The sequence below is a fragment of the Brachybacterium tyrofermentans genome, assembly GCF_039526165.1.
Lineage (GTDB): Bacteria > Actinomycetota > Actinomycetes > Actinomycetales > Dermabacteraceae > Brachybacterium > Brachybacterium tyrofermentans.
In genome coordinates, this window is record NZ_BAAAIR010000046.1 from 114,148 (window position 1) to 228,777 (window position 114,630).

Here is a 114,630-nt window from a genome sequence, read left to right on the forward strand (position 1 = left end):
CCCGACGGGCCCGCGGCCCTGCTCGTGGCGGGGTCGAACGTGGTGGTCTCCGCGCCTCATGTCACCGCGGTGCGCGAGCGTCTCGCCGCCCTCGACCTGCTCGTCGTCCTGGACACGGTCCCCTCGGGGACCGCGCAGCTCGCGGACGTGGTGCTGCCGATCCTGCAGTGGGCCGAGGAGGAGGGCACGATGACGAACCTGGAAGGCCGGGTGATCCGTCGCCGACGTGCCCGGGAGGCCCCCGGTGAGGCCCGCGACGAGCTGTGGATCCTGCAGCAGCTGGCGGCCCGGCTGGGCCATCCCGACGGGTTCCCCGCCGAGGCCTCGGCGATGTTCGACGAGCTCGCCCGCGCCTCTGCCGGCGGTCGGGCCGACTACGCGGGTCTCAGCCACGAGCGGCTAGACCGTGAGGGGCCGATGCATTGGCCCTGCCCGGACGCCGATCATCCCGGCACGCCCCGCGTGATGCTGGATGGCTTCCCCACCCCCGACGGCCGGGCGCGGCTGATCCCCGTCGTCCCCCACGGACCTGCCGACGACCTGCGCCCCGATGCTCCACTGTACCTGGTCACCGGGCGGCTGCTCGAGCAGTACCAGTCCGGTGCCCAGACCCGTCGGGTGCCGTCCCTGCTCGCTGCGCGCCCCACCTCCTTCGTCGAGGTGCATCCGCTGCTCGCGGACCGGCTCGGCATCGAGGACGGGGACGAGCTGCAGCTGCGCACGCTGCGCGGGGAAGCGCGAGCGCCGGCTCACGTCACGGGGACGATCCGTCCGGACACCGTGTTCATGCCCTTCCACTACTCCGGCAGCGGCAGCGCGAACCTGCTCACGAGCGATGCCACGGACCCGCTCTCGGGGATGCCGGATTTCAAGGTGACGGCGGTCGACGTCATCGCTGTGGACGCGACCGCCGGATCGGACGCGAGGGATGCCGTATGAGGATCGTCGTGATCGGCCACGGGATGGTCGGGTCCCGCGTCGCCGCGGATCTCGCGGCCGCGGACCCCGGGCTGCGGCTGACCGTGCTGGGCCAGGAGGACCACGACCCGTACAACCGGGTGCAGCTGTCCTCGGTGGTGGCGGGCAGGGCCGATCCCGTCTCTCTCGCGCTGGAGCAGGTGGACCCGGCCCGGGCCCACGTGCTGCGCGGGGTGCGGGCCGCCCGGATCGACCGGGCGCGGCACGTGGTGGTGGACGTCCGCGGCGAGGAGCATCCCTACGACCGACTGGTGCTCGCCACCGGATCCGTCGCGCGGATCCCCGCCGTCCCCGGACTGCGGAACGGGCCAGAGGGCACGGGCGCGGGCCTGATCGCCGGGGTGAGCCCGCTGAAGGACCTCGACGACGCCGCCCGGATCGTCGAGATCGCCCGGCCCGGACGTCCTGCCGTGGTGCTCGGCGCCGGGGTGCTGGGGATCGAGGTCGCGACCGGTCTCGCGAGCCGCGGGATGCACGTGACCCTGGTCCACCACCGCGAGCGGCTCATGGAGCGCCAGCTCGATCCGGACGCCTCGACCATCGTGCGGGGATCCCTCGAGCGCCTCGGCATCGCGGTCGCCACGGGCGTCGGGGCACAGGGCGTCGTCGCTCCCGGCGGTCGCCTCGAACGGGTGATGCTGTCGGACGGCTCCCAGCACGCAGCGGATCTGATGGTGCTGTGCACGGGCACGGCCCCGCAGACGGGGCTGGCCCGGGACGCCGGTCTCGAGTGCGCGGCGGGGATCGTCGTCGGGGAGGACCTCGCGAGCCCCACCGACCCGGACGTGTTCGCGATCGGCGACTGCGCCCAGCCCCCGGAGGGCGGGAGCGGCCTGGTCGCGCAGGGATGGGAGCAGGCGCGCCGGCTCGTCGGGGCCTGGGCGCCGGGACCCGCCGGGGCCCCCGGGCCGCTGCGCATCCGCGGTGGGGAGCTCGTGCGGGTCAAGGCCGTCGGGCTGAACCTCGTGACCATGGGGAGCATCGAGCGACCCGGCCCGGGTGCCCACGCACCACGGTCGGTGAGGCTGAGCGATCCCACCGGCGGACGCTTCACCGAGGTCGTCGTCCAGGAGGGCAGGCTGCTCGCCGCGACCGTGGTCGGGGACGAGGAGGCCGCCGCGGAGCTCAGCGCCGCGTTCACCCTGCGTACCCTGGTGCCCCGCGACCCGGTGCACCTGCTGGCCCGGCCCCTCGCCCCGGGAGCGGCTGCCCCCGCTCCCGCTGCCTCGGAGATGGCAGGTTCCGACATCCTGTGCCAGTGCAACGGGGTCACCAAGGGACACATCGACGACGCCGTGCGCCAAGGATGCGGGACTGTGGCGGAGGTCTCCCGGTGCACGCGGGCGGGCACCGGGTGCGGCACCTGCCGCTCCCGTATCCAGGAGCTGCTGGATGCCTCCTCCCGGGAGGCGCCGGTGGCCGCGGTCGCCGCCGTCTGAGACGCCCCTTGCCGGGACGGAGTTGGCCGCTTAGCCTTATTCTATGAACATCTCGTCAGATGAGCAGGAGTGCGAGGTGCCGGTGCGAGGGCATCCCTCCGATCTCGTCGATCCCACGGCGGTGGCCCACGCCCGCTCCCACCTGCCCGCCGCCGGTGCCGTCTCGGACGTCGCGGACGTCCTCTCGCTGCTCGGTGAACCCCACCGGCTCACCCTGCTGCTCGCGCTGCGCGGCGGAGAGCTGTGCGTGCACGACCTCGCCGCGACCACCGGCCAGTCCGAGTCCGCCACCTCGCACGCCCTGAAGCTGCTGCGAGCACGGCGCGTGGTGTCCCCGCGCCGAGACGGGCGCCGCGTCTTCTACCGGCTCGACGACCCGCACGTGGTGGAGCTGCTCGACCTCGCCCTCACCCACGCGGCGCACTCGCCGCCGCTCCACCCCGAGCGGGGGGAGGAGAGCCGATGAGCTCCGCACACGACCGGTCGGATCACGGCCGCAGCGGGCATTCCCACGGCGGCAGCGGGCATTCTCACGGCGGCGCGGCCCAGGCGCTCAGCGCCGGGGGCCGCCACCGCTCGCGACTGGTCGTGGCACTGGTGCTGATCGGCATCTTCTTCGTGGTCGAGCTGATCGCCGGGCTGCTGTCCGGGTCTCTCGCCCTGATCTCGGACGCAGGCCACATGGCGGCCGACGTCGTGACCCTCGCCGCGGCGCTCGGTGCGACGATCCTCGCGGTTCGCCCCGACCACAGCGGTCGGCGCACCTTCGGCAGCTACCGCCTGGAGGTCTTCGCGTCCCTGCTCGCCGTGCTGATCATGCTCGGCGTCGCGATCTTCGTGGTGATCGGCGGGATCGGACGCATCGGCCGCGAGGTGCACATCGATACCGGCCCCATGCTCGTCGTCGGCGTGCTCGGTCTTGTGGTGAACCTGATCGTGCTGCGGATGCTCCAGGGCGGCGCCGCCGAGAGCCTCAACGTCAAGGGTGCCTACCTCGAGGTGCTCGCGGACACCGTCGGCTCCGTCGGTGTGATCGTCGCGGCGGTCCTCATCCGATGGACCGGCGCGAGCTGGATCGACACTGCGGTCGCGCTCGCCGTGGGCGCCTTCATCGCCGTGCGCGCCGTGATGCTGGCGAAGGAGGTGCTGGGCGTCCTCGGGCAGGCGGCTCCCGCCGGCATCGACCCCAGCGTGGTGCAGAGCGAGCTCGAAGCGCTCGACGGGGTCGCCGACGTCCATGACCTGCATCTGTGGACCCTCACCTCGGGGATGGAGGTCGCGACGGTGCATCTCGTGGTCGCATCGGGTGTGGATCCGCATCCCGTGCTCGACGCCGCCCAGGAGCTGCTCGAATCCCGGCACGGCATCGCCCACGCCACGGTGCAGACGGAGCCGACGGACCATCATGGCTGCCTCGAGATCGGCTGGTAGCAGGCCCGGGCCCGAGCCCCGCGACGGAGCCGGGCGCCTGCGTATCCTGAGCTCATGACCGCTTCCCCCCGCCCCATCCCCGTCCGGCACCTCGACCTCGGCCTCCGTTCCCTCGCCCGGGGCCGACGCCCTCACCGCTGTCGTCACCGGGGCCTCCTCCGGGATCGGCCGGGCGACCGTGGAGAGGCTCGTGGCCGAGGGGTGGCGCGTCCTCGCCGTCGCCCGCCGCCAGGAGCGCCTGGACCAGCTCGCGGCCGAGACCGGATGCGAGGTGCTCGCCGTCGATGTGACCTCGGACGACTCTGTCGACGCCCTCGCGCGGCGCGTCGAGGAGCTGTTCGAGGGGAGCCTGAACGCGGTGGTCCACGTCGCCGGCGGGGCGCTGGGCATCGAGTCCGCTGCCGACGCGGACCTCGAGAAATGGCAGCGCATGTACGAGATCAACGTGCTCGGCGCGGTGAGGGTCACCCGTGCGCTGCTGCCGACCGTCCGGGCGAGCGGGCGCGGCGATCTGCTGTTCGTCACCTCCGTCGCGGCGCAGGAGGCCTATCCCGGCGGATCCGGCTACAACGCCGCCAAGGCCGGGGAGCACATGCTCGCCGCCGCCCTGCGCCTCGAGCTCAATGGCGAGCCGATCCGCGTCATCGAGGTGGCCCCCGGCATGGTCCGCACCGAGGAGTTCTCCCTGGTGCGGCTCGGCGACCAGGACGCCGCCGACAAGGTCTACGACGGCGTCGAGAACCCGCTGACCGCGCGGGACTGCGCCGACGTCATCTCCTATGCCCTGGGTGCCCCGCACCATGTGAACCTCGACCTGATCACCGTGCGTCCGCTCGCCCAGGCCGCGGCCCATCGCGTCGCCAGGCACCAGGGAGTCTGATGGCCCACGGCGGCATGGGCGGCCCTGGCGGGGGCATGGGTGGAGGAATGGGCGGCGGCATGGGCGGAGGCCGGGCCCGCGGGGAGGAGCGCAGGCTGGCGCCGGGCCAGCGCCCCGACCTGCGCCGCGTGCTCGCCCTGTTCCGCCCCTATCGCGGCACGCTCCTGGCCGTGCTGGTGCTCATCGCGATCGGTGCCGCCACCGGGGTGGTCTCCCCGTTCCTGATCCGCGAGATCGTCGATGTCGCACTCCCTGACCAGCGGGCCGACGTCCTGGCCTGGTGCGTCGGCGGCCTGATCGCCGTCACCATCGTCTCCAGCGCCCTCGGTGTCACCCAGTCGATGCTGTCCACGCGGGTGGGGCAGGCGGTCATGCACGACCTGCGGGTCTCGGTGTACGCGCATCTGCAGCGCATGGGGCTGGGTTTCTTCACCCGGACTCGCACCGGTGAGATCCAGTCGCGCATCTTCTCCGACATCGGGTCCATGCAGGCCATGGTGACCAGCGTGATGACACAGATCGTCTCGTCAGCGGCGGGCGTGGTCATGGCGCTGGTGGCGATGGTCGCCCTGGACTGGCGGCTCACCCTGTTCTCCCTCATCGCCCTGCCGCTCGCGGTGTGGATGAACCGCCGGGTGGGCCGACGCCGACGGGAGATCGTGCGCACCCGCCAGGAGAAGGCCGCGGATCTCTCCGCCGGGATCCAGGAGTCGCTGTCGGTCTCCGGGATCCTGCTGGGGCTGACGATGGGCCGCTCCCAGGCGCTGACCGACGCGTTCACCGTCGATTCCCGAGGCCTGGCGGACCTGGAGGTGCGCTCGGAGATGGCCGGCCGCTGGCACATGGCCGTGTTCACCACGCTGATGGCGCTGTTCCCGGCGCTGACGTACCTGCTGGGCGGGCATCTGCTGTTCTCCGGCACCGGCGTCACCATCGGCACCCTGGTGGCTTTCATCGCCCTGCAGTCCGGGCTGTTCCCGCAGATCAACGGCCTGCTGCGGGTGGCCACCCAGGTCAACAGCTCACTGGCTCTGTTCACCAGGGTCTTCGAGTACCTCGACGCCCCGATCACCATCGCCGACGCGCCCGACGCCCTCGCGCTGGATCCCACCGAGGTGCGCGGGGAGATCCGCTTCGAGGACGTCACCTTCACCTATCCGGGGGCCGACGCCCCGGCGCTGCACGGCCTGGACCTCGTGATCCCGGCCGGTCGCCACACCGCGCTCGTGGGGACCACCGGATCGGGGAAGACCAGCACCGGGTACCTCATGGCCCGTCTGTACGAGCCGACCTCGGGCCGGATCACTCTGGACGGGCACGACCTGCGCGGCATCACGATGGGCTCGCTCGCGGACAGCCTCGGCGTGGTCACCCAGGAGACGTATCTCCTGCACGCCACGATCGCCGAGAACCTGCGCTTCGCCCGTCCCGACGCGAGCGACGAGGACCTCGTGCGGGCCTGCCGGATCGCCCAGATCCACGATCACATCGTCGGCCTGAGCGAGGGCTACGCGACCGTGGTGGGGGAGCGGGGCTATCGGTTCTCGGGCGGCGAGAAGCAGCGCCTGGCGCTCGCCCGGACGATCCTGCGCGACCCGCCCGTGCTGCTGCTGGACGAGGCCACCTCCGCGCTCGACGTCGTCACCGAACGCGCGATGTCCGGTGCGCTGGATGCCGTGGCCCGCGGGCGCACCACCGTCTCCATCGCCCACCGCCTCTCGACTGTCCGCGCGGCGGATCAGATCATCGTGATGGCGACGGGGCGCATCGTCGAACGCGGCACCTACGAGGAGCTGCTGGGACGTGGCGGCGTGTTCGCCGACCTCGTCGCCCAGGATTCGGCCCGTGACGGGGCGCAGCAGCAGGACAGCTCGTCGGCTGGTCTGTCGGATAGCTCGTCGGCCGGTCCTTCGGAGAGTCCGTCCGACGGCCCGGTCTCAGCTCCCGGGACGCCGACGGCGCGCCCCGGGAGCTGAGACCGGACCCGAGCACCGCACCCGAGCTCCAGTCCGGGCGTCGGCGTCGGCGTCTGTGAACGGAGTGGCGGGGCGCCCGGGTTCGTGGCTCTACGACCAAAGACGGAGACGGATGTCCGCCTCCCGAAGGATGTGCACGACCGGTGCTGCGGAGCACGATGGGGCTATCGATCACCACCGAGGCGGAATTCCCGCCTCAGCGGATCGGGCACCGGAGCACCCAGCGGACAGGACGTCACCATGATGACGACGTACACGGAGAACACGTCGCGCCACCGCACGTGGCGCAAGCCCAACGCGGGCCGCCCGGCGCTGTTCGTGCTGCTGCTGTCGATCGCCGCCGTCGGTGTGCTCGGCCTGCTCATCGCCGGCCCCACCATCGCGCTGTCGCTGTCGGTGGCCTCGGCTCTCGCGCTGATCTGCCTGGTGAGCCTCGCCTGGGCTGTGGCCGGGCCGCGTCTGTGACGACGGCGCGTCAGTGACGACGCCGTCGGCCTGATCGACTCAGACGTCGATCTCGATCTCGCCCTCGCCGCGGGAGACGCACGTGATCATCTGATCGTCGTGCTCGTCATCCATGAGGAACTCGTCCATGTGCTCCACCTGTCCGGAGACCAGGGGCACCACGCAGGTTCCGCAGACGCCGCCCTCGCAGGAGTAGTCCATGGGGATGTCGGCATCGAGCAGGGCTTGCAGGAGGGACTGGCCCTCCTCGACCTCGACCGTGATCCCTGACTTGAGGCACTTAGCGGTGAAGGGCTCTCCGAACAGCGACATCCTCGCTCCTTCTTCGTCGACCGCCCTGAAGGGACGGAACCGTGGAACAACAAGTTTCCCACGATCGCGCACCGAACCGGTGGTGAGGCGTGCCTCACCTGGGGCCAGGGAGCTGGGGTCCGCCTCAGGAGACCTGCGTCAGGAGGTCTGCCCGCTCCGAGACTCCGGGACGGCCGGAGCCGTGGTGGTCTCGGCGTCCAGGGGTGCGATCCAGCTCCTGCCCTGCGGCTGCGCCGAGGTGGTGCCCGACGGAGCGAGTGCGAGGGCGGCAGGTCCGAAGCTCAGCACGAGGAGGGCGGCGGCGCCGAGCGATGCGGCCCCCGCCGTGGCACGGTCCCGCAGACCGTGCACGAGAGGGATCGACTGCGCTGCGGGGAGCATGGGCGTGCGCGACGGGCTGCGGAGGACCACCTCTGCACGACCCGCGGAAGCGCCCGGTGCGGTGGGCGCCGTCGACAGCAGATGGCCTCGTCGTGGTTCGTCGTCCATGTCGGTTCCTCCTCGGGGGACCCTGCCGGCGATCTGCCGATGGATCCATCAGACGTTCTCAACCTGGGCCGGTGCTGTGCACGAGGGGCGGATTCCCTGGCACCAGCACCAGCAGCAGCACCAGTTCCAATGCTCCCGGCCCGGGTCCTGGGCCGGCACCGGTTCTGCGCCGCGTTCCCGTCGGCTGTCCCGGGCCCACGGTGTTCGCCGTGTCTCTTCGCGCTCTGCGCTGGTGACCTCGGTTCCGGTGCCGCGTACACTGGGCGCCAACGGCATCGACCCGGCCATCACCGGAGAGCCGCGGGAAGAACAGTCCATCGCCCGTCCGCGGGGAGGGCCCAGTAGAACCCGCCGGGACCAGCCCGTCATCGCTGAGGAACAAGGGGACGCCCCGTGCCGGTCCGCCGGCAGGGACCAGGCGTCAACCGAGGTGGTACCGCGCCACCGGCCTCCGGGTCGGAAGCGTCCTCGGGCATCGTGATGTCCCAGCCGCCGCCCCTTGTTCTTCTTCGGAGGTCCGTCCCCATGGTCTACCCGGTCAGCGGAGACCCGCTCGTCCCCTCGCCGAACCTGCCCTCGCTCGAGAACGCCATCCAGGAGTTCTGGCGGCAGGACGACACCTTCCGTGCCTCGATCGCCCAGCGCGAGGGCGCCGAGGAGTTCGTCTTCTACGACGGCCCTCCCTTCGCCAACGGCCTGCCGCACTACGGCCATCTGCTGACCGGGTTCGTCAAGGACGTCATCCCGCGCTTCCGCACCATGTGCGGCAACAAGGTGGACCGCCGTTTCGGCTGGGACACCCATGGCCTGCCTGCCGAGCTCGAGGCGATGAAGGAACTCGGGATGACCGAGAAGTCCGAGATCGAGGCGATGGGCGTGAAGGAGTTCAACAACGCCGCCCAGGCCTCGGTGCTGAAGTACACCAAGGAGTGGGAGGACTACGTCACCCGCCAGGCCCGCTGGGTCGACTTCGAGAACGACTACAAGACCCTCGACGTCACCTTCATGGAATCGGTGCTGTGGGCGTTCAAGACCCTCTACGACAAGGGCCGGGCCTACGAGGGCTATTACGTGCTGCCCTACTGCTGGAAGGATCAGACGCCGCTGTCCGCGCACGAGCTGCGGATGGACGACGACGTCTACAAGGAGCGCCAGGACCAGACCGTCACGGTGACCTTCCCGTTCACCGGGGAGAAGGCCGAGCAGCTGGGTCTGGACGGGGTGAGGGCGCTTGCCTGGACCACCACCCCCTGGACCCTGCCCACCAACTTCTCCCTCGCCGTCGGCCCCGAGCTCGAGTACTCGGTGGTCCCCGCCGGACCGCTCGGCACCGCCGACGGCACCGGTGCGGGCGAGGCCCGCTACGTCATGGCCACCGCGCTGCTCGGCTCCTACGCCAAGGAACTCGGGTACGAGAGCTCCGAGGAGGCGCTCGCCGCGTGCGAGGAGCGCGTGTTCGCCGGCTCCGAGCTCGAGCACGTCGCCTATGAGCCGCTGTGGACGGTCTACTCCGAGGACCGTGCGAAGTGGGGCACCGAGAACGCCTGGATCGTCACGGTCGCGGACTACGTCTCCACCGACGACGGCACCGGTGTGGTCCACCAGGCCACCGCCTACGGTGAGATCGACCAGCAGGTCAACGCCGAGTACGGCATCCCTGTCATCGTCTCCGTCGACGAGGGGGCCCAGTTCCTGGACTACTTCGCCGGCACCGAGCTCGACGAGATCGCCGGGGTGCAGGTGTTCGAGGCGAACCGCCCGATCATCCGCAACCTCCAGCAGGCCGGGCGTCTGATGCGCGAGGCCAGCTACGTGCACTCCTACCCGCACTGCTGGCGCTGCCGCAACCCGCTGATCTACAAGGCCGTCAGCTCCTGGTACGTGAAGGTCGCCGACCAGCGCGGGCGCATGCTCGAGCTGAACGAGCAGATCGACTGGGTGCCCGGCAACGTGAAGGACGGTCAGTTCGGCCGGTGGCTCGAGGGCGCCCGTGACTGGGCGATCTCCCGCAACCGCTACTGGGGCACCCCTCTGCCGATCTGGAAGAGCGACGATCCGAATCACCCCCGGATCGACGTCTACGGCTCCCTGGCGGAGATCGAGGAGGCCTTCGGGACCCTGCCGCGCGACGAGCACGACGAGGTGAACCTCCACCGCCCGTACATCGACGAGCTCACCCGGCCCAACCCCGACGACCCCACCGGGCAGTCCACGATGCGCCGGGTCGAGGAGATCTTCGACGTCTGGTTCGACTCCGGCTCGATGCCGTTCGCGCAGATGCACTATCCCTTCGAGAACGCGGAGCAGTTCGAGTCCCACAACCCGGCGGACTTCATCGTGGAGTACATCGGGCAGACCCGCGGCTGGTTCTACGTGATGCATGTGCTCTCCACCGCGCTCTTCGACCGGCCGGCGTTCACCTCGGTGATCTGTCACGGCATCGTGCTCGGCGAGGACGGGCAGAAGATGTCCAAGTCGCTCGGCAACTACCCCGACGTGCGCGAGATGTTCGACAAGTACGGGGCCGACGCGATGCGCTGGTTCCTCATGAGCTCGCCGATCCTGCGCGGCGGCAACCTCGTGGTCGACGAGCCGAAGATCCGCGACGCCACCCGGCAGATGGTGCTGCCCTTGTGGAACGTCTGGTACTTCCTGGGGCTATATGCCAACGCCGCGGGGGAGAAGGACGCCGCCGGAGAGCCGACGGGCTACCGCGGGCGCACCCGCTACGAGTCCACGGACGTCATGGACCAGTACCTGCTGGCCCGCACCGGTGACCTGGTGCGTGACGTGAAGGGGTCCATGACCGGGCTCGCGATCGCCGATGCCGCCGAGCTGATCCAGGACTACCTCGACATGCTCACCAACTGGTACGTGCGCCGCTCCCGCGACCGTTTCTGGGAGGGCGACGAGCAGGCGATCGACGTGCTCTCCACCTGCCTGGAGACGCTGTGCCAGGTGGTCGCTCCGCTGCTGCCCATGGTCGCCGAGGAGATCTGGAAGCAGCTCACCGGAGGTCGGTCCGTGCACCTCACGGACTGGCCCGATGCGGATCTCTTCCCTCGTGACGAGGCGCTCGTGGCCCGGATGGATGCCGTGCGTCAGGTCGCGAGCGTGGGCAACTCCCTGCGCAAGAAGGAGCAGCTGCGCGCACGCCTGCCGCTGGCCGAGCTCACCGTGGTCCACCACGACCCGAGCGCTCTGGAGGCGTTCTCGGCGATCATCGCCGACGAGCTCAACGTCAAGGCCGTGCGCCTGCTGGACGTGGCGAGCGAGGAGGCCCAGGGCATGGGCGTCGAGCAGCGGCTCAGCGTCAACGCCCGCGCCGCCGGACCGCGCCTGGGCAAGCAGGTGCAGACGGTCATCAAGGGTTCCAAGAGCGGGGACTGGTCCGCCGACGAGAACGGCGTGGTGACCTCCGGCGGCATCGAGCTCGCCGAGGGCGAGTTCTCGCTGGATCTGGTGGCGGGGGAGTCCTCCGCCATGGAGGGACGCTCCGTGGGCGTCCTGCGCGGCGGCGACTTCATCGCGCTCGACACCCGGGTGAGCCCGGAGCTCGAGGCCGAGGGCACCGCTCGCGACGTCGTCCGTGCGATCCAGTCGGCCCGCCGCGAGGCAGGGTTCGAGGTCTCCGACCGGATCCGTCTGACCGTGGACGGCGACGAGCAGGTCGTCGCCGCCGTCACCGCACACCGCGAGCTGGTCGCCGGCGAGGTGCTGGCCGTGGACGTCGAGGTGCCTGCCGCTCCGGCAGCCGGGGCGCATGAGGCGAGCGAGAAGGTCTCCGGAGGGACCGTGACCGTCTCTGTCGTGAAGGCCTGACGGGCGCCGCGACAGCCGTACGGTCGCTGTGAAGGACTGACAGCGCTCCGTCCGGCGAGTCCCGGTGAGCCCCGTGAGATCCGGTGAGTCCGGTCCTCACGGTGCGCCTCGGCCGACGGTCACCACGAGCGAGCGCGAGACGGAGGTGTCGTCTCCCAGGTACACGCCGGTGAGGTCCTCCTGCAGGGCGGACAGCACGGGGTCGCCGGCAGCTCCCCGTGCGAGGGACCCGGAGTAGCCGCCTCCGGGGTCGTGATCCGGCCCCATGGAGTCATGGTTCGCCTCGAGCACCGTGAACAGATCGATGCTCGTCACCGGATAGGGCGCGAGCGTCACCTCATGGACCCCCGGGGCACCGAGCCGGGAACTCCCGGGCCGAGCGCCCTCCAGATCCGTGGTGGCGAGCAGGTCGCCGCGGAATCCGGTGACGCCGATCCCCGCCTCGTGGTGGACGTTCACCGACCGGGTGGACGACTGGGCCGGGACGACCGTCTGCACCGGGGAGCCGACCGAGAAGGTGTGGGTCACGTCGTAGGTCCCCGCGCGCCCCGAGTCGCTGTTGAAGCTCGGATCGGCCGCGAGATGGGTGGCGACGATCCCACCCTGGCTGTGCCCGACGAGCAGGACCCTGGAGCCCGGACGGATGCCTGCCGCCTCCATCGCGGCGCGGACATCATCCATCGCCGCTGGATGCTGACCCGCGATGAGACGGAGGTTCGACGCCCAGTCCCGCGAGTTCCCCTGGCCCCCGTAGGCGTCGGGAACCGAGCTGAAGAGTGCCCCTTCGGTGGGCGGGATCTGCACGATGTAGGCGAGTTCCCCTCCGGAGCCGCCGCGGACCTCCTGGATCCCGATCTGCCCTGCGTCGCGGGCGTCCTGCCCGCGGGCCCCGAGCCGGAGGGCGTCGTTCTGGGCGATCAGATCCTGGAGGTCCTGCGGCCCGCGAGAGCTGCTCTCCCAGGTCTCGACGCTGTCGACGATCCCGCCCGGCCGGTCATCCAGGAAGGGAGTGTCCTCGCCGGTGGCGGCCTCGTACATCCCGACCCCGGCCGAGCCCGACGCCACCAGTCCCGCGGCACCCAGCTCCGCGTACGTCGGGGTGCGCTCGCCGGTGGCCCAGTCCTCGAGGAGGTGCCCGAGATGGTCGGCATCGCGCTGGAGCTGTCCGATGCCCTCGCTCCGGATCCCCGCGAGATCGAGGTCCGACTCCAGGGCGTCGAATCCTGTCTCGATGCCCCAGCCGATGGCATCCGAGGCGATCCGCGCCGCGGAGGAGATCAGTGACTCCGCCGGGTCCTCGAGCTGGTCCGGGATCAGCGGGTTGTCATCGTGGAGGTACCCGCCGCCGGATGGAGCGGGGACTGCCCCCGGGATCGAGCTCGTCCGGCTCTCCCCGGGGAGCGTTCCCGCCGCGGTCGATCCTGCGGCCCCGGTCCCGGCCCTCTCGCGATCCGAGGCGACGTCCTGCTCCCGGGCCTCCTCCAGACCGCGATCGCCGAAGGCGCGCAGCTCTGTGCTGAGAGCGATCAGCCCGTCAGCGGACGGTCCGGCCCATCCGCCGCGGAACGCCTCGGCGTCCGGGCCGGTCCAGGGGGCCGCCTCCACGACGGCGTCGAGGTGGAGGCGCAGGGCGTCGAGGTCGGCCGATGCCCTGCGCAGACGGAGTGACTGTGCGCGCAGCTGCGCCGTGTCCGCACCAAGGGAGGGCGTCACCCTGCACATCCGGGAGCGATGTCGGCGGTGACACAGAGCGGCCCGGTGGGGCTCGCGGCGACGCCGATCCTCACAGCACCCATGGTTCCGCTCCTCGGTCACGAGGTGTCCTGGTGACCCCTCCCACATCGATGGCCCGATCCTAGGAACGAGTCGAGCCGCTCCTGCCGAGGACCTCGTCGGCTGTGGACAACGGAGCCCTCGGGAGGAAAGGTCGTCCAGGGGGTGCTCGTACACTGATCTGCGCCCCTCCACCCCGTCGAACCCAGGAGCCCCTGTGTCGAGTTCTCCCCGTCCGGGCACGTCCCGTCCGGCCATGTCGCCCGAGCTGCGAGAGGTCTATGCCGCACTGCTCGACCGCGCCCCGGAGAACCGGATCGAACCGGACCTGTCGCGGATCACCAGGGTGATGGAGCTGATGGGCAATCCTCAGCAGGCCTATCGCTCGATCCGTATCGCCGGCACCAACGGCAAGACCACCACGGCGCGGATCCTCGAGCGCATCCTGCGCGAGGCCGGGCTGCGCACGGGCCGCACCACGAGCCCGCACCTGCATTCGCCGGTCGAGCGGATCGGCATCGACGGCTCTCCCATCGATGAGGAGGGCTTCCTCCAGGCCTACCAGGACGTCGAGCCCTTCGCGGCGATCGTCGACGCCGAGCAGGAGGCCGCCGGGGGCGTGCGGCTGACCTACTTCGAATACCTCACGGCGATGGCCTTCCAGGCGTTCGCCTCGGCGCCCGTCGATGTCGCCGTGGTCGAGACCGGACTCGGTGGGACGTGGGACGCCACCGGCGTCGTCGATCCCGACGTCACCGTGATCACACCCATCTCGATGGATCACCAGGAGTACCTGGGGGACACCATCGCCGAGATCGCGGGGGAGAAGGCGGGCATCCTCACGGCCACCGCCACGGCGATCATCGCCAATCAGCCCTACGAGGACGCCGCCGATGTGCTGCGTGAACGGATCGGCGAGCTCGGCGCCGAGGCCGCGATCGAGGACCAGCAGATCGGGGTGCTCTCCCACACGCCCGGCGTCGGCGGCCAGATGCTCACCCTGCAGGGGATCGCCGGCCGCTGCGAGGAGGTCTTCCTCTCCCTGCTCGGCGAGCACCAGGCCCGCAACGCGCTGCTGGCCGTCGCGGCGGCCGAGGCTCTGCTCGGGGATGGCACGACGGTGCTGGACGGGGAGATGCTCGGTGCCGCGCTGTCCACGGTCACCTCACCCGGTCGCGCCGAGGTCGTCCGGCAGTCGCCCACCATCGTGCTGGATGCCGCGCACAACCCGGCCGGTGCCCAGACCCTCGTCGAGACGGTCCGGGAGAACTTCCGGCTCACCCGCACCATCGGGCTCGTCGGGATTCTCCAGGAGAAGGACGCCGAGGAGATCCTCGCCGTGCTCGAACCGCTCCTGGACCACGTCGTGATCACCCAGTCCTCCTCGCCGCGCGCGATCCCCACCGACGTCCTCGCGGAGATCGCGCGGGACGTGTTCGACGATGAGGAGCGCGTGCTCGAGCAGGGGAGCCTGCCCGATGCGATCCAGGCGGCCGTCGACCTCTCGGAGACCGACGGGGACCAGTTCGGAGGCGTCGTCGTCGCGGGCTCGGTCACGCTCGTGGCCGAGGTGCGGGACCTTCTGGGCGTCCCGCAGGAGGATTGATCATGGCTCTGGACCTCACTCCGTCGTCGCGCCCGCATGGGGCGCAGCGCATGTTCTCCGCGACGACGCTGGTCGTCGAGGCCTTCGTCGTGTTCTTCGCGGTGCTCGCCGCTCATCAGCTGGTGCCCGGTGACCGGGCGACCACCTGGATCTGGGGCATCATGACAGCGCTCGCGCTCCTGGCCTGCTCCGGCCTGCTCACGCGCGGCGCCTGGCCCTACTGGCTCGGCATCGCCCTGCAGATCCCCACCATCCTGCTCGGCCTCCAGGTCACCGCGATGTGGGCGGTGGGCATCGGGTTCGCCGCGCTCTTCGTCTACGGCGTGCTCAAGGGCCAGCAGCTGGACCGCGAGAAGGATGCCGTGGATCAGAAGGTGTGGGCCCAGCAGGACTCTGCGCAGGACTGATGCAGCGACCGGGTTCGGAGGCCCTCGCCGCCGTGGGTACCCTGGTGCCATGACTGCACAGCGCACCCTTGTCCTGCTCAAGCCCGACGCCGTCCAGCGCGGCCTGCGCGGGGAGATCATCCGCCGCCTCGAGACCAAGGGCTACGAGATCGTCGCCCTGGCCCAGCGCACGGCCACCGCCGAGGAGCTCTCCGCTCACTATGCTGAGCACGAGGGCAAGCCCTTCTACCCCGGCCTCGTCGAGTACATGGGAGCGGGCCCGCTCGTCGCGATCGTCGCCGAGGGCGACAGCGTGATCGCCGGCTTCCGGTCCCTGGCGGGCGCCACCAACCCCACGGAGGCCGCACCCGGCACGATCCGCGGCGACCTCGCCCGGGAATGGGATCTCCCGGTGATCCAGAACCTCGTGCACGGCTCCGATTCCGAGGAGTCCGCTGCTCGCGAGATCGGCATCTGGTTCCCCGAGCTGGGCTGATCGCGGCTCGCAGCCGCGGACGTGAGGCGCGCCGCAGCCCGGATCCCCGCAGATCCGGGCTGCGGCGTGCACACTGAGACCATGCAACTGCCTGTGGTCACCCTCGTCTTCCTGGCTGCTGCCGTCGTGGTGGCCCTCGGGATCCTCTATGCCGTCGCCGCACCCCACCTGCGCGAGCGCGATCACGACGACGATGAAGGACGGCCTGCGGAGAACCCCCGGCACACCTCCCGCACCCGTCGCTGAGATCGCTGCTCCTCCACCGGGTGCTCCGGCCGGGCCCCGCGTTGCCGGGGTGATCGGAGTGCGGCCTACACTGGCCGTTGGCCTCGCCGCATCGTCGGCTTCCCCGACCCCGGAGGTGACCCGTGGACCCCAATGACATTCTTGCTCTATTCGCAGGCGGCGGTGGCAGCGTCCTCGTCGTCGGCGCGGTGGCCTGGGCCATCGTCCGCGGCCGCGGCAAGAAGAAGTCCTCGCAGGACGACACGACGCAGACCGGCTCCCAGGGTCCGACGGGGACCGGGGCCGGGCCGTCGGCGCAGTCCTCGACCGGGACGTCGACCCGGTCCTCGACCGCGGTCACGGACCGCCCCGCCCCGCCCAGCTGGGCAGACACCCTCTCCGCGCCGACGCGGAAGCCGTCCTCGACGGCTCCGCCCGCGGGAGAGACCCCGCCTCCGGCGGATTCCGCGACGGCCGACTCGAGCACGCTCGAAGAGACCCCCGATGGTGATGCTGCTGAGGCGGCCGCCCCCACGACGGATCCCTCGGCGGACGGTGCCGCGGCACGCGACCTCGCGCAGGCCCCTGAGCCGACGACGCTCGAGGACCACGCGGCCGTCGAGGGCTCGACACTCGCCGAGGCCCCGACGGCTGCCGAGGGCTCGACAGCCACCGAGGACCAGGCGGGTGTCGACGCTCCGACGTCGCCGGCGGAAAGCGGCGCTCCGGCCACGGCCACCGATGTTCCTGAGAGCGCCACCGGCGCTGCCGAGGCGGGAGCCCCCGGCGCTCCGGCGTCAGGCGGCCCGGTTCCCGCGTCGGACGGCGCTGCTCCGGCCGCGGAGACCGCCCCCGGCGGACCGGTGCTGGACACCCCCGAGGCCCCGGCGGACCGCATGGTCCGGCTGCGCGACCGGCTCTCACGCTCCGGCGCCATCGGTCGAGGCATCCTCGGTCTGCTCACCCGCGGCGGCACCGTGGACGAGGACACCTGGGACGAGATCGAGGAGACCCTGCTCCTAGCGGATCTCGGGCCCGACGCCACCGACGAGATGCTCGAGAACCTGCGCCGCCGCATCCAAGTCCTCGGCACCGATGACCGTGCCGGCGTGCGCGAGGTGCTGCGCGAGGAGCTCGTCGGCCTCATCGATCCCGATCTCGACCGCCGGCTCGCCGCCAGCCGCCGGGACGCGCCCGATGGCACCGAGGTCCCCTCGGTGCTCCTCATGGTCGGGGTCAACGGCACGGGGAAGACGACGACGGTCGGCAAGCTCGCCCGCGTCCTGGTCGCCGCCGACCGCACCGTCGTGCTCGGCGCGGCGGACACCTTCCGTGCCGCCGCCGCCGATCAGCTCCAGACCTGGGGCTCCCGGGTGGGCGTCGACACGGTGCGCGCCGACCGTGACGGGGCCGACCCCGCAGCGGTCGCCTTCGACGCCGTCAAGGAGGGCATCGAGCAGGAGGTCGACGTGGTCATCATCGACACCGCCGGGCGCCTGCAGAACAAGAAGGGCCTGATGGACGAGCTCGGCAAGGTGCGCCGGGTCGCCGAGAAGGGCCTGCATGGCGACAGCGTCGCCGAGGTCCTCCTCGTCATCGATGCCACCACGGGCCAGAACGGCATGCAGCAGGCGAAGGTCTTCTCCGAGGCCGTGAACATCACCGGCATCGTGCTGACCAAGCTCGACGGCACCGCCAAGGGCGGCATCGTCGTCAACGTGCAGCGTGCGCTCGGAGTCCCGGTCAAGATGGTGGGCCTCGGCGAGGGCATGGACGATCTCACTCCCTTCGACCCCTACGGCTTCGTCGACGCGCTCCTGGAGGACTGAGCGAACCGACACGGCCGCAGAGCCACCGACGGGCCGGGGCCCCTGATCTCCAGATCAGGGGCCCCGGCCCGTCGGTGCCGGTGCTCGCTCCCTCGCCTCCTCGTGCTCCGCGGCGGTCGTCGGAGCAGCCCCTGGTGTCCACCGGACGGGACTTCAGGTCACGGAATGATCACGGCGGCCTCCTGCCATAGGCGTCGTGCCCCGAGCGCCGCACGATGGGAGCGCGACCCGCCGGGCCGCGCGGACCCAGGATCGTGTGAGCGATCCCGGGCCGGCCCCACTCCAGTTCGGAGACGTCATGGAGCCCTTCACCCCCGACACCGGAGCGACCGCCTGGATCCTCGTCAGCGCCGCGCTCGTGCTGCTGATGACCCCTGGCCTGTCGCTGTTCTACGGCGGGATGGTGCGTGCCCGCACCGTCCTGAACATGATGCTGATGTCCTTCAGCGCCATGGCGGTGGTCGCGATCGCCTGGACGCTCATCGGGTACTCCCTCGCCTTCGGCACCGACGTCGGCGGGCTGTTCGGGGCTCCTCTGGAGCACGTCGGTCTGTCGGGCACGGACGAGCAGTCGATCCTCGCCGGCAGCGGCGTGCCCTTCCTGGTCGCCGCCGGCTTCCAGATGACCTTCGCGATCATCTCCACGGCCCTGATCTCCGGCGCGATCGCCGACCGCGTCAAGCTCGGCACCTGGATGGTGTTCGCCGCGATCTGGGTGGTGATCGTCTACGCGCCGCTCGCCCACATGGTCTGGGGCGGGGGCTTGCTCGGCGCCGACGGCATCTTCGCCTCGATCGCGGAACCGGTCGATTTCGCCGGCGGCACCGTCGTGCACATCAACGCCGGCGTCGCCGGGCTCGTGCTCGCGATCATCGTGGGAGCCCGCAAGGGCTTCGGCACCGAGTCGATGAAGCCCCACAACCTGCCGCTGGTCATGCTCGGCGCCGCGCTGCTGTGGTTCGGCTGGTTCGGGTTCAACGCCGGCTCCGCCGGGACGGCCGACGCCACCGCGGGCCTGGCCTGGGTGAACACCACCGTCGCCACGGCCGGAGCGATGCTCGGCTGGGCCCTCGTCGAGAGGATCCGCGACCAGCACGTCACCTCGCTCGGTGCGGCCTCGGGCGTCGTCGCCGGCCTCGTGGCCATCACGCCCGCCGCCGCCGCGCTCACCCCGCTCACCTCCATCGTGCTCGGACTCCTCGCGGGGCTCGCCTGCGCTCTGGCCGTCGGCCTGAAGCACCGCTTCGGGATCGACGACTCGCTCGACGTCGTCGGCGTCCATCTCGTCGGCGGGCTGGTGGGAACCGTCGGCATCGGCTTCCTCGCCGCCGACGGCGGGCTGCTGCTGGGCGGCGGCGTGAGCCTCCTGATCGTCCAGGTGCTCGTGGCCGTGGCCGCAATGATCTTCTCCGGGGTGCTCACCACCGTGATCGCCCTGGCGCTGAAGCACACGATGGGATGGAGGATCCCCGAGGCCGACGAGCGCGCCGGCATCGACCTCACCCATCATGCGGAGGCCGGATACGATCTGGCAGGTGCACTCGGTGCACGACGGGAGCGCTCGATCGTCCCGGCCCGCCACACCCCGGGCGCGTCCACCGGCTCGATCGACCCCGCCGAGGCCGTCGCCCCCATGGACGATGCCTCGGACCCGGGACCGCGCAACCCCGCCCCCCTCGCCGAGGGGGCAGCCCCAGCAGCCGCCACCGCGCGAACCGTCACCACAGGAGAGCCCCGATGAAGCTCATCACCGCGATCATCCAGCCGCACGCCCTCCAGGCCGTCACCGACTCCCTGCGCGAGTACGGCGTCAGCGGGCTGACGATCACCGAGGTCGCCGGCTACGGCCGCCAGGGCGGGCACACCGAGGTGTACCGGGGTGCCGAGTACACGATCGACACGATCCCCAAGATCAAGGTCGAGGTGCTCGCCGAGAACGCCGACGAGAGCGCGATCATCGACCTCGTCCTGGCCGCATCGCGCAGCGGTCGCATCGGGGACGGCAAGATCTGGACCACCGACGTCGGCACCGTCGTGCGGGTCCGCACCGGGGAACGGAACGCGGATGCCGTCTGAGGCGCTGCCCTCGCAACGCATCACCCAGGTGCTGCACGAGGGATTCGCGGATCCGACCGCCGGCCCCCGTCGTCGGCTCGATCAGGCCGCCCTCGTGGACGGCTGGCTGACCGAGCTGTGGGCGGCGGCCGGCGCCCCCGCGTCCGGTGCGGCTCTGGCCGCGATCGGCTCGCTCGGGCGACAGGACCTCGGACCCGGCAGCGATCTCGACCTGGTGCTCCTCCTGGACCCGGCCGTGCTGGACGCCGCCGGCTCCGAGCGTCTCGCGAGTGCACTGTGGTATCCGATCTGGGATTCCGGGGCCTCGCTCGACCACGCGGTGCGCAGCCCCGACGAATGCGAGCAGATCGCCCGGGACGATCTCCGCGCCGCGATCTCCCTCCTGGACCTCCGCGTGGTCGCAGGTGATGCGGCGATCGTCGAGGGGACCTCGCGCCGGGTCCGGGCCCAGTGGCGCCGTGAGGCGCGACGCCGGGTGCGGGACCTCGTGGAGCTGGCGACGGACCGCGCCCATCGCTACGGCTCGCTGGCGCACTCGACCGAGCCGAACCTCAAGTCCGACCGCGGCGGCCTGCGGGACGTGACCGTCATCCGTGCCATCGCCGAGAGCTGGCTGGCCGACCATGACCACGAGATCGTCGATGCCGCCGCCCGCACCCTCAGCGACGCCCGCGATGCGCTGCAGGCGGTCACCGGCACCTCCGGCACCCGTCTCGGCCGCAGCGACCAGGACTCGGTCGCCGCGCTCACCGGCCATGCCACGGCCGATGACCACCACGCGGTGCTCGCCGACGCCGCCAGGGCGGTGACCTGGGAGCTGCACCGCACGGTCCGCGCCGCCGAGGCCGCCATCCGCCCCGGGGGAGCGGCATCCCGCGGCGCGGGCACCGATCGTCGTCCCGATCTGACCCGCCTCCCGCACGGCGTGCTCGTGCACTCCGACGAGGTCTCCACCGATCCCGGGTCCCGGGACCTGCTGCGCGACGTGGCCGCCGTGCGCCACGCGGCCGTCTCCGGCCTGCCCCTGGCCGATGCGACGCTGGCCCGCATGGCGCAGGCGGACCCGGCACCGCTGCTGCCCGCCCAGCGCGACGTGCTCGTCGACGCCCTCGCGGGGGAGCACCTCGCCGAGGCCTACGAGGCGCTCGACGTGAAAGGCATCTTCGCCCGCTGGATCCCGGGCTGGGCCGATGTGCGCAACCGGCCCCAGCGTGCCGCCGTGCATCGCTTCACCGTGGACCGTCACCTGATCGAGACGGTCATCGAGGCCCAACGGTTCCTGCCTCGCGTGGGCCGCCCGGACCTGCTCCTGGTCGCCGCGCTGCTCCACGATCTCGGGAAGGTGCCCGGGCAGCGGAACCACGCTGCCGAGGGGGCCCCGCTCGCGGAAGCGGCAGCCCGGCACCTCGGCTTCGACGCCGCGGACCGCCGCACGATCGCGCTCCTCGTGCGCGAGCACCTCACCCTGATCGGCCTCGCCACCGGACGGGACCTGGCGGACCCCGCCACCCTCCGCGACCTGCTGGCCGCCGTCGATCACGACGCCGACACGCTGGAGATCCTGCGTGCACTCACCGAGGCGGACGCCATCGCCGCCGGCCCCGCCGCCTGGTCCACCTGGCGTGCGGACCTCGTCGACCACCTCACCGATATGGCCCGCGACGCCCTCAGCGGGAACGCGCCCGCGCCCCGGGTGGTGCTGGCCCCGCAGCGTTCCGTGCAGGAGGCGGTGCTGGCGGCCGTCCAGCGCAGCGGCAGCGCCCAGGTTCTCTACCCGGCGCACACCGAGGACGAGCCGATCTCCCAGATATGCGTCGGGGCGCCCGACGGGGCCGGAGTGTTCGCCGCGATGGCCCGCGTGCTCGTGCGGCTGCGCCTCGACGTGCACAGCGCGGTCGTCATCACCCTGGACGGGGCGGCCGTGAACACCTGGTGGGTCGCCGCGCCGCCGGCGGACCTCCCGCATCCCTCGGTGCTGCGCAACGCCCTGGACCGGGAGCTCGCGAGCCGCGACCGGGCCGATGCCCGGGTGCTAGAGCTGCCGCCCTCCCCGCCGCCGCGCACCACCGAGGACGTCCCCGTCGTGACCCTCCTTCCCGGTGCCTCCCGCGAGGCCACCGTGGTGCAGGTCAACGCGCGGAACCGTCCCAGCCTCCTGGCCGACGTCGCCGAGGTGATCACGGTGCACCGCCTGCAGGTGCGCAGCGCCCACGTGATGACCCTCGGGCAGCGCGCCGTCGACGTGCTGTACCTGACCGACCAGCACGGACGTTCGCTGGACCCGCCCTCCGTCGGGCGCGTCGTCGCCGCTCTCATGGACGCCGCCGCGACCTGACCCGATGGTCGGGCTCCGGGGGACGGATCCGGGTCCGGCGCGTGCCCTCCGCGCGCGCGAAGCGTGCCCGGCGTGCGCCTGGCGCAGGCCGTGCGCGGGCCTGCGGTGCGCCTGGCGCGTGCCGTGCGCGGGCCTGCGGTGCGCCTGGCGCGTGCCGTGCGCGGGCCTGCGGTGCGCCTGGCGCGTGCCCTTCGCCTCGGTGGCGGCTTCTCGGCGTGCTCGCGGCGCAGGCGGCCACTACACTGAGGCGGTCCAATCGACCAAGGGGAAGCGCTTCGTGTTCAACAACCTCTCCGATCGCATCACAGCGTCGCTCAAGGGTCTGCGCGGTCAAGGCCGCCTGACCGAAGCGGACGTCGACAAGACGATCCGCGAGATCCGTCGAGCCCTGCTCGACGCCGATGTCGCCGTCTCGGTGGTGCGCACCTTCACCGGCCGCGTGCGTGAGCGCGCCCTGGGCGAAGAGGTCTCCAAGGCTCTCAATCCCGCCCAGCAGGTCGTCAAGATCGTCAACGACGAGCTGGTCGAGGTGCTCGGCGGCGCCACCGGCGAGCTGCACTGGGCGAAGAACCCGCCCACCGTGATCATGCTGGCCGGCCTCCAGGGCGCCGGCAAGACGACGCTGGCCGGCAAGCTCGCGAAGTGGATGAAGTCCGAGGGACACACTCCGCTGCTGGTCGCCTCCGACCTCCAGCGCCCCAACGCCGTGAACCAGCTGCAGATCGTCGGTGAGCGCGCCGGCGTGCCCGTCTTCGCGCCCGAGCCGGGCAATGGCGTCGGCGACCCGGTGCTGGTCGCGATGAACGGTGTCTCCACCGCGCAGTTCCAGCAGCACGATGTGGTCATCGTTGACACCGCCGGCCGTCTCGGCATCGACGAGGAGATGATGCAACAGGCGCGGGACATCCGCGACGCCGTCAACCCTCACGAGACCCTCTTCGTCGTCGACGCGATGATCGGCCAGGATGCGGCGCGCGTCGCCGAGTCCTTCCGCGACGGCGTCGGCTTCACCGGCGTGGTGCTCTCCAAGCTCGATGGCGATGCCCGCGGCGGTGCCGCTCTGTCGATCACCGGCGTGACCGAGCGCCCGATCCTGTTCGCCTCCACCGGTGAGAGCCTCGACGATTTCGAGCGGTTCCACCCGGACCGCATGGCCAACCGCATCCTCGACATGGGCGACGTGCTCAGCCTCATCGAGCAGGCCGAGAAGTCGTTCGACCAGGAAGAGGCCGAGAAGGCGGCGAAGAAGCTCGCCTCCGGCGAGGACTTCACCCTCGACGACTTCCTGTCCCAGATGCAGCAGCTCAAGAACATGGGCAACATCAAGAAGATGCTCGGCATGCTGCCCGGAATGGGCCAGCACCGGGAGGCGCTCGACAACTTCGACGAGAGCGAGATCGGTCGCATCGAGGCGATCATCCGCTCGATGACCCCGGAGGAGCGCAACAACCCCAAGGTCATCAACGGCTCGCGGCGCAACCGCATCGCCCGCGGCTCCGGCACCACCGTGCAGCAGATCAACCAGCTGCTCGAGCGGTTCAAGCAGGCGCAGACGATGATGAAGTCCATGGGTCGTGGGATGGCCGGCGGCGGGACGCCGGCGATGCCGGGCGGCCCCGGCATGGGCATGGGCAAGAAATCGCGCGGCAAGCAGGCCTCGCCGAAGCAGGGGAAGAAGTCGAAGTCCTCGAAGAACCCCGCCAAGGCCGCCCGCGAGCAGGCCGAGGCGGCGAGGAAGGCCGCAGCCGGCGAGAGCACGGGTGCAGGTGCGGGGACGGGCGGGTCGGCCTTCGGCGGCGACGCCCCCGATCAGCCCGCACCGGACCTCAGCTCCTTCGACCCCAGCCAGCTCCCCCCGGAGATGCAGAAGCTCCTCGGCGGCAAGTGACCCCTGGTGGGGACGTGACCCCCGGTGGGCCCGCGCCCCTGGGTGGGGACGTGACCCCCGGTGGGCCCGCGCCCCTGGGTGGGGACGTGACCCCCGGCGGGCCCCCGCCCCTGGGTGGGGACGTGACCCCCGGCGGGCCCGCGCTCACCTGATGTCTCCGGCGCGACGAGTAAGGTGCCACGGATCTGGAACCTTTCTGGTCGTGGCGTTGGCCCCGGGGTTGCCACCCTCGCCATGACGTGAAAGGTGCCGCCCTACTGGCGCCTTTTTGGTCGTGACGTTGGCCCCGGGGTTACCACCCTCGCCATGACCTGAAAGGTGCCGCCCTACTGGAACCTTTTTCGTCGGCACGGCCGGGAGGAATTCGGTGACACCGATCCTCCCCAGGCCGCTCCGGTCCACATCGGCGAGCACGTCAGGACAGGCTCGGCTTTGCGTTCGTACGCTCCCCTCATGTCTCTCCGGCCGAAGGACCTGCGGCTCGACACCGTCTATCGCCGCGAGGAGCTCCTTGCCCAGGGAATGCACCGCCGGCACTTCGCCTCAGCGGCGATGCGGCGTGTCCTTCCCGGATGGTGGGTGCGTGCGGAGGCTGACGTCTCCCTGCGGCAGCTGGCCGCCATCGTCCAGTCGCGGCTCCGACCAGGGACGGTGATCAGCCATGAGTCCGCCGCGGAGCTGTTCGGGTTCCCTCTGCCTCGGCAGCTGACCTATGCAGGAGGTGCACCGATCCACTGTCGTGGGCCCGCGAACATGTCCCGCACAGCCGGAACTCTGGTCATAGCCCACCTGCCATCGCGGGAGCCGACGTTGACGCATCGCAGTCTGGTGATCTCGCACCCGCTCGTCGCGCTTCAAGAGATCGCCACAAGGCTGTCGCACGTGGAGCTCGTCGTCTGTCTCGATGCGTTGGCCGCCGACCAGTTCGGGACAGAGCTCCGGATGCGGAGATCGCAGATCGAACAGTTCGTCGCCTCATCGCAGGGGCCCGGTGCGCCGGCGCTGCGTCAGGCGTTGCCGCATCTGCGAGAGCGCTCCTGGTCGCCGATGGAGACGAAGCTCCGGTTGCAGCTACTCGGTCGGGGATTCCCGGAACCGTCTCTGAACGTCGAGGTTGTGGAGTCGACGACCGGAAACAGGTTCTACATCGACCTCGCCTACGAGGACGAGAAGATCGCGATCGAGTACGACAGCGAAGCACACCGGAAGGACGTGGTCACCTGGCAGAAGGACGTGAACAAGAACGACGTGCTCCATGACGCGGGGTGGAAGGTCATCCGGGCAACCATCGCTGACTATCGGAAGCCCGCAGAGTTCTTCGCACGGCTGGAGGATGCTCTTCGCCGCCGACGGCCCTCCGTTGCGTGAATAGCCGACGACCCTCCGTCGCGTGAATAGCTGCGACGGTGCGGGTTCGGGAGCCGCGAGGCGCCGACGGGCCGACCCCTGGTGATTCGTGACGCGAAAAGTTCCAGAGGATGGGAACCTTTCTCGTCACGACGCCAGCTCGAGCAGCTCGTGCTCGAAAAGGTGCCGGGTTCGTGGCACTTTTTGTGACGCGACTCGACGCGACGTCACGCGACGCGATGCGACGCAACTCGACGCGACGCGACGTGACGCGGCGCGACTCGACGCGACGCGACGCGACGTGACTCGACGCGACGGGAGCGGCGGCTGAGTCGACACCGGGGTGGGGCGCCCGAGCCGGAACGCGTTCGGGAGCAGGGCCTGCGCGGTGGGGGAGGGCCACTTCCCGGCGACAGCGGAGGGGGCGCGGTCTCGGTAGGCTCGGGGCATGAGCACCGTCGCCACTGAGTCCTCGACCGTCCTGCACCTGACCGGTCCCGTCCTCGTCGGCCCCGAGCAGGAGATCAGCGGAGCGTGGGTCGTCGGAGGTCGGATCCACCACGAGAAGCCCGAGCTGCCCGCCGGCGCCGAGATCCGGGAGCTCGACGGATTCGTCGTGCCCGGGCTCGCCGACCTGCACTGCCACCTCGGGATCGGGGACGACGGGGAGGGCACCTCGCTCGCCACCGCACGGGAACAGGCACTCACAGATCGCGACACCGGCGTGCTCCTGATCCGCGATGCCGGCTCGATCATCGACAATTCCCCGCTGCAGCAGCAGGCTGACCTCCCACGGCTCGTCCGCTGCGGCCGCCACCTCGCACGGACCCGTCGCTACCTGCGCGGATACGCTCATGAGCTCGAGCCCGAGGACCTGCCTGCAGCGGTCACCCACGAAGCGCAGCGCGGGGACGGCTGGGTGAAGCTGGTGGGGGACTGGATCGACCGAGAGGTCGGCGACCTGACGCCCTGCTGGAGCGGTGAGGACCTCGCTGCCGCGGCCGATGCCGCCCACGCCGCCGGTGCCCGGATCACCACGCACACCTTCGACGAGGCGACGGTTCCGCTGGCCCTCGATGCCGGATTCGACTGCCTCGAGCACGCCACCGGGCTGACCGACGAGACGATCGAGCGGGCGGCCGCGACCCGCACCCCGGTGGTCACCACGCTCGTCAACATCGACGAGTTCGAGACCTATGCGTCGCAGGGTGAGGCGAAGTTCCCCGCCTATGCCGCGCACATGCGGCGTCTGCGCGCCGGACGCTATGAGCGCACCCGTGATGCTCATGACGCCGGCATCCCGCTCCTGGTGGGCACCGATGCCGGGGGAGTGCTCGGCCACGGGATCATCCATGACGAGCTGGACGAGCTGTCTCGGGCAGGGCTCACGGCGACCCAGATCCTCGAGGCTGCGGCGTGGGCGCCGCGACGGTTCCTCGATGTGCCCGGCCTCGAGGACGGTGCCCCGGCGGATCTCCTCGTCGTGCCCGAGGACCCGCGAGCAGGCCATGGCACGCTGCGCCGCACCCGCCACGTCGTCCTGCGGGGCGACGTGGTCCACAGCCACTGAGTGGTCCTCGCTGCCTGATCGGTCCTCGCCCACTGAGTGGTCGCCGGATACTGAGACGGCCCACGGTCGCGTGTCGGTTGCCGCCCGCACCACGGGGCGCACCCCGTAGCATTCCGGCATGGATTCTCGGCCTGAACCGGACGACGCCGCCCGAACCACGTCCTCGGAGCCCGCAGATGTGCAGGGCGCTGCCGCCCCGGCGAAATGGACCCTGATCGGGCCAGGGCTGCTGGTCGCGGCGACCGGCATCGGGGCCGGTGATCTCGTCGCGACCCTCGTCGCCGGTTCCCGGTTCGGCTACGCCCTGCTGTGGGCCGCCGTCGTCGGCGTGGTGATCAAGATCTTCCTGGTGGAGGGGGCCGGTCGATGGACCCTCGCCACCGGCCACTCGATCTTCGAAGGGTGGCGCAGGCTGGGCCGCTGGACCTCCTGGTACTTCGGCCCGTACATCGTGATCTGGGGCTTCGTGTACGGCGCGACGGCGATGTCCGCCTCCGCCCTCCCGCTCGTCGCGCTGGTCCCGAAGATCCCCGTGCTCGGAGACATCGGAGCGGTCACGCAGATCCCCTTCATCGCCTATGCGGTGCTCACCGGTCTCCTCGGTGCCGCGGTGGTCTGGCTGGGCCACTACCGTCGGCTCGAGCTGATCATCGCGGTGCTGGTCGGAGTCATGTTCGTGACCGTCGTCGGAGCCGCTGCAGTCACCGTCCCGAACCTCGGCCAGATCGCCGCCGGGCTCATCCCGCGCATCCCCGACGGCGGGCTCATCTACGCGCTGAGCATCGCCGGCGGTGTGGGAGGCACCATCACGCTGGCCGCCTACGGGTACTGGTTGAGCGCGAAGGGCTGGTCCACACCTCGCTGGATGCGCGTCATGCGCCTGGACAACTCCGTGGCCTATGTGATCTCGGGGATCTTCGTGATCTCCATGCTGATCGTCGGAGCGGAGCTGCTGTACTCCGCCGGGATCGCCGTCGAGGACGGTGATCAGGGGCTCGTGGAGCTCGCCGACGTCCTGGCGAGCCGCTACGGGGAGGCCATGAGCATCGTGTTCCTCATCGGTTTCTGGGCCTCGGCGTTCTCGTCCGTGCTGGGGGTCTGGAACGGCGTGTCGATCATGTTCGCCGACTTCTTCGGTGCCGTGCGGAAGCTGCCCGAGGGCCACCATGACCGGGGCGTCGGCGGCCGCTATTACCGCTTCTACGTGCTCTGGTTGACGTTCCCGCCGATGCTGCTGCTCCTGCTGGGCAAGCCGATCCAGGTCATCGTGGCCTACGGCGTCCTGGGCTCCCTCTTCATGCCGTTCCTCGCGCTGACGCTGCTGTTCCTGCTGAACTCCCGCCATGTTCCGCGGCAATGGAGGAACGGCTGGGTGCTGAACCTCGTGCTGGGGATCGTCGCGCTGCTGTTCATCGTGCTCGGAGTGAATCAGCTGATCGGCGCCCTCACGTCCCTGGGCTGAGACGGGGGAGGGTCGACCGGTGCTGATCCGACAGGCAGCCATCTATCAGGCACCCATCCGGCAGGTGAGGATCCGGCACGTGCTCCTCCGAGGGGCGCCCATCCGGAGGGTTCGCCGCACAGACTCGAGCATCCGCACAGAGCCCCGGCGAGACGACCCCTGTGGCCTGCGGCACGACTGTCCCGGAGCCCGCTCGGACCGCTGTGCCCTGGTGCACACGGGCCCGGGTGGTGCGAAGGTGCGGTTCCCTGGCATAATCGGCGCCGTATGCGCTCGGGTCGGCCCTCTACCCGCCCGAGCACGACACCCCGAGGACCGTCAGCGCCCGCATGACCCCACAGGCTGCGGCGGAACTCACCCGAACATCCCTGAAGGAGAGTCCACCCACGTGGCTGTCAAGATCCGACTGAAGCGCATGGGCAAGACCCGTGCACCGTACTACCGCATCGTCGTCGCCGATTCGCGCAAGAAGCGCGACGGCGCCGTCCTCGAAGAGATCGGCAAGTACCACCCGACCGAGCACCCCTCGGTCATCGAGGTCGAGTCCGAGCGTGCGCAGTACTGGCTCGGCGTCGGCGCACAGCCGACCGAGCAGGTCGCTGCTCTGCTCAAGATCACCGGTGACTGGCAGAAGGCCAAGGGCGAGACCGCTGCTGCGGGCACCCTGAAGACCGCTGAGGTCAAGAAGACCCCCGAGGAGCTCATCGCGGAGGCCGACAAGGCCGCTGCTGAGTCCCGCGACGGCGCGAAGAAGGCCAAGGACGCCAAGGCCGCCGAGGCCGCTGAGACCGCCGAGGTCGAGGCCGGTTCCGAGGAGGCACCTGCCGAGGGCGAAAAGCCCGAGGACGCCGAGGCCGCATCGACCGACGAGGCCTGATATGAGCACCCGCGCGGAAGCCCTCGATCATCTCGTCCGCGGCATCGTCGACGATCCTGAGGCCGTGAACGTGACGGAGAAGTCCACGCGTCGCGGCCCACTGCTCGAGGTCCGGGTCGGCGCTGCCGACCTCGGTCGCGTCATCGGCCGATCCGGCCGCACCGCCCGTGCCCTGCGCACGGTCACCGCGGCCCTCTCGGATGATGATGTGCGCGTCGACATCGTCGACGTCGACCGGCGCTGAGGTGCCCCGCACGACCTCTCGGAGCGGCACTGCTGGCAGAACGGAAACGTTCCAGCAGTGCCGCTCCTGGCATTCCCGGGGCCCGTCCGGAACGGCGGGCGCATCCGGTATGACGGTGCCGTCGAGCCGACGGGTGCACGGCGGCCTCGCCCTGCTCGCGGCGACGCTTCTGCTCACGGGGTGCACCGCGGAGGGCCCGGCCACGGGGAACAGCTCGCCGGCCGAGCCACCCTCCGTGGAGGAGCCGGCGTCGGCTGACCCCGCGCTGGCGGAGGCCTGTGCAGAGTTCTGGGGCGACCCCGACTACCGGTCGCCGCAGTCCCGCGTCGTCCTGGACCGTGCGGCCACCGCCCCGCAGGCGGGTCCGTCGGACCCCTTCTTCTACGCCATCACCGGCGACGACATCGACGCGACCTTCGAGCAGGCCACCGGGGAGGCTCAGGATGCCGTCGCGGCGCTGAGCGACTGGTTCCGCACCGAGCCCGAGAAGAGCGCGGAGGCCGATGTCGAGTCCTTCCAGGAGGTCTGGCGCGGTCTTGCCGGCGTCTGCGCGAGCTCCTCCGCCGCCGCGGCATGGACGCTCGAGGCCGGCGACGACGGTACGAAGCCGGCGGCGCTGGTCTGCGCCGATGTGTTCGACACGCCGGGTACTCTGACCCGGTTCGCGAATGCGAACGTCCTGACCTCGAACATGTTCAAGCTCGTCGGCCGCAGCCCGCAGACCGTCCCGTCGGATCGGATGGAGGATGTGCAGGCCACCGACGATCTGCTCGCCGCCGAGATCGCCGCGGTCGACGACGCGGGCGTGCGCGACGCCCTGACGGCGGTGCGGGCTCCGTTCCAGGATGCCCTGGAGGGCGACACCTCCTCCGACGGCCTGCAGGAGCCTCTTGAAGGACTCGGCGCGGCGTGCAATGCCGCCGGATACTCCTCTCCCGACTCCGGAGAGATCGACAACGGCGACCCCGCCGCAGAAGACGAAGGATTGGTATGAGCACCCTCGACGTCACCGTCGCCACCATCGGCAAGGCCCACGGCCTGCGCGGAGAGGTCGCCCTGGTCCTGCGCACGGATCAGCCCCAGGAGCGATTCACGCCCGGCGTCACCTTCGAGGTCGACACCGCGGCCGGCCCCCGCACCCTCACCCTGCTCGGCACCCGTCGTCAGCAGGACCGCTGGTACGCCACGTTCGACGAGGTCGCGGACCGTACCGAGGCGGAATCGCTGCGGGGCGTGGAGCTCAGCGCCGCCGTCGACTCCCAGGAAGAGGCCGACGAGGACCCCGACGCCTGGTATCCCTCCCAGCTGAAGGGCCTCGCCGTGCGGCACGTCGACGGTCGCGAGCTCGGCACCGTCCTCGGGGTGGACCACTACCCGGCGCAGGATCTCCTGGTCGTGCGCACCCTCGACAAGCGCCGCGTGCAGCTGCCGCTGGTCGAGCAGCTCGTGCCCGAGGTCGACCTCGAGGCCGGGGTCGTCACCGCGAACCCGCCCGGCGGTCTCTTCGACGAGCTGCCGGAGGACGAGCGGGGACCCGATCCCGAGACCTCCAAGCCGGCGAAGAACTCTGCGCCGGCGAAGACCTCCGAGTCGACGGAGACCTCCGCGCCGGCGAAGCGCACGAAGGGCTGAGCTCGGGATGCGCATCGACGTCCTGACCCTCTTCCCCGACTACCTCGCCCCGCTCGAGCTGTCCCTGATCGGCAAGGCCCGACGCGACGGGATCGTCGATCTACAGGTGCACGACCTGCGCACCTGGACCCATGACCGCCATCGCACCGTCGACGACACCCCGCTGGGCGGCGGCGCCGGGATGGTCATGAAGCCCGAGCCCTGGGCGGAGGCCTTCGCCGCCGTCCGCGCGGTCGGCCAGGAGACGCTCGGAGCCGACGTCGAGCCCCTGATCGTGTTCCCCAACCCGGCAGGAGCTCCGTTCGCCCAGGCCACCGCGCAGGAGTGGTCCCAGTGCGAGTGGATCATCTTCGCCTGCGGGCGCTACGAGGGCATCGACGAACGGGTCTACGAGCACCTCGCCGACACCGGCTACGAGATCGCCCTCGCCTCTCTCGGCGACTATGTGCTCAACGGGGGAGAGGTGGCGGTGCTGGCCATCACCGAGGCGGTCGTGCGGCTGGTCCCGGGCGTGGTCGGCAATGCCGAGTCCCTGGTCGAGGAGTCGCATTCCGACGGCCTGCTGGAGTACCCGCTCTACACGCGCCCGGCGAGCTGGAGCGACCCGGCCGGAGTGCTGCGCGAGGCGCCGCAGATCCTGCTCTCGGGCGATCACGCGAAGATCGCCGCCTGGCGCCACGAGCAGTCCGTGGAGCGCACCCGGCAGCGGCGACCCGACCTCCTCGCAGAGGCCGACGGTTCCGGATCGTCGTCCTGACCGCGATGGCGTGACGGACCCGACACCGGGTTCGCGCGCTGACCGGCATAGTTGCTGAGCCGTGGGCTTGCCGTGCTCACCGTGCCCTGGCAGAATGTCCCCTTGTGCGCACCGCGCGTTCCTCTGCCTCAGGGGAGGGACGCGATCAGCGGTCGGGCAGTTCCGTGGCGATGGGAGTCGCCGCCAGAAGCCCAGCACACCGGCACGAGGAGTTCGCTCCTCGCCGGATCGACAGTTCATGAAGGGCATCCCGGCTCCGCCGGAGGACCCCGCGAACGAAGCTGTCCGACCTGAGGCGGAGGCTGGAGAAACATCATGCAGAAGCTCGACGAGCTCGACAAGGCATCCCTGCGCGAGGACGTCCCCGCGTTCCGCGCCGGCGACAACGTCAAGGTCCACGTGAAGGTCATCGAGGGCAACCGCTCCCGTATCCAGATCTTCCAGGGCTACGTCATCGGCCGCCAGGGCCACGGCGTGGGCGAGACCTTCCGCGTCCGCAAGATCTCCTTCGGCGTCGGCGTGGAGCGCGTGTTCCCCGTGCACGCCCCGACCGTCGACAAGATCGAGGTCGTCACCCGCGGCGACGTGCGTCGCGCGAAGCTGTACTACCTGCGCAACCTCACGGGCAAGAAGGCCCGCATCAAGGAGAAGCGCGACCACTCCTGATCAGGGCATGACCCGAGATCGAGTGCGCGGACGGCGGCGGCCCCACCCTGTGGTGGCCGCCGCCGTCTGTCTCGTGCTGGTGCTGCTGGCTGCGGGCGTGGTCCGATACTTCGTCGTCCAGCCGTTCCGGGTCCCCTCGGCGTCCATGGAGCCCACCCTGCTCCCGGGGGACGTGCTGCTGGCCGACCGCTCCGAGCGAGGGCGGGCCGACCGCGGAGACATCGTGGTCTTCGACGGCACCGGCTACTTCGCGCCCTCGGCGGAGGACGGCGACCGGTACTGGGTCAAGCGGGTCATCGCGACGGGCGGGGATCGTGTGACCTGCTGCGACGAAGGCGGCCAGCTCACCGTCAACGGCCGAGCGCTCGCGGAGCCCTATCTGCGCGACGACATGGCCCCCAGCGAGATCGAGTTCGACCTCGAAGTCCCCGAGGGCCGCATGTTCGTGCTCGGCGACAACCGCTCCGACTCCACGGATTCCCGGCACCTGCTCGGCGCCCCGGGCGGAGGGATGATCCCGGTGGACCGAGTGGTGGGGGAGGTCGACCGGCTCGTGTGGCCACTGCCTCGTGCCGGTGTGCTGTGAGGCGCAGGTTCTCCGGATAGGATCACGGCGATGAATGCGTCCGAAGAATCCCCCAGTGCAGTGTCCGAGCCCGAGGACGCCGCGCCCGGCGAGGACCCCTCGGACACCCGGCCCGGCTCGGGGCGCAGCCACCGCCGCGCGCGGATGCCGCTGTGGCTGGACACCATCGTCACCATGGCCGTCGCCCTCGTGATCGCCGTGCTGGTCAAGACCTTCCTCATCCAGCCGTTCTACATCCCGTCGGCGTCGATGAACCCGACCCTCGTCGAGAACGACAAGATCCTGGTCTCCAAGCTCACCCCGGGGGTGTTCGACCTGCACCGCGGGGACGTGATCGTCTTCGAGGACCCTGACAACTGGATCGACGGCGACGCGACCGTGGATCCCACGCCGCGGGTGCGGTTGATGATGATCCTCAGCGCGGTGGGCCTGGCTCCGGACCCCTCCCAGGACCACCTGGTCAAGCGGCTGATCGGACTGCCCGGCGACCATGTCGTGTGCGAGGAGAAGGGCGGGGCGCTCCAGGTCAACGGCGTCGAGCTCGACGAGCCGTACATCAACCAGGAGACCGCCGCCTGCCAGGTCGCGTTCGACGTGACGGTGCCCCAGGACAACGTGTGGGTGATGGGCGACAACCGGTACGCCTCAGCGGACTCCGCGTGGCACGAGTCCCAGGGCGAGAGCGCCTTCGTGCCGGAGGAGGACATCACCGGCAAGGCCGAGGTCATCTTCTGGCCCGTCGGCCGCTGGGACGGCCTGGGCGATGGCCGCGATGCCTTCTCCGACGTTCCCGCGCAGCCGTGACCGCCGTCGTTCCCACGCTCGACGTCGAGCACGCCCTCGCGGCGCGCTGCGGCCCCGGGCGTCGCGTGATCGTCGGTCTGGACGAAGTGGGCCGAGGAGCCCTCGCCGGCCCGGTCGCGATCGGTGCCTGCGCGATCGAGGTCGTCGACGGCCGCATCCGGGAGCTGCCCGCCGGGGTGCGGGATTCCAAGAAGCTCTCCGCCGCACGTCGTGAAGCACTCGTCGCTCCCATCGAGGGCGCGGCCCATGCGACGGCGGTGGGATGGGCGAGCGCTGCGGAGATCGACGAGATCGGCATCATGGAGGCCCTCACCCGGGCCGCACTGCGCGCCCTCGATGCCCTCCAGGTCGAGGCCGACGCCATCCTCCTGGACGGCAACGTCGATGTCCTGTCGGCGCAGCTGGCCACCGCCGACCGGCCGGCTCCGCTGGTCGAGCTGCGGGTTTCGGCAGACAGGGACTGCGCGAGCGTCTCCGCGGCGAGCATCGTCGCGAAGGTGGCCCGCGACGCCATCATGGTGGAGCTGGACGCCTCGGCCCCGGAGTACGGATGGGCGTCGAACAAGGGCTATGGGGCGGCCGTGCATCGCGAGGCGATCGACAGGATCGGAACCCACGAGCATCACCGGCGCACCTGGCGGCTGGGATCGCGCCCGGCTCCCGGCACAGGGACAGGCGCTGTCATCGGCGCGGTCGCTGCAGCGGCGACACCCCAGTCGGCGATCCCGATCCCGGCCCCCGCTCAGGTTGCCAGCCCCGCTGGCGTACTGTGGAGCGACCAGTGGCACCCCCAGCAGGACCAGCAGAAGGAGGAGCGTCGGTGAGCGCGCAGGACCTCGAGAATTACGAGTCCGACCTCGAACTCCAGCTGTTCCGCGAGTACCGCGACGTGGTCAGCTTGTTCACCTACGTGGTCGAGACGGAGCGACGGTTCTACCTCGCCAACCAGGTCGATCTGCAGGTCCGCTCGGGCGGCGGCGAGGTCTTCTACGAACTCCGCCTGGCCGACGTGTGGGTCTGGGACATCTACCGCTCCAACCGCTTCGTGCGGTCCGTGCGCGTGGTGACCTTCAAGGACGTCAACATCGAAGAGCTCAACAAGCCCGACATCTCGTTGCCCTGAGCCCTGAGCCCTGAGGCGTGGCCGTGGCCGTGGCGGGAGCGGGGTGGGGCGTGAGCGAGGGCCGCGGCTCGGAAGCGCCAGCGCCGTAGACCAGCGCCGTACATCAGCACCGTGGACAGCCCCGCCGATCGACTGCTCGCCCACGGGGATCCGGAGCGGGTGACCTTTCCTCCCCAGAGGGTGCTTGTCCCCAAAACTCTCGCCCCTCGGGTGAGGCCGACGGGGCCGAGCCAGGCTGAGCGGTATGACACGCCTCTCACCCACCTCGTCGCCGCCCATCTCCTCGCCGCCCGTGCCTCGGGGCCGGATCCCACGTCCCGCGGACGATCACGGCCAGAGCGTCGCCCGTTCCTCACCGATCACAACAGCCACGGGCACAGGCACATCCACAGCCCCTGACTCTGACCCCGCTCGGCCGCCCCGTGGTCCGTCCCGGCTGACCGGTCCCGCGGCGGAACCCCCGGTCCTCGGGCCGTCGGCTCCGCCTCGGCAGCGTCGGGTCGCCGAGATGTCCACGGCGGAGCTCGGCAGAACGGGGGAGGACCTCGTCGCCGAGCACCTGATGGCCTGCGGATGGCAGATCGTGGAACGCAACCTGCGCCTGAGCCAGGGGGAGCTGGACATCGTCGCCCTCGCGCACACCACGCTGGTCTTCGTCGAGGTGAAGACCCGTCGCACGTTCGTCACCGGGGTCCCGCAGGCCGCTGTGACCGCGGCGAAGCTGCGTCGTCTGCGGCGCCTTGCCGGGGAGTACCTCATGGAGCGTTCGACCCCGCACCGCGATGTGCGCATCGACGTCGTCGGGGTCCACGCCCACCTCGACGGCACCTTCTCCCTCGAGCACCTCGAGGCGGTCTGAGCATGGGCCAGGCGCGCACGCTCTCGATCAGCCTCGCCGGGCTCGACGGCACCTTGGTCGAGGTCGAGGCCGACGTCTCCGCCGGGCTTCCGGCCTTCTCCCTCGTGGGACTGCCGGACTCCTCGATGCTCCAGGCGCGCGATAGGGTGCGTGCCGCCGCCGCGCGCAGCGGCGTCCGACTGGCGGCGCGGCGGATCACCGTGAACATGACTCCGGCCTGGCGGCGGAAGCAGGGCTCCGGGTTCGACCTCGCGATCGCCATGGCGGTGGTCGACGCGCAGGGCGACCTCAGCGTCCATGTCCCCGGCGACACCGTGCTGCTGGGAGAACTCGGTCTGGACGGTCGGCTGCGCCCCATTCCGGGCGTGCTCCCGGCGCTGCTCGCCGCCCGCACCTTGGGGATCAGTCGAGCGATCGTGCCTGAGCAGAATCTTCTCGAGGCGCGGCTCGTGGAGGGGGTCGAGGTGGACGGCGCCGCTGACCTGACCAGCCTGTTGCATCGGTTCGGCGCAGATGTTCCGCCGTCCCCGATGCGGCAGGTGCTGGATCTGACCGGTGACCGGACAGCCCCTGCCGAGCATCCCTCCGCCCCGCCCGGAGACTTCGCCGACGTGGTCGGCCAGGCTCAGGCCAGGCGCGCTGCAGAGGTCGCTGCGGCGGGGGGCCACCATCTGCTCCTGATCGGTCCGCCGGGCGCCGGGAAGACGATGATCGCCTCGCGCCTGCCCGGCATCCTCCCGGCGCTGGAGATCGATGACTCGCTCGCGGTCTCGGCGATCCATTCCCTCGCGGGGCGATTCGACGCGCACGAGGGCCTGCGCCGCACCGTGCCGTTCGAGAGCCCTCATCACACCGCGACGACTGCAGCGGTGGTGGGCGGCGGCGCGGGCCTCGCTCTGCCCGGAGCGATCTCCCGGGCCCACGCCGGGGTGCTCTTCCTCGACGAAGCTCCGGAATTCCCGGCGCGTGTGCTCGAGGCACTTCGCGAGCCGCTCGAGACCGGGGACATCACCCTGCACCGGGCTCGGGCCGTGACGCGGTATCCGGCGAGATTCCAGCTCGTCATGGCGGCCAACCCGTGCCCCTGCGGCAAGTCCTACGGGAAGGGGGACGGCTGCACCTGCTCCCCGCTCCAACGCCGCCGGTACATGGCGCGGCTCTCCGGACCGGTGCTGGACCGCGTGGACATGCAGATACTCGTCGGCCCCGTCGACGTCCACCGTGCAGGGGAGCAGGAGAACGAATCCAGCGCGACGATCGCGCTCCGGGTCCGGGCAGCACGGGAGCGCCAGCGGAGCCGATTCGCCGGGCTTCCCTGGTCCCTGAACTCCCAGCTTCCCGGCGCCCGGCTGCGACGAGATTTTGCTCCCGAGGCGTCGGAGCGTCGCCTCCTCGATCACGCCGTGGCCCAGGGACGTCTTACCCTGCGCGGCCACGACCGGGTCCTGCGCCTGGCGTGGACCCTCGCCGATCTCGACGGGGCGGACCGCCCCGGTGCCGAGCAGATCGGACTCGCCCTCACCCTGCGCGAAGGAGAAGCACGATGATGCCCCCGCACACCCCCGGAACAGGTCCCGCCCGAGGGCCCCACCCGGCCCCGGGACCGGAGACCGAGGACAGGGTCGCCCGTATCACCTGGTCGGTGATCGCGGAACCCGGCGACTCGATCGCTCTGCTCGCCCGAACCCTGTGCGGGCCGGCGCAGGCTCTCCGCCTCGCCCGGGAGGGGTCCGCAGCGGACCTGCTGACCAGACTGGGCGGAGAGCTTCCCAGCGACGCCTCCGAACCAGCTGGCGGCACGAGCCGTCTGCGGGCGGACCGCGCCCTGGCGCGCTGGCGATCACGGCTGTCCACGGTCGACCTCGACGCAGTCCTCGAGGACGCCCGGCGTCGAGGCATCCGCATCATCACCCCCGAGGACCAGGAATGGCCCGAGCTGCTGGGGGACCTGCAGGAGACTGCACCGCACTGCCTGTGGCTCCACGGGCCGGGCCGCCTCGACGATCTCGTGGGTGGCCGATCCGTCGCCCTCGTGGGCTCGCGCGCTTCGACGGCCTATGGGGAGGACGCGGCGGGGAGCCTCGGAGCGGACTTCGCCGCGCGTGGCGGGACGGTCGTCTCCGGCGGCGCCTACGGGATCGACGCCGCCGCCCATCGCGGAGCTCTCGACGCACCGGACGGGGCCACGATCGCCGTCCTCGCCGGGGGCCTGGATCGGCTGTATCCGCGCGGGAACACACAGCTGCTCGAACGGATTCGGGAGCGACACCTCCTGGTGAGCGAGGCGCCGCCCGGCACCGCGCCCACGCGCTGGAGGTTCCTGGCCAGGAACCGCCTGATCGCGGCACTGTCCCAGGCGGTCGTCGTGGTCGAGGCCTCCTGGCGCTCCGGGGCGCTGTCCACGGCACGTCTGACCGATCAGCTCTCCCGGCCGGTCGGGGCCGTCCCTGGGCCGATCACCTCGGCCGCAAGCGCAGGGTGCCACCGCCTGATCCGAGAACGCGGAGCAGTGCTGATCACCGAGCCCGCAGAGGTTCTGGATCTGCTGCCCGGAGGCCCAGCGTCCGGCGAGGGCCGCTTCGCCGCCCAGGACGAGCTGGATCTTCTCAGCCCGTCGGACCGCCGGGTGCTGGATGCTGTCCCTCCGCGCTCGAGCCTCCCTGCGGGTCGGATCGCCCAGGAGATCGGGTTCGAGCTCGACGAGGTGACGGCGGCTCTGGCACGCCTGGCCCTGCTGGGGCTGGTGGAGACCACGGGCGAGCGGACACGACGCGCCCGTACGCCGCGCTGAACCCCGGCCGGCTCGGGACATGGGAGAGACTGATACCCATGAGTCGCGCCGAGGAGGAGATCGACGAGGTGCTCGTGGAAACGTTCGCCGAGCATCTCCGGCTCGAGCGCGGCCGCTCCGAGCACACGGTCCGCGCCTATCACCGCGAGGCCGCCGGTCTTCTCGAGCATCTGCGAGGCGTCGAGCGGATCGACCTCGTGGAGCTCGACGTCGCGGCGCTGCGGTCCTGGCTCGCCGCGCGCTCGGAGACTGGTGCCGGAGCGAGCACACTCGCCCGCTCCGCCGCCGCAGCACGTACTTTCACCACCTGGCTCGCGGCCACCGGGCGCATCCCGCACGACGTCGGGGGCCGGCTGAGGGCACCGCGTCGTGGCCGTCACCTGCCCACTGTGCTCTCAGGACAGCAAGCCGCCTCCTTGCTCGATGGCGCGGAGGAGGGGAGCGCAGGTCCAGGGGAACCTAGGTCTGGTGCTGGTGCTGGTGCTGGTGCTGGTGCTGGTGTTGGTGCTGGGGCCGGGGCGGTCGAGGACCCGCTGCAGCAGGCCGTCCTGCTGCGGGACGCCGCGGTGCTCGAGCTCCTCTACTCCTCGGGACTGCGCGTCTCCGAGCTGGTCGCCCTGGACCGGCGAGGCATCGACCATGCCCAGAGCACCGTCAGGGTCCTCGGCAAGGGGAGCAAGGAGCGGATCGTCCCCGTCGGGCGCCCAGCCCTGGACGCGGTGGAGAGATGGGAGCGGGACGGACGACCGCACCTGCTGCAGAACAGCCTGTCGGACAGGCCCGAGGAGCCGGCACTGTTCCTCGGGGTCCGGGGACGCCGGCTCGGAGACCGCGCCGTGCGCACGATGATCGATCACTACGCGGCACAGGCGGGTATCGCCAAGCACATCTCACCTCACACTCTGCGCCACAGCGCTGCAACGCACCTCGTCGAAGGAGGAGCAGACCTGCGCAGCGTCCAGGACTTCCTGGGGCACTCCTCCCTGGCGACCACCCAGATCTACACCCACGTCAGCGCCGATCGGCTGCGGCGGACCATCGACCAGGCCCACCCCCGCGCCTGATCCCGAGAGAGCCGCGCGCATCGCGGCGGGCCGTTCGTCGGGATGCTTCCGTTCCGTGCGCTCTCACGCAGCCAGGACAGGCTGCGCCCTCCCACGGGTGCTCGTCGTGCCAGGGCCTTTCGCCCGGGAGGCGGTCGATGACGGAGCGCTCGCGGAGGGCCGGACACCTGCGGCCGACGGGGCCGCCCGAACGGCCAGCGCGCCGGTCGGGCCCCTCGAGCCATTCGGAGTCGCAGCGCCGGCCCAGGGGAGCAGGACGCTGGGACCTCTGCCCCCGAGCAGCAGGAGCGGGTCGAGATAGTCCTGACCGCGCCGAGCACCCAGATGCAGGCAGACCTCCGCAGGGCAATGCGAGGCCTCACCATCGGCGACCGTCCCCAGCACGTCACCGGCACCGACCGCCTGGGCCTCCTCGACCGAGCCGGCGACCGGCTCGTAGGTGGATATCAGCCCATCGGCGTGCATCACCGAGACGACCCCTCGCCCTGCCACCTTCCCGGAGAACCGTACGGTCCCGGCCTCCACCGCACGGATCTCGGCCCCCTCCCCGGACACGCGGATGTCGATGCCGCGGTGACCCGGACCGTAGCGATGCGGGGGAGCCTCGAACGGGGCGGCCACCTCGTGCGGAGCCGGGGTCGGCCATTGCCAGCGGCTCGAGGGCTCTGCACGAGCAGGACCGGCGAGCGAGAAGGACACCAGAAGGCACAGCACCACCAGCAGGACACGCAGCGCTCGCAGCACCGGACGCGGGCAGAGGGGCGGTCGAGGCGGGATAGGGCGAGCTGTCATGCTCCGCATCCTCGTGTGCGCGACTCGTGGTGTCCGGACTGGAGCAGAGACTGTGGATGAGCGCCCTCTGGGGAGGATCGGTCCGCAGGCCCGATGGTCGGCCAGGTTCGTCGAACCGTCCTGCGAGCCCGACCTGCCGGCCAGTCCTATCGGCCAGTCCTGCTGGTGCAGACGCGACGCGACACGCGTTCCGTCACGACCCGACACGGCGCCACGCGTCCCGACACGGCGCGACATGGCGCCACGCGTCCCGACACGACACGAAGGTGATGCATCCCGCGCTCGACCGCGGTGGGACGTCGGATAGACTTCTGGGAGCATCCGGTCCGTCCGGATGACTTCGCGTGCCCATCAGGGTCCGCCGATCAACGGTCCTCGGCCGCTCCGCACCACGGTGCAGGGCACAGTCGGGGCGATCGGTGCTCCCGGGCACCAGGCCTCGCACCGTCCGGTGTGGAGGAACAACCGAGAATGCAGGCCCTGCGCGATGACCACGGACGCCTACCAGCGAGTCGTGCGAGCCCAGGCCTGAGAACAGAGGACACCATCATGGCAGTCGTCACCATGCGCCAGCTCCTGGAGAGCGGCGTCCACTTCGGTCACCAGACCCGTCGTTGGAACCCGAAGGTCCGTCGCTTCATCTTCACCGAGCGCAACGGCATCTACATCGTCGACCTCATGCAGACGCTGACGTACATCGACAAGGCGTACGACTTCGTCAAGCAGACCGTTTCCCACGGCGGAAGCGTCCTGTTCGTCGGCACCAAGAAGCAGGCTCAGGAGCCCATCCAGGAGCAGGCGACCCGCGTGGGCATGCCCTACGTGAACCAGCGTTGGCTGGGCGGCATGCTCACCAACCTGCAGACGGTCTCGCAGCGCGTGAACCGCCTCAAGGAGCTCGAGCAGATCGACTTCGAGGATGTGGCCGCTTCCGGTCGCACCAAGAAGGAGCTGCTGATGATGCGTCGCGAGAAGGACAAGCTGGCCAAGACCCTGGGCGGCATCCGCGACATGGCGAAGGCCCCCTCCGCCGTGTGGATCGTGGACACCAACAAGGAGCACCTGGCCGTCGACGAGGCGCAGAAGCTCAACATCCCGGTCGTCGCGATCCTGGACACCAACTGCGATCCCGACGAGGTCACCTACCCGATCCCGGGCAACGACGACGCGATCCGCTCCGTCGCCCTGCTGACCCGGGTCATCGCCGACGCGGTGGCCGCTGGTCTGCAGGAGCGTCACGCCAAGTCGACCGGTGGCGAGAAGAACGTCTCCGCCGTCGCCGCGGAGCCGCTGGCCGAGTGGGAGCAGGAGCTGCTCAAGCAGTCCGAGGTCCAGCAGGAGGACGCACCGGCCGAGGAGTCGGTGGCCGCCGCTGAGGAGACCGCTGCTGCGGAGACCCCCGCCGCAGAGGCCCCCGCCGAGGAGAAGCCGGCCGAGGAGACCCCCGTCGCGGAGTCCACCGAGGCCCCCGCTGCGGAGTCCACCGAGGCCCCCGCCGCCGAGTGACCATAGCGGGCCCGGGAACGCCCTCGGCGTCCCCGGGCCCCTCCACGGGGCGGCGCTCGCCGCCGCCCCTCCCTCCAGACATCAGCTCCTAGAAGGAAGAGGAACATGGCCAACTACACGGCAGCAGACATCAAGGAGATCCGCGAGTCCACCGGCGCGGGCATGCTCGACGTCAAGAAGGCTCTCGACGAGTCCGACGGCGACAAGGCGAAGGCCGTCGAGATGATCCGCGTCAAGGGTCTCAAGGGCATCGCCAAGCGCGAAGGCCGCACCGCCTCCGAGGGCCTCATCGCCGTCGACGTGCGCGATGGCGAGGGTGGCCAGACCGGCACCCTGGTCGAGCTCAACTCCGAGACCGACTTCGTGGCCAAGAACGACAAGTTCGTCGCCCTGGGCGACGAGGCCGTGGCCGCGGCCGTCGAGTCCGGCGCGAACGAGCCCGAGGAGCTCGCCGACACCTCGTTCGGCGAGGCGCTGACCAACGCCGGCGCCACCATGGGCGAGAAGATCCTGGTGCGTCGCATCGGTCGCGTCTCCGGCGAGGCCGTCTCCTCGTACATGCACCGCACCAACAAGGACCTGCCCCCGCAGGTCGGCGTCCTCGTCGCCTCCGACAAGGCCGGTGCCGAGGTCGGGCGCGACGTCGCGATGCACATCGCTGCGTTCTCCCCGGCGTACCTCACCCGCGAGGAGGTCCCCGAGGAGATCGTCGCCAACGAGCGTCGTATCGCTGAGGAGACCGCCAAGAACGAGGGCAAGCCCGAGAAGGCGATCACCAAGATCGTCGAGGGTCGCCTCAAGGGGTACTTCAAGGAGAACGTCCTGCTCGACCAGGCGTTCGCCAAGGATCCGAAGCAGACCGTCGGTCAGATCGTCGAGAACGCCGGCGGCAAGCTCACCGGCTTCGTCCGTTTCCGCGTCGGCGGCTGACACACCGGGAACGGGGCCCTGCGGACCCGATCCCACTCGCGGCGCGTGAGCGTCGCCACCGCCCTGCGGCCCCGCACCATCGGTGCGGGGCCGCACCGGTATCATCGCCGAGGACCCAGCGCGGAAGGACCGACATGACCCAGACGTTCACGTCACCGATACCTGTTCTCCCGAAGAGAGAGGACGGACGTCGTGTCCTCCTGAAGCTCTCCGGTGAAGCCTTCGGCGGAGGCGCCGTCGGCGTCGACCCCGATGTGGTCTCCCGCGTCGCGGGAGAGATCGCCGAAGGAGTTGCCCAAGGCGTCGAGTGCGCCATCGTCGTCGGCGGCGGCAACTTCTTCCGCGGCGCCGAGCTCTCCCAGCGTGGCATGGATCGCCGCCGCGCCGACTACATGGGCATGCTCGGCACCGTCATGAACTGCCTCGCCCTGCAGGACTTCCTCGAGCAGCGCGGAGTCTCCACCCGCGTGCAGACCGCGATCGAGATGGGCCAGGTCGCCGAGCCCTACATCCCGCTGCGCGCCGTGCGCCACCTGGAGAAGGGCCGTGTGGTCATCTTCGGTGCCGGCGCCGGCATGCCGTACTTCTCCACCGATACCGTCGCCGTGCAGCGTGCGCTCGAGATCGGCTGCGAGGAGGTGCTCATGGCCAAGAACGGGGTGGACGGTGTGTACGACTCCGATCCCCGCTCCAATCCGGACGCGGTGAAGCTCGAGCACATCACCTACAACGACGCCCTCCAGCGCGGCTTGAAGGTCGTCGACTCCACCGCCTTCAGCCTGTGCATGGACAACGCCCAGCAGATGATGGTGTTCGGGCTCGACGCTCCGGGCAACATCACCCGCGCGATGCGCGGAGACCGGATCGGCACGGTCGTCACCCACGACTGAGCGGTCAGCGGTGGGGAGGTCCCGAGGATCCTGGAGCTCCCCACCGACCGTGCTCACCGGGTGCGGCACGCCCGCGCCCCGCCTGATCAGCCGTCCCGCCGCGACGATGCGGGACAATGGACCTCATCACCACCCACCGAGAACCGAGGAGCAGTCGTGAGCGACGACACCGCCAGCATCCTGAAGGACGCGAAGGGCAAGATGTCCAAGACCGTCGACGTCACCAAGGATGAGTTCACCTCCATCCGCACCGGCCGCGCCAATGCCGCCATGTTCCAGGGCATCACGGTCGAGTACTACGGTGCGCCGACCCCGCTGAACCAGCTCGCATCGCTGCAGTTCCCTGAGGCGCGCACCGTCATCGTGACCCCGTACGACAAGTCCGCGACGACGGGCGTGGAGACGGCTCTGCGCGAGTCGGACCTCGGTGTGAACCCGACCAACAACGGCGACAACCTGCGCGTCGTGCTGCCCGCCCTCACCGAGGAGCGCCGCAAGGAGTACGTGAAGCTCGCCAAGACCAAGGCGGAGGACGGTCGAGTGGCCGTGCGCGGCTCCCGCGGCAACGCGAAGAAGGCCATCGAGAAGCTGGTCAAGGACAAGGAGATCGGTGAGGACGAGGGAACGCGCGCCGAGAAGGAGCTCGAGTCCCTGACCAAGTCGTTCATCGAGCAGATCGACGAGGCCTTCGGCCTCAAGGAAACCGAGCTCGAGACCATCTGAGGTCTCCCACGCTGCCTCGGCCCGCTCAGTGACCACGGACTCGGATCCCACTCCACGCCCGGCCGCCACGACCACCGTCGTGGCGGCCGACGGCGCGGACGCCTTCGCGCCCGAACACGCGAAGCGCCGAGGCCCGGGCCGGAACCTTCCTGCCGCGATCGCCGTCGGCGCGGTGCTCGGCGGGGTGCTGCTGTGTTCGCTGTTCGTCGTCCCCCAGGCGTTCCCGGTGCTCGTCGCGATCATCGTCGTGCTCGCCGTGCTCGAGCTGACCCGCGCGCTCGCCCACGGGGGCCTGCGGATCCCGGCCGTCCCTGTGCTCGTCGGAGTGATCGGGATGGCGATCTCGACCGTCGTGTTCGATGTGCAGGGACTCCTGATCTCCACCGCTGTGGCGGTCTGCGTGCTTATCCTGTGGCGGGTCTCGGAATCGATGGGTCTCACGGCGCTGCGCGATGTGGCCGGGGGAGTGTTCGCGCTGTCCTGGGTGGCCTTCCTGGGCAGCTTCACGCTGCTCCTGTTCGGGATGGAGCAGGGCCCGCTGCTCGTGATGCTCGCCGTGCTCGGCCCGGTGGGCAATGACATCGGAGGCTATGTGGCCGGAGTGCTGTTCGGCTCCCACCCGATGGCGCCGGGCATCAGTCCCAAGAAGAGCTGGGAGGGCTTCGCCGGCTCGCTGATCCTGGGTGTCGCCTCGGTGACCACCTTCGGGATGCTCGCGCTCGACGTCCCCTGGTGGGCGGGCGCGGCCCTCGGTGTCGTGCTCGTGGTCGTCTCCACCTGCGGCGATCTATCCGAGTCGCTGCTGAAGCGCGACCTCGGAATCAAGGACATGGGGCACCTGCTCCCTGGCCACGGAGGCGTGCTGGACAGGGTGGATTCCATCCTGCTCGCCGCCCCCACCACCTACATCATGCTGGAGGTCCTGCTGCCATGAACAGCGCCGACGAACGAACCGACAAGGCCGCGTCCACCAAGAACGCGGACCTCCCCGACCTCTCCCGAGAGGCGGTCCCCGGTCAGAAGATCGCCCTTGCCCCGGGGCAGCTGCAGCTGCGCCCCGCGCGTCGCGGCAAGGCGCCAGCCCACCTCGCGGACCTCACGATGGAGGAGCGGGTCGCAGCGGTCAAGGAGATGGGCCTGCCCGGCTTCCGGGCCAAGCAGCTCTCCGTGCACTACTTCGAGCACTTCACGACCGACCCCGAGGACCTCACCGATCTTCCCAAGGACGGCCGGGATGCGCTCGTGGAGCGCTTCTTCCCGCAGCTGCTGACGGAGGTCTCCCGGCAGTCCGCCGATCACGGGGCCACCCAGAAGTTCCTGTGGAAGCTGTTCGACGGCTCGATGGTCGAGTCCGTGCTGATGCGCTACAGCGACCGCGTCACCCTGTGCATCTCCTCCGAGGCGGGCTGCGGCATGAACTGCCCGTTCTGCGCGACCGGGCAGATGGGCCTGACCCGCAACCTGTCCACCTCCGAGATCCTCGAGCAGGTGCGCATCGCCAACAAGATGCTGGCCGACGGCGAGCTGCCCGGCGGCACCGGGAAGGTCTCCAACATCGTGTTCATGGGCATGGGTGAGCCGCTGGCGAACTACCGTCCCGTGGCGACCGTGTGCCACCGGTTGAACAAGCCCACGCCCGAGGGCTTCGGCATGGGCGCCCGCCACATCACCGTCTCCACGGTGGGGCTGGCCCCGGCGGTGCGGAAGCTGACCAAGGAGAAGATCCCGCTCACCCTCGCCGTGTCGCTGCACGCCCCGGACGACGCGCTGCGCAACGAGCTCGTGCCGATCAACACGCGCTTCGACATCGACGAGATCCTCGACGCCGCCTACGAGTACTTCGAGACCACTGGCCGACGGGTGAGCATCGAGTACGCCCTGATCCGTGACATCAACGATCAGGCGCACCGTGCCCAGCTCCTCGCCGATCGACTGATCTCCAAGGGCGGTGCGCATTGGATCCACGTCAACCCGATCCCGTTGAACCCGGTGAAGGGGTCGAAGTGGACCGCGTCGGATCCGTTCGTGGAGAAGCAGTTCGTGCAGACCCTGCGGGACAACGGCATCTCGGCGACCATCCGCGACACGCGCGGCAGCGACATCGATGGTGCCTGCGGTCAGCTCGCGGCGGAGGTCATCGAGACCGACGAGCACCGTGAGGACCGCGAGGCGCGGATCGCGCGCGTCGAGGCCGTCGCCGCCGGCGAGTGACGAGCCACCGATGAAGATCACCTTCACCCGGAGCAGGTTCTCCGCGGCCCATGGCGTGGGGGCGGTCGATAGGTCCATCGGCCGTCGCCAGCAGGCTCCTCTGCGCGGCGACGGCCGTTGCGCTCGACGCCCGATCCTCTGAACCGCACCTCCCCGAACTCCACCGCCCACGCCGCTACAGTGGGACACCGACAGCACCGAGGAAGGATCCACTGGTGAGCACATCGTTCGAGCGCGTCTCCCGCTTCAGCGTCGGATACAACATGCGGGAGGTCGACGAGTTCCTCGCCCGCGCCCGCACCGCCTATGAGGGTCGTGACCCCGCGTTCAGCGGCGGTGACATCACGTCGGCGAGCTTCGGCACCGAACGCGGCGGCTATGACATGCGTGTCGTGGACGAGGCGCTGGACCGTCTCTCCGACGCCTTCGCCCTGCAGTCCCGTGACGACTCCATCGCCGAGAAGGGCGAGGACGTCTGGGTCGCCCAGCTCACCGAGCGGGCGGAGACCCTCAAGGAGCGTCTCGAGCGCCCTGCCGGTGAGCGCTTCGCCCCGGCTGAGCAGGGGGAGCCGTCCTATGACCGCACGGATGTCGACGCCCTGTGCGATCAGCTGGTCGCCTACTTCACCGACGGACTGCCGATGAGCGTCGACGACGTGCGTCGGGCCGCCTTCCGTCGTCGCCGAGGAACCGAGGGCTACCGCGAGGCCGTCGTCGACGTCTACCTCGACCATGTCGCGGACGTGATGGCCTCCGTGCCGTGATCACGGCCCCGAGCGTCAAGACCGGTGCCCCGTCCGCACGACGGCTGGTGCTGCTGGGGGCGACCGGCTCCATCGGGGCCCAGACCCTCGAGGTCCTGGCCCGATACCCGGGCATCGCCCGACTGCACGGCCTCGCCGTCGGCGGATCGCGCCCGGAGGTCGTCGCCGACCAGGTGGCACGTCACCGGCCCGAGCGTCTCGTCGTCGCCGATCCTGCGCGTGCCGAGGCCGTCGAGCGCGCCGTGTCGCTCGCCTGCAGCGCGGCCGGCATCACCGCACCGCCGATCGAGGCCGGCCAGCAGGCGGTCGTCGACCTCGCCGGCTCCCTCGGGGGCCAGGACGTCGTGCTCAACGCGATCACCGGCTCCGTCGGCCTGCTGCCCACGCTCTCCGCCCTCGCCAGCGGCGCCCGCCTGGCCCTGGCCAACAAGGAGTCCCTCGTGGTCGGCGGCCACCTGGTCACCGACGCCGCCGCGCCGGGGCAGATCCTCCCGGTCGACTCCGAGCACACCGCGATTGCACAGGCCCTCGCCGGGGTGCGTCCGGACCAGGTGGACCGCCTGGTCGTGACCGCGTCCGGGGGCCCCTTCCGCGGTCGGACCCGCGCCGAGCTCGGTGCCGTCACGCCGGAGCAAGCTCTCGCGCACCCCACCTGGGCGATGGGACGCGTGATCACCACCAACTCGGCGACCCTGGTCAACAAGGCCCTCGAGGTCATCGAGGCCTGCTTCCAGTTCGATCTGCCCGAGGACCGCATCGACGTGGTCGTCCATCCGCAGTCGATCGTGCACTCCATGGCCACCCTGGTCGACGGCTCGACCATCGCGCAGGCGAGCCCGCCCGATATGCGCCATGCGATCGGCTGGGCGCTCGCCCACCCTGAGAAGCTGCCCGGCCTCGCCGCCGCGCTCGACTTCTCCACCGCCCAGTCGTGGACCTTCGAGCCGGTCGACGAGGTGACCTTCCCGGCGATCTCGATCGCCCGGGCGGCGCACCGCGAGGGCGGGGGAGCGATGGCCGCGTACAACGCCGCGAACGAGGAGGCCGTCGAGGCGTTCTTCACGGGCGGGCTCAGCTTCCTCGGCATCGTCGAGATGATCCGCGCGGTCCTCGAGCATCCGGGGCGCCCCCGCGCCGAGCTCGCCGACGGCGTCGACGGCGTGCTCGCCGTGGAGACCTGGGCCCGTGAGACCGCCCGCATCCTGATCTCTGAGGGAACCACGAAGATCCCCGGGGTCTCCACGACCTCCTCGAACCCCACGAATCCCGCAGGCCCCGCGAGCTCCGAGACCGAGCGATGAGCATCGCGCTGTTCGCGCTCGGGGTGCTCGTGGTCGGGCTCGGGCTCGCGCTCTCGATCGCCCTGCACGAGGTCGGCCACCTGCTCCCGGCCAAGCTGTTCGGCGTCCGCGTCACCCAGTACATGATCGGTTTCGGGCCGACGGTGCTCTCGCGCACCCGCGGCGAGACCGAGTACGGGCTCAAGGCGATCCCGCTGGGCGGGTACATCCGCATGATCGGCATGTTCCCGCCGCACAAGGGGGAGCCGGAGGGCACCATCCGCGAGGACTCCACCGGGTTCCTGCAGCAGATGTCGCAGATGTCCGAGGACGCCAAGGAGTTCGAGTCCTCCCAGTACGGGCAGGAGGACGCGCACCGCACGTTCGTCGCGCTGTCCGTGCCGAAGAAGCTCGTGGTCATGCTGGGCGGGCCCACCATGAACCTGCTGATCTCGATCGTGCTGATGACCGTGATGGTCAGCGGAATCGGTCTGCCTGCGGTGACCCCCACGGTGCAGTCGGTCTCGGAGTGCGTGCTCCCGGCCGAAGCCCCTGCCGATGCTGGCTGCGAGGGCGAGCAGGAGGCCCCGGCCCTCGCCGCGGGGATCCGCCCCGGGGACACGCTGCAGGAGATCGACGGGCATCCGATCGACACCTGGTCAGATGTGACCGTGGCGATCCGGGCGAGCGGGGACCGCACCGTCCCCGTCGTCGTCGAGCGGGACGGCGAGACTCTGCATCTCGAGGCCACCCCGATCGTGGATGCCCGTCCCGTGCTCGATGCGGACGGCGCCGCGGTCTATGACGCCAACGGCGACCTGATGACCGAGCAGGTCGGCTTCCTCGGTGTCTCGGGCACCCCGGATCTGGTTCCGCAGTCGCCGGCGCTCGTGCCGGAGATGGCGTGGTCCGCGTTCACGCAGACGGGGAAGATCATCCTGACCCTGCCGGTGCGGCTATATGACGTGGCGCAGGCTGCGTTCGGCAGCGAGGAGCGCGATCCCAACGGCCCGCTCGGCGTCGTCGGGGTGTCGCGCCTCGCCGGTGAGGTCGCCTCCGCGGACCAGCCGGGCTTCGAGCTCAAGGAGAAGGCCGCGACCCTGATCTCGATGCTGGCGTCGCTGAACATGGCGCTGTTCGTGTTCAACCTGGTGCCGCTGCTGCCCCTGGACGGCGGGCATGTCCTGGGTGCGCTGATCGAGGGCGTCCGGCGGCGGATCGCCCGCTGGCGAGGACGGCTCGATCCCGGGCCGGTGGACATGTCGCGGCTGCTGCCGCTGACGAATGCGGTCGCGATCATCTTCATCCTCATGACGGTGCTGCTGCTCTACGCCGACATCGTCAAACCCATCACGCTCTTCCCCTGACGCCGCGTCCCTGACCGACGTCGGTCCTCGCGGATGCCGCCTCGGGAACGTATCCGGTGCCCCGAAACCATGTGCCTCGCGCCACGACAGGCGTGCAGGAGCGGTGGAGGTGTCGCACCTGACCCTCCAGAGCGTCGGGACGAGTCCATAATGGAGGGGTGACTTCAGTGAGCCTCGGCATCCCCTCCGTCAAGACGCCGCCTCCGGTCCTCGCACCGCGGCGGACGACCCGCAAGGTCAAGCTCGGCGATCTCTACGTCGGCGGCGACGCACCCATCACGGTGCAGTCGATGACCACGACCCCGACGCATGACATCAACGCGACCCTCCAGCAGATCGCGGAGCTGACCGCCGCGGGCTGCGACATCGTGCGCGTGGCCTGTCCTCGGCAGGAGGACGCCGACGCCCTCGCGGCGATCGCGGCGAAGTCCCCGATCCCGGTGATCGCCGACATCCACTTCCAGCCGAAGTACGTCTTCGCCGCGATCGAGGCTGGCTGCGCGGGGGTCCGCGTGAACCCGGGCAACATCCGTCGCTTCGACGATCAGATCAAGGACATCGCCCAGGCCGCCAAGGACCACGGCACCGCGCTGCGCATCGGCGTCAACGCCGGCAGCATCGACCAGCGGATGATGACGGGCGACCGCGTCACCCCCGAGGCCCTCGTGGCGTCCGCGAAGTGGGAGGCGTCCCTGTTCGAGGAGCACGACTTCCACGACTTCGGCATCTCGGTGAAGCACAACGACCCCGTGATCATGGTCGAGGCCTACCGTCAGCTCTCCGCGGAGGGCGACTGGCCCCTGCACCTCGGCGTCACCGAGGCGGGCCCGGCGTTCCAGGGCACCATCAAGTCCTCCGTCGCCTTCGGCATCCTGCTGAGCGAGGGCATCGGTGACACCATCCGTGTGTCGCTGTCGGCCCCGCCGGTCGAGGAGGTCAAGGTCGGCATCCAGATCCTGCAGTCGCTGAACCTCAAGGATCGCAAGCTCGACATCGTCTCGTGCCCCTCCTGCGGCCGCGCCCAGGTGGACGTCTACAAGCTCGCCGACGAGGTCACCGAGGGGCTCAAGCACCTCGAGGTGCCGCTGCGTGTGGCCGTCATGGGCTGCGTCGTCAACGGCCCGGGCGAGGCCCGCGAGGCCGATCTCGGTGTCGCCTCCGGCAACGGCAAGGGCCAGATCTTCGTCAAGGGCAAGGTCATCAAGACCGTGCCCGAGTCGGACATCGTCCCGACGCTGCTGGCCGAGGCGAACCGCATCGCCGCCGAGATGGAGGGTGAAGACGCCGAGGCGCCCGGTGCCCCGTCGGTCTCTGTGAGCTGATCGCGCGTGTTCCGTCGCGGAGGGCGGGTTCGAGCAGTTCGTCCCGCGGGGCTGGACGTCGCGATCGCGCATGCCCTGAGGGACCCGGCGACCAATGCCCTGGCCGGTGCGCGTCTGCGCGATGTGGGCCGCAGCGCCTCCGTGGCGCAGGAGTTCTCGCTGGCAGGGGATGAGACCCGGCCCGACGGCCTGCTGTGGCACGGCGTGAACCTGTCTCCGATGTCGGCGACCGGTCTCGCCCTGGGAGAGTTCGGAAGATTCCTCTCGGCTCGGAACCGGCGGGCCAGCTCCGTGGTCGGCGACCGCGCCGCGGTCGAGGCGATGTGGCAGCACCTCGCGCCGGGCTGGGGTCCTGATGTGCGCGAGTACCGGTGGAGCCAGCCGCTGCTCAGCGCGCAGGATGAGGTCATGTCCGGTGCTTCGCAGCTGCGGGCGGCGCTGCCGGGCGAGGAGCGAGCGGTGTTCCCGGCCGCCGTGGCGATGTTCCGCGAGGAGGTCGGCATCGATCCCCTGCTCGGCGACGGCGGCCGCTCCTACCGGACCAGGATCGATGACCTGATCCACCTGGGCCGGACCTACGTGATCATCGAGGACGGCGAGGTGCTGTTCAAGGCCGACGTCGGCGCCCTGTTCGGTCCCGTCGCCCAGATCCACGGAGTGTGGGTGCGACCGGATCAGCGGGGGCGAGGCGTGGGCCGTGCGGCCATGGCGGACCTGGTGCGACAGGTGCGCCGAGACCACGCTCCGCAGGTCACCCTGTACGTCAACGACTTCAACGAACCGGCCCGCCGCGCCTATGCCGCCGCCGGATTCCACCAGATCGGCGAGCTCACCACGATCCTGTTCTGAGTGTTCTGAGTGTTCTGCGCCGGTACGGAACCGGGAAATCCGGTGGTGTGGAGCGACGGGGATGCCTAGCCTGCTCAGATGAGCGAGAACCATCGGCGGCACCAAACACACGACGTCGACCTTCCCGGCGGCCACCTCATCCTCCTGGTCGGGCCCCCGGCGGTCGGCAAGTTGAGCGTCGCCACGGAGATCGGGCGCAGGACGGGCGCGATCGTCGTCGACAACCACCTGGTCAACAACGCGGTGTTCGTCCCGATGGGCCTGGGCCGTGGTCTCGGGGTCGAGCTGGCCGATACCGACGCGCTGCGGGGCCGGGTCCTCGACGTCGTCCTGGAATCGACCCATCTGGCCCCGCCCGGACTCAGCCACGTCTTCACGATCTGGCTGCCCGACGGTCCCGGGAACGCCGCGCATGTCGATCGACTGCGGGCTCTGGCTGGCCGTCGCGGAGCCCGATTCGTGCCGGTCTGGCTGACGGCGTCGCCGGAGGCGCTTCTGGCACGCATCGACGCGCCGGGGCGCGCGGAGCGCAGCAAGCTCACCGACCCCGAGGTGCTGCGCGATCTTCTCGAGCTGCCGGTCCTGCCACCGCCCGAGGACGCGATCACGCTGGATCTGTCGACCATGGGGCCGGAGGACGCTGCAGCTCAGGTGCTCCACGCCCTGACCTGACGGGGTCGGCCCGCGTCAGATTCGCAGGGTCACGTCGACGCGAGCGCGTCGAGCGTGAGCAGCACGTTCGCCGCGGTCCAGGCGAGCGGGGCGACCGCCGCCGGGCGGCCGTCGAAGAGGACCTTCTCCGGCAGGGAGCCCGCATCGGTGCGGTGCGCTGCGAGCCAGCCGAGGATCTCGAGCGCGGCGTCGACCTCTCCGGCCCGGGCGAGGGCGAGGGCGAGCAGGCTCGTCGACGGGGTCCAGCTGACGCCGTCCTCGCGCCAGGACGCCCCCGGGGCGATGCCGCCTCCCGGACGGGCGAGCTCCTGACGCAGGTCCAGCAGCTGCTGGGCCGATGCCACACCGTGGCATCCGGTCGCATCGAGGACGGCGAGAGCGGAGTCGGATCCGCCGCGGCGCCGGTAGCGCTGGAAGCCATGGGCGCCGAAGGAGTCGGTCAGCACCGCGGAGAACGAGCGGGCGGCCTCCTGGTCCTTGTCGTCCCCGGTCAGCTCGCCGACGGCGCGCAGACCCGCCAGGGCGCTGGCCATGAGGCCGAGCGTCACGGCGCGCTCGCGCACCTCCCAGTAGTCGGGGGAGACGGGAGGCATTTCGGTCCCGTCCTGCGTCTCCCGGAGCAGCGCATCGCGGGTGGTGCTGATCAGGGGCGCGAAGTCCTCGAGGAGCTGGGGCCGGTCGGCATCGGGAACGGTCCGCGCGACCTCGGAGAGAGCCCACAGCACCAGACCGGTGCCGTCGAACTGGCGGTCCCTGCCATCCGGTGCCCGATCTGTGCCCGGTGCATAGCGCGCCTCGAACCACCCATCCTCCGCCTGGATCGACTGCAGATGGGTCAGGACGCCGATCGCGCGGTCCACATGCCCCACGCGGGCGAGCGCGACCGCGCAGAACGCGGCATCCCGCGGCCAGATGTATCGCCAGCTCGTGCTCCAGCCGGCGACCGGGGCGGGCAGATCATCCGCGAGCACCCACAGGTCGCGCAGAGCGGATCCCGCGAGGTCCCGGAGGACGGCGCGCATCTCGTGCCCTTCCTGTGCTTCGTCGACCCGTGATCTCCACGAGGCGGTTCCCTCCCAGAAGTCGTGCGCACGCCGGAGGACGGGGGAGGACGTGGGGAGGCCCGAGTGCAGGCGGGTTCCCGGGAGCAGCTCGGACATCGACTCGGGGGTCCTCACGAGCACGCGTGACTGGTTCGCGGCATAGGCGACGGTCTGCGAGTACAGGGAGATGACGGTGCGCGGGTCCGTGGCGGGGACGGCGAGGCGATAGGTCAGGTACCCGCCGGTTCCCACGACGCCGAGGGCGCCGACGGTGCCCGCCGCACGCAGGGCCTGTCGGCGCGACGTGTGCGAGGATCCGGGATCCTCTCGTGCTCGCGGGTGCATCCTGCCAGGGTACGTCGGTGCTCGTCTGCCGGCACGGCGGCCAGTACGATGGACCCCGCGTCCGCCCCCGGTGGCGGTAGCGCCCAGTCCCTGCTGTGAAAGGCCTGCCCCATGCTCCGTCTGTCGTCGTCGTTCGTCCGCACCCTGCGGGAGGACCCGGCCGACGCCGAGGTCGCCAGCCACAAGCTGCTCGTGCGCGCCGGATACATCCGCCGCAGCGCACCGGGTGTCTACACCTGGCTGCCGCTCGGGCTGAAGGTGCTGCGCAAGGTCGAGGCCATCGTGCGCGACGAGCAGGACGCCATCGGCGGCCAGGAGCTCGTCTTCTCCGCGCTCCAGCCGCGCGAGCCGTACGAGGCCACCGGGCGCTGGGAGGAGTACGGCCCCCAGGTGTTCCGCCTCCAGGACCGCCGCGAGAACGACTACCTGCTCGCGCCCACCCACGAGGAGACGTTCACCCTCACGGTGAAGGATCTGTACAACTCGTACAAGGACCTCCCGGCGATGCTCTACCAGGTGCAGACCAAGTTCCGTGACGAGGCGCGTCCCCGGGCTGGGCTGCTGCGCACCCGCGAGTTCATCATGAAGGACGCCTACTCCTTCGACATCGACGACGCCGGCCTGGACGTCTCCTACGAGAAGCAGCGCGGCGCCTACCAGCGCACCTTCGATCGCCTCGGTCTGCCCATCGTGATCTGCCGCGCCGACGCCGGCGCGATGGGCGGCTCCCGCTCCGAGGAGTTCCTCCACCCCACGCCCGTCGGCGAGGACACCTTCGTGGTCTCCGACGGCGGCTACGCCGCCAACGTCGAGGCCGTCACGACCGTCGCCCCGCCGGCCCTGGACGAGGCCGCCATCGCCGGGCTGCCCGCGATGCACGTCGAGGACACCCCGTGGGCGAGCACCATCGCCGCGCTCACGGACTTCTCCAACGAGGCCTTCCCCGGCACGGGCCCCATCACGGAGTCGGGGGAGTGGACCCGCTACGAGATGCTCAAGCACCTCGCCTACCTGCTCACCTACCCCGACGGCAGCACCGAGCCGCTGGTCATCGCGCTGCCCGGCGACCGCGAGGTCGACGAGAAGCGCCTCGAGTCCGCAGTCGCGCCCGCCGTCGCCGCACCGTTCACCGATGCCGACTTCGCCAAGCACCCCGTGCTGACGAAGGGCTACATCGGCCCGGAGGGCCTGGGCCTGGAATCTCCCTCGGAGATCCGCTACCTCGTGGACCCTCGCGTCGCCCCCGGCACCTCCTGGGTCGCCGGCGCCGGCGAGAAGGACAAGCACGTCTACGACCTCGTCTTCGGCCGCGACTTCACCGCCGACGGCACCGTCGAGGCCGCCGAGGTGCGCGACGGGGACCCTGCGCCCGACGGCTCGGGCCCGATGCGACTGACCCGTGGCATGGAGATGGGACACATCTTCCAGCTGGGCCGCAAGTACGCCGAGGCGCTCGACCTCAAGGTGCTCGACGTGAACGGCAAGGCGGTCGTGGTCACGATGGGCTCCTACGGCATCGGCGTGACCCGCGCCGTCGCCGCCATCGCCGAGCTCCACCACGACGACAAGGGACTGGTGTGGCCCCGTCAGGTCGCCCCGGCCGACGTGCACATCATGGCGACCGGCAAGACGCCGGAGATCTTCGAGGAGGCCGAGCGGATCGGCATCGAGCTCGAGTCCCGCGGCCTCGAGGTGCTCTACGACGACCGCCCCAAGGTCTCCCCGGGCGTGAAGTTCAAGGACGCCGAGCTGCTGGGCATCCCCACCTCCGTGGTGGTCGGCAAGGGCCTGGCGACCGGCGTGGTCGAGATCCGGGACCGCGCGACGGGATCCATCGAGGAGGTCGCCCCCGAGGCGGCCGTCGAGGCCCTGGTGTCGGCGGTGCGCGGGGCCTGAGCCCCCAGCAGGGCCGCCGCTGCCAGCCGGCGGCGGCCCCGGGCAGCGGTGCTCAGCCGCCGTCGCTCGGCGCGGGGTCCTCGATCTCGAGGCCGGGCAGCGGGGGCATCTCCTCCGTGCGGGTGGCCAGCAGCTCGCCCTCCTGCATCGTGGCGAGGATCGACAGCGGACGGCGGTCGAACGGGGCGGCTCCGACCAGCGCGGCATGATCCACCAGCAGGCCCTCGGCGAGCATCCTCGGGAGCTCCGCGGCCATCCGGTCGTCCAGCGTGCCGCCGGGAAGCGCGTAGACGGCCTGACGGGGCACGACCGGGGCGCCGTCCTCCTCCGCGATCGCCGCGAGGGATTCTGCGCGAGCGCGATGGCGGTCGCTGTGGGCGAGGTCCGCCTCGCGCTCGCCGGCGTCCGTGGTCCGGGCCGCGAGCACCTCGTAGAGGTAGCCGACGTACCACTCCTCCTGCTGCGCCCGCTCGATCGTGGAGTGGTAGTCCACCTCGGCGCCCACCGTCGCCGGGTCCGTCGTCGGCACCTCGCGCGAGGGCACGATCTCCTCCGCCGGGCGCAACGGGGCCACCTCGCCCGCCGCAGCGGCGACGTGGAGGCGTCGTGCGCTCCATGCCGAATGCGCCGCGATCGCCACGACCGGACGGGCGAGGGATCCGGAGACCTGCCGTGCCGCATCGGCCGCGAGCAGCCGCAGCTCCACCAGCACCGCGAGGAGCCCTGCTGCGTCCGTCGGCGCGTCGGAGGGCGGGGGAGGAGACGTCGAGGCCGGGTCGGAGCCGGCCGTCGCCGCGCGCTCGGCCTCGGCACCGGTCAGCAGGGCCGCACGCTGTGCGGGCAGTGCGGCGACCAGCATCGACAGCACGCCGGGCAGCGCGGGGCCCGTCGAACCATCGGCGGTGGCGCCGGAGGGGTCGGGCGCCCCGTCGTCCGAGTCCGAGTCTCCGTCTGAGCCCGCGAGCGCCTCCGCACCGGCGATCGCGCGGTCCAGCACGTCGAGCAGATCAGCCCGGTACAGGTCATCGATCCCGGGCGGAGGGGGCGTGTAGGCCTCGGGCCCGCCTACGGCGATCCGTCCGCATCCGGGCAGCCCGGCGAGGGCGAGGACGCCCAGGGCGCCCGACGCCAGGACCCTGCGCCGCGAGGGAAGTCGGGCAGCAGAGGGGGAGTCGGTGGGAAGGAGCACAGGAGGATTCTCGCATCGAGGCCCATCCGGGAGGCATCCGCGCCGCGCGCGCACTATCCTGGGAGTGACCCTGCCGGTGATCTGTCACCGGCGGGCACAGGTACCTATATGCAGGAGGAGGTGAGCGAGCGATGAGCGACCTCGACGGCCAGACGGCCCACACCGCCCTGCGGGAGGCAGCATCCCAGGTCCTGGACAACCATGACCTCGTGCTCGAAGAGATCGTGGTGACAGGCCCCCGCTCGATGCCCGAGGTGCGGCTGATCGTGGATCTGCCCGAGGACCAGCTGGGCAGCGCAGATCTGGACGCCGTCGCGATCGCTTCGCGCGAGCTCTCCGATCTGATCGACGCCGACGACTCCCTGCTGGGCCCCGACCCGGTGGTCCTGGAGATCACCACCCCCGGGGTCGATCGGGAGCTCACCGCCGTGCGCCACTTCCGGCGCTCGCGGGGCCGCCTGCTCTCCCTGACCGTCGACGGCACGCTGTACCGGGCACGACTGCTCGCCGTGACCGCCGGTGACGTCCTGATCCTGCGTCAGGAGCCCGGCCGGGACGACCGCGGCCGCCCGCTCCGTATGCCCCAGGGCACCTCCGAGCGGCTGGATATCCCGGTCGCCGAGGTCTCCACCGCCCAGGTGCAGGTCGAGTTCGACCCGCCTGCTGATCTTGCGCAGCTGATCGCTGACGCTGACGCTGACGCCGACCCCACCGCATCGAAGGAGAGCTGAGATGGACATCGACATGGGTGCCCTGCGGGCCCTCGAACGGGAGCGGGACATCCGCCTGCCCGTCCTGCTGGACGCGATCCGTTCCGCTCTGCACGCCGCCTACCTGCACACCGATCATCCGGTGCGGGATTCCGAGGTGATCATCGACGAGCGCACCGGCCAGGTCGCCGTGATGGCGCGCGAGCGCAACTCGGACGGGACCGTCCTGGAGGAATGGGACGACACCCCGGAGAACTTCGGGCGGGTCGCCGCCTCGACGGCGCGACAGGTGATCTTCCAGCGCATCCGCGACCTCGAGGACGAAGCAGTGCTCGGCGAGTATGCCGAGCGGGCCGATGACATCGTCTCCGGGATCATCCAGCAGGGCCGCGATCCCCGGATGGTGCTGGTCGATCTCGGCGAGGTCGAGGCCGTGCTGCCCCCGCACGAGCGGGTCCCGGGGGAGGACTACTCCCACGGCAAGCGCCTGCGCGCCTACGTCACCGAGGCCCGACGGGGACCGAAGGGCCCCCAGATCACGCTCTCGCGCTCGCACCCCAACCTGGTGCGCCGGCTGTTCGCGCTCGAGGTGCCCGAGGTGGCCGACGGCAGCGTCGAGATCACCGGGCTCGCCCGCGAGGCAGGTCACCGCACCAAGATGGCGGTGCATGCGACGGTTCCCGGGATCAACGCCAAGGGCGCCTGCATCGGCCCCATGGGGGCTCGCGTGCGCTCGGTGATGAACGAGCTGGCCGGCGAGAAGATCGACATCGTCGACTTCCACGAGGACCCCGCCACGTTCGTCGCCAACGCGCTCTCGCCCTCGAAGGTCTCCAGCGTCACGGTCATCGACGAGGTGGGCCGTGCGGTCCGCGCCGTCGTGCCCGCCGGGCAGTTCTCGCTCGCCATCGGCAAGGACGGGCAGAACGCGCGCCTGGCCGCCAAGCTCACCGGGTGGAAGATCGACATCCGCCCGGACGACGATCCGAACGCGTACCCCGCCTCCGCCCAGGAGGCGGTGGAGGAGAGCGCGTCCGTCCCGGTGGCCCACACCGCCGCCCCGACGGATGAGGCGCCTGCTCAGGCCGATCGGGCGCCCGCTGCCGGAGATGCCGTCCCCGAGGACTGAGCTGCCACGGATCTGACGGAGTGAGGTGTGGCCCACGCCTCCCGGGTGAGCGCCCGTCGCGGCGCGTCCGCTACACTGGGGAGGCTGTTCGTCGAGGTGTGATGCAGACTGCACGCGGTCTGGATCATGGTCCGATGGAAGCGTCCGGAACGGAGGTGGAGGCGTGGTCACCCACTCTGCACCCCATCGTCCCGAGCGCACGTGCGTCGGCTGCCATCAGGTGGCCCCGCGCGACCAGCTGGTGCGTCTGGTCCGGGAGTCCGCTCCCGGAGGCGTCATCCCGCGAGTCCTGCCCGATCCGACCGGATCGGCCATGGGTCGCGGTGCGTGGCTCCATCCCGAGGCATCATGTCTCGAGCTCGCTGTGAAGCGAGGCGGCTTCGCCCGGTCCTTCCGGGGCGGCGTCGACACCGGGCATCTCGTCCAGGACCTCGAGAACTCCGATTTCACCCGAACGTGGAACAGGTAGAAGAACCATGGATATCCGATGAGTACTCACCAATGAGCACCCTCAGGAATTAATGGTCCGCGCCCTCTTGTCGGCCGGACCGAGACAGGAGAAATGTGGCTAAGGTCCGCGTCCACGAGCTCGCCAAGGAGCTCGGACACCCCAGCAAGGCCGTTCTGCAGAAGCTGCAGGACATGGGCGAATTCGTTCGCTCCGCATCCTCGACCATCGAGGCGCCCGTCGCCCGTCGGCTGCGTGAGGAGCTCCCCGCCAAGGGTGGGGACAGCTCGTCCGAGAAGAGCGGCACCGCCGCCCCCGCAGGCGACGCAGAGCGCAAGTCCGGTGGAGCGCCCAAGCCGGGCGGTGCCCCCAAGCCCGGCAGCGCCCCCAAGCCCGGCTCGAAGCCCGCCCCGGCCGCTCCGGAGCAGCCCGCAGCATCGGCTCCCGAACCGACCCCGGCACCCTCCGCCCCCGTGGAGAAGGCCGAGCAGCCCGCTCCGTCCGAGCAGGCCGCCGAGACCGCCGCGAAGCCCGCGAGCGATCAGCCGTCCGAGCCCGCCGAGAAGCCGGCGACCGACGGTCCCTCTGCGTCCGCCAGCAGCGCGCCGAAGCCCGGTGCTGCGCGCCCGGCGCCCGCTCCGAAGCCCGGTGGCGAGCGTCCCGCGCCCCGCCCCGGTGCAGCACGCCCCGGCAACAACCCCTTCGCCAGCTCGCAGGGCATGCCCCGCGCCGGGTCCCGCAAGCCGGGCCAGGGCGGCGGCCGTCCCGCACGAGACGGCGCTCCGCGTGAGGGCGCGCCGCGTCCGGGCGGTCCCCGTCCGGGCAACAACCCCTTCGCGACCTCGCAGGGGATGCCCCGTCCCGGATCCAAGCCCCAGGGCCAGGGTCGCAGCGGCGATCAGGCCGGTGCCGGTCGTCCCGCCGCCCGTGAGGGTGCGGCTCCCCGTCCGCCCCGTCCCGGGATGCCCACCCCCGGCATCATGCGCCAGCACTCCTCCGGCGGTCTGGCCGATGCCCGTCCCGGCGGCGGCGACAACCGCGGCCGCGGTGGTCGTTCCGGTGGCGGCCCCGGTGCTCGTCCCGGCGGCGGCCCCGGTGGTCCCGCAGGTGGCGGCGGTCCCCGCGGTCGCGGTGGTCGCGGCAGCACGCAGGGTGCCTTCGGTCGTGGTGGCAAGCCCGCCCGTTCGCGCAAGTCGAAGCGTGCGAAGCGCGCAGAATTCGAGCAGATGTCGGCGCCCGCACCGGGCGGCGTCTCGATCCCGCGCGGCGACGGCAACACCCCGATCCGCCTGCGCCGGGGAGCCTCGCTCTCCGACTTCGCCGACCGCATCGATGTGAACCCCGCGTCGCTGATCACGGTGCTCTTCGCGATGGGCGAGATGGCCACGGCCACGCAGTCGCTGAACGAGGACACCTTCGATCTGCTCGGCACCGAGCTGGGCTACAAGATCGAGATCGTCTCCCCGGAGGACGAAGAGCGCGAGCTGCTCGGACAGTTCGACATCGATCTCGATGCCGAGCTCGCCGAGGAGGACGACGAGGACCGCGTGCCGCGTCCGCCCGTGGTCACCGTCATGGGTCACGTCGACCACGGCAAGACCCGCCTGCTCGACACGATCCGTAAGGCGACCGTCGGCGCAGGCGAGGCCGGCGGCATCACCCAGCACATCGGTGCCTACCAGGTCCCGGTGGAGCACGAGGGCGTCGATCGTGCACTGACCTTCATCGATACCCCGGGCCACGAGGCGTTCACCGCCATGCGTGCCCGCGGTGCGGACGTCACCGACATCGCGATCCTCGTGGTCGCCGCCGATGACGGAGTCATGCCGCAGACCATCGAGGCGCTCAACCACGCCCAGGCGGCCAACGTGCCGATCGTGGTCGCGGTCAACAAGATCGACAAGCCGGATTCGAACCCGCAGAAGATCCGCCAGCAGCTCACCGAGTACAACCTGGTGGCCGAGGAGTACGGCGGCGAGACGATGTTCGTCGACGTCTCCGCTCGGGAGAACCAGAACATCGAGGCGCTGCTCGAGGCCGTCCTGCTCACCGCGGACGCCGCGCTGGAGCTGACCGCGAACGCGGACAAGGACGCTCGTGGCGTGTCCATCGAGGCGAACCTGGACCGCGGTCGCGGCCCGGTCGCCACGGTGCTCGTCCAGCAGGGAACCCTGCGGGTCGGCGACGCGATCGTCTGCGGCACCGGTCACGGCCGCGTGCGTGCCATGCTCGACGAGAACGGCGAGAACATCACCGAGGCAGGCCCGTCCCGCCCGGTGCAGGTCCTCGGTCTCACCTCGGTGCCCGGCGCCGGTGACTCCTTCCTGGTCGCCCAGGACGAGCGCACCGCCCGCCAGATCGCCGAGAAGCGCGAGGCCGCCAAGCGTGCCGCCGCGCTGTCCAAGGCCCGCAAGCGCATCAGCCTGGAGGACATCACCAAGTCGATGGCCGACGGCAAGGTCGAGACCCTCAACCTCATCCTCAAGGGTGACGCCGCCGGTGCCGTCGAGGCGCTGGAGGAGTCGCTGCTCGGGATCGAGGTCGGAGACGGCGTCGATCTGCGGATCATCGACCGCGGTGTCGGTGCGATCACGATGAACAACATCAACCTCGCCGTCGCGTCGGACGCCATCATCATCGGCTACAACGTGCGGGCCGAGGGCCTCAACGCGGAGTACGCCGACCGCGAGGGCGTGGAGATCAAGTACTACTCGGTCATCTACAACGCCATCGACGAGGTCGAGCAGGCCCTCAAGGGCATGCTCAAGCCGGAGTACGAGGAGGTCGAGCTCGGCTCGGCGGAGATCCGCGAGATCTTCCGCTCCTCCAAGTTCGGCAACATCGCCGGCTCGATCGTCCGCGGCGGCCTCATCAAGCGAGGCGGCAAGGCGCGCATCACCCGTAACGGAGTGGTCGTCACGGAGAGCCTCGAGATCGCCGGGCTGCGTCGCTACAAGGACGATGTCACCGAAGTCCGCGAGGGCTACGAGTGCGGCATCAACCTGGGATCCTTCAACGACCTGCAGATCGGTGACGTCGTCACGACGTACGAGATGCAGGAGAAGCCCCGCAGCTGATCCGATACCGGCCGGGCGCCCCGCGGCGCCCGGCCGCATCCGCAGGGGAGGAGAGCCGCATGTCCGTCGCGACTCTCCTCCCCTGCAGCTGTCCTCCCGGACGCGCCCGGACGGACACCTCCTCCGGGGCCGGGACGCCCCCTGCCCGGCGACGATCCTGCTGCCGACATCCCTCCTCACCCCTCGCAGATCCTCACCCCGATCAGGAGATTGACCGATCATGAACGACAGCCCCCGCGCCCTCAAGCTCGCCGACCGCATCAAGGTCATCGTGGCGACCATGCTCGACACTCGGGTCAAGGACCCGCGCCTCGGGTTCGTGACCATCACCGATGTGCGCGTCAGCGGCGACCTCCAGCATGCGACGCTCTTCTACACCGTCTTCGGCACGGACGAGGAGCGCGAAGGTACCGGCGCAGCCCTCGTGAGCGCCACCGGCATGCTCCGCCGCGAGGTGGGCCGACAGACCGGCGTGCGCCTGACCCCGACCCTCGAGTTCATCGCCGATGCGATCCCCGAGAACGCCCGCGTCATCGAGGACCTCCTCTCCGAGGCCCGCGGCCGCGACGCCGAGCTCGCGAAGTCGAAGGAGGGCGCGGCCTACGCCGGCGACGCCGATCCCTATCGCGTCCCCCGCGAGGACGAGGACGAGGACGACGAGACCGACGAGGACGAGATCGACGACGAGACCGACGGCTCGGACGGGGTCGACGACGAGACCGCTGCCGACCGCGAGGACGGGCAGGGTCCGTCGACCGGCGTCAGCGGGCGCGAGGGCGTGTGAGCGCCCCGCACGGCATCCTGCTGGTCGACAAGGCGCCGGATCGCACGAGCCACGACGTCGTGGCCCGGGTGCGCTGGCTGCTGGGGACCAAGAAGGTCGGCCACGCCGGCACCCTGGACCCCATGGCCACCGGCCTGCTGATCCTGGGGATCGGTCAGGGCACTCGGCTGCTGACCCACCTCGTGGGGCTGGACAAGACCTATGAGGCCACGATCCGCCTCGGCCTGTCCACGACCACCGATGATCGTGAGGGAGAGCCGATCGGCTCGCCGAGCGATACCGGGGAGATCACGGACGCCTCGATCCATCAGCAGCTCGAGCTCCTGCGCGGCGACATCCAGCAGGTGCCATCGACCGTCAGCGCCATCAAGGTCGACGGCAAGCGCGCCTATGCCCGTGCCAGAGCGGGGGAGCAGGTCGAGCTCGCCGCACGCCCGGTCCGGATCTCCCGCTTCGACGTCACCGCGCGCCGTGAGAGCGACGGCTATGTCGACCTCGACGCCGTGGTCACCTGCTCCTCGGGAACCTATGTGAGGGCGCTGGCCCGGGACCTGGGCGCGGCACTGGGCGTGGGAGGCCATCTCACGGCGCTGCGCCGTACCAGCATCGGTCCGTTCTCGGTGGACGACGCCGTGCCGGTTCCGGCCCGGGGCGAGGGCGATGACGTGCACCTGCCCCTGCGGGGACTGGGACGCAGCGCGGGAGCCGTGCTGCCCACCCTGAGGGTCTCCGCCGAGGAGGCGCGGGATCTTGCGGACGGCCGGCGCATCCCGCGAGCAGCGGCACCCTCCGCAGCGCCCGCGGTCCCCCGGAGCGCCCCGAGGGGTGGGGGAGAGGATCTGGACCTGGTCGCCGCTCTCGACGCCGAGGGAGCCCTTTGCGCTGTGCTCCGTCCCGATGGCACGAGCTGGCGTCCCGCCCTCGTGGTCCCGCTCGACGCACAGCGCTGACAGGCGGACGGTGCGGACCATCGAACGGTGCTGAGTGACGGACGGTGCTGACCGACGGATGCCGGCGGCCCACCACATGACGAAGCCTCCTCCCGGAATCCGGGAGGAGGCTTCGTCATGTGGTGGGCGGGAGTCCGCTCAGTAGTGGGACTCGACGCGCGTGCCCATCGATGCCCAGTCGTAGAGCCACTTCGCATCGGACACGGTCATGTTGATGCAGCCGTGCGATCCGGAGTATCCGAAGGACGAGCGCCACGGCGCCCCATGGAAGCCGTAGCCGTTGTGGAAGTACTGCACCCACGGCACATCCGGGGTGAGGTAGTACTTCTCGTGGCCCTCGGGGTAGTACGCGGCATTGGTCATGTCCTGACGGTCGTACCGCAGGTAGATCTCGAAGGAGCCGGTGACGGTCTCGTTCCCCTCCTTGCCGTCGACGATGGACCGCGGGCCCCACACGGGGGTGTCGCCGACGTACGCGGTGACCGTCTTGTTGCTCAGGTTCACGTCGATCCACTTCTCGCCGGTGGGCTTGTCGGCGGGAGTCTCCTCGTCGGAATCCTTGGACTTCTCCTTCTCGTCCTTGGACTTCTCGTCCTTGTCCTTCTCGTCCTTCGCGGCGTCCTTGTCCTCGTCCTTCTTGTCCGCGTCCTTCGCGTCCTTCTCGTCGTCCGGGTCCTTCGGCGCGTCGACCTCGTTGACCTCGGCCTCGATCGTCTGGGTCTCGAAGGCGGCCTCGAGGGGCGTGGTGCCCTGCAGGGCGGCGATCAGCTCGTCGGCGACAGCATCGGTGTTGGTGATCTTGAGACCGTCCTCCTTCTCGGCGACCACCTTGACGACCTTGCCGTCCTCGTCGATCTGCTCGATGCCGTCCTTGGCCTCGACGGCGTCGTCCGTGGCGCGGTCCGAGACCCACTCCCGCACGGCGTCCTCGTCCACGCTGATCGTCAGCGCCTCGCCGGCCTTGTCCGGAGCCACCGAGAGCCACCCGGAGCGCTTCTCGGCGGAGACCTCGTGGGTCGCGTCGTCGGCGCCCTGGATGGACATCGGCTGCTCGAGCAGCGAGGAGATCGTGCCGACGGTCTTCTCGGCCTCCTCGGTGGTGATCGCCGGGGCGATCTCCTCGATGGGCTGCTCCACGCTGAAGCTCTCGAGCGCGGGGGCCTTCTGCGTCACCGTGTCCACCAGGACCTTCGGGTCCACGCCCTGGCCGTTGCGGCCGGGGACGGCGTTCCACGTCTGCGCGTCCTCATCGAAGGTGACCTCGGCGTCGACAGGCTCGGTCTTGTCCTCGGGGACCAGCCCCTTGGCGAAGTCGGCGACTGCGGCGTCGTCGACGGACACGACCGGGGTGACCGGGTGCTCACCGGACCAGGTCGAGGAGATGACGTCGGTCAAGGAGTTCTCGCGGTCCAGAGCAGCTGTCGCGGTGGCGTCGGCATCGACGGTCACCCCGAGATCGGCGAGCGGGACCTCGACCTCCTGATCGCCGGCGGTCACCGCGACGGTGACGGCCTCGCCCTTCTCCGCGACGAGCGCGGAGATCTCGTCAGCGGACTTGCCGGAGACGTCCTGCCCGAGGATGGTGGTCCCCGGGAGCGCGCGATCGTCGTATTGCTTGGCGTAGGCCATCGCGCCACCGGTCAGGGCGACGGCGATCACCGCGAGGATGGCGATCACGATGAGAAGGGCGCGGCGACGGCCGTGGCGTCCGGTGGGTCGGGACGGGCCGCCCAGCGACGCCGATTCGGTCACGTTCGTCATGGATTCTGATCCGTTCTCCGCGGCCATCGTGTCTGCCCCCCGCATGGAACGCCGGAGGGCACAGGGGTCCCTCCCCGGCACCGCATTGTCCTTCAGAGTAACGGAGCAGGCGCGATTCGCGACATGCCTGCGCCGCAGAGCTTCGTCACAGGTACGTCACAGCCCCTCCGGTCGTCGGTGCGGCATCGGGCATCCGATCACGGCTCGGCGACAGGCTCGTCGCACGGGCCCGTCGCCCGCGGGCGAGTGCTCGGGCGTTACAGTGTTCCCCGTTCCTCGGTGCTCCTGCCCGAGATGCTCCGCCCCCGGGTGGAACCCCCGTGGGTGCGTCCGAGCACCCGGCCCTGGAAGGACCTGACCGCGCCGTGACCCGCACCCCCATCTGGCACTCCGTGCAGGACGTGCCCGCCGATCTCGGGGCCACAGCGGTCTCCATCGGGAACTACGACGGGATCCACCGCGGCCATCGCTATGTGCTCGAACAGCTGGTCCACCACGCCGAGACGCGTGGGCTCTCGCCGGTCGCTCTCACCTTCTGGCCGCATCCGCGACACGTCATGGGCACGCCCGGCGAGCCGCCGCTGCTGACCGGGCACGAGGACCGCGACCGCCTGCTCCTCCTCGCCGGCGTCCACGGCGTGTTGGACCTCGAGTTCACCCATGATTTCGCGCTCTACTCCCCGGAGGACTTCGTGCGGGTCTTCCTCGTCGAGGGCCTCGGCATGAAGTGCGTCGTGCTGGGCGAGGACGCTCTGTTCGGCCGGGCGAACGCGGGGGATATCGACACCATGCGCGAACTGGGCAGGAAGTACGGCTTCGAGGTCGTCACGGTCTCCGACCTCGGTCCCGACGGGGAGGAGGGCGGGCGCATCTCCTCCTCGGGAATCCGTGCCGCGCTGCTGACGGGTGACATCGAGCTCGCGACGGAGGGTCTGGGTCGGCTGCACACGGTGACGGACGTCGTCCATCACGGTTTCCAGCGCGGCCGCGAGCTCGGCTTCCCCACGGCGAACCTGGGATCGTCGCCGGCCGGTCTGATCCCGGCCGACGGGGTCTACGCCGGTCATCTCACGGTGGTCGCGCAGGATCGCGCGCACGCCGGGACGGACCCTCTGGCCGGAGCGGCGGCGACCATCTCGATCGGCACCAACCCGACCTTCGAGGTCGACGGCGCTCCCCGGCGCACCGTGGAGGCCTACGTGCACGGCGCCCATGACCTGGACCTCTACGGCGACACGGTGCGGCTCGAGTTCGTGGCCTTCCAGCGTCCGACCCTGAAGTTCGACTCGGTCGAGAGCCTGGTCGAGCAGATGCAGCGGGACGTCGAGGTGACCCGCCGCACTCTGGGTCCCGGTCCCTCCCGTCCGCCTGTCGAGGGCTGATATCCTGGTGCCGCCGTGAATTCGGCCGCGGAGAGTCAGTCCGCCCCACCCAGATGTCTGCAGTGCTCGTCCTCGACGTGCGCCCAGGCAGGGAATCCGGGGCGAGGCTCGCCCAGAGAGCCCGGGACAGCAGGTCCCGGAGCGCCGCGCAACGACCACAGGAGAACCATGGCCTTCGACACCGCCACCAAGCAGGAGATCATCAAGGAGTACGCGACCGCCGAGGGTGACACCGGTTCGCCCGAGGTCCAGGCCGCGCTCCTCACGCATCGCATCACCTACCTGACCGAGCACCTGAAGACCCACAAGCACGATCACCACTCGCGCCGCGGTCTGATGCTGCTGGTCGGTCAGCGCAAGCGCCTGATGAAGTACCTCCAGGCCACCGACATCGAGCGTTACCGCTCGCTGATCAAGCGCCTCGGCATCCGCCGCTGATCGCTGTCCGCCGCTCGCCTCCAGAGGCGGGCGGCGGTTCCGTCTGTCCGCTGACGCGGACGCCCCTCCGACACCCCGCCCCGACCAGGTTCGGTCCTCGGCAGTGACCTTCGGGGCACGGATCCCCCTCACGGGATCGTGCACCGCGTGTGACTGACGAAGGCCGCACCGGCAGGGCAACCCCCTACCAGAGGAGATCCACATGGCCATGGAAGGCCCTGAAATCACCGCGACGACCGCGGTCATCGACAATGGCTCGTTCGGCCGTCGTGAGGTCCGCTTCGAGACCGGACGTCTCGCCCAGCAGGCCGCCGGCGCCGTCGCCGTCTACCTCGACGACGACACGATGATCCTGTCGGCCACCGCCGTCTCGAACCGTCCCAAGGACCACTTCGACTTCTTCCCCCTGACGATCGACGTCGAGGAGCGGATGTACGCCGCGGGTCGCATCCCCGGCTCGTTCTTCCGTCGCGAGGGCCGTCCCGGCACCGACGCCATCCTGGCCTGCCGCCTCACCGACCGCCCGCTGCGCCCGGCCTTCGTCAAGGGCCTGCGCAACGAGGTCCAGATCGTCCTCACCGTGATGGCCAACGGCCCGGACGACGCCTACGACGTCGTCGGCATCAACGGCGCGTCCGCCTCCACCCAGATCTCCGGTCTGCCCTTCTCGGGTCCGATCGGCGCCGTGCGCATCGCGCTCATGCCGACCGCCCAGGGTGGCCAGTGGGTCGCGTTCCCGACCTTCTCGCAGCTCGACGAGGCCGTCTTCTCGATGGTCGTCGCCGGTCGCATCGTCGAGGATGACGTCGCGATCATGATGGTCGAGGCAGAGGCCACCGACAACGCGTGGACGCTCATCAAGGAGCAGGGCGCAATCGCTCCCACCGAGCCCGTCGTGGCCGAGGGTCTGGAGGCCGCGAAGGTCTTCATCCGCAGCCTGTGCGTCGCCCAGCAGGAGCTCGCCGCCACCGCCGCCAAGCCGGTGCGCGAGTTCCCGCTCTTCCTCGACTTCCAGGACGACGCCCACGACGTCGTCGAGGCCGCAGCCACCGAGCGTCTGGCCGAGGTCATGTCCATCGCCGCGAAGACCGAGCGCGAGGAGCGCACCGAGCAGCTGCTCGGTGAGCTGACCGAGGAGCTCGCCGGCGAGGGCAAGCAGCTCGAGGGTCGCGACAAGGAGGTCAGCGGCGCCTTCCGTGCGCTGACCAAGCAGGTCGTGCGCCAGAAGGTGCTCACCGACGGCGTCCGCATCGATGGCCGCGGCCTCCGCGACATCCGCGCGCTCTCCGCCGAGGTCGAGGTGCTCCCGCGGGTGCACGGCTCGGCGCTGTTCCAGCGCGGCGAGACCCAGATCCTGGGCGTCACCACGCTGAACATGCTCAAGATGGAGCAGCAGATCGACTCTCTCGGGCCGGTCACGCGCAAGCGCTACGTGCACCACTACAACTTCCCGCCGTACTCCACCGGTGAGACCGGTCGCGTCGGCTCCCCGAAGCGTCGTGAGATCGGCCATGGCATGCTCGCCGAGCGCGCCCTGGTGCCGGTCCTGCCGTCCCGCGAGGAGTTCCCCTACGCGATCCGTCAGGTGTCCGAGGCCCTCGGGTCCAACGGCTCCACCTCGATGGGCTCCGTGTGCGCCTCGACCCTGGCGATGCTCAACGCCGGTGTGCCGCTGCGCGCCCCGGTCGCCGGCATCGCCATGGGCCTGATCTCCGACACCGTGGACGGCGAGACCCGCTACGCGGCGCTCACCGACATCCTCGGTGCGGAGGACGCCTTCGGCGACATGGACTTCAAGGTGGCCGGTACCAGCGAGTTCATCACCGCGATCCAGCTCGACACCAAGCTCGACGGCCTCCCGGCCTCCGTGCTCGGCGGTGCGCTGTCGCAGGCTCACGAGGCACGCCTGGCGATCCTCGGTGTGCTCAACGAGGCCATCGACGCGCCGGACGAGATGAGCCCCCACGCTCCTCGCGTCATCGCCGTCACGGTCCCCGTCGACAAGATCGGTGCGGTCATCGGCCCGAAGGGCCAGATGATCAACCAGATCCAGGACGACACGGGCGCGGACATCACGATCGAGGACGACGGCACCGTCTACATCGGTGCGACCGACGGCCCCTCGGCCGAGGCGGCACGCTCCGCGGTCAACGCCATCGCCAACCCGCAGGTCCCCGAGGTCGGCGAGCGCTACCTCGGCACCGTGGTGCGCGTTGTCGACTTCGGCGCCTTCGTCTCGCTGACCCCGGGCAAGGACGGCCTGCTCCACGTCACCCAGCTGCGCAAGCTGAACGACGGCAAGCGGGTCGAGAGCGTCGAGGACGTCGCCAAGGTCGGTCAGAAGATCGAGGTGGAGATCCGCGAGGTCGACGCCCGCGGAAAGATCTCCCTGGCGGTCTCCGAGGACGACGAGAAGCCCTCCGAGGAGAGCTCCTCCGGCGAGAAGTGATCCGCACAGTGATCTGTTCGGCCTTCTGAGGCCGTAGCTCCCAGGACGGGGAGGCACCATCGGGTGCCTCCCCGTCCTGCTGTCCCGGGGCGAGTCGACCGGCTGTTCCGGCACGGGTCCCTCGGGGGCGGGGTGAGCGTCGTGGAGCTCGGGGAGGGTCGAGGCCGGGGATGTCGAGGTCCGGGAGGGAGGGCGAACTCTCGTCCCGATGCCGGCCAGGTCGTGGAACAATCGATCGATGCCTTCCGACCTCGTTTTCGATGATCCCGCCTCCGACGTGATGCTCGATGCCGCCACCGGTGTGCGGCGCAGCATCCTGCCCGGCGGTGTGCGTCTGCTGACCCAGACCGATCGCAGCGTGCGCAGCGCGACCATCGGGCTCTGGCTGCCCGTCGGATCGCGCGACGAGCGTCCCGAGCATGCCGGGTCGACGCATGTTCTCGAGCACCTCCTGTTCAAAGGCACCCAGCGGCGCTCCGCGATGGACATCGCCACGGCCTTCGACGAGGTCGGCGGCGATTCCAACGCCATCACCGCGAAGGAGCACACCCTCTACTACGGCAGGGTCCGTTCCTCCGATGTGCCGATGGCCGTGGACGTCCTCACGGACATGATCACGGCGAGCCTGCTGGAGCAGGAGGCCCTGGCCACCGAGCGGGAGGTCATCCTCGAGGAGCTCGCCATGGCCGAGGACGATCCGACCGATGTGGGCTACGAGACCTTCCTCGCCGACGTGCTCGGCGCCGAGACCGCCCTCGGCCGCCCCGTCGGCGGCACCGAGCAGTCCGTGAACGCGCTGAGCATCGAGGATGTGCGCGCCCACTGGGATACGCACTACCGACCCGACAACCTGGTCGTCACCGCGGTCGGGGACATCGATCACGACGAGCTGGCCGAGCTGCTCCGGACGGGGCTGCGCCGCGGGGGCTGGACGCTCGAGGAGGGGGCTCTGCCCCGCCGTCGGCCGCGCTCGGAGGCTCCCAGGGGGACCACGGCGAACAGGTCCGTCCAGGACGTCTCCACGATCGCCTCGCACCGGCTGATCCGTCCTGCGGAGCAGAACCACATCTACCTCGGCGGCCAGGGCCTCTCGGCTCTCAGCGAGGACCGCCACACGCTCTCGGTGCTCATGTCGGTGCTCGGCGGCGGCATGTCCTCACGCCTGTTCCAGAACATCCGGGAGCAGCGCGGCCTGGCCTACTCGGTGTACTCCTTCAGCGGCGGCTACCGCGACGCCGGCCTGTTCGGGATGTACGCCGCCTGCCGTCCCTCCCGCACCGCGCAGGTCGTCGAGCTGCTCGCCGAGGAGCTCGACCGGATGGGCGCCAGCGGCATCGAGCAGGAGGAGCTGTCCCGCGCCAAGGGTCAGATCACCGGGTCCTTCGCCCTGGGGCTCGAGGACACCAGCAGCAGGATGGGCAGGCTCGGCACGATCGAGCTGGTCCACGGGACGTACACGAGCGTCGACGAGACGCTCGAGAAGATCGGCCGGGTCGACGCCGCGGCTGTGCAGGAGCTCGCCGCGCGCCTGGCGGGTTCCTTCAGCACCCGGGTCGAGGTCGGCCCGGAGTCCTGAGCTCCTGCCCCGCCACGCAAAGCCTGACAGCCCATCCACCCCGATCCGTCGAGGAGCACCCCATGACCAGCACTGACCAGACCCCCCTGCGCGTCGCCGTGATCGGCGCGGGCGGCCGGATGGGTTCCGAGGCCTGCCGCGCCGTCGAGGCCGCGACGGACCTGGAGCTCGTCGCCGCGCTCGGGCGCGACGACGAGCTCTCCACGATCACCGACGCCGGCGCGCAGGTCGCTGTGGACCTCACGGTCCCGTCCGTGACCGCCCAGAACGTCCGGTGGCTCGTCGAGCACGGCATCCATGCCGTGGTCGGCACCACGGGCTGGACCGAGGAGACCCTCGGCGACCTGCGCTCGCAGCTCGAGGGAGCTGACGGGGTGGGCGTGCTCATCGCCCCCAACTTCGCGATCGGTGCCGTGCTCGCCATGCGCTTCGCCGAGGTCGCCGCCCGCTACTACGACAGCGCCGAGATCATCGAGATGCACCACCCGGACAAGCTCGACGCCCCCTCGGGAACGGCCCGCCACACCGCGGCGGCGATCGCCCGTGGGCGCAAGGCCGCCGGACTCGGGGCAGTGCCCGATGCGACCCAGAAGGATCCTGACGGAGCCCGCGGCGCAGTCGTCGACGGGATCCACGTGCATGCGGTGCGACAGCGCGGCCTGGTCGCCCATGAGGTGGTCCAGTTCGGAGGCCCGGGGGAGCAGTTCCAGCTCCGCCACGACTCCTTCGACCGCGCCAGCTTCATGCCCGGCGTGCTGCTGGGCGTGCGCGAGGTCGCTGCGCACCCGGGCCTCACGGTGGGCCTGGACGGCTACCTCGAGCTCGGCTGAGCGGGCACGTCGATGCGTCAGAAGATCGTCGTCGTCGCCCTCCTGCTGATCACGGCGGCGTACTGCTGGGGACTGGGCTGGATCGCGTGGGGCTTCGTGCGCGCCGGGAGCGCGCTGGGCTACGGGCTCGCCCTGGGGATCGTCATCCTGCTGGGGCTGACCGTCTGGGTGACCTGGCGGGAGGTGCTCTTCGGGATCGGCGCCGGTGATCTGGCCCGCCGCTACGAGCCTCCTGCTGATGCCGACGCCGAGGATCCGCGCGCCGAGTTCGAGGCCGCGCGCACGGCGGTGCAGGTCGCGGGCGAGCAGAGCGGCGGCGAGCAGGGCGGCGGTGAGCAGAACGACGGCGCACACCACGGTGGCGAGCAGGACTGGACCGCATGGTTCCGCCTCGCCCTGGCGTACGACGCGCTGCGTGATCGCAAGGGCGCCCGGATGGCGACCCGCCGGGCGATCGACGCTCGTCGGGCCGATGCTCGTCGAACTGGTGCCGGACGGGCTGATGGTCGTGGAGCTGATGGACGACGGGACGGGGCCGGTCGCTGATCAGGCCCAGCCGAGGGCGCGCAGGCCGGCTGCGGCGACCGCCGCGGCGATCACGACCACGAGGAACGGGGCCCGGGCCAGCAGGAGCACCGCCGCCACGGAGAGCGCGGCCAGGCGCGCATCGAGCACGATCTCCGCGCCGCTCGCGGCTGTCTGGGTGGCGACCAGCGCACCCAGCAGGGCGATCGGCAGCAGCGTCGTGATCCGGGCGATCCGCGGCCGGTCCAGGACGTCGGGCGGGACCTGGTAGCCCAGCCACTTCTGCCCGAAGGACAGCACGGACGCTGCGATCACCGCGATCCAGAGCATGCTCATCGTGGGTCCTCCGTACGGGGTCGCGGGTCGGGAGGGGTCTCGCGCCGAGGAGGCTCCGCGGAGCGGCGGGCGGGCAGCAGCCCGGCGAGCACGGCGACCAGGGCCGCGGCCAGAACCGGGAGGCCCGGAGGCAGCGAGGGCGTGGTCACGAGCGCGATGAAGGCGGCGGCGACAGCGATCGCCACCGCATCGGCCGACCGCAGGCGAGGCCACAGCAGGGCGAGGAACGCCGCAGCGGCCGCGGCATCCAGACCCCAGGCCCTGGGGTCGGCGACGAACTGCCCGGCGACGGCCCCCACCAGGGAGAACAGGTTCCAGAAGACATACACCCAGACGCCGGCCGCCCAGAACCCCGCCCGCCGCTCCCGCTCATCGCTGCCGGAGGCGGCCAGGGCGGCGGATTCGTCGATCGTCAGCTGCACCCGGGCCAGACCCTTCCCGCCGTGCCGGGGGAGGGAGCGGGCGAGGATCAGCCCGTACAGGGTGTTCCGCACGCCCAGCAGCACCGAGGCCAGGGCGGCGCCGAGGGCAGATCCGCCGCCGCCGATCACGCCGATGAACGCGAACTGGCTGCCGCCGGTGAACATCACGGCGGAGAGGACCATCGCCTGCCAGACGTCGAGTCCGGAGGACGTGGCCAGAGCGCCGAAGGAGATCCCGTACAGGCCGGTGGCGAGGCCGATCGAGAAGCCCGTGCGACGGATCCTGCGCACCGGGTCCACGATGCCGGGCGCCTGCTGGGGAGTGCCGGGTGAAGCAGTGGTCATGATGGTGTTCACTGTACGGTCACCTGGGCGGACGTTGCTTTCGTGTCCGGTCCTCGGTGTGAGATCGTGGGGCCATGACGGCCACCTCGGACCCCCTCGCCCAGACCGCCTCCGGCGACGCCCTCCCCCTGCGTGCGAAGGTCCTCCTGCTCGATATGGATGGCACCCTCATCGACTCCGGGCCCGCCGTGGAGCGCGCGTGGAACACCCTGCTGCGAGAGCTCGGGACGGACCTCGAGTTCGGGCACGCCCAGCACGGGAAGCCCGCCCGCCAGGTCCTCGCCGAGCTGATGCCCGAGCTCGATGCGGAGCAGCTCTCCGCGGCCCATGCCCGGGTGGAGGCTCTCGAGATCGCCGACGTCGGATCGATCGTGACGCTGCCCGGCACCGAGCGGCTGCTGCGCGAGCTCGACGAGGCGGCACAGCAGCTCGGTCGTGCCACCTGGACGATCGTGACCTCCTGCACCGCCCCGCTGTTCGAGGCGCGGTGGGCGACCACCGGTCTGCCGGTGCCTGCGCAGATGGTCACGGCGGACCAGGTGAGCCGCGGGAAACCGGATCCGGAGCCGTACCTTCTGGGTGCACGACGGCTCGAGGTCGACCCTGCGCAGTGCATCGTCCTGGAGGACTCGGTGGGCGGGCTGCTCTCCGGCACCGAGGCCGGGGCGCGCACGGTCGCCGTGACGAGCACCACCCCGGCCGCCGAGCTGTCGCCGCTCGCGGACGCCCTGGTCACCTCGCTGGACGACCTGGAGATCCGGGTCGATGGCGATGACCTGGTGCTCGCTCGACGCGGTAGCTGAACGTCACGCCGCGCCTGCTCTGCGCAGGTGCTCGGCGTTGATAGGCTCAGGCGGCCGATCCCGGTCCGCACGCCTTTCACGGGTGCCGGTCGGATCCGGTGTCCGCGTCGCCTCGACGTGACGCCGCCGCGGATCGGAGCCGTCCCCTTCGAAAGGACCCCTCTCATGTGCGGAATCTCCGGAAGCTACGGATTCGGTGCCGACACCGAGGGCATCGCCCGGCGGATGAACAGCGCTCTGGCCCACCGCGGGCCCGACGGAGAAGGCCTCTTCGTCGACGGTGAGACCGGCCTGGCCCACCGACGCCTCTCCATCATCGACGTCGCCGGCGGTGCCCAGCCGATGACCACCGCCGATGGCCGGTACACCATCGTCTACAACGGCGAGACCTACAACTACCTGCCGCTGCGCGCCGAGCTCGAGGAGCTGGGCCACACCTTCCGCACCGACTCGGACACCGAGGTGCTCCTCGAGGCGCATGCCGAGTGGGGCACCGCGGCGTACGACCGTTTCAACGGCATGTTCGCGTTCGCGATCCACGACGCGCAGACCGGCACGGTCACCGTGGCCCGTGACCACTTCGGCATCAAGCCCCTCTATTACTGGATCGACGAGAGCGCCGAGGGCGCCGGGGGACGCCCCCAGGTCCTGTTCGGCTCCGAGATCCGTGCTCTGCTCGCGGCGCAGCGCTTCGACGCCGCACCGGACGACCGCGCCGTGTACCGCTACCTGAAGTTCCGTGTCCAGGACGACGACTCCCAGACCTTCTTCCGCGGCGTGCGCCGCCTCATGGCGGGCGAGGTCCTCGAGATCAGCGCCGACGGCACCTCGGTCACGTCCTTCACCAGGCTCCAGGAGGAGCTGCGCGAGATCGCCGAGCGCCCCAGCCGTCCGTACAGCCAGGAGGTCGTCGACGAGTACCGCGAACGCTTCCAGGAGTCAGTCCGGCTGCGTCTGCAGTCGGAGGTCCCCGTGGGCACGTCCCTCTCCGGCGGTCTGGACTCCTCCGCGGTCGCCGCCGTGATCGCCCGTCACCTGCGCGAGCAGCCCCAGGACGAGAACTTCAGCGCCGTCGGCAGCCGTCAGAACACCTTCTCGGCCGTCTTCCCGAACTCCTCGAACGATGAGGAGGCCTATGTCGACAAGCTGCTCAGCGACAACGCGGGCCAGATCACGGCGCACAAGATCCATCCCCAGCCGGACGCCTTCCTCGAGGACCTGCGTGACTTCGTGCGCACCCAGGAGGAGCCGATCATCTCCACCGGGCCGTACGCCCAGTACGCGGTGATGCGTGAGGCCAGCCAGCACGTGACGGTGCTGCTGGACGGTCAGGGCGCCGACGAGATGATGGCCGGGTACAACCCGTACTTCTACGTCTACCTGCGCCAGCTGCGTCGTCAGAAGCGGTTCAAGGAGCTCGCGAGCGAGATCGTCGGCTCCCGCGACATCCTGCGCAAGCTCGCCCGCACCAAGTACTCCGGGCGCACCTCGGTACCGATCGAGGCGCTGCTGAACTCCGGCTTCGTCTCCGAGCACAGCTCGGAGAAGGTCACGTCCGTGCAGGACGACATCAAGGAGCGCCTGCTCGAGGACACCTTCCGGTCCTCGCTGCCCTCCCTGCTGCGCTACGAGGACAAGAACACGATGCGCTTCAGCATCGAGGGCCGTGTGCCCTTTGTCGACAAGGAGCTGCTGAAGTTCCTGTTCTCCCTCGACGAGTCCGCCATCATCCACGACGGCTGGAACAAGCGGATCCTGCGCGAGGCCATGGACGGGATCCTGCCCGACATGATCTCCAAGCGTCGCAACAAGATCGGCTTCACGACCCCGGAGGGCGAGTGGTTCCGCACGATCGCCCCGGAGCTGATGGACATCTTCGCCTCCGAGTCCTTCGCGAGCCGCCCCTACTTCGACGCCCCCAGCGTGGTCGCCCTGTTCGAGGACTACATCGCGAACCCCGGCAACCACGGCACGATGATGTTCTGGCGCCTGCTGAACGTCGAGCTGTGGATGCGCACCTTCTTCGACGACGCGGAGGGCTCCACGCGGGCGCTCGGCGATCGTGCCGCCGCCGACGAGCAGGCGGAGCTGGCCGCCGCGGCCGCTGCGGCCCCCGTCGACGCAGCTCGGGAGCCCGAGACCGAGGAGGAGCCCAAGAGCGACTACGTCGCCAACCCGGCCAAGGAGCTCGACCTCGTCTCCGAGCCCGACGGCCACACCTGGCGCCGTCTGCCTCTGCAGACCGCCCTGGTGGCCCGCGGGGACGATGTCGAGTCGCTCGCGCGCGAGCGGGTCGAGGCCTTCGCGGCATCCCTGCCCGCGGATGTCGTGCCCGACGGGTCCCCGTGGTACTTCGTGATCAGCGAGAAGATCATCGCCATCACGCAGGGCCGCTCCTGGTTCACCTGGGAGATCAAGCCCCGGCGGTCGGCGAAGGTCCTCAGCCGCTTCGTCACCCGCACCCCGGCCGGCATCGGCCTGGGCGACCCCACCACGATGGAGCTCGCGATCCGCGAGGTCGGCCTGCCCCGTGTCGTGGCGGCCTCGGCCGCCGGCGCGGCCGGCAAGGTGATCGGCAAGCGCGGCCTGTTCTACGAGGTCGTCGGCGCGAACGTGCGGGCGATCGACGGGCCCACGCCGTACTCGGCCTTCCCGTCCAACGTCTCCGCGAAGCTTCCCCCGAAGGACCCGGACGCGGTCTCGGCGACGATCTCCGCGGCGATCCGCGGAGCGGACATCCCTGCGGCGCTGCGCGACAGCTTCGTGGGCACCGTGGTCATGGACGCCAACGACATCGGGCGCAATGTGCTGGGATCGGACGTCGACACCCCGAACGAGCGCCTCGAGGCGACGTTCGCGGACAACCCGCTGGGACAGGGCCGTCAGCGCACCCCGCTGGCGATCCTCGTCGATCTCGGAGCCGCGTCACGGCGCTGAGCAGGACGGGGCCTGCATTAGGCTCCTGGGATCAGGACATCTCTGGGAGGAGATCATGACCAGCACCGACATGCGCCCCGCACGGCCCTTCGGCGCGGTGGGGACCGCCGTGGTCACGCCGCTCACGCAGGACGGCCACGGGGTCGACCTCGACGCCGCCCAGAAGCTCGCGGTGCACATCAGCGAGCACGGCAACGACCTCATCGTCGTCTCGGGCACCACGGGCGAGGCGCCCGCGCTCACCGACGTCGAGAAGCTCGAGCTGGCGCGGGCCGTGCGCGCCGCCGTCGGCCCCGAGGTCAAGGTCGTCGCCGGGGTGGGCACGTACGACACCGCCCACTCGATCGATCTGGCACGGGCCCATGCGGAGCTCGAGGGGCTCGACGGCCTGCTGGTCGTCACGCCGTACTACTCCAAGCCCAGCCAGGCCGGGGTGATCGCCCACACTACCGCGATCGCCGACGCGACCGATCTCCCGGTCATGCTCTACGACATCCCGGGGCGCACGGGCATCCCGCTCGCCTACGAGACCCTCCTGCGGCTGGGCGAGCACGAGCGCATCCTCGCGGTCAAGGACGCGAAGGGCGATCTGCAGCAGGCCAGCCGGGTCATGGCCGAGAACGGTCTCGCCTACTACTCCGGCGAGGACGCCCTGAACCTCCCGTGGCTCGCGATCGGCGCCTCGGGCGTGGTGTCCGTCGTCGGCCAGGTCGCGGCCGAGTTCGAGAAGCAGATGGTCGAGGCCGTGGACCGCTCCGACCTCGCGGGCGCGCTCGAGGCGCACCGCCGTCTGGTCCCGCTGGTCGAGGCCATCATGAGTCAGCTCCCCGGAGCGGTCGCGGCCAAGGCGGCTCTCGCCCTGCAGGGAGTGCTGCCCCATGCCGCGATGCGCGGCCCGCACGTCCCGGCCGATGCGGACCAGCTGCGCGCCCTCGCCGCCGCGCTCGATGCAGCGGACGGCATCCCGCCGTGCGATCCGTCCCGCCGCCCTCTGTGATCCCAGCGGTGCAGCGGTGGGCTCCGGCCCACGCCGCGCCTCCCCGTCGAGGGCGTGAGATACGACCGGTGTGACGGGCCGTCGCGCCGCCTCCCGGGTCCGACAGGGGTCGGGCGGTACCCTGGGTGACATGGCGACACGTACGTCTTCCCCCGCACGTGCGTCGAAAGGCTCGTCCCGGAGCTCGTCCGCCGGTACCTCGCGTACCGCCGGTTCCGCGGCCCACGATCCGTCGACGCTCCCTCTGCCGGTGCGCGCAGTGCGCTCCGGCTATCTGGCGATCGCCCGGATGATCGGCGGCCTCGTCCGTTCGATCGGCGTCGCACGCTGGGAGGTCTCACCCGACCAGCGACGGGACGGCTATGCGCTGTTCCTGCTCCTCATCGCGGCCCTGGTGGCCGTCGTGGAGTGGTGGCAGTCCGCCGGTCCTGTGTTCGGCGCCGTGCACACCGTGGTCGCGGGCACCTTCGGCATCTCCTCCATGGTGATCCCGCTGCTCGCGGCCGGATGGGCGATGCGCATGTTCCGCCGTCCCGACCAGGTGCGCGCCAACAGCCGCATCGCGATCGGGATCCTGCTGCTCCTCACCGCGATCTCGGCGATCGCCTCCGTCTCCGCGCGGCTCCCCGCCCCGGCGGACGGCATCGACGCCCTGGCCCGCGGGGGAGGGGTGCTCGGTTATCTCGCCGCCGCCCCGCTCGAGGCCCTGCTCCCGCCGGTCGCGGTGATCGTCATCCACTCCGTGGTGATCGCCTTCGGCGTCCTGGTGCTCACCGCGACGCCTGTCGAGTCGATCCCGTCCCGCCTGCGCGATGTGTACGACGTGATGGTGGGCAGCAGCGAGGAGGAGGACGCCGAGCGGGTCGCCCTCGGGCTGCGCCCCCGCCGCGTCGACCCCGCAGTCCATGAGCAGGCCACCCAGGCCCAGTCCACTGGCCGCCCGCGCCGTCGCAGCCGCCGGGAGAAGGCCGAGGACGAGGCCACCCGGGACCACGAGAGCTTCGGCTACGCCGGCGACGAGGCCTTCGAACAGGGCGTCACCGCCGAGGAGGCCGCCGCGGCCGCGGCGAAGAAGGGTCGGGGCTCCCGCGCGAAGCGGGCCTCGACGGCCGACTCCGCGGAGGTCTTCGACGTGGTCGAGGACGAGAACAACCGGGCCAAGACCTTCCCCGGCAAGGGCGCCCCTGCCGCTGCCGGAGCGACCACCCCGATGCCGACTGCCGCGGCGAAGGCGCCGGTCGCGAGCACACCTGCTGCGACCAAGGCTGTTCCCACCAAGCCTGCCGAGGAGGAGAAGGCGGACCTCGTGCACCCGCCGATGGGCGACCTGCCGCGGGCCGGCGAGCAGCTCGAGCTGGCCGGCGATGTCGTGTACACGCTGCCGGAGTCGTCCTTCCTCCTCGAGGGTGCGCCGCACAAGACGCGCTCCGAGGCCAACGACCAGGTGGTCGCTGCGCTCGAGGAGGTCTTCGAGCAGTTCAACGTCAACGCCAAGGTGGTCGACTTCTCCCGCGGGCCGACGGTCACGCGCTACGAGGTCGAGCTCGCTCCGGGCACCAAGGTCGAGAAGGTCACGGCCCTGGACAAGAACATCTCGTACGCCGTGGCGAGCTCAGACGTGCGCATCCTCTCTCCGATCCCGGGCAAGAAGGCCATCGGCATCGAGATCCCCAACACGGACCGCGAGACGGTCGTCCTCGGCGACGTGCTGCGCAGCTCGGTCGCGCGTCGCACGGAGCACCCCTTGGTGATGGGCGTGGGCAAGGACGTCGAGGGCGGCTATGTCATCGCCAACCTCGCCAAGATGCCCCACCTGCTCGTCGCGGGTGCCACCGGCGCCGGCAAGTCGGTCTTCGTGAACTCGATGATCACGTCGATCCTCATGCGCGCGACCCCGGAGGAGGTGCGCATGGTGCTGGTCGACCCCAAGCGCGTCGAGCTCAGCATCTACGAGGGCATCCCGCACCTGATCACCCCGATCATCACCAACCCCAAGAAGGCCGCCGAAGCCCTGGAGTGGGTCGTGAAGGAGATGGACGCCCGGTACGACGACCTCGCCGCCTTCGGGTACAAGCATGTGGACGACTTCAACAAGGCGGTGCGGGCCGGCGAGGTGAAGCTGCCTGCGGGCAGCGAGCGACGCCTCGCCCCCTACCCGTACCTCCTCGTCGTGGTCGACGAGCTCGCGGACCTCATGATGGTGGCCCCGCGTGATGTCGAGGCCTCGATCCAGCGCATCACCCAGCTGGCGCGCGCGGCCGGGATCCACCTGATCCTCGCCACCCAGCGTCCCTCGGTCGACGTCGTCACCGGCATCATCAAGGCCAACGTGCCCAGCCGCCTCGCGTTCTCGACCTCCTCGCTGCAGGACTCGCGCGTCATCCTCGACTCCGTCGGCGCCGAGAAGCTCATCGGTCAGGGCGACGCCCTGTTCCATCCGATGGGCAAGGCGAAGCCGATGCGCGTCCAGGGCGCCTGGGTCAACGAGTCCGAGATCCACAAGGTCGTCGACCACGTCAAGACCCAGATGAAGCCGAACTACCGCGAGGACGTCCAGGTCGTCGCAGCCAAGAAGCAGATCGACGACGACATCGGCGACGATCTCGACGTGCTGCTGCAGGCAGCTGAGCTCGTGGTCACCACGCAGTTCGGCTCCACCTCGATGCTGCAGCGCAAGCTGCGGGTGGGCTTCGCCAAGGCGGGTCGCCTGATGGACCTGCTGGAGTCCCGCGAGATCGTCGGCCCCTCGGAGGGGTCCAAGGCGCGCGACGTGATGATCCACCCGGACGATCTCGCCTCCGCCATCGCCCGTATCCGCGGAGAGGACGTCCCCGGGGACGACGCCGAACAGCCCTACGGCGCCGACCAGGCGGTGGACCTCGAGGAGACCGACGCGCAGGATGCACCGGCCCCCGAGGCCGCCCCGGCCGCAGGCACGGAGGACCGGTACGGCTCTGATCCGTTGGCCGACGACGGCTCCGAGCCGGCGACCGACTACTACGACGACGAGGGCGGCGAGGACAGCGAGGACGCCTGGAGCCTCACCGGGCGGTGAGCCTCCGCCCCTCCACCCCACTCGGGGTACGAGCCCCGAACCCTTCCGGACACCCCATCCACCCCGCGAGCGCAGGAGCATCATGACCACACCCCGCACGGACCCTGTGCCGCTCTGGAACATCGCCAACATCCTCACCATGGTGCGGTGCGCGATGGTGCCGCTGCTGGTGGTGCTCGCCGTCCTGTACCCGGACACAGTCCCTGGCCGTCTGCTGGTCGCGGCCGTCTTCGTGGTCGCGATGATCACGGACTTCCTCGACGGATATCTGGCGCGGAGCCGGAACCTCATCACCGACTTCGGCAAGATCGTCGATCCGATCGCCGACAAGGCGATGACGGGGGCGGCGCTCATCATGCTCTCGATCTGGGAGTACGTGCCGTGGTGGATGACGATCCTGATCCTCGTGCGCGAGATCGGCATCACCGTCATGCGCTTCACGATCCTCAAGTACGGCGCTCTGCCGGCGAACATGGCCGGCAAGGCGAAGACGATGGTCCAGACGATCGCGATCACCTTCTGCCTGATCCCGTTCGAGCTGTGGTGGGAGCCGGCCCGTTGGGTCGGGCTCGCCCTGGTGCTGCTCGCCGTGGTGCTGACCGTCTGGTCCGGCCTCGTGAACCTCAAGGACGGTCTGCGCCTGCGCCGCGAGGCCCTCGCCGGACGCGCCTCGTGAGCACCGGCCCGGAGGCGGTCATCACCCGGGCCGCAGAGCGAGGGCTGATGATCGCCACGGCCGAATCGCTCACGGCCGGCGCCGTGGTGGCCCGCCTGGTGGACGTGCCCGGCGCGAGCGCGGTGATCGCGGGCGGAGCCGCCTGCTATTCGTATGCGGCGAAGACCCGTGTGCTGGGAGTCGACGCGGCACTGCTCCGGGACCGCGGGGCGGTGAACGCCGAGGTCGCCGGGGCCATGGCCGAGGGTGCGCTCGATCTCTACGACGCCGACCTCGCGATCGCCACCACCGGGGTGGCCGGCCCCGGCCCCGATGAGCGCGGTGCGGCAGAGGGCACGGTCTGGTTGGGACTGGCCCGACGAGGCGCTCCGACCTCCAGTCGTGAACTGCATCTCAGCGGAGGCAGGGCACGGATCCGGGCCACGACCGTCGACCTCGCGATCCAGATGCTCGCCGAGGAGCTCGAGGACTGAGTCCCTGTGCAGGTCAACGCGTGCTGTGCGGGGAGCCGCGCGGACCCTCTCGCTGTCCACAGCTCCCAGGGATCCCTGGGATCGAGGCCACTACACTCTGGGGAACACTCTTGAGGGGTGTGGCGTTGTGGTGGACGTGATGACTTCTCTGCACCGCACCCCCGAGGTGTTCCATCAGTTCAACCAGAGGAAGGGAGGCAAGGCCATGGTCCTGTTCCGTCAGGAGCTCGGAGACGTCCTGCGCGACGCGCGTCGCAATCAGGGGCGCACGCTGCGCCAGGTGTCCTCCGATGCGCGCGTGTCCCTGGGCTACCTCAGCGAGATCGAGCGCGGCCAGAAGGAGGCCTCCAGCGAGCTGCTGGTCTCCGTGACCGATGCTCTCGGTCTCCCGCTGTCCTTCGTCCTGCGCGAGGTGTCCGACCGGATCGCCGTCTCCGAGAACGTCAGCATCCCCGACACCGTGCCCGAGGGCCTCGCCGACGATGCGAGCCCGCTGGTCGGCGCCCACTGAGGTGCGTCGCAGCGAGTTCACGGAGCTGGCCGACCACGTGTTCGGCCCGGTCCTCGCAGGAACGTATGTCCGGGACCTCGTGCTCGAGGGAGCCGGCGGCATGACCGCCGCGCAGGCTCTCGAGCACGGGGTTCCCGTGCGTCGGGTGTGGGTCTCGTTGTGCGACGCGATGGAGGTCCCGGAGTCCCGTCGCTGGGAAGTGCCGCTGGAGCAGCGCCGCCGCTGACCTCCGCGTGAGCCGCTGACCGCTGCGCGAGCCGCTGACCGCTGCGCGAGCCGCTGACTTCTCCGCGCACGCCGCGGGCCTCTGCGCGCACGCCGCAGAGCCCGTGGTCGCGCCGCCCGGTTCGACCCGACACGACGACACGACGCGACACGCCGCGACACGGCCGATGGGCTCGCGTGTTCGAACGTCTGTTCGGTACAGTGGTCCCCGACGGTCACCCGGCACGACAACCGCGAACTCGCCTTTCCTCCCCACACCCCGGTCTTCCACAGGGGGTGCAGGGCGGCGGCGAATGTCGGGGGCCCCGCTTACTGTGGCCGTACGGTCAATACGTCGGCCCCCCGGCCCCCTGGAAGGAACCAAGCACATGGCTGCACCGAAGTCTTCGAAGCCCGCCGTCACGAGGTCCACCGCGAAGGATCGCGACTCCTCGCTGGACAACGCGCTCGCACAGATCGACCGCCAGTTCGGCAAGGGCTCGATCATGCGCCTGGGCGACGACACCAGGCCGCCCGTCGAGGTCATCCCCACCGGTTCCGTCGCGCTGGACGCCGCACTCGGCATCGGCGGCCTGCCCCGCGGCCGCATCGTCGAGATCTACGGACCGGAGTCCTCCGGCAAGACGACGCTCGCACTGCACGCGGTCGCCAACGCCCAGCGCAACGGCGGCATCGCCGCCTTCATCGATGCCGAGCACGCGATGGACCCCGAGTACGCGAAGAAGCTTGGCGTCGACACCGACGCACTCCTGGTCTCCCAGCCGGATACCGGTGAGCAGGCGCTCGAGATCACCGACATGCTGATCCGTTCCGGGGCCCTGGACGTCGTGGTCATCGACTCGGTGGCCGCCCTGGTCCCGAAGGCGGAGATCGAGGGCGAGATGGGCGATTCGCACGTCGGCCTGCAGGCCCGCCTCATGTCGCAGGCGCTGCGCAAGCTCACCGGCGCGCTGTCCGCCTCGGGCACCACCGCGATCTTCATCAACCAGCTGCGCGAGAAGATCGGCGTCTTCTTCGGCAGCCCCGAGACCACCACCGGTGGCAAGGCGCTGAAGTTCTACGCCTCTGTGCGCATGGACATCCGTCGGATCGAGACCCTGAAGACCGGCACCGATTCCGTGGGCAACCGCACCCGTGTCAAGGTCGTCAAGAACAAGATGGCCCCGCCCTTCAAGCAGGCCGAGTTCGACATCCTGTACGGCGAGGGCATCTCCCGCGAGGGCGGTCTGATCGACCTCGGCGTCGAGCATGGCATCGTGCGCAAGTCCGGTGCCTGGTTCACCTATGAGGGTGACCAGCTGGGCCAGGGCAAGGAGAACTCCCGCCAGTTCCTCAAGGACAACACGGACCTGGCCGTGGAGATCGAGGAGAAGATCCTGCGCACCCTCGGCGTCGGCAAGTACGCGGCCGAGCAGGCGGCGCCGGAGGACGAGGCGCTCGATCCGCTCGAGGCGCCCCTCGCCGAGGACGAGTTCCTCGACGAGGACGTCCCCGCCACCATCTGATCCATGGCGGATTCTCAGCTCGATGTCGGGGGGAGCCGTGGCCCGGAGGCCGCGGCNTCTCTCGCAGCGGACCCGCCGGATCCTCGACGCTCCTGACCATGCCGTCGATCCGTACGACGCCGAGCGCGAGAAGGCGATCGTCCATGAGTGCCGCTACCTGATGCGCCTGCTGTCGCTGCGCAAACGGTCTGCGGGGGAGATGCGTGACCGGCTGGCTCAGCGCGAGGTCCCCGCGGACGTCGCCCATGAGGTCATGGCGCGCATCGACCGGGCCGACCTCATCGATGACGCCGCCTTCGCCCAGGAATGGGTGACGCAGCGGCGCTCGATGCGAGCGCTGGGAGACGAGGCGCTGCGTCGCGAGCTCGCCTCGAGGCGCGTGGAGTCCGATCTCATCGAGGACGCCCTGGGAACTGGGGAGGACGACGAGGAGGAGCGCTGCCGGGATCTGGTGCGCTCTCGGATCGGATACCGCGATCGAGAGCAGCTGCGCAGCGAACGCGATGGCAGCCACCGTCGGCGGCTCTCCCGCCGTCTCGACGCCCTGCTGACCCGGAAGGGATACCCGGGATCCCTCGCCGTGCAGGTGATCGCCGCGGAGCTGCGAGCGGCCGCGGACCCTGCAGAGGGCTGATCGCCGACCGATCCTCGACGGCCCGTGCGGCACACACCGGCCCGGAGTCGCGCCGTATCCTGGGGGGACTATGTCCCTCAGCTCTCTCGCCACCGATCCCCTGATGACCGACGACGCGCGCAACGCGCCGCGAGGCACCTATCAGGTGCGCACCTTCGGCTGCCAGATGAACGTCCACGACTCCGAGCGCCTCACCGGGATGCTCGAGGAGTCCGGGTACGCGGCGGCACCGGCGGGCGCCGACGCCCGTCGCGGCGAGGTCGACGTGATCGTGTTCAACACCTGCGCGGTGCGCGAGAACGCCGACAAGAAGCTCTACGGGACCCTCGGTTCGCTGCGCCCGGCGAAGGAGGCGAATCCGGGGATGCAGATCGCCGTCGGCGGCTGCCTGGCGCAGAAGGACCGTGCCGAGATCGTCGAGCGCGCCCCCTGGGTCGACGTCGTGTTCGGGACCCACAACATCGGCTCGCTCCCGGTCCTGCTGGACCGCGCCCGCCACAACGCCGAGGCGCAGGTCGAGATCCTCGAGTCCCTCGAGGTGTTCCCATCCACGCTGCCCACCCGTCGGGAGTCCGCCTACGCGGCATGGGTCTCGATCAGCGTCGGCTGCAACAACACCTGCACCTTCTGCATCGTGCCCTCGCTGCGGGGGAAGGAGAAGGACCGCCGGCCGGGGGAGATCCTCGCCGAGGTGCGCGACGTGGTGGACTCCGGCGCTCTGGAGGTCACCCTGCTCGGGCAGAACGTGAACTCCTACGGCGTGGAGTTCGGCGACCGCGGCGCTTTCGCGAAGCTCCTGCGGGCGTGCGGGGAGATCGAGGGGCTCGAGCGGGTGCGCTTCACCTCCCCGCATCCGGCCATGTTCACCGATGACGTCATCGACGCAATGGCCGAGACCCAGAACGTCATGCCCCAGCTGCACATGCCGCTCCAGTCCGGATCCGACGACGTGCTGCGCCGGATGAAGCGCTCCTACCGCAGCAGGAAGTTCCTCGGCATCCTCGAGCGGGTGCGCGAGCGGATCCCGGAGGCGGCGATCACGACCGACATCATCGTCGGCTTCCCCGGGGAGACGGAGGACGACTTCCAGCGCACGCTCGATGTCGTCGAGGCGTCACGCTTCTCCAGCGCCTTCACCTTCCAGTACTCGATCCGTCCCGGCACCCCGGCCGCGACCATGGACGACCAGATCCCCAAGGAGATCGTCCAGGAGCGCTACGAGCGACTCACGGCTCTGCAGGACCGGATCACGTTCGAAGAGAACACTCGCCTGGAGGGCAGCGTGGTCGAGGTGCTCGTCGCCGAGGGGGAAGGCGAGAGGGAGCATGCGACCCATCGTCTCTCCGGCCGCTCCCGCGACCACCGCCTGGTCCATCTGGCGCTCCCGCCCGGTCTGCCCGCCGCGGACCGGCCGCGCCCGGGGGACCTGGTCACCGCCACCGTCACCCGCGCGGCGCCCTACTACCTCATCGCGGACAGCGCTCTCGGCGCCATGGACGGATCCCTCGCCCCGGAGCAGTTCTCCGTGCGTCGCACCCGCTCCGGGGACGCCTGGGAGGCCGGGGTGAGCGGCACGGACGGCGGATCCTCCTGCGGAACAGGCGGCGCTGCCGCGCCGCCGGGACCGGTCACCCTGGGCATGCCGAGCCTGCGTCGTCCCTGAGCCTGCTCTGGCGCTGTATAGCGCAGGGCCCGCGAGAACCGCGGACCTCAGGCTCAGACGTCGAGCTCGTCCAGCTCGGCGCCGAGGCGCTCCTCGAGGCTGTGGAAGAACGCGATCACCGTGCTCAGCCCGCACTTGATCGCTGAGTCGACCTGGGAATCCAGGGCGCCGGCGCGGAAGTCCGCGGCGAGCTCGCCGTAGACGCCGAGGAGCCCCTCGGACTCGCGGCGCACGTACACCTTGGGCCAGATCCGGTTCATGTTCCACTCGTTGCAGAGCTTGACCATCTCGACCTTGCGGGAGAAGTCCACCGAGTGGCTCCAGCGTCCGCGGGTCTGCAGAACAGCCTGCTCCTCGCCGGAGAGCATGAACTGGAAACGGTAGTCGTCGAAGCGCGCGCGGAGGATCTCCGCGTGCTCGTCGTCCTCGACGAAGGCATATCCGTGCCGAGCAAGGCTCTGCTCGATGCGGGCCATGGTCATCGGGGCGAGCCCGTGAGTCGAGTCCGGCAGTGCAGGGGACTCGTGCGGTGCAGTCACTTCCAACCTCAGGCAATGCAGTAGTCGTGGTCGACGGCCCGGCGGCGCCGGGTCGCGGCTCACACTACTCCCTTCCTCGGGGAATCGGCCTGCCACCAGGCGTGATCCGGCTGACCTTCGCCATCGGCGCAGGTAGTCTGCCAGGCATGGACCTTCCTGCGACCGTGCGGCCCGAGACATCACCGCTCCAGGCCGGACTCCGCGCAGAGCACACCGCCCTTCCGGTGGTCGCCGTCGTCGGAGCCACGGCGACCGGGAAGTCGGATCTTGCCATCGCGCTGGCCCGGCGGCTCGACGGCGAGATCATCAACGCCGACGCCCTGCAGTTCTATCGCGGCATGGATATCGGCACCGCGAAGGTGACCAGTGCCGAGCGCGAGGCGATGCCCCATCATCAGCTCGACATCCTGGAGGTCACCCAGGAGGCGAGCGTCTCCGCGTACCAGGAGGGCGCACGCACAGCGATCGCGGAGATCCGCTCCCGGGGACGGCGACCGATCCTCGTGGGCGGCTCAGGGCTGTACGTGCGCGCGGCCCTCGACGAGATCGAGTTCCCACCCACCGACGCGAAGACCCGCGCCCGCCTCGAGGCACGCGCGACGCGAGAAGGCCCGGCCGCGCTGCATGCCGAGCTCACCCGCAGCGACCCTGAGGCCGCGGCGAAGATCGGTCCGGGGGATGCTCGCCGGATCGTGCGCGCGCTGGAGGTGGGGGAGTTGACCGGCCGACCCTTCGCCGCCTTCCTGCCCCGGCCGATCTACGCGGAGCCCGGCACGGTGCAGCTCGGGCTGCGCCTGGATCGAGCGGAACTGCACGAACGCATCGAGCAGCGGGTGCACAGGATGGTCGAGCTCGGGCTGCTCGACGAGATCCGGGCACTCCGCGACCGTGGCCTGGACCAGGGTCTCACCGCTCGCCGCGCGATCGGGTACGCGCAGGGTCTGGCCGTCCTGGACGGGACGATGAGCTGCGAGGAGGCGATCGAGGCGACGATCGTGGGCACGCGCCGCCTGGTGCGCAAGCAGGACACGTGGTTCCGCCGTGACCTCCGGGTGCGCTGGATCGATGCGGTCCCAGACCCGCAGCGCACGGGCGACGTCGTGCTCGAGCGGGCGCTGCACGCGATCAGGGACGCGGGCGAGCTGGGCGGGCCGGACGGGCTGGGCGGGCCGGACGGGCTGGGCGGGCCGGACGGGCCGGCGACGGCATAGGCTCGTCCCATGACCGACAGCATCCGCTTCACCAAGGGCCACGGCACCGAGAACGACTTCGTCATCCTCGATGACCCGGACGGTGCCCTGGACCTGGAACCGCAGGCCGTCATCGCGCTCACGGACCGTCGGGCCGGTATCGGCGGCGACGGCGTGATCCGCGCCGTGCGCACCCGGGCCGCCGGCATCGACGCCCCGGTGGATGCCCCGGAATGGTTCATGGACTACCGCAACGCCGACGGCTCGATCGCGGAGATGTGCGGCAACGGGGTCCGCGTGCTCGCCGCGCATCTGCTGCGTGCGGGGCACGTGCAGGGCGACAGATTCGCCGTCTGGACCCGCGCCGGGGCACGGTCGGTCGACGTCCTCGAGCGCGCGGAGACGGACGGGGCTCCCTGGTCGGTGCGCATCGGCATGGGGAGGAGCACGAGCCTCCAGGGGGAGCGCACCGTCGAGGTCGCCGGGCAGGCGCTCCCGGTCACGGACGTCGATATGGGCAACCCGCACGCCGTCGCCTTCCTCCCGGAGGGCACCGCTCTCGAGCAGCTCGACCTGACGCATCGGCCGTCCCTGGACCCCGAACCTCCCGCTGACGCGAACATCGAGCTCGTCGTCGAGCGCGGGCCGCGCCACGTGGCGATGCGGGTGTTCGAGCGCGGGGTGGGCGAGACCCGCTCCTGCGGGACCGGGATCGCGGCGACCGCTGTGGCGGCGGCCCTGCGCGCCGGCGACACCAGTGCAGAGCCCTGGACGGTGGATGTTCCCGGTGGGCGCCTGCAGGTGGGATGGACGGCGACCGGTGAGGTCACGCTCACCGGCCCGGCGGTGCTCGTCGCCGACGGCGTCACGCTGGTCTGACGGGACCCACCTCGAGCACGCGGAAGCCCTTCGCGCTGGCGACCTTCGCGACCTCTCGATCGGGCAGCTGCTCCCCGAGCCACCGGGCGAGCGGATCCGCTCCGAGATTCTTCCCGACAACCAGCGCGGCAGTCCCCTCCGGGGTCAGACGGGCCGTCCACTGCAGCAGCAGGTCATGCAGCGCCGGCTTGCCGATCCGGATCGGCGGGTTCGACCAGATCGCATCGAGCATCAGATCCTCCGGCACCTCGTCGGGGGCGACGACGCGCACATTCGTGAGGCCGGCTCGCTCGACGTTCTGCGCCGTGAGCTCACGAGCGCGCTCGCTGACGTCGACCGCCCACACCTCTGCGTCAGGATGCGTGATCGCTGCGGTCAGGGCGATCGGCCCCCAGCCGCATCCCAGATCGAGGATCCGTGCCCGCGCCGGCGGCTCCGTGATCTCGTCGAGCCGGTTCAGGAGCACGGCGGTGGCCTTGTCCACACCGTGCCCGCTGAACACGGAGGCGCTGGAGACCAGCTCGAGGTCGCGGCCGGCCAGGCGCACCGCAAGCGGGAAGCGCCGGGCATCGGTCGTCGGGGAAGGGGTGAAATAGTGCTCGTCCACCTGAGCAGGATACGGACTCCGACGGCCCGGGAGGAGCACGTCGAGGAAGGATGACCACAGCACCGCTATCCGCTCACCGCAAAATGCCTCGACCACGGCCCGCGGTCGTGGGACTCTTGTCAGGACAGTTCGTCCCCCATCTTGAGGAGTGCCCCGACCGTGCCCATCGCCTTCCATCCCGAACCCGACTCCGACACCGACGTCGACGGGACCACCACGGGAGGGACCGGGGCCGCGGCGCACACCGACAGCGCAGGCACCCCGGCCATCCCGGAGGAGACCGCGCCGGCCGTGGGCCGACGAGACGCGCTGACCCAGCGGATCCTCTCCCGCAGCGCGGCATCCGCCACCTACGATTCCTCGTCCGACGGGGAACAGTACGACCTCGCCGACCGTCAGGCTCTGCGTCGCGTCGCCGGGCTCTCCACCGAGCTCGAGGACGTCAGCGAGGTCGAATACCGACAGCTCCGCCTCGAGCGAGTCGTGCTGGCGGGTCTCTACACCTCGGGGAACACCGGGGAGGCGGAGACCAGCCTGCTCGAGCTCGCCGCGCTCGCCGAGACGGCGGGCTCCGAGGTGCTCGACGGCGTGCTTCAGCGTCGTGCACACCCCGACCCCGCGACCTTCCTGGGCAAGGGCAAGGCGGCAGAGCTGGCCGAGATCGTCGCCGCCAGCGGTGCTGACACCGTGATCGCGGACGGCGAGCTCGGCCCCGGCCAGCGCCGCGCGCTCGAGGACATCGTCAAGGTGAAGGTCATCGACCGCACCGCGCTGATCCTGGACATCTTCGCCCAGCACGCCAAATCCCGCGAGGGCAAGGCGCAGGTCGAGCTCGCCCAGCTCGAGTACCTGATGCCGCGTCTGCGCGGCTGGGGCGATTCCATGTCCCGGCAGGCCGGCGGTCAGGTCGGCGGCGCGGGAGCGGGCATGGGCTCTCGAGGCCCCGGTGAGACCAAGATCGAGCTGGACCGTCGTCGGATCCGTGATCGGATGTCCAAGCTGCGCCGCGAGATCAAGGCGATGACCCCGGGGCGTGAAGCCCAGCGGGCCGACCGCCGCCGCAGCCAGGTGCCGGCGGTCGCGATCGCCGGCTACACCAACGCCGGCAAGTCCTCCCTGCTCAACCGGCTGACCGGTGCCGGGGTCCTCGTGGAGAACGCGCTCTTCGCGACCCTCGACCCGACGGTGCGCCGCTCCACCACCCCGGACGGCCGCGAGTTCACCTACGCGGACACCGTCGGCTTCGTGCGGCACCTGCCCACGCAGCTGGTGGAGGCCTTCCGCTCGACCCTCGAGGAGGTGGGCGACTCCGATCTGCTGCTGCATGTGGTCGACGCCTCCCATCCGGATCCCGAAGGCCAGATCAAAGCCGTGCGGACCGTGCTCGGCGAGGTCGAGGGCTTCGATGTGCCCGAGGTCATCGTGCTCAACAAGGCGGACCTCGCCGAGCCCGAGACCATCGCCCGCCTGCGCAGCCAGGTCGAGGACTCGATCGTCGTCTCGGCCCGGACCGGCATGGGCATCGAGGAGCTCCGGGATCTGATCGCCGAGCACCTCCCGCGCCCGGCGGTCGAGGTCGAGGTGCTCGTGCCCTACTCCCGCGGCGACCTGATCGCCCGCGCGCACACCACCGGCGAGGTGCTCTCCGAGGAGCACGTGATGGAGGGCACGAAGCTCCATGCCCGCGTGGATGAGGCGCTTGCCGCAGAGCTGCACGGCGCGGCCTGAGGGGTCATCGGATCCGGCGCGGATACGCTGATCCGATGACCACCGCCACCGATCATGAGGCCGCCCCCGGGGCAGCCGATATCCAGCTGTCCACCCTCATGGAGGCGGCGGTCGAGGCGATCGGCGGCGTGCCGCGCCCCGGCCAGCAGACCATGGCGGAGGCGGTCGACACGTCGATGTCCGGAGGCCGCCACCTGCTCGTGCAGGCAGGCACCGGCACCGGCAAGTCGCTCGCCTATCTGGTCCCCGCGCTCCGCCATGCCCTGGTGAGCGGCCGACCAGTCGTGATCTCCACCGCGACGATCGCCCTGCAGACCCAGATCGTGCGCAAGGACCTGCCGCGCCTGGTCGAGGCGGTGGCCCCGCACCTGCCGCGCACGCCCACCTTCGCCCTGCTCAAGGGGCGTGCGAACTACCTCTGCCGGCACAAGATCGACGGCGGGTACCCGGTGGACATCGACCCCGGCGCGCTGTTCGCCGAGGCCTCGACCGATCCGTCGCGCTCGGGCAGCGAACGCCTGGGGGACCAGGTCAAGCGCCTGCGGGAGTGGTCGGAGGAGACCGACAGCGGAGATCGTGACTCCTTGGAGGATGCGGTCTCCGATCGTGCCTGGCGCCAGGTGTCCGTCACGGGATCCCAGTGCCTGGGCGGGACCTGCCCGATGGTGGAGTCCTGCTTCGCCGAGCGCAGCCGCGAGCTCGCCCGCGAGGTGGACATCGTGGTCACCAACCATGCCCTCCTGGCCATCGACGCCTTCGACAGCCACGGCATCATCCCCGAGCACGACGTGGTCGTCTTCGACGAGGCGCATGACCTCTCCGGGCGCGTCACCAGCGCCGTCACCGATGTCCTGAACCCGGGCATGCTGCGCGGCACCGTGCGCGACTTGCGCGGGCTCGGCGTCGCCGGGACGGCCCTCGACGATGCCTCGGAGGAGCTGCGCGAATCCCTCGAGCTCGCCCCCGACGGCCGCGTGATCGGTCCCCTGCCCGACCGCCTCGCCGATGCGATCCAGCAGCTGCGGATCGAGGCCCGCACGGCCCACTCCGACGCCAAGGACGCCGGTGACGACACGACGACGGGGACCGCCGGCACCCGCAAGACGGTCCGCGCGAACCTGCAGGAGATCATCGACGTCTGCGAACGCCTGGGGGCCCCGGCCGACGACGACGTCGTCTCCGTCTCCCATTCGCAGGCCACGGGGCGTTCGAGCATCCAGGTGGCGCCGCTGAGCGTCGCCGGTGCGATGCGTGGGGCGATCCTCGAGCACCGCACTGCCGTCCTGACCTCCGCGACGCTCGCGCTCGGGAATCGCTTCGAGCCGGCCGCCGGCGAGGTGGGGCTGGCCAGGGTGGACCGGATCGGTGCCGAGGAGGTTCCGATCGCGGCGGACACCGGTGCCTGGGCCGGGGTGGACGTGGGGAGCCCCTTCGACTACCGCCGCCAGGGCATCCTCTACACCGCGCGCCATCTCCCGCCGCCGGGACGGGAAGGGCCCTCGACGGCGATGCTCGATCACCTCACCGAGCTGGTGGAGGCATCGGGTGGGGGAGCGCTGTGCCTGTTCTCCTCGCGCCGCGGCGCCGAGCTGGCCGCCGAGCATGTGCGGGCCCGCCTGGACCTCACGATCGAGGTCCAGGGCGAGGACTCGATGGCGAACCTGGTGCGCAACTTCCGGGAGGACGAGGACGCCTCGTTGTTCGGGACCCTCACCCTCTGGCAGGGGGTCGATGTCGCGGGGCGGGCGCTGCGCCTGGTCACCATCGACAGGATCCCGTTCCCGCGTCCCGACGACCCTCTGACCGCGGCCCGGCAGGAGCGGATCAGCCGTCACGGGGGCAACGGTTTCATGTCGATCTCCGCGCAGCACGCGGCACTGCTGCTGGCGCAGGGGTCCGGGAGGCTGATCCGGTCCCAGGAGGATCGCGGGATGGTCGCGGTGCTCGATCCGCGGCTGGCCACTGCGCGGTATGCCGGATTCCTCCGAGAGTCGATGCCTCCGCTGTGGCCCACCACGGATCCCGAGGTGGCACTGGGGGCCCTGCGGCGTCTCGCGGAGGGCTGAGCCCCTCGACGTCGTCAGGAGGCAGGCCGAGCGGAGGCCCTCGACGTCGTGATGCGTCAGACCGAGCGGAGCCCCTCGACGGACGTCGTCATGCGTCAGACCGAGCGGAGCACGGCCACGACCTTGCCGAGGATCTCGGCGTGGTCACCGAGGATCGGGGCGAAGGACGGGTTGTGCGGCATGAGCCACACGTGGTCGTCACGCTGCACGAAGGTCTTCACGGTCGCCTCACCGTCGATCATCGCGGCGACGATCTCGCCCTTCTGCGCCTCCTTCTGACTGCGCACCACCACCCAGTCCCCATCGCAGATCGCAGCGTCGATCATCGAGTCGCCGACCACCTGGAGCAGGAAGAGGTCGCCGTCGCCGACCAGCCGTGAGGGCAGGGTGAAGATGTCCTCGACCTGCTCCTCGGCGGTGATGGGGACGCCGGCCGCGATCCTTCCCACGAGGGGCACGGAGACCGAGTTCGGGGTGATCTCGGGTGTGGACGGGAAGTCGGGCGTCCCGTCGTCACCGGGCATGACGACCTCCATCGCGCGGGGGCGCTTGGGGTCGCGGCGCAGGAAGCCCTTGCGCTCGAGGGCCTGGAGCTGGTGGGAGACGGAGGACGAGGAGGTCAGGCCCACCGCGTCACCGATCTCGCGCATGGTGGGCGGGTAGCCGTGCGCGGCGATCTCGGCAGTGATGGTCTCGAGCACGAGCCGCTGCCGAGGCGTGAGCCCTGCCGTCACTGGATCCTCCACGGCGTCGTCGCGGACCCGGCTCGGCTTGGGGGTGCTCGGCGTCATGGTGCGGGCCTCCTGGCTTCGTCTGTCGGACCCTTGCGGTTCCGTTGTCGTGTTGCCCAGCCTAGGGCGGCACGCACGGGATTCCAAACAGGTGTTCGAGGTTCCTCTTGCGTGTCGCGGCGATGGGGGGCTACAGTCGCACAGACATTCGATCGAACAGGAGTTCGGACATGCATACGAATATGGCTACGGTTCTTCCCCTCCCGCAGCACCGTGATGAGCGGGCTGAGCGTTCTGCTCGATCGGACGTTCGACTCGTCATGACCCGGCGCGGCCGGATGCTCCTGACGGCGATCGCCTTCCTGCTCGGGCTCGCCGTCGCCGCGGCGGCACTGCTGGTGTTCGGCATCCCCGCCGCTCTCGCCGGCGGAGCCGACGATGATGCGGTGACCGTGACGGTCCAGGAGGGCGACACCCTCTGGGGCTACGCCGAGGAGTATGCGCCGGAAGGGATGAGTCCCCATGAGTTCGTCGTGGAGGCGCGCACTGTGAACCAGCTTCCGACCGGACGGGTGTCCGTCGGTCAGGAGCTCGAGATGCCCGTCTTCGACGGCGCATCGCGCTGATGCGGGTGCGGGCCGGTATCCTGAGGGGATGCACTGCCCGTTCTGCCGCCATCCCGACTCGCGAGTCGTGGATTCGCGTACCTCCGACGACGGTGCGACGATTCGTCGCCGCCGCCAGTGCCCGAACTGCTCGCGTCGATTCTCGACCTCGGAGACCGCGTCGCTTTCGGTGCACAAGCGCTCCGGCGTGAGCGAGCCCTTCAGCCGGGCGAAGGTGATCTCCGGGGTTCGCAAGGCGTGCCAGGGGCGGCCGGTGACCGACGATCAGCTCGCCATGCTGGCCCAGCGCGTCGAGGAGGACATTCGCTCCAGCGGGCAGGCCGAGATCGATGCCCATGAGGTCGGTCTGTCGATCCTGCAGCCGCTCCAGGAGCTCGACCTGGTGGCGTACCTGCGTTTCGCCAGCGTCTACCAGGCCTTCGATTCGCTCGACGATTTCGACGCGGCCATCACCCGACTGCGCGCCGAGGCGACGACGGCGGGCTGATCCGCCGGCATCGCGGCCGGAGTCAGACATATCTGTCCGGTCCGGACACCAACTTCTGTGGATTCTGTGGAGATGGTCCAGGGCCGTCCCCGACTGTGCATAAGATATCCCTCGTGCACTCTTGCAGTGCACACCTGATCGGCGGTCGCGGAGGGGAAGCCGCGGCCGCCGATCGCCGTTTCAGGCGGGAGCGATGCCCGCCGGGAGCTCCCGCGAGTGGACCACGCCGAGATGACGCGTCGCGCGGGTCATCGCGACGTAGAGGTCGCCGGCCCCGTGGGCTTCGATCAGCTCGATCGGTTCGAGGATGATCACGCCGTCGAACTCCAGCCCCTTGGCCTCCTGGGCGGTCATCACCGCGATGGCGTCGTCGACGCCCGAAGAACCCTCGCCCACGTCCGGCAGTTCGCTGCGCCTGCTCAGCTCGGCGAAGAGGTCGGGGACCCGCTCCGACGCGGCGATGACCGCGAGCCGTCCGATGCCCTCTTTGTGCACGACCTCGACCGCATCGGCGGCCACCCGGGCCAGGTCGATCTGCTCGCTGCGCTGGATCAGGGGGTCCCGGTCTCCGTCACGCACCGAGCTGACCTCGGTGACGGGCAGGTTCTGGGCATGCGCCATCGCCATCGCGCGATCCATGATGCGGCTCGGCGTGCGGTAGTTGACGGTCAGGTGCTCGACCTGGAGCCGGTCCTGGATGTACGGGCTGAGGGCGTCGCTCCACGAGGTGGTGCCTCCTGCAGAGGAGGTCTGTGCGACGTCGCCGACCACGGTGAAGGACTTGGTGGGTGCTCGTCGCATCAGGGCGCGCCAGCTCATGGGCGAGTGCTCCTGGGCCTCGTCGACGACGACATGGCCGTAGGTCCAGCTGCGCTCGGACGATGCGCGCTCGGCGAGCGTGCGGCCGTCGCGGACCCGGTTGACCTGGTCGGCGAGGTCCTCGGCGCGCACGATCCCGGAGCTGTCGATGTTCTCGATGACCTTCCGGGCGTAGTCGACATCCGCCTCGCGCTGCGCGGCCGCGTCGCGGGCGCGGGCCTCGGCTGGCGCGGAGTCCTCGCCGAGGAGCTCGGCGACCTCGTCGAGCAGCGGGATGTCCTCGACCGTCCAGGGGGCGTCCTTGGGGCGCACCAGGCGTTCGATGCTCTCCGCGAGCGCAGGCGGGGCCGCCGCACGCAGACGATCGGGTCGGGAGAGCAGGATCCGTAGGAACCCCTGCGGCGTGTAGGGCAGCCAGGCCAGGTTGAGCTGTCTCTTGATCTCGGAATCGTTGCGGAGGTCCGACAGGAGGTCCGGGCGATCCTCGGGCACCACGGTGTGGCCGCCGGCGGCCAATGCCTTCTCGTACGACTCGGCGAGCCGGTCCATCGCCACCCGCACGAAGATGGTGCGTGCCATGTTGTGCGGCTTGCGCGACGCGCGGGCCTCGCGACGGGCGGCGCGGAGGGCGCTCCGGGTCAGGGTGATGGGCGTGCCGTCGATGCGCAGGCGGATATCTGCGTCGGGCACGATCTGGCGCTGTCGGATCGCCCGGTCGAGGAGCTCGGCCATGGCGATGTCGCCCTTCAGCGCGGCGATCTCGTCCTCATCGTGGAGGAACGTCTCGATGCCCGGGTACAGCTCGCCGGGGGTGAGCATCACGACGCCGGATTCGCCGAGGCTCGGCAGGACCCGTTCGATGTAGCGCAGGAACCCGGGGGTCGGCGCCATGATCAGCACGCCGGTGTGCTCGAGGCGGCGGCGATGGGTGTAGAGCAGGTAGGCCGCCCGGTGCAGGGCGACCGCTGTCTTCCCTGTGCCCGGACCGCCCTGGACCACGAGCACGCCACGGTTCTCGGAGCGGATGATGCGGTCCTGCTCGGACTGGATCGTGGCGACGATGTCACCCATCCGCCCGGTGCGGTGGCCGGAGACGGCGGCGAGCAGAGCGCCCTCGCCCTGGAGCACGACGTCGTGGTCGGCCTCCTCGAGCACGGACTGGTCCAGAACATCGTCCTCCAGACCGTTGATGGTGCGGCCGCGGCTGATCAGATGCCGGCGCAGGCGCACCTGCTGTCGGTCGGTGCTGGTGGCCTGGTAGAAGGCGGCGGCAGCGGGGGCGCGCCAGTCGACGAGGAGCTGCTCGCGCTCGGCGGTGAACAGTCCGATGCGGCCGATGTAGTGGCGTTCCGCGTCATCCATGTCGAGGCGTCCGAACACCACGGCGCGTGCGACGGATCGCAGCAGCGCCAGCCGGTCCTCGTACAGCGCCATGAACGAGTCCCGTTCGGACCGGTTCTGGTGCGTCGAGGCGTTCTGCGAGGCCTGCATCTGCTCGAGATTGCGCTCGACCTGGTCGATCAGCACGTCCAGGCGTGCGTAGAGGCGATCGGCATAGGCTTGCTCGTGCGCGATCTCCCGGTCGATCTGTCCCTCAGCATCGTCCACGGATCTGCTCCCTCTGACGGTGAATCCTTCCGCCGGACCTCACGGGAAGGACCCAGGGTCGGCGGAGCACAGTGGTCCATTATGGTGGACAGGCCTGGATGTGCGTGCCATCCGGCACGTGACATCCAACCGGCCGCGAGGGAGGAGACGCTGATGCGTGACCCGCGTGACCTGTACCGTTTCGAATCCGCCGATGTGCTGGCGGAGGTGCCGCGGACCGGTCTGACCTTGGTCCATGCTCTGCCGGGTCTGGTGGATGCCGGCAATGCCTGCCGGATCGCCTCGACCTATCTGCGCGACGAGCTCCGCCACCTCCGGTTGGTCACGTTCGACATGGACGAGCTGCTGGACTACCGGGGGTCCCGCCCACAGGCGGTGTTCGACGGGACCTCGTACACGAGCGTCGACATCCCGGAGCTCACGCTGTCCCTCATGTACGACGAGTCGGATCGCCCCTTCCTCTTCCTCGACGGGCCGGAACCGGACCTCCAGTGGCGTCGTCTCGCGGAGGCGCTGACGGACCTGGTCGAATTCTTCGACGTCGAGCGCGTCGTCGGCATGCAGGCGGTGCCCATGGCGGTGCCACACACCCGGCCGATCGGGCTCTTCGCACATGCCAACGATCCCGCCCTCCTGGGGCGGCCGTCGACCCGGCCGACCCCGGCGCCGGGCACGATGCTCGGAGACGACGAGGACGACTCCCCGGAGATCCTGGTTCCGGCGGCCTTCGGCGCGCTGCTCGAGCTGCAGCTCGGTCGCGCCGACCATGCCGCCATGGGCTACGCCGCCCAGATCCCGCACTATCTGACGCGCACCGACTTCCCAGCTGGGGCGCTCGCCCTGCTGCGTCGGGTGAGCGATGCCGCGGGCCTCGACCTGCCCTTGGTCCATCTCGGCGACCTGACAGATGCCGCCACGGTCGCCCTGCAGGGGACCCTCGAGCAGAACTCCGAGGTGCGCCAGATCGTCACTGCTCTCGAGGAGCAGTACGACTCCCTCAGCGAGGGCAGCGACCAGTCCCCGCTCTCGACCACGATGGATCTGCCGACGGCGGAAGAGCTCGGGGAGCACTTCGAGCGATTCCTGGCGGACCACGACGGGGAGAGTCCGGACGAGCCCCGTTCGGCCTGAGCCGGGGCCGACGCCTGCAGTCCTTCGTGGAGCCGGGATTCCTGGAGCCGGACCGGATATCCCGGCGCTGGGCCGTAGTTTCGACAGCAGACCGGCAAGTCGTTACCCCTTCGTGACCGTTCGGTCGACTTCGCAGTGTGAACGGGGACACTGCCGTGGCAGAATGGCGGCGTTACGGAGATGCAGGTTTCGCAGGACAGTCCGTCGAAGGTGCTTCGGCACAGCAGTACGGCTTGCACCTGACGTCTTCCGCTTCGGCGGCGGGCGGTTTCCCGTGGCACCGCGATCGCGTACCGCGATCGTTGATGGACGACACAGAAGGTGACAGGTATGGCACAGGGCTCGGTCAAGTGGTTCAACGCCGAAAAGGGCTTCGGATTCATCGAGATCGACGGAGGCGGCGCTGACGTCTTCGTGCATCACAGCAAGATCGACATGGACGGCTACCGCGCGCTCGACGAGGGTCAGCGTGTGGAGTTCGAGGTCAGCCAGGGCGACAAGGGCCCGCAGGCCGAGCAGGTTCGCCCGGTCTGATCGACGGCAACCCCGTTAATCTCACGGACCGGCCAGGAGCACATGCTCCTGGCCGGTCCGTCGTCGTGTAAGGAGTCTGTGGCCTGTCCGGTGGCGGCGCCTCGACCTCAGGCCTGGCCGAGCACCCGTCCGGCCCGTGTGAGCGCCTGGACCTGGGAGGGCTGGGCCAGGCGCACGGACACCGCATCCGAGCGCAGATCGCGGTCGATCCCCTCGGGCAGCGGGCGGTTCGAGGCCAGGAGCACGCAGTTCCCGCGGCGCTTCCCGGAGAGGTGGGCCGGCTCGGCGATGACGCCGACGTGGGGGAAGACGGCGCTGAGGGTTGCGACCTCATCGGCCATGAGCCCGGTTCCCGGGGGAGCGGCGCAGTTCGCGAGATAGAGCCCCCCATCGCGCAGCACGCGAGCTGCGTGCTGCGCCGTCTGGACGGTGATGAGGGACTCCGGCGTCATCGCACCGGAGAACACGTCCCGTACCAGGACATCGAACCGATCGTCCCGCCACGCCGTCAGTGCGTCGACGGCATCGTCGATCCGAAGACGGAGCTGGGGCGAGCGGGGCAGGTCGAACCAGTCCCGGACCTGGTTCGCGAGGAGCTCGTCGAGCTCGACGACGATCTGCTTGGACCGAGGGTGGCGCATCGCGATCGCCCGGGGCAGCGAGCATCCGCCCCCACCGAGGTGGGCGAGCTGCGGGGAGGCGGCGCCGCCGGGTTCCGCGCGACCGTCCCTGCCCGGATCCAGATGCTGGTCGATCGCGATGAGCATCCACCGCATGTACTCGAACACCAGATGCTCAGGATCCGGATGCAGATGCGAGGACGGCACCCCGTTGACGTCGAGCAGCACGGAGCCGTCGTTCTCGAGGGTGAGCCGGGCGATCCCGGTGGAGATGGGGATGGCGGTATCGAGCGGTCCGAGGTGCTCGAAAGGGGCGTGGCGCACACGCTCGCGACGGGACATCGTCCCACTGTAGGAGACCGGGAGCCGGGTCTGGGGTGCACGCGCCGTGCGGGCCCTGCACCTCTTCGCCCTTCCTTCCTCCCCAGCCGCCGATCATCCACCGCACCAGTCGTCACGCCCCGTCTGTCGGACCCCCTGCCTATGGTTCGAGGACGAAGCGGATGGCGAGGAACCCGAGCATCCGCACCGCCGCAGCACGGAGAGGAGGCAGAGATGGCGACGACCGCATCGAGGACCCGGGGGAGCGCTACGGTCCTCTCCGGCGATTCCCGCTCCGTCAGGCTGCGCCTCGCGCATCTCGACCAGGACCAGGCCGATCTGGAGCGTGCCCGGGATCTTCTCCACCAGGGAGAGGCCGCGATCGCCGACGACCCCCGTGAGGCTTTCGAGCTCATCCACCGCGCAGCGCTGCGCGGCGCCGGGATCATCGTCGCGCGCGCCAATCGTGACCGCCGCCGCCGGCTTCCACTGAACGTGTGGACGGCCTTGGAGCGCATCGGCGGTGAAGATGCGGAGCGTGCGAGCGATATGGCTCCTCTGGTGGCGGAGCGGTCCCGCTTGGACCGGGATGCGTCGGCCGTCCCCGATCCTGTCCTGCTGCAGGCCCATCTCGAGCAGACAGCGCTGCATCTGAGGAGCGTCTCGGAGCGCCTGGTCTCCGATCTGCCCTCTCCGATGACCGCGCTGGCCGGCTGAGGGAGTTCTGGCCACGGACCGTCCCGCGCGCCGAGTACAGTGCCACCACGAAGGAGGTGCCGATGGCAGCGCAGGACGGTGTCGGACCGACCGTGGAGATCCCGGGAATCCTCCATCTGGACATGGACGCCTTCTTCGCGTCCGTCGAGGTCCGTGACCATCCCGAGCTCAGGGGACTCCCCGTCGTCGTCGGCGGGGCCGGAACGCGCGGCGTGGTCGCTGCGGCCAGCTATCCGGCCCGGACCCGCGGGATCCGCTCGGCGATGCCGATGGCGAGCGCGCGCCGACTCGCCCCCGATCTGGTCATCGTCCCGCCACGCATCGCTCGCTACCAGGAGACCTCCGCTCTGGTGATGGAGCTGTTGAGTTCCGTCGTCGCCGATATCGAGCAGATCAGCATCGATGAGGCGTTCCTCGACGTGCGCGGAGCGCGTCGTCTCTTCGGGGGACCTGACCAGATCGCCTCCCTGCTGCGCAGCCGCATCCGTGACGAGCTCGGGCTGCCCAGCTCCGTCGGCGGCTCGGTCTCCCGCGCCGTCGCGAAGATCGCCTCGGCGCGGGCGAAGCCCGACGGCCAGCTGATCATCCCGGCGGAGCAGACGGCGGAGTTCCTCGCCCCGCTGCCGGTCTCGGCGGTCTCGGGGATCGGACCGAAGGCGGTCGCCTCCCTGGAACGTATCGGGGTGCGGACCATCGGCCAGATCAGGGAGATCCCGCCTTCCACCCTGGCGCGGGCACTGGGCCCCCGCGCCCCCGAGATCATCCACCTGGCCACCGGCAGCGATCGGACGGGACTGGGACACCGGGTCCGGGATAAGTCGCTGGGCACAGAACGGACCTGGGACGAGGACCTCACCGACGCGGACGAGGTCCGGCGTCGCATCACCTCGATGGCGGATGACGTCGCGCGCCAGCTCCGTCGCAGCGACGCCGTGGCCCGCACCGTCGTCCTCAAGCTGCGCAGTCCCGACGGGACGACCATCACGCGCTCCTCGACCCTCGATCAGCCGACGTCCAGCGGGGAGCGTCTTCGTGAACAGGTCGTCGCCCTGTGGGACAAGGAGCGTCACCGGCTCCGACGGATCCGCCTGGCCGGCGTGAGGGTCACGCATCTGACGGCGGAATCGACCTCCGCGGTCCAGCAGGAACTGACCAGCCGGTCCGCCCTCTGGCGGGATCTGGAGACCGCGATGGACCGGGCCACGGACCGTTTCGGGACCGCCAGCCTCAGCAGGGGCTCCACCTTGGGACCAGCCGCCGACGGGGCGCAGCGCTCGGCGTCGTCCCGCGATCCCGAGGACGATCGGGACGCCCGCGACGGCTCAGGTCTGTGATGCAGTGCCCCGAGTGTTCCCATTACCCAGGAACTGGCTCTAAACTGGGTGAATCGCCGATGAGGGCACCGGAACCTGATCGGCAGCTGGGGCGCCGAACGGGGCGCGTGAGGACCGGGGACAAGGAGCGGGACCATGCCGCTGTCTGAACATGAGCAGAAGATGCTCGACGAGATGGAGCGTCAGCTCTTCGCTGATGATCCACGTCTCGCACGGGCTTTTGCACCGACGAAGAATTCGCGACGGAGCGGACGGCGGATAGCCATCGGCCTCGGCGCCGTGCTTCTCGGTCTCGGAGTCCTGGTGCTAGCCGTCTCGCTGCCGGCGATCTGGCTCGGAGTGATCGCCTTCCTGGGGATGCTCGCCGGTGCCATCTACGCCGTGACCACGCCGAGCTCGGCCTCCCAGGGGGACACGCAGGGACCCTCGGGAGGGGGAGGCGGCCATACCGGCCCCACCGCACCGAATGATGGTCATGGCGGGACCTTCATGGGCAAGCTGGAGCAGCGCTGGGAGAAGCGCTCGGGAGATGACCCCCGGCGCTGACGGCCGACCTGTCGGCGGGGAAGGGTGCCCGTCGCGGTTCCACAGCCTGCCCCGAACCCGGAACATGCCTCGACTGAGGCTCCGCACTGAAGCACTGAAGCACTGAAGCACTGAAGCACTGAAGCACTGAAGCACTGAAGCACTGAAGCACTGAAGCACTGAAGCACTGAAGCACTGAAGCACTGAAGCACTGAAGCACTGAAGCACTGAAGCACTGAAGCACTGAAGCACTGAAGCACTGAAGCACTGAAGATGTGAAGCCCCGGCTCTGTGAGCCGGGGCTTCGTCGTGCCCGGCGATGGGGTCGCCTCCGATCAACGCTGCTCGGAGGCCGCACAGAGGCCGCAGAGGCCGCGCGGAGGCGCCGAGAAGGCGCCGAGCAGGCGTCGGGAATGGCGTCCGTCCGTCACGGCTGACCGGACGGTTCGTCGGATGACCCGCGGCTTCCACCTCGGTGCCAGCGCTCCGGCGCGGCCCGTCACGGCCTGCCACGGCCCATTCCCCACTTCACCCCACCAAGCCCCTCCCTTTCCCTCCACCGGAGAGGCGACACGGAGGCGAGCAGCACGCTCGGACCTCTGACCTGCGGTGATTCGAAATCGTCGCATTCGGCAGCGGGGTGTGACGAGTCGATGTCGGGCGATGGGTGGCGGAATCGACTCGCCGCGAGCAGATTTCCCCCCACCTTGCCCCACCCGGCTGACCAGCAGTGATGTGTGCACTGGGGGGAGATTGGGCCCGAAACAGGGCCCAGTGTGGGGAGTAGTGGGGTAAAGTGGAGCGTGTTGGGAGGAGATGGGGTTCGGTTCTCGAGTCGCGGCAGGTAGAGGAGGTGCTGGATGTTCCTCGGCACCTTTACGCCCAAGCTCGACGACAAGGGGCGCCTGATCTTCCCGGCCAAGTTCCGCGACGAGCTCGCTTCGGGACTGGTCATGACTCGTGGGCAGGAGCACTGCATCGCCGTGTATCCGCTCGCCGAGTTCCGCCAGAAGCTCGAGGAGGCCCGTCGGGCTCCCACCACCGATCAGCGGACTCGTGACTACCTGCGAGTGCTGCTCTCCGGAGCAGAAGACGTCATCCCGGACAAGCAGGGCCGCATCACCATTCCGGGCCACCTCCGCGGCTACGCGGATCTGGACCGGGAGTGCGCCGTCATAGGTGCACTCGACCGACTCGAGATCTGGTCGCTCCCGGCGTGGGAGACCTATCTCGAACAGAAGGAAGAAGGATTCGCCGAGACCTCCGAGGAGGTGGTTCCCGGCTTGTTCTGAGTTCGACTCGACGGACATCCGTCCTGTGAGACCTCTCGTCGTTCCCGCCCCGATGCAACTTCCCCGGTGGCGGGTCGGGAACGACGAGGAATCTGACAGGACGGCACCGCGACCAGGATGCGGAGTCGACCGACACGAAGGATCCCCACGGATCCGGCCACAGCACATCGCACGAACAGCACGCAGGGGAGAGGTGACATGGACGAGACGCAGCACGACCTGCCGGCAGAAGAGCGGCACGTCCCCGTTCTGCTGGCCACCTCGGTCGAGCTCCTCGTCCCCGCCCTCCAGGAGCCCGGCTCGGTCTACGTCGATGCCACGCTCGGCATGGCGGGCCACGCCACCGCTGTCCTCCACGCCGCACCCCATGCGCGACTGGTCGGCATCGATCGCGATCCCGAGGCTCTCGCGCTCGCCCGCACCCGGTTGGATCGCGAGGGAGTCGGAGATCGGGCCACGCTGGTCCACGCCACGTACGACGAGATCCCCGAGGTGCTCGAGGAGCTGGGGCTCCCCGGAGCACACGGCGTGATGATGGACCTGGGCCTGTCGAGCTTCCAGATCGACACCACCGATCGTGGCTTCTCGTACTCGGTCGATGCGCCGCTGGACATGCGGATGGATACGGCATCGGACGGACCGACGGCGGCGGATCTGCTGCGCGACCTGCCCGAGGCGGAGATCGCCCGCATCCTCCACGACCTCGGCGACGAGCGCTTCGCCAAGCGGATCGCACACCGGATCGTCGAGCAGCGTCAGACTGCTCCGCTGACCCGCAGCGGCGAGCTCGTCGAGCTTCTCGACCGCGCCATCCCCGGGGCGTCGAAGGCGAGCGGCGGACATCCTGCCAAGCGCACCTTCCAGGCGCTGCGGATCGCCGTCAACGAGGAGCTCGAGATTCTCGCCTCGGCGATCGAGTCCGCACTGGACTGCCTGCACGTGGGAGGCCGGATCGTCGTGGAGTCCTATCACTCCGGCGAGGACCGCCTGGTCAAGACTGCTTTCGCGCGGCGTACCCGGTCCTCCGCCCCTCCGGGGCTGCCGGTCGAGCTCGAGGAGCACAAGCCGAGCTTCGCCCCCGTGGTCCGCGGCGCCTTGAAGGCCGACGAGACCGAACGAGGGAGCAACTCCCGGGCCGCCTCCGTCCGCCTGCGCGCCCTGACCCGTACCCGATCCGCCGAGAGAGCTCACTGACATGGCCAGCACTTCAGCCGTTCACGCCCCCGCGGTCCGTCCCGTCCGGGGCCCGCGGAGCACCTCCGCAGCCCGCCCGCGCCTCGCCATCGTCGCTGCGCCGAAGACCGCCGGCAGCTCGATGCCGTTCACGATCCTGTGCACCCTGATCGTGACGGCGACCCTGGCGGCGCTGCTCTACATGAACATCCAGATGTCGGATACCAGCTACGAGATCACGCGGCTCCAGAGCCAGTCCCAGCGACTGACGGAGGAGAAGCAGGCGCTCACCGAGACCGATGAGCGTCTGGGCACGCCCCAGGAGCTCGAGCGCCAGGCCCGCGAGCTCGGCATGGTCCCGGTCACGGATCCGGCATATATCGACCTCGACACGGGCAAGATCATCGGTGAGACGTCCTCGGCGGCGCAGACTGAGGTCAACCCGGAGCTGGCGCCCGTGGCCCCAGAGGCCGCCGTGCCGCCGGCTGAGATCTACGACAAGCCCACGACGTACCACGGCATGGGCAACGAGGGAGTCTGACCATGGCGCGGTCACGCTCGTCCCGCAGGACACGCACGACGCAGACCACCGGCCGCCCACGAGCTCGTGCCGGGGCCGCCCGTATGCCACAGGGCCGACTCGGTGCACCGGCTGTCCGGCACCGGCTGCTGATCTGCCTGATCATGGCGGCGGTGCTGATGATCTCCGGGCGGCTCGTCTGGGTCCAGGGGCTCGATGCGAGCGCACGGGCCCAGGAGGCGATCGACCAGCGCACCGTCACCCGCACCATCCCGGCGCTGCGTGGCGACATCCTGGACCGCAACGGCACCACGATGGCGAGCTCGGTCGAGCGCTACGACCTGTGGGTCAACCAGCTGCAGGTCGACGAGTACCTCCAGGGGTCGAAGGATGCCGAGGTCACGGGTATCGACGCCGCGGCCCAGGAGCTCGCTCCCGTGCTGGGCTGGTCCGTCTCGGACACCAAGGCGAAGCTGACCGGTGATCGCGGCTTCATGTATCTGCAGAAGAACGTGGACCCCAAGGTGCGCGACGCGATCATCTCCCTGAAGATCCCGGGCATCGGCGCGGATCGCGTTGCCGATCGCATCTACCCGGCCGGATCCGTGGGTGGGAACATCCTCGGCTTCGTCGGCGCCGACGGCTCCGCGCTGGCCGGCACCGAGTACTCCTTCGACGACGAGCTCAGCGGCACGGACGGCAAGACCAGCTACGAACGCGGCGCCGGTGGCCAGATCATCCCGACCGGCACGCAGCAGACCACGCCGGCCGTCGACGGCAACGACCTCGTGCTGACGATCGACCGCGACCTGCAGTGGAAGGCGCAGCAGATCGTGGCGGGCGCCGTCGACAAGTGGGAAGCGACCGGCGGCAGCGCGGTGGCGATGAACGCCCGCACCGGCGAGGTGCTGGCGATGGCCGAGTACCCCTCCTACGATCCCAACAACCCGACGACAGAGGACGGCCAGTACCTGGGCAACAGGTCCATCTCCAACGTCTTCGAGCCGGGCTCGACCGGCAAGCTCTTCACGCTCGCCACGGCGCTCGAAGAGGGCACTGCGACCCCGGAGTCGCAGTACGAGATCCCGTACGAGCAGTACTTCGAGGGTGAGCGGATCAAGGACTCCCACTACCACCCGGACCAGAAGCTGACCCTGGCCGGGGTGCTGAAGCACAGCTCCAACGTCGGCACCGTGCAGATCTCCGAGAAGCTCGACCCCCAGGTGCGCTACGACTACCTGCGGGCCTTCGGTCTCGGGGAGACCACGGGTGTGCAGCTGCCCGCCGAGTCCGCCGGCATCGTGCATCCCCCCGAGGACTGGACCGGCCGCACCCGCTACACCACCGCCTTCGGGCAGGGCTACAGCGTCAACGCCCTCCAGATGGTCTCCGCCGTGGGCACCTTCGCCAATGACGGGGTGCGGGTGAACCCCTCGCTGGTCTCCGGGGTGCGGCAGGACGATGGGACCGTGCGTCCGCTCGGCCAGCCCGACAGCACGCGGGTGATCTCCTCGGACACCGCCGCCACGATGCGTGGCCTGATGGACAACGACATCGAGGACGGCGACAACAACGCCTCGGTCACGGGCTACGCGACCGCGGGCAAGACCGGCACCGCACAGGTGGGGGACGACGGATACACCGCGTCGTTCATCGGGTTCGCCCCGGCGGACGACCCGGAGATCGTGGTCGGCGTCTTCGTGTTCGGCCTGGACACCTTCATCTCCGGCAACACGGCCGCCGCCCCCGCGTTCTCCGAGCTGATGACCTTCACCCTGCAGAACCAGGGCATCCCCCCGACCGGCGTTCCCGGTCGCGAGTACGAGAACGAGTGGTGAGCCCCCGGTGACCATCCCCGCAGAACCCGCAGATCCCGCAGAACCCGCAGATCCCGCAGAGCTCGCCGAACAGGAGCCCTCGGACCAGAGCCCCGGGGGCCAGGACACCCTCGCCGCCGAGACGCCCCGTCCCCGGCATCCCCACGGGGTGAGCGCAGCGGAGCTCGCCGCCGCGCTCGGCGCCTCCGCGCCCGATCGCGACATCACTCTGTACGGCGTCACCCTGGACTCCCGCAGTGCCCGGGACGGCGACCTCTGGTGCGCCCTGCCCGGTGCCAACGCGCACGGGGCCGACTTCGCCGCCCAGGCCCGGGAGCAGGGCGCTGTGCTCGCCCTGACCGATGAGGCGGGCCGCTCGCGATGTGAGGCCGCCGGGCTTCCCGCCCTCGTCGTCGAGGACCCTCGAGCCGCCACGGCCACCGCCGCCGCGATCGTGCAGGGTCGGCCCGCCGAGCGACTGCGGACCATCGGAGTGACCGGCACCAACGGGAAGACCTCGGTCACCACGGTCCTCACCCGCGTTCTCGACCAGCTCTCCGTGCCCGCCGGCGTCATCGGCACCAGCGGCACCGCCTATCGCGACGGATCCGGCGCCGACCACCGGATCGGGACGGTCCGCACCACCCCCGAGGCCCCCGAGCTCCACGGCATCCTCGCCCGCATGCTCGAGGACGACGTGCAGGTGGCCTCGATGGAGGTCTCCAGCCACGCCCTCGTGCTCCACCGCGCCGACGAGGTCGTCTTCGACGTCGCGTGCTTCACGAACCTCAGCCAGGACCACCTCGACTTCCACGGCACGATGGAGGCGTACTACGAGGCCAAGCGGACCCTGTTCACGCCCGAGCACGCCACGCACGGCGTCGTCTGCGTCGATGACGAGTGGGGCCGACGCCTCGCCCACGAGGCGAGCATCCCGGTCATGACCTACGCCACGCTCCCCGGAGTCGAGGCGGACCACACGGCCCGTGATATCCGCGCCGAGGGCTTCGGCAGCACCTTCGCCGTCGACGGTCCGGACGGTCCACGCTCCCTGCACGCCGCGCTGCCCGGTCGCCACTACGTGGCCAACACGCTCGCCGCCGAGCTCCTCCTCGCCGCGATCGGCCTGTCCGGTCCCGAGACGACGGCGGCGCTCGGCGAGGCCGGCACCGTCCCCGGACGCATGGAGCTCGTCACTGCGGAGCCCATCCGCGGCGTCGTCGACTTCTCCCACACCGCGGCCGCCCTCGAACAGGCCCTGATCACTCTGCGCGCCGTCCCGGGCACCCGCCGACTGATCGCCGTGATGGGCGCCGGTGGGGATCGGGACCGCAGCAAGCGGCCTGCCATGGGCGAAGTCGCCGCACGTCTCGCAGACGTGGTGATCGTCACGGACGACAACCCGCGTTCCGAGGACCCCGCCGAGATCCGACGAGCTGTGCTCGGCGGCATGCCCGAGGACACGAAGGCGCAGGTCCACGAGGTGGACGGGCGGCGTGCGGCGATCGAGCTCGCGGCGAGTCTGGCGGACGTGTCCGACACCATCCTCGTGGCCGGCAAGGGCGCAGAGACCGGACAGCAGATCGGCGATATCGTCCATCCGTTCGATGACCGCCTCCGACTGCGCACCGCGCTGTCCGGGACCGGGACCAAGTGCGCCGACGACACGGACGGAGAACGCTGACGATGCTGCAGACCACAGCTGGGGAGATCGCTGGGATCACCGGAGGTCGACTCGTGGGTGGAGCGACCGGTGACGAGACCGTCACCGGAGCGGCCCGGATCGACTCCCGAGGGATCGAGGCCGGTGACCTCTTCGCCGCCTTCCTCGGTGAGCACGCCGACGGGCACGACCATGTCGCCGCGGCGCAGCGGTCCGGGGCGGCCATCGCCCTGGTGACCCGGGACCTCGGTCTCCCGGCGGTGCTCGTCGACGACGTCCGGACGGCCCTGTGGGACCTCGCCCGGGCACAGCTGGCACGAGCCCGCCAGGAGCGCGAGGACCTCGTGGTCTTCGCGATCACGGGCAGCGCCGGCAAGACCGGCGCCAAGGACCTCCTGGGGACGATCCTGCGGACCGCAGGAGAGACGATCGCCCCCGTCGGCAGCTTCAACAACGAGCTCGGCCTGCCGCTGACCGTGCTGCGCCTGGACGCCGGGACGCAGTACCTCGTCCTGGAGATGGGCGCCCGCGGCGTCGGCCACATCAAGCAGCTCACGGACATCGCACGCCCCGACGTCTCCCTCGTCCTGAACGTGGGCAGCGCCCATCTCGGGGAGTTCGGCAGCGTCGAGGCCATCGCCCGTGCCAAGGGTGAACTGGTCGAAGCGCTCGAGCCCTCCGGCAGGGCGATCCTGAACGCCGAGGACCGTCTGGTCGCCGCCATGGCCGATCGCAGCGCGGCTCCCGTGCTCGGCTGGGGCTTCACCACCGGCGATCTGCGCGGAGAGGACCTCGCCCTCGACGTGGACGCCCGCGTGAGCTTCACCCTCGTCGTCCCCGACGGCCTGACCACGCTGCAGGGCGAGGACATCCCCGCGGGTCGGTTCCCGGTGCGTCCGGACCTGCTGGGCGACCATCAGGCGGCCAACGCCCTGGCCGCCCTCTCGGCAGCGGTCTCCGCTGGGGTGGCCCCGGCCGCCGCTGCCGCCGCCCTCGAGGATGCGAAGCTCGCCTCGGGGCAGCGGATGGAGGCGCTGCGCGCCGGCGGCGTGATCGTCATCAACGACGCGTACAACGCCAACCCGGATTCGATGCGCCAGGCGCTCAAGACCCTCGCCCACCTCGGCCGGGGCCACCGCACGATCGCGGTGCTCGGCGAGATGCTCGAGATGGGGCCGGACTCCGTGCGCCTGCACGATGAGATCGGCCGCCTCGTGGTGCGCCTGAACATCGGTCAGCTGTATGCGATCGGCAACGGCGCCGCGCCCATCCACCACGGGGCGAGCCTCGAAGGCAGCTTCGGGGGCGAGTCCGAGTACCTCGATACGATCGAGGAGGCGATCGCCGTGCTGGAACGAACGGTGGTGCCCGGTGACGTGGTGCTCCTGAAGTCCTCGCGTGACGCAGGACTCCGTGAGATCGCCGCGCCCCTGATCGACCACCTGCAGCGACGAGACGGTGCCCTCCCGGAGCATCCGGCAGACGAAGGAGACGACGCATGATCGCGATCATCATCGCGGGAGCGACGGCCTTCCTGCTGTCCATCGTGGGCACGCCGCTGTTCATCAAGCTCCTGGTGCGCAAGAGCTACGGCCAGTTCATCCGGGACGACGGCCCGACCTCGCACGCCACCAAGCGCGGCACCCCGACCATGGGCGGCGTGGCCATCATCCTGGCCACGATCCTCGGCTACGGGCTCTCGCACCTCTTCCTGCTGACGGCGCCCTCCATCTCGATCCTGCTGGTGCTCTTCCTCATGGTGGGGCTCGGGGTCGTCGGCTTCCTCGACGACTACCTCAAGATCTCGCAGCAGCGCAGCCTCGGACTGCGGCCGCGCGCGAAGCTGATCGGTCAGTTCCTCGTCGCGACCGCCTTCGCGGTGCTCGCCCTGCTGTTCCCCGACGGCAACGGCAACACCCCGGCCTCGACCAAGATCTCCTTCGTGCGGGACGTCGAGTGGCTGGATCTCGCCTTCGCGGGCTCCGTCGTCGGCTTCATCCTCTTCGCGATCTGGGCGAACTTCCTGGTCGCCGCGTGGTCCAACGGGGTGAACCTCACCGACGGCCTCGACGGCCTCGCCAGTGGCGCCACTATCATCTTCACCGCCACCTACCTGGTCATCGCGTTCTGGCAGTGGCGCCAGGTGTGCAATGTCGACCTCGACGCCGGGGGAGTGGTGCACTGCTACGACGCCCGCGATCCGCTGGATGCTGCCGTGCTCTGCGCCGCGATCATCGGCGCCTGCGTCGGCTTCCTGTGGTGGAACACCTCGCCCGCGAAGATCTTCATGGGCGACACCGGGTCCCTCGCCCTCGGCGGCGCGATCGCCGGGCTGACCATCGTCACCCGCACCGAGATCCTCGGCGCGGTTATCGGCGGCCTGTTCGTGGTCATCGCCCTGTCGGTCATCATCCAGGTGGGGAGCTTCAAGCTCACCGGGAAACGTGTGTTCCGCATGGCCCCGCTGCAGCACCACTTCGAGCTCAAGGGCTGGAACGAGGTCACGATCGTGGTGCGCTTCTGGATCGTCGCCGGCGTGCTGGCCGGCCTCGGCCTCGGCATCTTCTACCTCGACGCCCTCCCGAGGATCACCTCATGACCGCCGCGGAACCCGCCCCCGCGCCCGGCAGCGGGCGTGCCAACGTCGAGAACCTCGCCTGGCCGGGCCTCGACGTCGCCGGGCTGCGGATCCTGGTCGCCGGCTTCGGCATCTCCGGCTATGCGGTCGCCGATCAGACCATGCAGCGCGGCGCGCACGTGCTCGTGGTCGACGGCTCCGACACCCCGGAGATCCGCGAGCGCACCCAGATCCTCGAGGTGCTCGGGGTCGAGGTGCGCCTGGGCCGCGAGCACACGCTCGCCCTGCCCGCGGACCGGGAGATCGACCTCGTGATCACCTCCCCGGGCTGGCGCCCCGACCAGCCCCTGCTCGCCGCCGCGGCGGCCGCCGGGATCCCGGTGTGGAGCGAGATCGAGCTGGCCCGACGGATGCAGGCGGCCGACGGCCCCGCCTGGCTCGCCGTGACGGGCACCAACGGCAAGACCACCACCGTGACCATGCTCGAGACGATCCTCCAGCACGCCGGGCTGCGCGC

General features: G+C 70.4%; 102 protein-coding genes and 1 pseudogene (2 of these 103 cut by a window edge). 89 read left to right on the forward strand and 14 right to left on the reverse strand.

Annotated features, from left to right (window positions below; genetic code table 11):
• The 7 genes and pseudogenes from ABD093_RS14640 to ABD093_RS14670 all read left to right on the forward strand — a co-directional run.
• Nucleotides 1-939 carry the 3' end of a molybdopterin oxidoreductase family protein gene (locus ABD093_RS14640; protein WP_343925444.1) on the forward strand. Its footprint begins 1,233 nt before the window's first position, so the window shows 939 of its 2,172 coding nt (coding positions 1,234-2,172); its start codon lies off the left edge, out of view; its stop codon occupies nt 937-939.
• Complete coding sequence (locus ABD093_RS14645; protein ID WP_343925445.1) at nt 936-2,417, forward strand: FAD-dependent oxidoreductase; 1,482 nt, start codon at nt 936-938, stop codon at nt 2,415-2,417. Before ABD093_RS14640 ends, ABD093_RS14645 begins: the two co-directional genes overlap by 4 nt.
• Nucleotides 2,418-2,460: 43 nt before the next feature.
• Nucleotides 2,461-2,883: an ArsR/SmtB family transcription factor gene (locus tag ABD093_RS14650; protein ID WP_343925447.1), complete on the forward strand. Its 423-nt coding sequence runs from the start codon at nt 2,461-2,463 to the stop codon at nt 2,881-2,883.
• Nucleotides 2,880-3,848, forward strand: coding sequence for a cation diffusion facilitator family transporter (locus ABD093_RS14655; protein WP_343925449.1), 969 nt, complete (start codon nt 2,880-2,882; stop codon nt 3,846-3,848). The genes ABD093_RS14650 and ABD093_RS14655 overlap by 4 nt, the downstream gene beginning before the upstream one ends.
• A gap of 127 nt (nt 3,849-3,975) precedes the next feature.
• Nucleotides 3,976-4,728: pseudogene (locus ABD093_RS14660) on the forward strand (SDR family oxidoreductase); the annotation flags it as partial.
• Nucleotides 4,728-6,704: an ABC transporter ATP-binding protein gene (locus ABD093_RS14665; RefSeq protein ID WP_343925451.1), complete on the forward strand. Its 1,977-nt coding sequence runs from the start codon at nt 4,728-4,730 to the stop codon at nt 6,702-6,704. The pseudogene ABD093_RS14660 and the gene ABD093_RS14665, both read left to right, overlap by 1 nt.
• A 240-nt stretch (nt 6,705-6,944) precedes the next feature.
• Nucleotides 6,945-7,169: a hypothetical protein gene (locus ABD093_RS14670; RefSeq protein ID WP_343925453.1), complete on the forward strand. Its 225-nt coding sequence runs from the start codon at nt 6,945-6,947 to the stop codon at nt 7,167-7,169.
• A gap of 39 nt (nt 7,170-7,208) precedes the next feature.
• Here the strand turns inward: ABD093_RS14670 and ABD093_RS14675 are convergent, their stop codons facing one another.
• Nucleotides 7,209-7,481 carry a 2Fe-2S iron-sulfur cluster-binding protein gene (locus tag ABD093_RS14675; protein ID WP_193117860.1) on the reverse strand — a complete coding sequence of 91 codons (273 nt, stop codon included), beginning with the start codon at nt 7,479-7,481 and terminating at the stop codon, nt 7,209-7,211.
• 138 nt (nt 7,482-7,619) lie between these two features.
• Nucleotides 7,620-7,970 (reverse strand): hypothetical protein, encoded by a 351-nt coding sequence (locus ABD093_RS14680; protein ID WP_343925455.1) that lies wholly within the window; start codon nt 7,968-7,970, stop codon nt 7,620-7,622.
• A gap of 525 nt (nt 7,971-8,495) precedes the next feature.
• Here ABD093_RS14680 and ileS point away from each other — a divergent pair.
• Complete coding sequence (gene ileS, locus ABD093_RS14685) at nt 8,496-11,792, forward strand: isoleucine--tRNA ligase (RefSeq protein ID WP_343925456.1); 3,297 nt, start codon at nt 8,496-8,498, stop codon at nt 11,790-11,792.
• Nucleotides 11,793-11,888: 96 nt separating this feature from the next.
• Here ileS and ABD093_RS14690 read toward each other — a convergent pair whose 3' ends face one another.
• Nucleotides 11,889-13,505 (reverse strand): alpha/beta hydrolase, encoded by a 1,617-nt coding sequence (locus ABD093_RS14690; protein ID WP_193117863.1) that lies wholly within the window; start codon nt 13,503-13,505, stop codon nt 11,889-11,891.
• A 316-nt stretch (nt 13,506-13,821) separates the two neighbouring features.
• Here ABD093_RS14690 and ABD093_RS14695 point away from each other — a divergent pair, with 316 nt between their 5' ends.
• The 26 genes from ABD093_RS14695 to ABD093_RS14820 all read left to right on the forward strand — a co-directional run bounded on the left by ABD093_RS14695 (nt 13,822) and on the right by ABD093_RS14820 (nt 40,188).
• Complete coding sequence (locus tag ABD093_RS14695; RefSeq protein WP_343925457.1) at nt 13,822-15,171, forward strand: bifunctional folylpolyglutamate synthase/dihydrofolate synthase; 1,350 nt, start codon at nt 13,822-13,824, stop codon at nt 15,169-15,171.
• 2 nt (nt 15,172-15,173) lie between these two features.
• Nucleotides 15,174-15,578 (forward strand): DUF4233 domain-containing protein, encoded by a 405-nt coding sequence (locus ABD093_RS14700; protein ID WP_193117865.1) that lies wholly within the window; start codon nt 15,174-15,176, stop codon nt 15,576-15,578.
• Nucleotides 15,579-15,627: 49 nt separating this feature from the next.
• Entirely contained in the window at nt 15,628-16,053 is a 426-nt protein-coding gene (ndk, locus tag ABD093_RS14705) for a nucleoside-diphosphate kinase (protein ID WP_193117866.1), read from the forward strand.
• 81 nt (nt 16,054-16,134) lie between these two features.
• Nucleotides 16,135-16,299 (forward strand): hypothetical protein, encoded by a 165-nt coding sequence (locus ABD093_RS14710; protein ID WP_193117867.1) that lies wholly within the window; start codon nt 16,135-16,137, stop codon nt 16,297-16,299.
• A gap of 122 nt (nt 16,300-16,421) precedes the next feature.
• Entirely contained in the window at nt 16,422-18,107 is a 1,686-nt protein-coding gene (ftsY, locus tag ABD093_RS14715) for a signal recognition particle-docking protein FtsY (protein ID WP_343925458.1), read from the forward strand.
• 298 nt (nt 18,108-18,405) lie between these two features.
• Nucleotides 18,406-19,848, forward strand: coding sequence for an ammonium transporter (locus ABD093_RS14720; RefSeq protein ID WP_193117869.1), 1,443 nt, complete (start codon nt 18,406-18,408; stop codon nt 19,846-19,848).
• Nucleotides 19,845-20,183: a P-II family nitrogen regulator gene (locus tag ABD093_RS14725; RefSeq protein ID WP_193117870.1), complete on the forward strand. Its 339-nt coding sequence runs from the start codon at nt 19,845-19,847 to the stop codon at nt 20,181-20,183. The genes ABD093_RS14720 and ABD093_RS14725 overlap by 4 nt, the downstream gene beginning before the upstream one ends.
• The gene (locus tag ABD093_RS14730) at nt 20,173-22,518 is read left to right on the forward strand and encodes a [protein-PII] uridylyltransferase family protein (protein ID WP_193117871.1); all 2,346 of its coding nucleotides are present in this window, start codon (nt 20,173-20,175) and stop codon (nt 22,516-22,518) included. Before ABD093_RS14725 ends, ABD093_RS14730 begins: the two co-directional genes overlap by 11 nt.
• Before the next feature lie 277 nt (nt 22,519-22,795).
• A complete protein-coding gene (gene ffh / locus ABD093_RS14735) occupies nt 22,796-24,406 on the forward strand; it encodes a signal recognition particle protein (RefSeq protein WP_193117888.1) in 1,611 nt (536 codons plus the stop codon).
• A 318-nt stretch (nt 24,407-24,724) separates the two neighbouring features.
• Nucleotides 24,725-25,774 (forward strand): DUF559 domain-containing protein, encoded by a 1,050-nt coding sequence (locus tag ABD093_RS14740; protein ID WP_343925460.1) that lies wholly within the window; start codon nt 24,725-24,727, stop codon nt 25,772-25,774.
• 427 nt (nt 25,775-26,201) lie between these two features.
• Nucleotides 26,202-27,323, forward strand: coding sequence for an amidohydrolase family protein (locus ABD093_RS14745; RefSeq protein WP_193116339.1), 1,122 nt, complete (start codon nt 26,202-26,204; stop codon nt 27,321-27,323).
• 118 nt (nt 27,324-27,441) lie between these two features.
• The gene (locus ABD093_RS14750) at nt 27,442-28,785 is read left to right on the forward strand and encodes an Nramp family divalent metal transporter (protein WP_343925462.1); all 1,344 of its coding nucleotides are present in this window, start codon (nt 27,442-27,444) and stop codon (nt 28,783-28,785) included.
• A gap of 388 nt (nt 28,786-29,173) precedes the next feature.
• Nucleotides 29,174-29,662, forward strand: coding sequence for a 30S ribosomal protein S16 (gene rpsP, locus ABD093_RS14755; RefSeq protein WP_193116337.1), 489 nt, complete (start codon nt 29,174-29,176; stop codon nt 29,660-29,662).
• A 1-nt stretch (nt 29,663) separates the two neighbouring features.
• On the forward strand, nt 29,664-29,906 hold the full coding sequence (locus tag ABD093_RS14760; protein WP_193116336.1) for a KH domain-containing protein: 243 nt from the start codon (nt 29,664-29,666) through the stop codon (nt 29,904-29,906).
• Nucleotides 29,907-30,015: 109 nt separating this feature from the next.
• Nucleotides 30,016-30,900 carry a hypothetical protein gene (locus ABD093_RS14765; protein WP_343925465.1) on the forward strand — a complete coding sequence of 295 codons (885 nt, stop codon included), beginning with the start codon at nt 30,016-30,018 and terminating at the stop codon, nt 30,898-30,900.
• Nucleotides 30,897-31,538 (forward strand): ribosome maturation factor RimM, encoded by a 642-nt coding sequence (gene rimM, locus ABD093_RS14770; protein ID WP_343925467.1) that lies wholly within the window; start codon nt 30,897-30,899, stop codon nt 31,536-31,538. The genes ABD093_RS14765 and rimM overlap by 4 nt, the downstream gene beginning before the upstream one ends.
• Nucleotides 31,539-31,545: 7 nt before the next feature.
• A complete protein-coding gene (gene trmD / locus ABD093_RS14775; protein ID WP_193116333.1) occupies nt 31,546-32,295 on the forward strand; it encodes a tRNA (guanosine(37)-N1)-methyltransferase TrmD in 750 nt (249 codons plus the stop codon).
• A 315-nt stretch (nt 32,296-32,610) separates the two neighbouring features.
• Nucleotides 32,611-32,961, forward strand: a complete 351-nt coding sequence (gene rplS, locus ABD093_RS14780; RefSeq protein WP_226849667.1) for a 50S ribosomal protein L19 — start codon at nt 32,611-32,613, stop codon at nt 32,959-32,961.
• Between the two features lie 7 nt (nt 32,962-32,968).
• Nucleotides 32,969-33,547: a signal peptidase I gene (lepB, locus tag ABD093_RS14785; protein WP_343925471.1), complete on the forward strand. Its 579-nt coding sequence runs from the start codon at nt 32,969-32,971 to the stop codon at nt 33,545-33,547.
• Between the two features lie 30 nt (nt 33,548-33,577).
• On the forward strand, nt 33,578-34,351 hold the full coding sequence (gene lepB, locus ABD093_RS14790; RefSeq protein ID WP_343925473.1) for a signal peptidase I: 774 nt from the start codon (nt 33,578-33,580) through the stop codon (nt 34,349-34,351).
• Nucleotides 34,348-35,175, forward strand: a complete 828-nt coding sequence (locus tag ABD093_RS14795; protein ID WP_193116330.1) for a ribonuclease HII — start codon at nt 34,348-34,350, stop codon at nt 35,173-35,175. The genes lepB (ABD093_RS14790) and ABD093_RS14795 overlap by 4 nt, the downstream gene beginning before the upstream one ends.
• Complete coding sequence (locus ABD093_RS14800) at nt 35,172-35,474, forward strand: DUF2469 domain-containing protein (RefSeq protein ID WP_076810501.1); 303 nt, start codon at nt 35,172-35,174, stop codon at nt 35,472-35,474. The genes ABD093_RS14795 and ABD093_RS14800 overlap by 4 nt, the downstream gene beginning before the upstream one ends.
• A gap of 508 nt (nt 35,475-35,982) precedes the next feature.
• The gene (locus tag ABD093_RS14805) at nt 35,983-36,333 is read left to right on the forward strand and encodes a YraN family protein (RefSeq protein WP_193116329.1); all 351 of its coding nucleotides are present in this window, start codon (nt 35,983-35,985) and stop codon (nt 36,331-36,333) included.
• Nucleotides 36,334-36,335: 2 nt separating this feature from the next.
• A complete protein-coding gene (locus tag ABD093_RS14810) occupies nt 36,336-37,880 on the forward strand; it encodes a YifB family Mg chelatase-like AAA ATPase (RefSeq protein WP_193116328.1) in 1,545 nt (514 codons plus the stop codon).
• Nucleotides 37,877-39,124: a DNA-processing protein DprA gene (dprA, locus tag ABD093_RS14815; protein ID WP_343925476.1), complete on the forward strand. Its 1,248-nt coding sequence runs from the start codon at nt 37,877-37,879 to the stop codon at nt 39,122-39,124. The genes ABD093_RS14810 and dprA overlap by 4 nt, the downstream gene beginning before the upstream one ends.
• Nucleotides 39,125-39,162: 38 nt before the next feature.
• Nucleotides 39,163-40,188 carry a tyrosine recombinase XerC gene (locus tag ABD093_RS14820; RefSeq protein ID WP_343925478.1) on the forward strand — a complete coding sequence of 342 codons (1,026 nt, stop codon included), beginning with the start codon at nt 39,163-39,165 and terminating at the stop codon, nt 40,186-40,188.
• Between the two features lie 63 nt (nt 40,189-40,251).
• Here ABD093_RS14820 and ABD093_RS14825 read toward each other — a convergent pair whose 3' ends face one another.
• The gene (locus tag ABD093_RS14825) at nt 40,252-40,980 is read right to left on the reverse strand and encodes a murein hydrolase activator EnvC family protein (protein WP_193116326.1); all 729 of its coding nucleotides are present in this window, start codon (nt 40,978-40,980) and stop codon (nt 40,252-40,254) included.
• A gap of 549 nt (nt 40,981-41,529) precedes the next feature.
• On the opposite strand from ABD093_RS14825, the gene rpsB reads away from it, so the two are divergent.
• The 12 genes from rpsB to ABD093_RS14885 all read left to right on the forward strand — a co-directional run bounded on the left by rpsB (nt 41,530) and on the right by ABD093_RS14885 (nt 53,494).
• A complete protein-coding gene (rpsB, locus tag ABD093_RS14830) occupies nt 41,530-42,486 on the forward strand; it encodes a 30S ribosomal protein S2 (protein WP_193116325.1) in 957 nt (318 codons plus the stop codon).
• Between the two features lie 105 nt (nt 42,487-42,591).
• A complete protein-coding gene (gene tsf, locus ABD093_RS14835) occupies nt 42,592-43,416 on the forward strand; it encodes a translation elongation factor Ts (RefSeq protein ID WP_193116324.1) in 825 nt (274 codons plus the stop codon).
• Between the two features lie 134 nt (nt 43,417-43,550).
• Nucleotides 43,551-44,306 (forward strand): UMP kinase, encoded by a 756-nt coding sequence (gene pyrH, locus ABD093_RS14840; RefSeq protein WP_343925483.1) that lies wholly within the window; start codon nt 43,551-43,553, stop codon nt 44,304-44,306.
• 156 nt (nt 44,307-44,462) lie between these two features.
• A complete protein-coding gene (frr, locus tag ABD093_RS14845; protein WP_343925485.1) occupies nt 44,463-45,029 on the forward strand; it encodes a ribosome recycling factor in 567 nt (188 codons plus the stop codon).
• 28 nt (nt 45,030-45,057) lie between these two features.
• A complete protein-coding gene (locus ABD093_RS14850) occupies nt 45,058-45,963 on the forward strand; it encodes a phosphatidate cytidylyltransferase (RefSeq protein ID WP_343925487.1) in 906 nt (301 codons plus the stop codon).
• Nucleotides 45,960-47,240, forward strand: coding sequence for a dual-specificity RNA methyltransferase RlmN (gene rlmN, locus ABD093_RS14855; protein WP_193116320.1), 1,281 nt, complete (start codon nt 45,960-45,962; stop codon nt 47,238-47,240). The genes ABD093_RS14850 and rlmN overlap by 4 nt, the downstream gene beginning before the upstream one ends.
• A gap of 215 nt (nt 47,241-47,455) precedes the next feature.
• Nucleotides 47,456-48,004: a DivIVA domain-containing protein gene (locus ABD093_RS14860; protein WP_193116318.1), complete on the forward strand. Its 549-nt coding sequence runs from the start codon at nt 47,456-47,458 to the stop codon at nt 48,002-48,004.
• Nucleotides 48,001-49,305, forward strand: a complete 1,305-nt coding sequence (dxr, locus tag ABD093_RS14865; protein WP_343925490.1) for a 1-deoxy-D-xylulose-5-phosphate reductoisomerase — start codon at nt 48,001-48,003, stop codon at nt 49,303-49,305. The genes ABD093_RS14860 and dxr overlap by 4 nt, the downstream gene beginning before the upstream one ends.
• Nucleotides 49,302-50,651 (forward strand): M50 family metallopeptidase, encoded by a 1,350-nt coding sequence (locus ABD093_RS14870; protein WP_343925492.1) that lies wholly within the window; start codon nt 49,302-49,304, stop codon nt 50,649-50,651. Before dxr ends, ABD093_RS14870 begins: the two co-directional genes overlap by 4 nt.
• A gap of 158 nt (nt 50,652-50,809) precedes the next feature.
• Nucleotides 50,810-51,973, forward strand: coding sequence for a flavodoxin-dependent (E)-4-hydroxy-3-methylbut-2-enyl-diphosphate synthase (gene ispG, locus ABD093_RS14875; RefSeq protein WP_193116316.1), 1,164 nt, complete (start codon nt 50,810-50,812; stop codon nt 51,971-51,973).
• 6 nt (nt 51,974-51,979) lie between these two features.
• Complete coding sequence (locus ABD093_RS14880; protein ID WP_193116315.1) at nt 51,980-52,822, forward strand: GNAT family N-acetyltransferase; 843 nt, start codon at nt 51,980-51,982, stop codon at nt 52,820-52,822.
• A gap of 78 nt (nt 52,823-52,900) precedes the next feature.
• Nucleotides 52,901-53,494, forward strand: a complete 594-nt coding sequence (locus tag ABD093_RS14885; protein WP_193116314.1) for a P-loop nucleotide/nucleoside kinase family protein — start codon at nt 52,901-52,903, stop codon at nt 53,492-53,494.
• A gap of 29 nt (nt 53,495-53,523) precedes the next feature.
• Here the strand turns inward: ABD093_RS14885 and ABD093_RS14890 are convergent, their stop codons facing one another.
• The gene (locus ABD093_RS14890) at nt 53,524-54,882 is read right to left on the reverse strand and encodes a glycoside hydrolase family 15 protein (RefSeq protein WP_226849665.1); all 1,359 of its coding nucleotides are present in this window, start codon (nt 54,880-54,882) and stop codon (nt 53,524-53,526) included.
• Nucleotides 54,883-54,993: 111 nt separating this feature from the next.
• On the opposite strand from ABD093_RS14890, the gene ABD093_RS14895 reads away from it, so the two are divergent.
• On the forward strand, nt 54,994-56,778 hold the full coding sequence (locus tag ABD093_RS14895) for a proline--tRNA ligase (protein ID WP_343925496.1): 1,785 nt from the start codon (nt 54,994-54,996) through the stop codon (nt 56,776-56,778).
• A gap of 52 nt (nt 56,779-56,830) precedes the next feature.
• Here ABD093_RS14895 and ABD093_RS14900 read toward each other — a convergent pair whose 3' ends face one another.
• Nucleotides 56,831-57,967, reverse strand: a complete 1,137-nt coding sequence (locus ABD093_RS14900) for a DUF4439 domain-containing protein (RefSeq protein ID WP_193116312.1) — start codon at nt 57,965-57,967, stop codon at nt 56,831-56,833.
• A gap of 131 nt (nt 57,968-58,098) precedes the next feature.
• Here ABD093_RS14900 and ABD093_RS14905 point away from each other — a divergent pair, with 131 nt between their 5' ends.
• The 6 genes from ABD093_RS14905 to truB all read left to right on the forward strand — a co-directional run bounded on the left by ABD093_RS14905 (nt 58,099) and on the right by truB (nt 65,065).
• The gene (locus tag ABD093_RS14905; RefSeq protein ID WP_193116311.1) at nt 58,099-58,698 is read left to right on the forward strand and encodes a ribosome maturation factor RimP; all 600 of its coding nucleotides are present in this window, start codon (nt 58,099-58,101) and stop codon (nt 58,696-58,698) included.
• A gap of 1 nt (nt 58,699) precedes the next feature.
• A complete protein-coding gene (gene nusA, locus ABD093_RS14910; RefSeq protein ID WP_226849664.1) occupies nt 58,700-59,806 on the forward strand; it encodes a transcription termination factor NusA in 1,107 nt (368 codons plus the stop codon).
• A 163-nt stretch (nt 59,807-59,969) separates the two neighbouring features.
• A complete protein-coding gene (locus ABD093_RS14915) occupies nt 59,970-60,275 on the forward strand; it encodes a YlxR family protein (RefSeq protein WP_193116310.1) in 306 nt (101 codons plus the stop codon).
• A gap of 95 nt (nt 60,276-60,370) precedes the next feature.
• Nucleotides 60,371-63,331, forward strand: coding sequence for a translation initiation factor IF-2 (gene infB / locus ABD093_RS14920; protein WP_193116309.1), 2,961 nt, complete (start codon nt 60,371-60,373; stop codon nt 63,329-63,331).
• A 220-nt stretch (nt 63,332-63,551) separates the two neighbouring features.
• The gene (rbfA, locus tag ABD093_RS14925; protein ID WP_343925500.1) at nt 63,552-64,115 is read left to right on the forward strand and encodes a 30S ribosome-binding factor RbfA; all 564 of its coding nucleotides are present in this window, start codon (nt 63,552-63,554) and stop codon (nt 64,113-64,115) included.
• A complete protein-coding gene (gene truB, locus ABD093_RS14930; RefSeq protein ID WP_343925502.1) occupies nt 64,112-65,065 on the forward strand; it encodes a tRNA pseudouridine(55) synthase TruB in 954 nt (317 codons plus the stop codon). The genes rbfA and truB overlap by 4 nt, the downstream gene beginning before the upstream one ends.
• Nucleotides 65,066-65,203: 138 nt before the next feature.
• Here the strand turns inward: truB and ABD093_RS14935 are convergent, their stop codons facing one another.
• Entirely contained in the window at nt 65,204-66,826 is a 1,623-nt protein-coding gene (locus tag ABD093_RS14935; RefSeq protein WP_343925504.1) for a L,D-transpeptidase family protein, read from the reverse strand.
• 365 nt (nt 66,827-67,191) lie between these two features.
• Between ABD093_RS14935 and ABD093_RS14940 the strand changes: the two genes are divergently transcribed.
• From ABD093_RS14940 to ABD093_RS14965, 6 genes are all read left to right on the forward strand, one after another.
• Nucleotides 67,192-68,208, forward strand: a complete 1,017-nt coding sequence (locus ABD093_RS14940; protein ID WP_193116305.1) for a bifunctional riboflavin kinase/FAD synthetase — start codon at nt 67,192-67,194, stop codon at nt 68,206-68,208.
• Nucleotides 68,209-68,376: 168 nt separating this feature from the next.
• Nucleotides 68,377-68,646, forward strand: a complete 270-nt coding sequence (rpsO, locus tag ABD093_RS14945; protein ID WP_193116304.1) for a 30S ribosomal protein S15 — start codon at nt 68,377-68,379, stop codon at nt 68,644-68,646.
• A 208-nt stretch (nt 68,647-68,854) separates the two neighbouring features.
• Nucleotides 68,855-71,095 carry a polyribonucleotide nucleotidyltransferase gene (locus ABD093_RS14950; protein WP_193116303.1) on the forward strand — a complete coding sequence of 747 codons (2,241 nt, stop codon included), beginning with the start codon at nt 68,855-68,857 and terminating at the stop codon, nt 71,093-71,095.
• Nucleotides 71,096-71,333: 238 nt separating this feature from the next.
• Complete coding sequence (locus tag ABD093_RS14955; RefSeq protein ID WP_193116302.1) at nt 71,334-72,671, forward strand: M16 family metallopeptidase; 1,338 nt, start codon at nt 71,334-71,336, stop codon at nt 72,669-72,671.
• 62 nt (nt 72,672-72,733) lie between these two features.
• Nucleotides 72,734-73,501 carry a 4-hydroxy-tetrahydrodipicolinate reductase gene (dapB, locus tag ABD093_RS14960; protein ID WP_193116301.1) on the forward strand — a complete coding sequence of 256 codons (768 nt, stop codon included), beginning with the start codon at nt 72,734-72,736 and terminating at the stop codon, nt 73,499-73,501.
• 12 nt (nt 73,502-73,513) lie between these two features.
• On the forward strand, nt 73,514-74,047 hold the full coding sequence (locus ABD093_RS14965) for a hypothetical protein (protein ID WP_343925508.1): 534 nt from the start codon (nt 73,514-73,516) through the stop codon (nt 74,045-74,047).
• Here the strand turns inward: ABD093_RS14965 and ABD093_RS14970 are convergent, their stop codons facing one another.
• Both ABD093_RS14970 and ABD093_RS14975 read right to left on the reverse strand, forming a co-directional pair.
• On the reverse strand, nt 74,048-74,362 hold the full coding sequence (locus tag ABD093_RS14970; protein ID WP_343925510.1) for an AzlD domain-containing protein: 315 nt from the start codon (nt 74,360-74,362) through the stop codon (nt 74,048-74,050).
• The gene (locus tag ABD093_RS14975) at nt 74,359-75,129 is read right to left on the reverse strand and encodes an AzlC family ABC transporter permease (protein WP_343925512.1); all 771 of its coding nucleotides are present in this window, start codon (nt 75,127-75,129) and stop codon (nt 74,359-74,361) included. Before ABD093_RS14975 ends, ABD093_RS14970 begins: the two co-directional genes overlap by 4 nt.
• Nucleotides 75,130-75,203: 74 nt before the next feature.
• On the opposite strand from ABD093_RS14975, the gene ABD093_RS14980 reads away from it, so the two are divergent.
• The 11 genes from ABD093_RS14980 (at nt 75,204) to miaB (ending at nt 88,608) form a co-directional block, all read left to right on the forward strand.
• A complete protein-coding gene (locus ABD093_RS14980; RefSeq protein WP_343925514.1) occupies nt 75,204-75,932 on the forward strand; it encodes an HAD-IA family hydrolase in 729 nt (242 codons plus the stop codon).
• 165 nt (nt 75,933-76,097) lie between these two features.
• Nucleotides 76,098-78,869, forward strand: a complete 2,772-nt coding sequence (asnB, locus tag ABD093_RS14985; protein ID WP_193116297.1) for an asparagine synthase (glutamine-hydrolyzing) — start codon at nt 76,098-76,100, stop codon at nt 78,867-78,869.
• Between the two features lie 55 nt (nt 78,870-78,924).
• Nucleotides 78,925-79,866 carry a 4-hydroxy-tetrahydrodipicolinate synthase gene (gene dapA, locus ABD093_RS14990; RefSeq protein WP_193116296.1) on the forward strand — a complete coding sequence of 314 codons (942 nt, stop codon included), beginning with the start codon at nt 78,925-78,927 and terminating at the stop codon, nt 79,864-79,866.
• A gap of 250 nt (nt 79,867-80,116) precedes the next feature.
• The gene (locus tag ABD093_RS14995; protein ID WP_377802322.1) at nt 80,117-82,921 is read left to right on the forward strand and encodes an FtsK/SpoIIIE family DNA translocase; all 2,805 of its coding nucleotides are present in this window, start codon (nt 80,117-80,119) and stop codon (nt 82,919-82,921) included.
• 82 nt (nt 82,922-83,003) lie between these two features.
• Nucleotides 83,004-83,597, forward strand: coding sequence for a CDP-diacylglycerol--glycerol-3-phosphate 3-phosphatidyltransferase (gene pgsA / locus ABD093_RS15000; protein WP_193116294.1), 594 nt, complete (start codon nt 83,004-83,006; stop codon nt 83,595-83,597).
• Nucleotides 83,594-84,070: a CinA family protein gene (locus ABD093_RS15005; RefSeq protein WP_319021495.1), complete on the forward strand. Its 477-nt coding sequence runs from the start codon at nt 83,594-83,596 to the stop codon at nt 84,068-84,070. The genes pgsA and ABD093_RS15005 overlap by 4 nt, the downstream gene beginning before the upstream one ends.
• 205 nt (nt 84,071-84,275) lie before the next feature.
• On the forward strand, nt 84,276-84,581 hold the full coding sequence (locus ABD093_RS15010; RefSeq protein ID WP_193116355.1) for a helix-turn-helix domain-containing protein: 306 nt from the start codon (nt 84,276-84,278) through the stop codon (nt 84,579-84,581).
• A gap of 1 nt (nt 84,582) precedes the next feature.
• On the forward strand, nt 84,583-84,807 hold the full coding sequence (locus ABD093_RS15015) for a DUF3046 domain-containing protein (protein WP_193116354.1): 225 nt from the start codon (nt 84,583-84,585) through the stop codon (nt 84,805-84,807).
• A gap of 367 nt (nt 84,808-85,174) precedes the next feature.
• The gene (recA, locus tag ABD093_RS15020) at nt 85,175-86,311 is read left to right on the forward strand and encodes a recombinase RecA (RefSeq protein WP_193116293.1); all 1,137 of its coding nucleotides are present in this window, start codon (nt 85,175-85,177) and stop codon (nt 86,309-86,311) included.
• A gap of 199 nt (nt 86,312-86,510) precedes the next feature.
• The gene (locus ABD093_RS15025) at nt 86,511-86,945 is read left to right on the forward strand and encodes a regulatory protein RecX (protein WP_425546264.1); all 435 of its coding nucleotides are present in this window, start codon (nt 86,511-86,513) and stop codon (nt 86,943-86,945) included.
• A 70-nt stretch (nt 86,946-87,015) separates the two neighbouring features.
• Entirely contained in the window at nt 87,016-88,608 is a 1,593-nt protein-coding gene (miaB, locus tag ABD093_RS15030; protein WP_193116291.1) for a tRNA (N6-isopentenyl adenosine(37)-C2)-methylthiotransferase MiaB, read from the forward strand.
• Nucleotides 88,609-88,661: 53 nt separating this feature from the next.
• On the opposite strand, the gene ABD093_RS15035 is transcribed toward miaB, so the two are convergent.
• Nucleotides 88,662-89,147: a YbjN domain-containing protein gene (locus ABD093_RS15035; protein ID WP_319021494.1), complete on the reverse strand. Its 486-nt coding sequence runs from the start codon at nt 89,145-89,147 to the stop codon at nt 88,662-88,664.
• Nucleotides 89,148-89,293: 146 nt separating this feature from the next.
• Here ABD093_RS15035 and miaA point away from each other — a divergent pair, with 146 nt between their 5' ends.
• Complete coding sequence (gene miaA / locus ABD093_RS15040; protein ID WP_193116290.1) at nt 89,294-90,358, forward strand: tRNA (adenosine(37)-N6)-dimethylallyltransferase MiaA; 1,065 nt, start codon at nt 89,294-89,296, stop codon at nt 90,356-90,358.
• A 9-nt stretch (nt 90,359-90,367) separates the two neighbouring features.
• Entirely contained in the window at nt 90,368-91,216 is an 849-nt protein-coding gene (gene dapF, locus ABD093_RS15045) for a diaminopimelate epimerase (RefSeq protein ID WP_193116289.1), read from the forward strand.
• On the opposite strand, the gene ABD093_RS15050 is transcribed toward dapF, so the two are convergent.
• Nucleotides 91,203-91,823, reverse strand: a complete 621-nt coding sequence (locus ABD093_RS15050) for a class I SAM-dependent methyltransferase (RefSeq protein ID WP_193116288.1) — start codon at nt 91,821-91,823, stop codon at nt 91,203-91,205. The genes dapF and ABD093_RS15050 overlap by 14 nt on opposite strands.
• 159 nt (nt 91,824-91,982) lie before the next feature.
• Between ABD093_RS15050 and hflX the strand changes: the two genes are divergently transcribed.
• Both hflX and ABD093_RS15060 read left to right on the forward strand, forming a co-directional pair.
• On the forward strand, nt 91,983-93,551 hold the full coding sequence (gene hflX, locus ABD093_RS15055; protein WP_193116287.1) for a GTPase HflX: 1,569 nt from the start codon (nt 91,983-91,985) through the stop codon (nt 93,549-93,551).
• 35 nt (nt 93,552-93,586) lie between these two features.
• Nucleotides 93,587-95,617, forward strand: coding sequence for an ATP-dependent DNA helicase (locus ABD093_RS15060; RefSeq protein ID WP_193116286.1), 2,031 nt, complete (start codon nt 93,587-93,589; stop codon nt 95,615-95,617).
• 95 nt (nt 95,618-95,712) lie between these two features.
• Here ABD093_RS15060 and lexA read toward each other — a convergent pair whose 3' ends face one another.
• Entirely contained in the window at nt 95,713-96,408 is a 696-nt protein-coding gene (gene lexA / locus ABD093_RS15065; protein ID WP_193116285.1) for a transcriptional repressor LexA, read from the reverse strand.
• A 260-nt stretch (nt 96,409-96,668) separates the two neighbouring features.
• Here lexA and ABD093_RS15070 point away from each other — a divergent pair, with 260 nt between their 5' ends.
• Nucleotides 96,669-96,974, forward strand: coding sequence for a peptidoglycan-binding protein LysM (locus ABD093_RS15070; protein WP_226849661.1), 306 nt, complete (start codon nt 96,669-96,671; stop codon nt 96,972-96,974).
• A 28-nt stretch (nt 96,975-97,002) separates the two neighbouring features.
• Nucleotides 97,003-97,461, forward strand: coding sequence for a transcriptional regulator NrdR (gene nrdR, locus ABD093_RS15075; RefSeq protein ID WP_193116283.1), 459 nt, complete (start codon nt 97,003-97,005; stop codon nt 97,459-97,461).
• A gap of 180 nt (nt 97,462-97,641) precedes the next feature.
• On the opposite strand, the gene ABD093_RS15080 is transcribed toward nrdR, so the two are convergent.
• Nucleotides 97,642-99,888, reverse strand: coding sequence for a HelD family protein (locus ABD093_RS15080; RefSeq protein ID WP_193116282.1), 2,247 nt, complete (start codon nt 99,886-99,888; stop codon nt 97,642-97,644).
• 153 nt (nt 99,889-100,041) lie between these two features.
• On the opposite strand from ABD093_RS15080, the gene ABD093_RS15085 reads away from it, so the two are divergent.
• Both ABD093_RS15085 and ABD093_RS15090 read left to right on the forward strand, forming a co-directional pair.
• Nucleotides 100,042-101,019: a proteasome assembly chaperone family protein gene (locus ABD093_RS15085; RefSeq protein WP_193116281.1), complete on the forward strand. Its 978-nt coding sequence runs from the start codon at nt 100,042-100,044 to the stop codon at nt 101,017-101,019.
• Nucleotides 101,020-101,349: 330 nt separating this feature from the next.
• Entirely contained in the window at nt 101,350-101,553 is a 204-nt protein-coding gene (locus ABD093_RS15090; RefSeq protein WP_193116280.1) for a cold-shock protein, read from the forward strand.
• Nucleotides 101,554-101,660: 107 nt separating this feature from the next.
• On the opposite strand, the gene ABD093_RS15095 is transcribed toward ABD093_RS15090, so the two are convergent.
• Nucleotides 101,661-102,515 (reverse strand): spermidine synthase, encoded by an 855-nt coding sequence (locus ABD093_RS15095; RefSeq protein ID WP_193116279.1) that lies wholly within the window; start codon nt 102,513-102,515, stop codon nt 101,661-101,663.
• Between the two features lie 213 nt (nt 102,516-102,728).
• Here ABD093_RS15095 and ABD093_RS15100 point away from each other — a divergent pair, with 213 nt between their 5' ends.
• From ABD093_RS15100 to murD, 11 genes are all read left to right on the forward strand, one after another.
• Nucleotides 102,729-103,211, forward strand: coding sequence for an SAV_6107 family HEPN domain-containing protein (locus ABD093_RS15100; RefSeq protein ID WP_193116278.1), 483 nt, complete (start codon nt 102,729-102,731; stop codon nt 103,209-103,211).
• A gap of 62 nt (nt 103,212-103,273) precedes the next feature.
• Nucleotides 103,274-104,545, forward strand: coding sequence for a DNA polymerase IV (dinB, locus tag ABD093_RS15105; protein WP_193116277.1), 1,272 nt, complete (start codon nt 103,274-103,276; stop codon nt 104,543-104,545).
• Nucleotides 104,546-104,680: 135 nt separating this feature from the next.
• Complete coding sequence (locus ABD093_RS15110) at nt 104,681-105,091, forward strand: DUF3040 domain-containing protein (RefSeq protein WP_193116276.1); 411 nt, start codon at nt 104,681-104,683, stop codon at nt 105,089-105,091.
• Nucleotides 105,092-105,930: 839 nt separating this feature from the next.
• Nucleotides 105,931-106,362 (forward strand): division/cell wall cluster transcriptional repressor MraZ, encoded by a 432-nt coding sequence (mraZ, locus tag ABD093_RS15115; RefSeq protein WP_193116275.1) that lies wholly within the window; start codon nt 105,931-105,933, stop codon nt 106,360-106,362.
• A 198-nt stretch (nt 106,363-106,560) separates the two neighbouring features.
• Complete coding sequence (rsmH, locus tag ABD093_RS15120) at nt 106,561-107,556, forward strand: 16S rRNA (cytosine(1402)-N(4))-methyltransferase RsmH (RefSeq protein WP_193116274.1); 996 nt, start codon at nt 106,561-106,563, stop codon at nt 107,554-107,556.
• 1 nt (nt 107,557) lies between these two features.
• Complete coding sequence (gene ftsL, locus ABD093_RS15125) at nt 107,558-108,076, forward strand: cell division protein FtsL (protein ID WP_193116273.1); 519 nt, start codon at nt 107,558-107,560, stop codon at nt 108,074-108,076.
• Between the two features lie 83 nt (nt 108,077-108,159).
• Nucleotides 108,160-109,893 (forward strand): peptidoglycan D,D-transpeptidase FtsI family protein, encoded by a 1,734-nt coding sequence (locus ABD093_RS15130; RefSeq protein ID WP_226849660.1) that lies wholly within the window; start codon nt 108,160-108,162, stop codon nt 109,891-109,893.
• 148 nt (nt 109,894-110,041) lie between these two features.
• A complete protein-coding gene (locus tag ABD093_RS15135) occupies nt 110,042-111,556 on the forward strand; it encodes a UDP-N-acetylmuramoyl-L-alanyl-D-glutamate--2,6-diaminopimelate ligase (protein WP_377802329.1) in 1,515 nt (504 codons plus the stop codon).
• A gap of 2 nt (nt 111,557-111,558) precedes the next feature.
• Nucleotides 111,559-113,037 carry a UDP-N-acetylmuramoyl-tripeptide--D-alanyl-D-alanine ligase gene (locus ABD093_RS15140; RefSeq protein ID WP_193116271.1) on the forward strand — a complete coding sequence of 493 codons (1,479 nt, stop codon included), beginning with the start codon at nt 111,559-111,561 and terminating at the stop codon, nt 113,035-113,037.
• Entirely contained in the window at nt 113,034-114,134 is a 1,101-nt protein-coding gene (mraY, locus tag ABD093_RS15145; RefSeq protein ID WP_193116270.1) for a phospho-N-acetylmuramoyl-pentapeptide-transferase, read from the forward strand. The genes ABD093_RS15140 and mraY overlap by 4 nt, the downstream gene beginning before the upstream one ends.
• Nucleotides 114,131-114,630, forward strand: partial view of a UDP-N-acetylmuramoyl-L-alanine--D-glutamate ligase gene (murD, locus tag ABD093_RS15150; protein WP_343925528.1) — the 5' end (the start) only. Its footprint extends 1,030 nt past the window's final position; only the first 500 of its 1,530 coding nucleotides appear in the window; the start codon lies at nt 114,131-114,133; its stop codon lies beyond the right edge, outside the window. The genes mraY and murD overlap by 4 nt, the downstream gene beginning before the upstream one ends.

What these genes read in the sequence shown, in the direction of transcription:
- ABD093_RS15010 (WP_193116355.1), top strand. Translation starts at nt 84,276, where the DNA reads ATGGTCCTGTTCCGTCAGGAGCTCGGAGACGTCCTGCGCGACGCGCGT.
- trmD (WP_193116333.1), top strand. Translation starts at nt 31,546, where the DNA reads ATGCGCATCGACGTCCTGACCCTCTTCCCCGACTACCTCGCCCCGCTC.
- rimM (WP_343925467.1), top strand. Translation starts at nt 30,897, where the DNA reads ATGAGCACCCTCGACGTCACCGTCGCCACCATCGGCAAGGCCCACGGC.
- ABD093_RS14950 (WP_193116303.1), top strand. Translation starts at nt 68,855, where the DNA reads ATGGAAGGCCCTGAAATCACCGCGACGACCGCGGTCATCGACAATGGC.
- miaA (WP_193116290.1), top strand. Translation starts at nt 89,294, where the DNA reads ATGGACCTTCCTGCGACCGTGCGGCCCGAGACATCACCGCTCCAGGCC.
- ABD093_RS14810 (WP_193116328.1), top strand. Translation starts at nt 36,336, where the DNA reads ATGGGCCAGGCGCGCACGCTCTCGATCAGCCTCGCCGGGCTCGACGGC.
- ABD093_RS14675 (WP_193117860.1), bottom strand. Translation starts at nt 7,481, where the DNA reads ATGTCGCTGTTCGGAGAGCCCTTCACCGCTAAGTGCCTCAAGTCAGGG.
- ABD093_RS14885 (WP_193116314.1), top strand. Translation starts at nt 52,901, where the DNA reads ATGAGCGAGAACCATCGGCGGCACCAAACACACGACGTCGACCTTCCC.
- ABD093_RS14720 (WP_193117869.1), top strand. Translation starts at nt 18,406, where the DNA reads ATGGAGCCCTTCACCCCCGACACCGGAGCGACCGCCTGGATCCTCGTC.
- ABD093_RS14965 (WP_343925508.1), top strand. Translation starts at nt 73,514, where the DNA reads ATGCGTCAGAAGATCGTCGTCGTCGCCCTCCTGCTGATCACGGCGGCG.
- miaB (WP_193116291.1), top strand. Translation starts at nt 87,016, where the DNA reads ATGTCCCTCAGCTCTCTCGCCACCGATCCCCTGATGACCGACGACGCG.
- ABD093_RS14905 (WP_193116311.1), top strand. Translation starts at nt 58,099, where the DNA reads ATGAGCGACCTCGACGGCCAGACGGCCCACACCGCCCTGCGGGAGGCA.
- ABD093_RS14725 (WP_193117870.1), top strand. Translation starts at nt 19,845, where the DNA reads ATGAAGCTCATCACCGCGATCATCCAGCCGCACGCCCTCCAGGCCGTC.
- ABD093_RS14655 (WP_343925449.1), top strand. Translation starts at nt 2,880, where the DNA reads ATGAGCTCCGCACACGACCGGTCGGATCACGGCCGCAGCGGGCATTCC.
- ABD093_RS15060 (WP_193116286.1), top strand. Translation starts at nt 93,587, where the DNA reads ATGACCACCGCCACCGATCATGAGGCCGCCCCCGGGGCAGCCGATATC.
- ABD093_RS15090 (WP_193116280.1), top strand. Translation starts at nt 101,350, where the DNA reads ATGGCACAGGGCTCGGTCAAGTGGTTCAACGCCGAAAAGGGCTTCGGA.
- ABD093_RS14820 (WP_343925478.1), top strand. Translation starts at nt 39,163, where the DNA reads ATGAGTCGCGCCGAGGAGGAGATCGACGAGGTGCTCGTGGAAACGTTC.
- ABD093_RS14975 (WP_343925512.1), bottom strand. Translation starts at nt 75,129, where the DNA reads ATGACCACTGCTTCACCCGGCACTCCCCAGCAGGCGCCCGGCATCGTG.
- rpsB (WP_193116325.1), top strand. Translation starts at nt 41,530, where the DNA reads ATGGCAGTCGTCACCATGCGCCAGCTCCTGGAGAGCGGCGTCCACTTC.
- ABD093_RS14650 (WP_343925447.1), top strand. Translation starts at nt 2,461, where the DNA reads ATGAACATCTCGTCAGATGAGCAGGAGTGCGAGGTGCCGGTGCGAGGG.
- ABD093_RS14665 (WP_343925451.1), top strand. Translation starts at nt 4,728, where the DNA reads ATGGCCCACGGCGGCATGGGCGGCCCTGGCGGGGGCATGGGTGGAGGA.
- ABD093_RS14825 (WP_193116326.1), bottom strand. Translation starts at nt 40,980, where the DNA reads ATGACAGCTCGCCCTATCCCGCCTCGACCGCCCCTCTGCCCGCGTCCG.
- ABD093_RS14670 (WP_343925453.1), top strand. Translation starts at nt 6,945, where the DNA reads ATGATGACGACGTACACGGAGAACACGTCGCGCCACCGCACGTGGCGC.
- dapF (WP_193116289.1), top strand. Translation starts at nt 90,368, where the DNA reads ATGACCGACAGCATCCGCTTCACCAAGGGCCACGGCACCGAGAACGAC.
- ABD093_RS14710 (WP_193117867.1), top strand. Translation starts at nt 16,135, where the DNA reads ATGCAACTGCCTGTGGTCACCCTCGTCTTCCTGGCTGCTGCCGTCGTG.
- ABD093_RS14730 (WP_193117871.1), top strand. Translation starts at nt 20,173, where the DNA reads ATGCCGTCTGAGGCGCTGCCCTCGCAACGCATCACCCAGGTGCTGCAC.
- pyrH (WP_343925483.1), top strand. Translation starts at nt 43,551, where the DNA reads ATGACCCAGACGTTCACGTCACCGATACCTGTTCTCCCGAAGAGAGAG.
- ndk (WP_193117866.1), top strand. Translation starts at nt 15,628, where the DNA reads ATGACTGCACAGCGCACCCTTGTCCTGCTCAAGCCCGACGCCGTCCAG.
- ABD093_RS14700 (WP_193117865.1), top strand. Translation starts at nt 15,174, where the DNA reads ATGGCTCTGGACCTCACTCCGTCGTCGCGCCCGCATGGGGCGCAGCGC.
- ABD093_RS15110 (WP_193116276.1), top strand. Translation starts at nt 104,681, where the DNA reads ATGCCGCTGTCTGAACATGAGCAGAAGATGCTCGACGAGATGGAGCGT.
- nusA (WP_226849664.1), top strand. Translation starts at nt 58,700, where the DNA reads ATGGACATCGACATGGGTGCCCTGCGGGCCCTCGAACGGGAGCGGGAC.
- rsmH (WP_193116274.1), top strand. Translation starts at nt 106,561, where the DNA reads ATGGACGAGACGCAGCACGACCTGCCGGCAGAAGAGCGGCACGTCCCC.
- ABD093_RS15085 (WP_193116281.1), top strand. Translation starts at nt 100,042, where the DNA reads ATGCGTGACCCGCGTGACCTGTACCGTTTCGAATCCGCCGATGTGCTG.
- ABD093_RS15140 (WP_193116271.1), top strand. Translation starts at nt 111,559, where the DNA reads ATGCTGCAGACCACAGCTGGGGAGATCGCTGGGATCACCGGAGGTCGA.
- ABD093_RS14760 (WP_193116336.1), top strand. Translation starts at nt 29,664, where the DNA reads ATGAGCACCCGCGCGGAAGCCCTCGATCATCTCGTCCGCGGCATCGTC.
- lepB (WP_343925471.1), top strand. Translation starts at nt 32,969, where the DNA reads ATGACCCGAGATCGAGTGCGCGGACGGCGGCGGCCCCACCCTGTGGTG.
- asnB (WP_193116297.1), top strand. Translation starts at nt 76,098, where the DNA reads ATGTGCGGAATCTCCGGAAGCTACGGATTCGGTGCCGACACCGAGGGC.
- ftsL (WP_193116273.1), top strand. Translation starts at nt 107,558, where the DNA reads ATGGCCAGCACTTCAGCCGTTCACGCCCCCGCGGTCCGTCCCGTCCGG.
- pgsA (WP_193116294.1), top strand. Translation starts at nt 83,004, where the DNA reads ATGACCACACCCCGCACGGACCCTGTGCCGCTCTGGAACATCGCCAAC.
- ABD093_RS14695 (WP_343925457.1), top strand. Translation starts at nt 13,822, where the DNA reads ATGTCGCCCGAGCTGCGAGAGGTCTATGCCGCACTGCTCGACCGCGCC.
- rpsO (WP_193116304.1), top strand. Translation starts at nt 68,377, where the DNA reads ATGGCCTTCGACACCGCCACCAAGCAGGAGATCATCAAGGAGTACGCG.
- dapA (WP_193116296.1), top strand. Translation starts at nt 78,925, where the DNA reads ATGACCAGCACCGACATGCGCCCCGCACGGCCCTTCGGCGCGGTGGGG.
- recA (WP_193116293.1), top strand. Translation starts at nt 85,175, where the DNA reads ATGGCTGCACCGAAGTCTTCGAAGCCCGCCGTCACGAGGTCCACCGCG.
- ABD093_RS14970 (WP_343925510.1), bottom strand. Translation starts at nt 74,362, where the DNA reads ATGAGCATGCTCTGGATCGCGGTGATCGCAGCGTCCGTGCTGTCCTTC.
- ABD093_RS15130 (WP_226849660.1), top strand. Translation starts at nt 108,160, where the DNA reads ATGCCACAGGGCCGACTCGGTGCACCGGCTGTCCGGCACCGGCTGCTG.
- ABD093_RS14680 (WP_343925455.1), bottom strand. Translation starts at nt 7,970, where the DNA reads ATGGACGACGAACCACGACGAGGCCATCTGCTGTCGACGGCGCCCACC.
- ABD093_RS15070 (WP_226849661.1), top strand. Translation starts at nt 96,669, where the DNA reads ATGACCCGGCGCGGCCGGATGCTCCTGACGGCGATCGCCTTCCTGCTC.
- ABD093_RS14895 (WP_343925496.1), top strand. Translation starts at nt 54,994, where the DNA reads ATGCTCCGTCTGTCGTCGTCGTTCGTCCGCACCCTGCGGGAGGACCCG.
- rplS (WP_226849667.1), top strand. Translation starts at nt 32,611, where the DNA reads ATGCAGAAGCTCGACGAGCTCGACAAGGCATCCCTGCGCGAGGACGTC.
- dprA (WP_343925476.1), top strand. Translation starts at nt 37,877, where the DNA reads ATGATGCCCCCGCACACCCCCGGAACAGGTCCCGCCCGAGGGCCCCAC.
- lepB (WP_343925473.1), top strand. Translation starts at nt 33,578, where the DNA reads ATGAATGCGTCCGAAGAATCCCCCAGTGCAGTGTCCGAGCCCGAGGAC.
- mraY (WP_193116270.1), top strand. Translation starts at nt 113,034, where the DNA reads ATGATCGCGATCATCATCGCGGGAGCGACGGCCTTCCTGCTGTCCATC.
- ABD093_RS14890 (WP_226849665.1), bottom strand. Translation starts at nt 54,882, where the DNA reads ATGCACCCGCGAGCACGAGAGGATCCCGGATCCTCGCACACGTCGCGC.
- mraZ (WP_193116275.1), top strand. Translation starts at nt 105,931, where the DNA reads ATGTTCCTCGGCACCTTTACGCCCAAGCTCGACGACAAGGGGCGCCTG.
- tsf (WP_193116324.1), top strand. Translation starts at nt 42,592, where the DNA reads ATGGCCAACTACACGGCAGCAGACATCAAGGAGATCCGCGAGTCCACC.
- rbfA (WP_343925500.1), top strand. Translation starts at nt 63,552, where the DNA reads ATGAACGACAGCCCCCGCGCCCTCAAGCTCGCCGACCGCATCAAGGTC.
- ABD093_RS15025 (WP_425546264.1), top strand. Translation starts at nt 86,511, where the DNA reads ATGCGTGACCGGCTGGCTCAGCGCGAGGTCCCCGCGGACGTCGCCCAT.
- dapB (WP_193116301.1), top strand. Translation starts at nt 72,734, where the DNA reads ATGACCAGCACTGACCAGACCCCCCTGCGCGTCGCCGTGATCGGCGCG.
- ABD093_RS14935 (WP_343925504.1), bottom strand. Translation starts at nt 66,826, where the DNA reads ATGACGAACGTGACCGAATCGGCGTCGCTGGGCGGCCCGTCCCGACCC.
- ABD093_RS14955 (WP_193116302.1), top strand. Translation starts at nt 71,334, where the DNA reads ATGCCTTCCGACCTCGTTTTCGATGATCCCGCCTCCGACGTGATGCTC.
- ABD093_RS15095 (WP_193116279.1), bottom strand. Translation starts at nt 102,515, where the DNA reads ATGTCCCGTCGCGAGCGTGTGCGCCACGCCCCTTTCGAGCACCTCGGA.
- rlmN (WP_193116320.1), top strand. Translation starts at nt 45,960, where the DNA reads ATGAACAGCGCCGACGAACGAACCGACAAGGCCGCGTCCACCAAGAAC.
- ABD093_RS14765 (WP_343925465.1), top strand. Translation starts at nt 30,016, where the DNA reads ATGACGGTGCCGTCGAGCCGACGGGTGCACGGCGGCCTCGCCCTGCTC.
- ABD093_RS15100 (WP_193116278.1), top strand. Translation starts at nt 102,729, where the DNA reads ATGGCGACGACCGCATCGAGGACCCGGGGGAGCGCTACGGTCCTCTCC.
- ABD093_RS14750 (WP_343925462.1), top strand. Translation starts at nt 27,442, where the DNA reads ATGGATTCTCGGCCTGAACCGGACGACGCCGCCCGAACCACGTCCTCG.
- ABD093_RS14745 (WP_193116339.1), top strand. Translation starts at nt 26,202, where the DNA reads ATGAGCACCGTCGCCACTGAGTCCTCGACCGTCCTGCACCTGACCGGT.
- dinB (WP_193116277.1), top strand. Translation starts at nt 103,274, where the DNA reads ATGGCAGCGCAGGACGGTGTCGGACCGACCGTGGAGATCCCGGGAATC.
- ileS (WP_343925456.1), top strand. Translation starts at nt 8,496, where the DNA reads ATGGTCTACCCGGTCAGCGGAGACCCGCTCGTCCCCTCGCCGAACCTG.
- nrdR (WP_193116283.1), top strand. Translation starts at nt 97,003, where the DNA reads ATGCACTGCCCGTTCTGCCGCCATCCCGACTCGCGAGTCGTGGATTCG.
- ABD093_RS14805 (WP_193116329.1), top strand. Translation starts at nt 35,983, where the DNA reads ATGTCCACGGCGGAGCTCGGCAGAACGGGGGAGGACCTCGTCGCCGAG.
- ABD093_RS14645 (WP_343925445.1), top strand. Translation starts at nt 936, where the DNA reads ATGAGGATCGTCGTGATCGGCCACGGGATGGTCGGGTCCCGCGTCGCC.
- lexA (WP_193116285.1), bottom strand. Translation starts at nt 96,408, where the DNA reads ATGACGCCGAGCACCCCCAAGCCGAGCCGGGTCCGCGACGACGCCGTG.
- ABD093_RS14870 (WP_343925492.1), top strand. Translation starts at nt 49,302, where the DNA reads ATGAGCATCGCGCTGTTCGCGCTCGGGGTGCTCGTGGTCGGGCTCGGG.
- ABD093_RS14980 (WP_343925514.1), top strand. Translation starts at nt 75,204, where the DNA reads ATGACGGCCACCTCGGACCCCCTCGCCCAGACCGCCTCCGGCGACGCC.